Here is a 111400-nt window from a genome sequence, read left to right on the forward strand (position 1 = left end):
CCTCGAGGAGCGCGCCACCACCCTCGAACGCGAGCGGGAGGCCGAGTCCCGGGCGGCGGTCGCCGAGGAGCGCACCCGCATCGCCCGCGAGCTGCACGACGTGGTGGCGCACAGCATGGCGGTGATGATCGTCCAGGCGGACGGCGCCCGGTTCATGCTCGACCGTGACCCCGAGCAGGCGCGCGCCGCCGTGAAGGTGGTCGCCGACACCGGCCGCTCCGCGCTGGAGGAGATGCGGCGGCTCGTCGGGGTCCTGCGCGACGCGGGCCCCGCCGGCGCCGACGTCGTCGCCGCCGACCCGGAGCACCGCCGGTTGGCCCTGGCCGAGCTACCCGACCTGCTGGCCCGCTTCCGCGACGCCGGACTGCGCGTCCGGGACGCCGTCGGCGGCGAGCCACCGGCCCTGCCGCCGGGCCTGGAACTGACCGTCTACCGCGTGGTGCAGGAGGCGCTGACCAACGCGCTCAAGCACGCCGGCGTCGGCGCCACCGTCGACCTGCGGATGACGTACTCCGCCGACGCCGTCGAGGTCCGGGTCGTCGACGACGGTCGAGGCCGCCCGGTCGTCAGTCCGGCGCCGCCCGGCGGTCACGGTCTGCTCGGCATGCGCGAGCGCGTGGCGGTGTACGACGGCAGCCTCACCGCCGGCCCCCGGCCGACCGGGGGCTGGCAGGTGCGGGTACGGCTCCCGCTACCGTCGGAGCCCTCAGCGGAGGTGATCGCGGCATGACGGTCCGGGTGGTGATCGTGGACGACCAGGCGCTGGTGCGCGCCGGATTCAGGATGGTGCTGGACTCGCAGCCCGACCTGACGGTGGTCGGGGAGGCCATCGACGGCGCCGACGCCCTGCGCGTGCTGGCCCGCACCGAGGCGGACGTGGTGGTGATGGACATCCGGATGCCGACCATGGACGGGGTGGAGGCCACCCGCCGGATCTGCGCCGACCGGCCGTCGGGTCCGCCCCGGGTGCTGGTGCTGACCACCTTCGACACCGAGGCCGACGCGTTCGCCGCGCTGCGGGCCGGCGCGAGCGGTTTCCTGCTCAAGAACGTTCCGCCGGAGGAACTGCTGGACGCCATCCGCGTGGTCGCGCGGGGCGACTCGGTGGTCGCCCCGTCGATCACGCGGCGGTTGCTGGACCGCTTCGCCGGCCAACTCGGGGTCACCCCGACCGCCGACCCCCGGCTGGCCCAGCTCACCGAGCGGGAGCGGGAGGTCCTGTTGCTGGTCGCGCAGGGACTGTCGAATGCCGAGATCGCCGTCAAGGCGCACGTGGCCGAGGCGACGGTGAAGACCCACGTCGGGCGGATCCTGGCGAAGCTGAACCTGCGCGACCGGGTGCAGGCGGTCGTGTTGGCGTACGAGAGCGGCCTGGTCACACCCGGGCGCTGACCCGTCGTACGACCGCGGTCGCACGGCCGGCGTGTCCGTGCGCCACCTGGGGCGTACGCGGGTCGAGAGCGCAGGTGGAGATCGATCCGACCGGACCGGCCATAGCGTCGGAGGGGTCCGATCCGCGCCGGCACCGGGAGCCCGCACATGATCCGCCTGACCCTGCGTACGCTGCGCGCCGAGGCGCTGCGCATGCTGCTGTCCGCGCTCGCCGTCGTGCTCGGCGTCGCCTTCGTCGCCGGCACGTTGATCGTCGTGGACGGGATGCGCGCGGGCGCGTACCACCGGGCCGGCGCCTTCGACCGGCACACCGACCTCGGCGTCTACCCCGACGGCGACCAGCCGCTCCCGGCGAGGCTCGTCGACGACGTGCGTACGGTCGACGGGGTCACCGCCGCAGCCGGTGAGCTGCTCGGCGCCGGTGGACTCCTCGGCGCGGACGGGCGACCGGTGCTCGGCTACGCCGTGCTCGCCGCCATCCCCACCGAGACGGCCCTGCGCTCGTACGACGTGGTCGCCGGTCGCCTCCCCGACCGCGCGGGCGAGGTGGTGCTCGACGCGCCGACGGTGGCGAAGGAGGGCTTCACCCTCGGCGCTGAAGTTCTCGTCGGCGGGACCGGCGGGGCGGCCCGTCCGTACACCCTGGTCGGCACGGTCGACGTGGCCGGCAGCGTCCGCGATGTCGGCGGCCCGTTCATCGGTCTGGTCGGCGCGGACGCGCTCGCGGTCACCGGCGGGCGTGGCTACGACCGGATCATGGTGGCGGCCCGGCCGGGAACGGCCCAGGCGGAGTTGGCCGACCGGCTACGCGCCGCCGTCGGGAGCGCCGACGTCCACGTGAAGGGCCGCCAGCAGATCCTCGACGAGGCCGTCGAGGACGCCGTCCGCAACCTGAACCAGTTCCTGATGCTGCTGCTCATCTTCGTCGGGGTCGCGGTGGTGGTGGCCGGCTTCGTGATCGCCAACACCTTCGCGATCGTGCTGGCGCAGCGCACCCGCCGCACCGCGCTGCTGCGCCTGGTGGGCGCGACGCGGGGGCAGGTCTTCCGGGCGGCGCTGCTGGAGTCGGCGCTGCTCGGCCTGGTCGCCTCCGCTCTCGGCGTGGTGCTCGGGGTGGCACTCGCCGGCGGACTCCGGCTGCTGATGTCTCGACTCGACGTGCCGCTCTCCGGCGGGTTGACCGTCGCCGGCTCGACCGTGCTGACGAGCCTGCTGCTCGGTACCGGGCTCACCGTCGCCGCCGCCCTGCTGCCGGCCTGGCGGGGCACCCGGGTCGCACCGGTGGCCGCGCTGACCGACGCCGCCGTGCAGCCCGCCCGGGGAGCGGGCCGGGTGCGCCTCGCCCTCGGCGCGGTGGTGCTGGGCGCGGGAGTCGCGGCGCTGGCCGGCGCGGCCGACGCCGGTCAGGTGCTCCTCGTGGCCGTGGGCGGTGTGCTGGCCTTCTTCGGCATCGTGCTGTTCGGTCCGGTGCTCGTCCCGGCGCTGGTCCGGCTGATCGGCTGGCCGGCCCGCCGGATGTTCGGTATGACCGTCGGGCTGGCGGTGGCGAACGCGGTTCGCAACCCGCGTCGGATCGCCGCGACGGCGACCGCCCTGGTCATCGGAATCGGGTTGGTGTCGGCGTTCGTGGTGGGCGCGCGCAGCACCAAGGACGGCATCGAACGCAGCGTCGACGCCGAGATCGGGACGGACTTCGTGGTCAGCGGCATCGGCCAGAATCTGCCCGCCGCGCTCGCCGGTGAGCTGGCCGCACGCCCCGAGCTGGGCGTGGTGCACGAGCAGCGCAGCGTCGTGACCGGCGACATCGAGGTCCGGGCCGCCCACCCGGCGCTGGTCGGCCGGACGTTGTCCGGCGTGGTGGCCGGCGACGAAGACCGACTCGGGCCGGGGCAGGTGCTGGTGCACCAGGAGTTGGCGCGGGCGCACGGCTGGCAGGTCGGTTCCGCCGTCACCATCCAGGGGCGGGCGTTCCGGGTGGCCGCGGTGGTCGCCGACGACGCGCCGGCCATGGTCTCCAGCGCCGCGCCCGAGGGACACGTCATCGAGCTCGACGACCGGGACTTCGCGGTGCTCTTTCCCCGCGAACGGGGTTTCCTGGCCGAGATCGATCCGGCCGACGGCGTGAGCGCCGAACGGGCCCGCGCCGCGATCGAGGCCGTGCTCGCCCGCTATCCGACGGCGAACCTCATGGACCAGGGCGCCTACAAGAAGATGCTCACCGGCACGGTGGACATGCTGCTGGCCTCCGTCACCGCGCTGCTCGGCCTGGCCGTCGTGATCGCCCTCGTCGGCGTGGCCAACACGCTGAGCCTGTCGGTGGTCGAGCGCACCCGGGAGAACGGCGTCCTGCGGGCGGTCGGGCTGTCCCGCGGCCGGATGCGGGCCATGCTCGCGGTCGAGGCGATCCTCATGACGCTCGTCGGCGCGATCCTCGGCATCGGGTTGGGCACCGGCGTCAGCGCCGCCGGGATGGCGCTGCTGGCCCGCCTCGGCGGGGACTTCCACGTGGTGCTGCCACTCGGACAGCTCGGGTCGATCCTCGGCGTGGCGGTGCTGGCCGCTCTGCTCGCCTCGGTGCTTCCGGCCCGCCGGGCACTGTCGCGGCCCGTCGTCGAGGCGCTCGCCGACTAGGGCGCGTGTCGGCCAAGAGATGCGACATCCGCCGGCCGGCCCCGCCGTCTTCCCCGGCGGCGGGACCGGCCAGCGGTGCCGGGTCCGGGGCGCGCCCTACAGGCGCTCGACCACCTCACCGGAGCACCGGTTGCGGGTGTCGAAGACGTAGCGGGCGTGCCGGACCACCAGGTCGTAGTCGAAGCAATCGTGGTCGGTGACCACCACGACCGCGTCCGCGGCCCGTACCTCCCGCTCGGTGAGCCCGACGACCGCGACCCCGGCGGGGATCTGATGGGCCTCCGCGTACGGCTCGACCGCGTGCACCTCGGCGCCGAGTGCCTGCAGACGGCGGGCCACGTCGACGGCGGGGGAGTCCCGCATGTCACCGGTGTTCCGCTTGTACGCGAGCCCGAGCAGCAGCAGTCGCGCGCCGCTGACCGCCCGGCCGGCGCGGTTGAGCCCAGCCATGATGCGCTGGGTGACGTGCTCGGGCATCTCGTGGTTGATGTCGTTGGCCAGCTCGATGAACCGGAACTGCCGGCCGAGGCGTCGCTTGACCTGCCAGGACAGGTAGCACGGATCGATCGGCAGGCAGTGCCCGCCGACGCCCGGGCCGGGCCGGAACGGCAGGAACCCGAAGGGCTTGGTCGCGGCGGCGTCGATCGCCTGCCAGACGTCGATGTCGAGGTGGTGCGAGAGCATCGTCAGCTCGTTGATGAGTGCGATGTTGACCTGGCGGAACGTGTTCTCGATCAGCTTGGTCAACTCGGCCACCCGGGTGGAGTCGACGGGGACGGTGCGCTCCACGAGCCGCTGGTAGAACCCCTGCACCCGGTCCAGCGACGCCGCGTCGATCCCGGAGACCACCTTCGGGGTGTTCTCCAGTCGCCACGTCGGGTTGCCCGGGTCGATCCGCTCCGGGCTGTAGCCGAGGTGGAAGTCGCCGGGGCTGGTCAGCCCGCTGGCCGACTCCAACAGCGGCCGAAGCAGCTCCTCGGTGGTGCCGGGGTAGGTGGTCGACTCCAGGATGACCGTGCAGCCCGGCCGCACGTACGGGCCGACGCGGATACCGGCCTGCTCGACGAAGCTCAGGTCCGGGGTGCCGTCGCGCAGCGGGGTGGGCACGGTGATGACGCAGACGTCGAAGCCCTCGGCGTCGGTGTAGTCGGTGCTGGGGCGGTACCGGCCGCTGCCCAGCGCCCGGCCCAGCCGGTCGGTGGGGATGTCCTCGACGAACGACTCACCCGACGCGAGCCGCTTCACCCGGTCGGCGTCGACGTCCAGGCCGACGACGTCCAGGCCCGCCTCGACGGCACGCATGGCCAGCGGCAGTCCGACGTACCCCTGGCCGATCACGACCAGCTTCTCAGCGCTCACCCGGGCTCCCGCAGACGGTGGAAATGACCTGCGGAGAGCCTAGAGCGGTTTTCGGCGACGTAAGTCCGTTTTGGGGATATCGGTGCTGGTGGGACGGCTGGTCAGCCGTCTACGTCCCCGGAACCGGTCGACGGATCGGTGGAGGGGCTCGGGTCGGTCGCCGGCGAGTTGCTCGGCGACGACGGGGTCTTCGGGGGGTCGCTCGGCGGCGGCGCGGTGGTCGCGCTCGGCGTCGGCGATGGCGAGCTGGCGGACTGGCTGGGCTGCACGCTCGGCGTGGCGCTGACCGACGCGGACGTCGTGGTGTCCGGGACCGTCGGCCGGTTCGGCCGGCCCGGGTCGTTGGTCATCTGCTCGTTCGCCGCCGGCAACTCCACCTGCTCGGTCGGCCCCGGCGTCGGCGCGACCGACGGCAGCTTGACGGCCGGATCGTTGCCGGTGTTGCGCGCCGCGCCCAGGGCCGCGCCGAGGCCGACCAGGGCGACCAGCATGGCCAGCGCCGCACCGACCAGCGGCCCGCGGCGTCGCGGGCGTCCCGCGTCGGTCGTGCCCGCCACCGCCGCGCCGACCGGCACGTCGGTGCGGGTGCCCGGACCCGCCTCGCGCAGCGGCACCGACGACGCCAGCGCCGTCGGCGGTTCGCCGCCGGTCACCGCGGTACGCGCCGCCTCCGCCATCGCCGAGCCGCTCGTGAAACGGTCCAGCGGGTCCTTCGCGAGGGCCCGCGACACCAGGGCGCGGACCGCCTCCGGGATGTCGTGCGGCAGCTCCGGGGGCTCGTCGTCGAGGTGCCGGACGGCGACCTGGAGGGGGTTGTCACCGGTGAACGGCGGGCCGCCGGTGAGGCAGCAGTACGCGACCGCCCCGAGGGCGTAGATGTCGGTGGCGCCGCTGACCGGCCGGCCGGCGGCCTGTTCGGGCGCCATGTAGAGGGCGGTGCCGGGCACCGCGTTGGTGCTGGTGATGCTGGTGACGTTGGTGGAGCGGGCGACCCCGAAGTCGACCAGGACGACCGTGCCGTCCTCCTGCACCAGCAGGTTGCTGGGCTTGACGTCGCGGTGCACGATGCCGCCCCGGTGCGCCGCGCCCAGCGCGTGCCCCGCCTGGGCGACGATCGACATCGTCTCGGCCACGTCGAGGCGGCCGGCGGCCTCGATCCGCTTGGACAGCGGTTCGCCCTCGACGAACTCCATGACCAGATAGTCGGCCCGGCCGCCGTCGGGCAGGTCGTCCTCCCCGCAGTCGTACACCTGCACGATGCCGGGGTGCCGCAACGCCGCCATGATCCGCGCCTCGGCACGGAATCGGGCGATGAAGTCCGGGTCGGAGACCAGCGCCGGCAGCAGGACCTTGACCGCGACCTGTCGGCCGAGGACGAGGTCGGAGGCACGCCAGACGTCGCCCATGCCGCCCGTGGCGACACGTTCGTCCAGGCGGTACCGACCGCTGAGCACGACCTCCGATGACAACACAGCATTACCGTACCCAGAGTGGCGACCAACGGCTCGCTGTGGTGGACCCGGTGCGGGGCCGCACCCGTCGGTCCGCCGGGGGCGGCCTCCGGCGGACGGGCCGGTGTGTGACGCGTCGATGACGCCAGGTCACAAAAGCCGACACATTTCGGCGTACGCCCGCCTGGTCGGTGCCGAGGACGCTCACCTGAGCCGAGGAGCGCCCGAGGGGCATCGTCCGTTACGGCGGCACGCCGGTCGGACGGCTTGATAATTGTCACTCTTCTGTAATGCGATCCCAACTTGTCGCATGAAACGTCCCCTCCTACCGTTAGCCCGGCTCGGGCCGCCGACGGGCAGCCCGTTCCGGGCCATCGTCGGGTGTGCACACCCCGGCCGGCGGCCGGACGCGGGCCCAATCGAAATCGGCGGGGGGCGGTGCGGGTGCGGAAGCGGGTGGGGCCGACGGTTTACCGTGCGCACACGACGCCGGCGCGTGTCGCACCGATCCGCTCCGTGCGACCCGTGGGCCGCCGATGACGGGCGAACTGTCCGAGGCGGTCACCGCCGCGCAGTCCGGGGACGAGGACGCCTTCCGTTTCCTGTACCGCAGCCTCCAGCCGGGGCTGCTGCGGTACCTGACCGCCCTGGTCGGCGCGGACGCCGAGGACGTCGCGTCGGAGACCTGGTTACAGATCTCCCGAGACCTGCCCACCTTCACCGGCGGCGAGTTCCGCGCCTGGACGGTCACCATCGCCCGCAACCGCGCGATGGACCACCTGCGGCGGCTGCGGCGACGACCGTCGCTGCCGGTGCCGGTGCAGGCGCTCACCGAGCTGGCCGGCGACGGCGACACCGCCGAGCGGGCCGACGAGACGATCAGCACCGAGGCTGCGCTGGCGCTGATCGCCACGCTGCCACCCCGCGAGGCCGAGGCGGTGCTGCTGCGGGCCGTGATCGGGCTCGACGCGGAGTCCGCCGGCCGGGTGCTCGGCCGCCGGGCCGGCGCCGTCCGGACCGCCGCGCACCGCGGTCTGCGGCGACTCGCCACCCTGCTGGACCGGCAGGCCGTACCGTCGCCGTCGGTCGACGGCGACGCCACCGCCCCACTGCTCGCGCCCGACACGTCGAGCGCGCCGGCCGACGGCGGCCCACCGGCGGTCGGCGCCGAGGTGGTTCCGCCCCTCGTCGCCGGATCGGGCGTAGCCGGCAGCAGACCTCACACGCCGAGCAGGCGGAGGGCTGACGTGAAGGGATTTCGGATGAACCCGCACCGGCCGGACCGGCGTGCCGGCCGTGCCGAGACCGAACGGCTGCTCGACGCCGCCCGCATCGACACGGCCCCCGCCCTCCCGCGGGACGTCGCCGACCCGGGTGCGGCGAGCGTCCGGCAGTCCGGGGCTTCGCCGGACTCCGGGACCGAGCCGCTGGCCCGGCTGCTCGCCGCTGCCGCTGGCCCGGCCCGGCCGACGGAGATGGCGGGCGAGGAGGCGGCGCTGTCCGCGTTCCGAGCCGCCCGCGCCGTCCCGACGCCCGCCGTGGCCCGACGGCCACGCCGTCTGCGGCTCACGACCGGCGCGGTGGCGTGGATCGGCGCGCTGGCGGCCACGGCCACCGCTGGCGTCGCATTCGCCGCGGCCGGGTTGGAGAAGGCACCCGAACCGCCGCCGGCGCCGAGTAGCGCGCCACCCACTGCCAGCGCGCACGTGACGACCGGGTCCGTCGCGCCGAGCGGATCGACACCGCCCGGCCGCCCCTCGCTGTCCGGCTCGCCGCCGATCGGCGCGTCGCCGAACGGTCAGGTGCACGGTTTGTGCCAGGCCTGGCAGGCCAAGAATCCCGAGCAGCGCGAGAAGGCGCTGCGAACGCCGGCCTTCGAGCGATTGGTGACGGCCGCCGGCGGGATCGGCGCGGTCGAGGAGTACTGCCAGCGGCTGGTGCCCGAGACGAAGCCCTCCCCGTCGCCGCCGTCCCCGTCGCCGGTGCCCTCCGCTCCCGCGCGACCGACGCCGCCGGCCGAACCGTCCCCGGCGGCGACGCCACCCGGTCAGGCGAAGATCAAGCCCTCGCACCCGGCCGACCCGGCCCGCGACTGAGCGTACGGGCGCGCGGTTCGTTCTGCCCTGCACCGGGAAACGCGTCTGTTAGACAGGGGTTGGTGGTCCCGTCGACGCTCGGAAAGGGGAGTGTCGGTGGCCGGGTCTACGGTGGCACCCGTGTTCCGGAGCTGACGCACGGCGCACGCGGTCGTCGCACGACGAGGGAGGCTGCACCGATGGTGACGTCGCCGGAGCTGGACCAGAGCGAGATCCTGCGCGAGTCCGCCGCCGCGGGCCGACACCTCGCACGCATCTGCTTCAAGACCGGCCCTCCCACGTACACCGGCGTCGAACTGGAATGGACCGTGCACGACGCCGCCGACCCCACCCGAGGAGTCGACCCGGCGCGGCTGCGGACGGCGCTGGGGCGGCACAGCCCCACCACGCTGGATCCGGCGAGCCCCGCCGAGCCGCTGCGACACGGCGGCACGGTGACCCTCGAACCGGGCGGCCAACTGGAGATCTCCACTCCGCCGCGCACCTCGGCCGGCGCGTTGATCCAGGCCACCGAGGCCGACATCGCCCAGGTCGCCGGCCTGCTGGCCGCCGCCGGGCTGACCCTGGGGCGCAGCGGCATCGACCCGCACCGTCGGCCCCGCCCGGTGTTGGACACTCCCGCTACCGCGCCATGCGCCGTGTGTTCGACCGGCGCGGCCCGGCCGGCCGGACGATGATGTACAGCACCGCCGGCCTGCAGGTGTGCCTCGACATCGGCGAGCCGGACCAGGTCGCCCCGCGCTGGGCGGCGGCGCACGCCGTCGGCCCACCGTTGCTCGCGGCGTTCGCCTCGGCGAGTCGGCACGCCGGGCGGCGCACCGGTTGGGCATCCGCGCGGATGGCCGCCTGGTTGGCGATCGATCCGGCGCGTACCCGCCCGGTGTGGGCGCCCGAGCGCGCGGACGACGACCCGCCGGCCGCCTGGGCCCGCTACGTGCTCGCCGCGCCGCTGCTGTGCCTGCGCCGGCCCGGCCCGGACTGGGCCCCGCCACCGGGTGTCACCTTCGCCGACTGGCTGGACGGCGCGCTGCCCCGCCCGCCCACCACCGACGACCTCGACTACCACGTCAGCACCCTTTTCCCGCCGGTGCGCCCGCGCGGTTACCTGGAGCTGCGGTACCTGGACGCCCAACCCGACCGGGACTGGCGGCTACCGCTGGCGGTGCTGAGCGCGCTGTTCACCGACCCGGGCACGGTCCGCGCGGCGTACACGATCGGCGCGCCGGTGGCGCACCGCTGGTCGGCCGCCGCCCGGCGCGGCCTCGCCGACCCGGCGCTGGCCGCCGCGGCGGCCGCGCTGCTCGACCTGGCGCTGGCCGCCCTGCCGCGCCTGGGCCTGCCGGACGGCACCGACGACGACATCCAGGACGGCGTACGGCGGCGGCTCGCCGCCATCGCAAGGGCCGGCCGGTGAGCGCGAGAGCGAGCCTCGAACGAAAGGTGCGACGGGTGAGCGCGAGTACGACGGAGCATGCCGACGGTGAGCTGTTGCGGGGGCGGATCGCACAGGAGTTGGCGCGCGCCCGCTCCCGCACGGCCCTGCTGACCGAGGCGGTCGACGACGCCGACCTGATGCGCCAGCACTCTCCGCTGATGTCGCCGTTGGTCTGGGACCTGGCGCACGTCGGCAACCAGGAGGAGCTGTGGCTGGTGCGCGACGTGGGCGGCCGTGAGCCGGTCCGCTGCGACATCGACGACCTGTACGACGCGTTCAAGCAGCCCCGCCGGGACCGCCCACGGCTGCCCCTGTTGCCACCGGCGGAGGCGCGCGCCTACGTGGGCACGGTCCGCGACAAGGTGTACGACCTGCTCGACGCGGTGCGCTTCACCGACCGGCCGTTGGTCGCCGACGGGTTTGCCTTCGGGATGATCGTGCAGCACGAGCAGCAGCACGACGAGACGATGCTCGCGACCCACCAGCTGCGCGCGGGCGCGGCGGTGCTGCACGCCCCGCCGCCACCCGAGCCGACCGTCCGGGTCGGCGGGGAGGTGCTGGTGCCGGCCGGAGAGTTCACGATGGGCACCGACACCGATCCCTGGGCCCTGGACAACGAACGGCCCGCGCACCAGGTCCACCTGCCGGCGTACGTCATCGACGCCGCACCGGTCAGCAACGGCGCGTACGAGGAGTTCATCGCCGACGGCGGCTACTCCGACCGGCGGTGGTGGAGCGCGGCGGGCTGGGAGCACCGGGTGCGCGAGGGACTCGTCGCGCCGCTGCACTGGCGTCGCGACGGTGACGGGTGGGTGTACCGGCGGTTCGGCCGCTGGGACGCCGTACGCCCCGACGAGCCGGTGGTGCACGTGTGTTTCCACGAGGCGCAGGCGTACGCGACGTGGGCCGGTAAGCGTCTGCCGACCGAGGCGGAGTGGGAGAAGGCGGCGCGGTGGGACCCGGCGACCGGGCGGTCCCGCCGCTACCCGTGGGGCGACGACGACCCGACCGAGGCGCACGCCAACCTCGACCAACGTCACCTGCGGCCGGCGCCGGTGGGGGCGTACCCGGCCGGCGCCTCGCCGCTCGGCGTGCACCAGCTCATCGGGGACGTCTGGGAGTGGACGTCGACCCCGTTCACCGGTCATCCCGGCTTCGTCGCGTTCCCGTACCGCGAGTACTCCGAGGTGTTCTTCGGTGACGACCATCGGGTGCTGCGCGGTGGCTCGTTCGGCACGGACCGGTCGGCGTGCCGGGGGACGTTCCGCAACTGGGACTATCCGATCCGCCGGCAGATCTTCAGTGGCTTCCGCTGCGCCCGCGACGCCGGTCCGGACGAGTCGCCGCGGTGAGGCGCCCGACGCCACGCGGGGTGCGCTGATGTGCCGTCACCTGGTCTACCTCGGCCCGCCGGTCACGTTGGCCGCGTTGCTGTTCGAGCCGGCGTACGCGCTGGTCCGTCAGTCCTGGGCGCCGCGTGACATGCGCGGCGGCGGCACGATCAACGCCGACGGGTTCGGCGTCGGCTGGTATCCGGACGACGGTCCTCCGGTGCGGTACCGGCGTGCCCAGCCGATCTGGAGCGACCCGACGATCGCCGAGCTGGCGGCGGTGACCCGTGCCGGCGCGGTGCTCGCCGCGGTCCGGTCGGCCACCGTGGGGATGGCGGTGGTCGACGGCGCGGCCGCGCCGTTCGCGGAGGGCCGGTGGCTGTTCAGCCACAACGGTGTGATCCGGGGCTGGCCGGATTCGATGGTGCCGCTCGCCGCCGGCCTGCCGGTGCGGGACCTGCTGACCCTGGACGCGGCCACCGACTCGGCGTTGCTGTGGGCGCTGGTGCGGCATCGGCTCCGTGCGGGTGACGACCCGGCGGAGGCGGTCGGCCGGACGGTGGTCGAGGTCGCCGCCGCCGCTCCGGGGTCGCGGCTGAATCTGCTGCTCACCGACGGACGGCGGGCGGTGGCCACCGCGGTCGGTCACGCGCTGTCGGTGCGCGCGGGGGCGGGCTCGGTGGTGGTGGCGTCCGAGCCGCACGACGACGACGCCGGGTGGCGGCCGGTGCCGCAGCAGCGCCTGGTCACCGCCACGGCGGACGAGGTGCGGGTGTGCGGGCTGCCGGCCGGGTGAGCGTTGCCGGCCGGGCTACGCGAGGTGTCTGACGACCACGAAAGAGGCGGGGGCGATGAGTGCGGAACCGTTGGAGATCTACCTCGAGCCGCAGGACCTGGAGAGTGGCCTGCGGGCGGACGTCCGGGCGGGGTTGACCGCCGAGGCGAAGTGGCTGCCGCCGAAGTGGTTCTACGACTCGCGGGGCAGCGAGCTGTTCGAGGAGATCACCCGGCTGCCCGAGTACTACCCGACCCGGGCCGAGCGGGCGGTGCTTGCCGCGCACGCCGACGACGTGGCGGCGCTGACCGGCGCGAAGACTCTGATCGAGCTGGGCTCCGGCTCGTCGGAGAAGACCCGGCTGCTGCTGGACGCGTTCACCCGCCGGGGAGGGCTGGGCACGTTCGTCCCGCTCGACGTCTCGGTCAGCGCCCTGCTCGGGTCGACGGCGCAGATCGCCGCCGACTATCCGGGGCTGCGGGTCCGGGGGATCGTGGGCGACTTCACCCGCCAGCTCGACCGGCTGCCGACCGGCGGGCGGCGGCTGGTGGTGTTCCTGGGCGGCACGATCGGCAACCTGTTGCCGGCCGAGCGGGCGGGGTTCCTGACCGCGATGCGCGCCGCGCTGGAGGAGGGGGACTGGCTGCTGCTCGGCACCGACCTGGTGAAGGACCCGTCGGTGATCGTGCCCGCGTACGACGACGCGGCCGGGGTCACGGCCGAGTTCAACCGCAACGTGCTGTATGTGATCAACCGGGAGTTGGGGTCCGACTTCGACCCGGAGGCGTTCGCGCATGTCGCCCGGTGGGACCCGGAGCGAGAGTGGATCGAGATGCGTCTGCGGGCGACGCGTCCGATGCGGGTCCGGGTGCTGGACCTTTCGGTGGCGTTCGACGAGGGAGAGGAACTGCGGACGGAGGTGTCGGCGAAGTTCCGCCCGGAGGGGGTGGCCGCCGAACTGGGCGCGGCGGGCTTCGCGGCGTCGTACTTCTGGACCGACCCGGGCGGGCTGTTCGGGGTGACGCTGGCGCGGGCGCGGTGAGCCTGTTCACCCGTGCCGTCCGGCTCGCTCGCTGATCGGTTAGGCTGGTCGCGCGAAGGGGAGTAGCCCCCAATGTCGTGGTCGACATACTGGTGCGTTCCGCATCCGGCCACGCGGCCCCGGTCTCCGGGGCGGGCGAGACCTTCGACTCAGGCTGTCGCAGCCGGGTCGAGGGCGCCCCCGCACCTCCTCCCGGTCTGAACGGGAAGGATGTCATGGAGGGATTCCTCGTCGCGCTGGTCGTCAGCTTCGGCGTCATCTTCGTCGCCGAGCTGGGAGACAAGTCCCAGTTGATGGCGCTGACGTTCGCCACGCGGTTCAAGCCGCTTCCGGTGCTGATCGGCATCACCGTCGCCACGGCGGTGGTGCACCTGGCGTCGGTCGCCATCGGTTCGGGTCTCGGCGCCGTGCTGCCCACCGAATGGATCTCGCTGGTGGCCGGTGTGGCCTTCCTCGGGTTCGGCGCGTGGACGCTACGCGGTGACAAGCTCACCGAGGAGGAGAAGCGTAAGGCCGAGAAGACCAGCAAGACCGCGATCGTGGCGGTGTCGGTGGCGTTCTTCCTGGCCGAGCTGGGCGACAAGACGATGCTCGCGACGATCACGCTGGCCACCAAGTACGGCTGGTTCGGCACCTGGCTCGGCTCCACGGTGGGCATGGTGGCCGCGGACGCGCTGGCCATCCTGGTCGGCCGGATGCTCGGCCGCCGGCTGCCGGAGAAGACCATCAGGTACGGCGCCGCGGTGCTGTTCGCCATCAGTGGCCTCTGGCTGATCCTGGAGGCCGTGAACGAGCTGACCTGAGCGCCGACTAGCCGCCCCGGTGGCGGGTAACGCCTGCGGGTGGAGCCGGCGGAGCTGCTGCGCCACGGCGACCAGGTGCTGGTCGCCGTGGTGGAGGTGGCCGGCGCCCTGGTGATCGTCGTGGGCGCGCTCTGGGCGGCGGTGCGGTTCGTGGCCGAGGGGCTGCGGCACCGCACCGCCGCCGTCTTCACCCCGATCCGCCTGTCGCTGGGCCGGTTCCTGACGCTCGGTCTGGAGTTCCAGCTCGCGGCCGACGTCCTGCGGACCGCGGTGTCGCCGTCGTTCACGCAGATCGGCCAGTTGGCGGCGATCGCCACGATCCGGACGGCGCTGAACTACTTCCTGGGCCGGGAGATCCGGCAGGAGCAACGGCAGGTCTCCGACGGGCAGCGGACGTGATTACCGCGCTGGTCGAGGCGGTGACCGCGTTGGCGCTGGTCGCCGGGGTCGTCACGGTCCTGTGCACCGGCGACGTGCGGGTCGCCGTACGCGTGCTGTTGGATCTTTTGACGGCGGCCGGCCTGCTGCGTCTCGCCGGGGATCCGGCGTGGAGCGGCCTGGCCACCACCGCCGCGATCGTCGCGCTGCGGCAACTGCTCGCGGCGGCGTTGAGTCTCCCGCCGCCGTGGTCGCGGCGACAATCCTCGCCGCGCTGCGGGGGCGACGATCACCGCCTACCGTGGGCGGTACCAGAGAAACCGGGAAAAGCGGGAGGATAACCACATGAGCCGGCACGACGAACCGAACGAGTACGGATACGCCGGCGGCGCCACCGCTCCCGAGCCGCAGCCCGGCGGCAAGCCCGACGAGCAGGACCTCGCGGAGGAGGTGGCGGTGCCCGCCGACGACCTCACCGCCCCCACGACCGACGCCCTCGCGGACGAGACCGAGGAGCGGGCGCCGCACGACGGCCACCGCTGACCGGGTCGCGGGCCGGTCCGGTCAGTCCCGTCCGGGCCGCTGGTAGACGTCGGGCACCCCGTCGCCGTCGGCGTCGAGGCTTTCCTTCTCGGCCACCCGCCGGTACGCGGCGTTGCGGCGGGCGAGCACGGCGGCGGCGAGCGCCGCGGAGATCACCGATCCGGCGAGGACCGCCGCCTTGACGCGCTCGTCGGCCGTACTGCCCGCGCCGAACGCCAGGTCGCCGATGAGCAGCGAGACGGTGAACCCGACCCCGGCCAACAGGGCGATGCCGAACAGGTCGGACCAGGTGATGTCCTCGTCCAACTCGGCGCGCGTGAACCGGGCCAGCAGGTAGGTCGAGCCGAAGATCCCGATGCTCTTGCCGAACACCAGGCCGGCCACCACGGCGATCACCAGCGGGTCGGTCAGCAGGGCCCCGAGATCGGTGCCACGGAGTGTCACACCGGCCGCGAAGAGGGCGAAGACCGGCACGGCGAAGCCGGCCGACACGGGTCGCCACCGGTGTTCCAGGTGCGCGGCGAGCCCGCCCGCGTCCGCGCCTCCCGACTCCGCCCGGTCGGCCGTCGCAGCGGTGCCGCCCGGTGCGCGGGTCAGCACCGGCACGGTGAAGCCGAGCAGCACGCCGGCGACCGTGGCGTGCACCCCCGAGGCGTGCACCAGCGCCCAGGTGGCGACCGCGAGCGGGACGAGGGCCCACCACCAGGTGCGGCCCCGCCGCACGAGCCACGCGAAGAGTCCGATCGGGGCGAGCGCGGCGAGCAGCGGCAGCGGGTGGAAGTCGGCGGTGTAGAAGACCGCGATGATGGTGATCGCGAACAGGTCGTCGACCACGGCCAGGGTGAGCAGGAAGGCGCGCAGGCCCTGGGGCAGGTGTGAGCTGACCACCGCGAGGACGGCCAGCGCGAAGGCGATGTCGGTGGCGGTCGGGATGGCCCAGCCCCGCAGTCCCTCGCCGCCCGTGCCGAGGAGCACGGCCACGTAGACCAACGCGGGCATCGCCATTCCACCCAGGGCGGCCACCACCGGCAGCGCCGCGCGGCGCGGGTCGCGCAGGTCCCCGGCGACGAACTCGCGCTTGAGTTCCAGGCCCACCACGAAGAAGAAGATGGCGAGCAGGCCGTCGGCGGCCCAGGTGGCGAGGCTCAGGTCGAGGTGCCAGCGCGCGCCGCCCGGCCAGGGCACCCAGGCCCCGAGCCGGACATAGGCCTCGCTCCACGGCGAGTTCGCCCAGAGCAGCGCGAGGACGGCGCCGAGCAGCAGCAGGGCGCCGCCGACCGTTTCGGTGCGCAGCACATCGGCCAGGTACCGGGCCTCCGGCCAGGACGACCGCGCGAAGAGTCGGTCGCGGTGGGGGGTACGGCCGGTCATGAAGGGGCTCACCTCTGGTGTCGGGACGGCAGGGATCCAATCGCCGACCAGACTTCCCGGCACACCACTGTCGACCCTATCCGGTCGGCGGCACGCCGGTGATCGTGCGCGAGGCGACGCGGCGATCGGGATCGGCGCGGGGAATCGGTCGTCGACTTTTCCGGGCGTCGCCGCTGCCGAATGGCCCTTTGCCGGGTTGGTCATGCGGGGCGGCGCGATTACGGACGCCGAAAATGCATAACTCCGGACATAAGTCCTATGAGGGGCTTTAATGGTTTCACGAGTTGACAGACGACCTTGGGGGTTTTCGTGAAGTTCTTTGGCGTAACCGGACCGGTCCGGAGGCAAGCCTGATGGACCTGCTTCGCCAATTGCGCCACGTGCGTCGGCACTGGTGGGTCGTGCTGCTCACGATCATGGTGTCCCTGGGCGTCTCGGCGTTCCTGACCGTACGGGCGCAGCCCCGGTACGTCGCCTCGGTGACCTTCTTCGTCACCACCCCCAACCAGGGCGTCTCCGATGCCTACCAGGGCGGGCTGTTCCTCCAGCAGCGCGTCAAGTCGTACGCCGACCTGCTCAGCAGCGACCGCCTGGCACAGAGTGTCGCGGCCGAGACGCCGGTCGGGCTCACCGCGGACGAGGTGCAGCGCCGGGTGACCACCTCCACCGAGACGGGCACCGTCCTGCTGCGCGCCTCGGTCACCGACACCGACCAGGCCCGTGCCCTGCGGTTGAGTGAGACCCTCGCCGCGAAGTTCGTCGAACTCGTGCAGAAGGTCGAGACGCCACCCGAGGGCAAGTCGCCCATCAAGATCGAGGTGGTCAGCGGCCCACGGGTCAGCGCGAGCCCCGTCTCGCCGAAGCCGCTGCGAAATCTCGTACTCGGCGGTCTGCTCGGCCTCGTCCTCGGCGTCGGCCTGGCGATCCTGCGCGGCGTCGCCGACGTCCGCCTGCGCGACGCCGCCGGCCTGCAACGCGCCACCGGAAGCCCGCTGCTCGGCGAGATCCCGTTCGAGAGCGCCGCCCGCACGTCCCCGCTGATCGTCGGCGACGCCGCCACGTCGGCCCGTGCCGAGGCGGTCCGCAAGCTGCGGACCAACCTGCGCTTCGTGGACGTGCACGAGCCGGCCCGGGTCATCGCCGTGACCAGCGCGTTGCAGGGCGAGGGCAAGACGACGATGTCGTGCAACCTGGCCATCGCGCTGGCTGAGGCGGGCTGGCGTGTGCTGCTGGTCGACGCCGACCTGCGACGCCCGAAGGTCGACGACTACCTGGGCCTGGACGCCGGCGTTGGCCTCACCGACGTCTTGGTCGGCGACGTCCAGGTCGGTGACGTGGTGCAGCGGTGGGGCGACAAGTCCCTGCTGGTGCTGCCCAGTGGCTCCGCGCCGCCCAACCCGAGCGAGTTGCTCGGCTCCAAGGCGATGGCGGACCTGCTGCTCGCGTTGCGCGAGTCCGCGGACATCGTGATCATCGACACCGCGCCGCTGCTCGCGGTGACCGACGGCGTCGTGGTGGCCGTCCAGGCCGACGGCGCGCTGCTGGTGAGCCAGCAGGGTCGTACGTCGCGCACCCAGGTGGCCGCGGCGGCCCGCGCGCTGCACTCGGTCTCGGTGCGGCTGCTCGGCTGCGTGCTGAACATGGCGAAGGTGGCCAAGGCCGAGGCGTACCAGTACGAGGCCTACCGGGTGGTCGCCTCGACCGCCACGCCGTCGGTCCCGACCGACCGGGCCCCCGCCGCCCGCCACAGTGAGGACGCCGGGGTCAACGGTGTCAGCGACCGTACCCAGGAACTCACCCGGCTGCCCCGATGAGCGCGGCGAGGGGTCGTAGCGAGCGTTCGATCTCCTCGGCGCAGCGACGGAAGTCGGCGACGGTACCGCCGATCGGGTCCCGAAGGTCGTCCGCGTCGGGGGCGGCGGGTTGCAGCCGCCCCCGGGCGCTGGCGGCGGCGGCGATGGCGGCCGCCAGCGGATCGTCGGTCGATTCGACGGGCGGTTCGGCCGCCGCCGCGAGCCGGCCGAACTGGCGAAGGGTGAACGTCCGGTGCAGCGCGCCGGGCGCGAGCGAGGTGCACACCGACCGCTGCCGCCGGGTGGCGGTCAGCACGAGGGTCGCATCGGTCAGCTGCTCGGCCCGCAGCGTACGGCTGCTGAACGCCGTCGGGTCGCCGCCCTCCTCGGTCACGACCTCCGCCGCGTACGGGTGCATGGCCATCCCGTCCATCGCGTCGGTGCCGGCGCTGGACACCAGCACGGGACGGTCGGCCAACAGCCGTCGGGCCAGGTGCTCGGCCATCGGCGAGCGACACAGATTGGCGTGGCAGACGAACAGCACGCGATCGGCCATCGGGAGCCCTCTCGTGGATGCGGACACGGGTCGCCACACCGTGAGGGTGGTGCGTCGACGCCGCTGGGCGCGCGGGGAGGGGTTGCCAGCATCCTACGCGGGCCGCCGCGTCGGACGCGATGCCGCGCCGGCCGAGCCCGATCCGCGCCCACCGGCGGTGTCGCGGTGAAGATCGGCATCCTGTCGTACCACTTCCCGCCCGAGCCGGCGTTCATCCCCGGCAGCCTCGCCGAGGAGCTGGCCGCGCGCGGGCACGAAGTCCGCGTCCTCACCGGATTCCCCGACTACCCGGGCGGGCACGTCTATCCAGGGTGGCGGCAGCGGTGGCACCACGAGACGCACAGCGATCGGCTGTCCGTCCGCCGGGTGCCGCGGGTCTCCGGCGGGGCCACCACCACCCGGGCGCGGATGGCCAGCTACCTGTCGTTCGCCGGGAGCGCGTCGCTGGCGGCCCGCCGGTTCCTGGGTGACGTGGACGCGCTCTACGTCTTCCAACTGCCGGCCACCACGTTCGCCACCGCCGCCGTCCTGCGGCTCCTCGCGAGGGTGCCGACCGTGCTGCACGTACAGGATGTCTGGGCCCGCGACGGCGTCGACGCGTCCGGCGGCGGCCGCTGGTTGGCGCGGATGGACGCCGCGATGACCCGCGTCTACCGGTCGGCCGCGCGGGTCGCCGTGGCCGCGCCGTCGATGCGCGACCTGGTGGTCGCGGCCGGCGCCGACCCCGGCCGGGTCCGTCTGGTCCTCAACTGGACGGACGAGCGCATCTTCTACCCGGCGACACCCGGCGCGGCGGCCCGGCAGATGGTCCGCCGCGACCGCCGATGCGTGGTGATGCACGCCGGGACCATCGGACCCCGCCAGGGGCTGGAGACGGCGGTCCGGGCCGCGGCGGCGCTGGACCGGACGATGGACCTGGTCCTGGTCGGCTCGGGCGCGGACGAGCGGCGGGTGCGGGGGCTCGCCGCCGACCTCAAGGCGGAGAACGTCCGCTTCCTCGAACGGCGGTCACCTGTCGACATGCCCGAGCTGTACGCCGCCGCCGACTACCAGTTGATCATGTTGCGCGACCTGCCCGAGCTTCGCGGCATGGTGCCGGGCAAGCTGCAGGCCGCGCTGTCGTGCGCCGCGCCGGTCGTCGCGTCGGCCGGCGGGGACACCGTCGAGCTGGTCGAACGCGCCCGAGCCGGGCTGTCCTGCCCACCCGAGGACTGGGCCGCGTTGGCCGACCGGTTCTGGCTGGCCGCCACCATCCCGCCGCCCGCGCGCACCGAGATGGGCCGGCGGGGGCGGCAGACGTACCTGCGGGAGATGTCGCTGCCGGCCGGCGTCGACCGGATCGAGCGGCTGCTGCACGAGGCCGCCGGCCGCGTCCCACAGGGAGCGACAGCACCGCGAGGAAACCTCGCGTAAAGGACCAGAAATGCCATAACGGTACGAGAGTCCTCGTAACGTGCTAAGAACGTCAGGGAATTCGACAGACTGTCCGATTCCTGGATCGGAGTGTGGTGTGACGGAGAGCGAACGACCGCGTCGACGACGAAGCCGGTCCCGGCGTCGCCGGCGCGCGCGACTGCGCCGGGCACTGCTCGGCGCTCTCGTGGTCGGATCGCTGGTGCTGGCCGCTGGTGGGTGGATCGGTTTTCGCGGTTGGCAGGCGAGGGCGCACCTGATCAATGCCGCCGGCCTGGCCCGGGAGCTGAGCGCCCAGGTCGTCGGCGGGGACACCGACCGTGCCCTGCGCACCCTCTCCGCCCTACAGGAGCAGTCCGGCGCGGCCCGGGCCGCCACGTCCGATCCGAGCTGGAGGCTCGGTCGGCACACCCCGGCGGCCGGTGACGATCTCGACGCGGTCCGGCTGATCGCCATCGCCATCGACGACCTGGCCCGGCAGGCGTTCCCCAGCCTTCTGCGCACGGACCTGACTAGCCTCGTGCCGGCCAGCGGCCGGTTGGACCTGGCCCGGCTCACGTCGGTCTCCGGCGAACTGACCCGGGTCAACGACTCGGTGCAGGGCACCCGTCGGGACCTGGCCGCCGTGCCGGCCGACCAGCTGGTCAGCCAGGTCCGCCAGGCGCTGACCGATCTCCGCGGCGAGATCGACCGGTTGGCCGGCCTCACCGCCGCAGCCGACCAGGGCGCTCGGCTGCTGCCGCCGCTGCTCGGCGCCAGCGGCTCCCGGCGCTACCTGCTCGTCTCGCAGAACCTGGCCGAGCTGCGCGCGACCGGCGGCATGTTCGGCGCGTACGCGATGATCGAGGCCGAGAACGGGCGGGTCCGGATGGGCCAGCAGGGCAGCAGCGCGTCCCTCGGCCGGTTCACCCCGGCGCTGAAGCTGCCCCCCGAGACCCGGGCGATCTGGACCGACCTGCCCGGCATCTACCCCGCCGACGTGAACCTGACCCCGCACTTCCCGACCGCCGCCTCCCTCTACCGGGAGATGTACCGGCGCAAGACCGGTACCACCGTTGACGGTGTGCTCGCCGTGGATCCGGTGGTGCTGTCCTACCTGCTCAAGGCGACCGGCCCGGTGCTGGTGCCCGGCGGGGTGCCGCTGGCCAGCGAGAAGGCCGTGCAGACCCTGCTCAACGAGACCTACCAGCGGCTGGACACCACGCAGCAGGACGCCTACTTCGCGTCCTCGGCCGCTGCGGTGTTTGACGCCTTCTTCAAGAAGAATGTCAACCCTAGGGTGTTGTTGTCCGCATTTGACCGTGCTATCACGGAACGCCGGATATTGTTCTGGAGTGCTCACCCGGAAGAACAACGGACTTTCGGCAACAGCCGGATGGCCGGGACGCTGCCGGAACAGGACACCGTGCCGACGGTCGGCGTGTTTCTCAACGACGGCAGCGGCGCGAAGCTCGGCTACTACCTGCGGCCGACGGCGAGCCTCACGGTCGGCGAATGCCGGCCCGACGGCCGCCGCGAGCTCCGACTGCGGGTGACTCTGCGCTCGACGGCGCCGAAGTCAGGGCTCAGCAAGTCGATCCTTGGCCTCGGTCTGGCTGGCGACCCGTACACCGCGCGCACGCTGGTGTCGATCTTCAGCCCGGCGGGCGGCTCCGTGCTCGACGCCCGGCTCGACGGGGCCGAGACGGCACTGGGCAGCGGCACCGAACGCCGCCGCCAGGTGGCGACGGCCAACGTCGACATCGGCCCCGGCGTCGAGAGGGCGCTGGAGGTCACCGTCTTGACGGCCAAGACCGGCGTCGGGCAGGCCGAGCTGTGGCTGACCCCCACCGCCAGCCCTTGGACCACCCAAGTTCATTCCGCACGAAGCTGTGACCAGTAGGAGGGAACCAATCATGCGGCTATCCCGCATCATCATGGCGCTCACGGTCGGCCTGGCCGTGGTGGCCGTGCCGACGGCAGCGGGGGCGGCACAGCCGCAGCCGACGCCCAGCGCGCCCACCGGCACGCCCCAGCCGCCGCCGTACCCGCCGGTCGTCGCGTCCCTGACCGTCAACCGGCCGACGATCTTCCTGGGCGAGACGGTCATCCTGACCGGCACCAATTTCGGTCCGAACGAGACCGTCGACATCTCGGTGACGGTCACCCCCATCGCTGCCCCGGCCGCCGGCAACGCGCCGGCGCGCCGCAGCGACGGCACCACCGTGGCCATGGCGCCGGTGGCGTACCAGGCGAGTGCGCCGCTCAACTTCACGGCGTACACCGACGCCCAGGGGCGCTTCACCAAGAGCTACAAGCCGTCGGTGACCGGTCTGCTGACCTTCACCGCCACGGGCCGTGAGTCCGGTCGGACCGCGAGCACCGAGCTGCGGGTGCTGCACCGCAAGCAGCCGCTGCCCGTCACCGGTGACAGCATCGGTACGCCCATGAAGCTCGGCGGCGGCCTCGTCGGCGCCGGCGCGATCATGCTGCTGCTGACCCTGGCCTGGCGTCGCCGCCAGCGCTTCGGTGGAGCTGCGCACTAACCGGCACCACAAACGGGGCGCTGCCCCGGACGTACCCCGAACTGGCGCCCGTCGGATTGTCCCGACGGGCGCCAGTTCACGTCGCGGGACGGTGTCGCGTTTCGCCCGGTCCGACACCGCCTCGACACGATCGACTCCAGATCGCCGTCGCGGGGTATCGAAGGAGTGGGCCACGCGCTTAGCGTGCGTCGGGCCGCCGGATGCGACCCCACGTCAACGACCTGTAGTCGATCAAGCCGCTCCCACCATGATCGACACGAGTCCGCCGATGTGGGGGCATCAACCGATCCCGGACACCCCGACTTCGGCGATCTGGAGTCGACCATCCGGTCCGACCTCCGGACGCGGACGGTATGTCCGGTTGGCGGGGGCTGCTGTGGTGGCCGGGTGCCCCGTGGCGGCTGGGCCGTGGCGGGTCTGCCGTGGCGGGTGTGCCCCGTGGCCGGGGAGTTGTTGGGGCGCCGGCGGTCGTGGCCCTCGGACGATCGCAGGAGCGCAGGTCACCGCCCGCCGCCCGTCGGGTCGGGCCCCATCACCTCGCGTCCTTTGCTCTGCTTCAACCCAGGAAACACCCGGTGTCCGATTATCGGACGGCAGGTGTTTCCTCGGCTGAAGCAGAGCAAAGGCGGGTCACCGCCCCCCGGCGCCCCCCGGGAATGACCCCGAGCCGCAGGTCGGTTACAGCCGGTCCCGGCGCGGCGAGCCCCGCTCCCCGCGGGTCGTCAGCCCCCGGGAATGGCCCCGGACCGCGGGTCGTTACACCCGGTCCCGGCGCGGCGAGCCCCGCCCCCCGCGGATCGCCAAGCCCCCGGGAATGGCCCCGACCCCCGGGTCGTTACACAGGGTCCCGGCGCGACGAGCCCCGCTCCCCGCGGATCGCCAAGCCCCGGGAATGGCCCCGAGCCCCGGGTCGTTACACACGGACCGGCCGCCACGAGCCCCCCGCTCGCAGGCCGCCCCCCTCCCAAGACTTTTGAGCGCCCGGACGAGGTGCTGACACCCCCGTCACCTGATCCCCCGAACGGTGACGTGTGGGTGTTTCCTACCCCCGAAGGAGCAACCCCTGATGAACACGATCTTCCGCAAGAGCATGCTGTCCATCGCTGGTCTCGCGTTCGCCGGTGGCGTCTTCGCCGGCCCCATCGCCGCCCACGCCAACCCGGCCGTGGACGCCAAGCCCGCCACCGCAGCGGCGGTGCAGACCGCGGCACCCAAGCCGCAGGGCGACCAGTCGCACATCACCCTCAACGACGAGCAGACCGCCAACGCCAAGGCCATCATCGCCGCCACCAAGAAGGCCGGCCTGCCCGAGCGGGCCGCGGTCATCTCGATCGCCACGAGCCTGCAGGAGTCGAAGCTGGAGAACCTGGGCCACCTCGGCGACGCCAACGACCACGACTCGTTGGGTCTGTTCCAGCAGCGCCCGACCTCCGGTTGGGGCACGCCCGAGCAGATCACCAACCCCGAGTACTCCACCACCGCGTTCCTCAAGGGCCTGCGCCAGGTTGACGGCTGGCAGGACATGCCGCTGACCGACGCCGCGCAGACCGTGCAGGTCTCGGCCTACCCGGACGCGTACGCCCAGTGGGAACAGCAGGCCACCGACCTGGTCGCCCACAACTGGAACAGCTAAGAGATCACCGATGGCCGGCACCCGACAACGGGCGCCGGCCATCGCCGTACCCGCGGATCGCGTCAGCGGTGGTGATTGCGGAAGATGTCGATCAACGCCGCCACCAGCGCCAGCGCGATGATGCCCGTGGCGAGCAGCAACGACTTCTCGAAAGCTCCCGTCCAGTCGCCGTGACTGTCGGCCAGCGAGGAGAAGAACATCGAGCCGACCGCGGCGATGCCGGCGGCGGCGCCGATTCGCTGGCCGGTCTGGAGCATGCCCGCTCCGCTGCCGGCCTGGGGGACCGGCACCTGGGCGAGGGTGAGCGTCTGGTTGGGGGCGATGACCAGGCCGCTGCCGATGCCGGCGACGAGCAGCGGACCGGCGGTGACCCATGGCGCCGGGGCGTGCGGCGCGAGGTGCAGGGCGAGCACCGTGGCGGCCAGCCCGATCACCACGGCGAGCAGGCCGATGGCGACCAGGGGGCGGCCGAACCGGTTGACGATGCGTCCTCCGAGAGCGGACGCGGCGGCGGATCCGAGCGCGAACGGCGTGATGGCGAGACCGGCGACGAGCGCGCTGTAGCCGAGCCCGTTCTGCAGGAACAGCGTGAAGATGAAGAAGATCGCGGTGAAGCCGCCGAAGTAGATGAGCGCGATGAGCGACCCGAGCGTGTACGACTGGAAGGTGAACAGGCGCAGGTCGAACAGCGGTTCGCGGTGTCGCGCGTACCACCGTTCCCACAGGCCGAAGGCGACCAGCACCGCGAGGCCGGCCGGGATGAGCGCCCACTTCCACGGCGTACGCCATTGCTGCTCCTGCACGAGGGGCAGCAGGATCAGCACCACGCCGACGCCGAGCAGCAGCACACCGACCGGGTCGAGTCGACGGCGGCCGGGTTGCCCGTCGGGCCGACCGGGTAGCAGCCGCCAACCCAGGATCACCGCGACGATGCCGACCGGCACGTTGACGAAGAAGACCCACCGCCAGCCGTGCTCCTCACCGCCGAGGGCGATGAGCAGGCCGCCGAGCAGTGGCCCGACGGCGGTGGAGATGCCGATGGTCGCGCCGAGCAACCCGAACGGGCGGGCCCGCTCCGGCCCCCGGAACAACTGCTGGATCAGCCCGATCACCTGTGGGTTGATGATGCCGGCGGCGGCGCCCTGGAGCAGCCGGGCGGCGACCAGCCAGGTGGGTGAGGTCGCCAGGCCGGCGAGCGCGCTGGTCAGGGTGAACAACGCGATACCGAAGACGAACGCGTTACGCCGACCTCGGAAGTCTCCGAAGCGGCCGGCCGGTACGAGCACCAGACCGAAGGTGAGCGCGTACCCCGAGAGGACCCACTGCAGGTCGCTCGGGGAGGCGTCCAGCGCGCGGTCGATGGACGGCACCGCGACGTTGACGATGCTCACGTCGAGCAGCGTCATGAACGCGGCGACCAGCCCGACGCCGACGGCCTGCCAGCGTCGGCGGTTCTCGGCCGCGTCGACCGGCTGCGGCTCGCGCGCCGCGTTCATCGTGCCCCCCGTTGACGGTCGATCATGCATTCCTGACCGCTACCCCGACCAGCGGGGGCGAACCGTCCAGGGTCACGCCATCTGACGTGCGCAGAACCGAGGGCCGAAGTCGAGGCCGGCCATCGGCGAGTCCTCGCGGTGCAGCAGACCCTTCTCGGTGAGCTGGTGCAGCGGGGCGTGCACCTGCTCCTCCGTCAGCCCGGACCCTTCGGCGATCAGGTCCGGATAGGGCACCTGGCCGCGTGCTTCGAGGGCGGTGACCGCCTCGTACACCCGCTGCTCGACCTCCGACAGCTCCATCCGCTGCATGATCTCCTCCTTCGCCCACCCGCCGGACGCGGACGGTTGCGCCGCATCGGTTACCCCCTGCCCGACCGAAGATGCCCACCCGTTCGGGCGGTGGAGGGTGAGCACGCCCTACGCTGCGATGGTGATCGTCTGGGATCTGGTCGTCGTCGGCGCGGGCCCCGCCGGGCTCTCCGCGGCACACGCCGCGGCCCGCGCGGGCGTTCGTACCCTGGTTGTCGAGCGGGCCACGCACCCGCGCTACAAGACCTGCGGGGGTGGCCTCATCGGCACCTCCCTGGCCGCCGTGCGGGAGCGGATCGAGGTGCCGGCGCACGACCGGGTCGACCGGGTGACGTTCACCCGCGACGGCCGGCGGGAGTTCACCCGGCGCAACGCCAGCCCGGTGGTGACCATGGTGCGCCGGGAGGAGTTCGACGATCGCCTGCGCGCGGCGGCGGTCGCCGCCGGCGCGCAGCTGCGTGAGCAGGTCGCGGTCCGCGCCATCGAGCAGGACCCCGAGGGGGTACGCCTGCGACTGGCCGACGGTACGACCCTGGCGGCCCGCACGGTGATCGGCGCGGACGGCTCGTCGGGGGTGACCGCCCGGCACGTGGGGGTGCGCTACCGCCAGGTGGATCTGGGGCTGGAGCTGGAGATCCCGGTGCCGTCCGCCGAGCAGGAGCGTTGGCGTGGGCGGCTGTTGCTGGACTGGGGGGCGATGCCGGGCTCGTACGCCTGGGTGTTCCCGAAGGGTGACCGGTTGACGGTGGGCGTGATCGCGGGTCGGGGCGCGGGGGAGGGGACCCGTGCCTACCTGCGGCAGTTCGTCGACCGGTTGGGTCTGACCGGGCTGCCGGCGGCGCACGATTCGGGTCACCTGACGCGTTGTCGCGAGGAGGACTCGCCGTTGCGCAACGGCCGGGTGCTCGTCGTGGGGGACGCGGCCGGGCTGTTGGAGCCGTGGAGCCGCGAGGGCATCAGCTTCGCCCTGCGCTCCGGCGAGCTGGCCGGGGCGGCGGTCGCCGCCGGGGATCTGGCCGGGTACGAGCGGGCGGTCGCCGAGCGACTGACGCCGGAGATGCGGGCGGGGTTCCGGTTGCTCGACCTGTTCACCCGGCGCCCGGAGGTGTTCCACGGGCTGTTGGCGACCCCGCCGGGCTGGCGGATGTTCGTGCGCTTCTGTCAGGGGCAGGCGAGCTTCGACGACATGTTGCGCCGCCGACCGATCCGCGCGGCCCTGGCCGTACTGGACCGCCTCCCAACCCCGCGCCGCCCGCCCGCCGACGCCCCTTCCTGAGCGCAAACCACCAGCCCCGCGCCCAGCCCGCCCCGCGCCCAGCCCGCGCCGATCTTGCGTTTTCTGTGGCGACATTCCGCGCGAAGCCGCACACCTCGCCAACCGTTAGTGCAAGATCGGCGAAGGACGTCGCCATGGGCCAGGATCCTAGGATGGTTTACGGGGTGTGTCAGGGTCCACCCAACGTCGACCATCTGTCAGCCAACGGACCGATGCGTCGAGGACCCGCCGTTGGACAATGACGGGGGAGTAGGAGGTGTCGATGGCCGAGCAACCGTTCACCGACGACGAGTACGCGTTCCTGCGCCACATCCGGTTCGGGGAGTTGCCACCCGCGGTCCGTCCGGAGGACCAGGTCGCGCTGACCGAGACCGATCCCGGGCGGGACCGGCCGGAGAAGGCCGAGGACCCGGTCCGCTGGAACGTGCAGGGCTGAACATACGCGGACGGGCCGCGGGTGTCGTCACCCACGGCCCGCCGTCATGCCACGGTCAGAAGACCGGCACACCCTCGCGGACGAGACGCCAGTTGGGCTGGAAGAAGTCGTCCGGGTTGATGGTCCCCTTGGCCTGGGCCCAGTCGATGAGCAGTTGGCGGATCTCCTGCTGCGCGTTGTAGACCTGGGTCTTCACGATGCCGGGGAAGTTGCCGCCGCCGCTGCGCCGGTAGTTGTTCACCGCCACCACGAACTGCGCGTCGTCCGCGACCGGGGTGTCGGTGCCGGGCAGCACCAGTCGGGTTATGCGCTGGCCGACCGGCTTGGAGATGTCGATGTCGTAGTCGAGGCCGGAGATCACGTCGTAGTTGTAGTCCGGCACGGCCGGGTCGCTGATCTGCTCCGGGTCGACCGGAGCGCCCGGCGCGAGGGTGCGGAAGAACTTCGCCGAGTACTCCAGGTACGCGCGTACCTCGGCACCGCTGAGCACGACGGCTTCGAGGGTGTTGTCGTACACGTACAGGCCGGCCACGTCGCGGATCTTGACGTCTCCGGCGGGGAAGACGGCGGTACGGCTGAACGGCGCCGCGATCGACAGCACCGGCAGGTCCGCGTACGCGGTACCGGTCAGTGCCGCGCCGACCACCTCGGTCTGTACGTGGTTGATGAAGTCGAGGATCGGAGTGTCCTTGTACCGGGACTCCGCCGCCGACAACTCCACGGTGGACGTGGCGACCACCTGGTTGACGTACGCCACGGTCTTGGCGTGCTGGGCCCGGACGGCCGCGAGCACCTTCGGGTCCTCGACGACCGTGTTGGTGTTCAGCATGGTGGCGGCCTTCTTGGTGATCGTCCACCGGCCATGCTCACGGGTGAGGGTGAAGTCCATCCGGGTGAGCCGCTGGCCCCACTTCGACGGCTCGGAGAGAAGCACCTGCGTGCCGGTCTGCTCGTTGGTGACGAACCGCTCGACGACCTCGTTGTGGGCGTGCCCGAAGAGGATCGCGTCGATTCCGGGCACCTGCTGGGCGATCAGCGCCACCGGGTTCTCGTTCGGCAGCTCGGGGCCGTAGCTGGAGGTGCCGCTGTCGCCGCCGTGGGCCGAGATCAGCACGATGTCCGCGCCGCGGGCCCGCATGATCGGCACCCACTTCGCGGCGGTCGCGATCATGTCGTCGAAGCGCAGTTTGCCCTCGACGTTGCCCCGGTCCCAGATGGCGACGCCCGGGTTGGTCAGGCCGAGGATGCCGACCCGCAGGGTCGGCGCGGCGAAGCCCAGGGAGACCTTCTTGATGACGTACGGCAGGAAGGCCGGCTTGCCGGTCCTGGCGTTGACCGCGTTGGCGGCGAGGGCGGGGAAGCCGAGTTGGCGGATCCACAGGTCCAGCAGCGGCAGGCCGTAGTTGAACTCGTGGTTGCCCAGGGTCACGGCGTCGTAGTCGATGACGTTCATCGCCCGGGCCATCGGGTGCTTCTCGCCGGTGGCCGTGATGGGCTCCTGCTTGGCGTAGTACGTCGCCAGGGGAGTGCCCTGGATGGTGTCGCCGGCGTCGAGCACGAGCGTGGCCTTGCCGCGCCGCTCGCGGCGGATCTGGTTGATGAGGGTGGCCAGCTTCGCGACGCCGACGTCGTTGTGCTTGCTGTCGTCGTACTCGGCGTCCCGGTAGTAGTCCCAGTTGTAGACGTTGCCGTGCGTGTCCGACGTGCCGAGCAGCGTGAGGTCCCAGGTGCGCGACCGGGCGGGCCCCGCCGCCTGGGCGGGGGCGGCGGCGATCAGCGGGGCGGTCGCCGCAGCGGCGGCGACCGCGAGCACCTGGCGACGCGACGGACCGGATCCAGAGGTCATGACGTGCCCTTCGATGGGGGTTGACGCGCCTCGTGAGCGCCTCGCGCACCATAACGAGCCCCTGTCACTCCCGCCACGTCAGCCCCGGTTTCCGCAACACGGCGCGGGGTGGCCGGCCGGTCTCAGCGGGGCCAGGCGGTGAAGCGTCGGCGTACCCGGGTGACGTCGTCCGGGCTCAGGCCGTAGCGGCCGAAACGGGTGTCGGACAGCCGGTCGAGGTACCGCCCGGCGGCGCGGACGTCGTCCGGGTCGAGCGCGGGGTCGACCTGTCGGGCCAGCACCAGCAGTTGCGTCACGTCGTAGTGCTCGAGCGCCGCCGCGACGTCGATGAAGTCGCGGACCTCCCGCCGGTTGACCAGCGCCGCGATCTTGTTGGCGACCAGGTCGCGGACGTCCATCACCGGGCCGAGGTCCATCACCACCGGGCTCTGCTGTCGATCGAGTCGGGCCAGGCTGAGTCGGATCTGCCGTCCGTCGCGGCTCACCACGAAGTCCTTCATGTCCCGGCCGTACCCGTCGAACAGGTCGGCCAGGTCGCTGTCCGGGTCGGCGTCGCTGACGGTGAACCCGGCGCGTTCCAGCGCGGCGCGTACCCCGGCGGAGGCCGCGGCGGCGGCGCCCTCCACGTCGGCGAAGAGGTCCACGTCCTCGGTGGGCCGGGCCACCAGGCCGTGCGCGGCCCAGGCCACCCCGCCGCCGAGCACGAACCGGTACGGCCCGGCGGCGGTCAACGCCACCCGGGCCACCTCCCGGTAGAAGTCGTGCAGGTGTGCCGCGATCACGCCGCGCGCAGGCCGCGGTGCCGGCTCTCCCAGGCCTGGCGGACGCCCCGGGGGAGGTTGAGCAGCCGCCACACCCGTCGCAGCGTGCGCCCGTTGATGAGGGTGCGCAGGTCGTCGGCGCTGGCCGTCTCGCGCAGCACGTTCTCGTACATCCAGAGCAGCTGGTCGGGGTCGCCGAGGTCGAAGGTGCGCTCGGCGTTCCACATCAACCGCACCGGCAGTTCGACGACGCCCCGGGTGGGGCCGGCCAGCTCGGTGAGCGTGCGCGCCACGACGGCCGGGCGACCCGGGCGGGCCAGGAAGGCCACGCCGGTCGCGGGGGGCGAGACGGCCTGCATGGTGTCAGGGTAACGCCCGTCGGTGCGGGTGTCGCCACGGTACGTCCGGACGCGCGGTCGGGCGGGGTGATGAGTTCTCCGGCCCGGGCCCGTCATAGGTGTGACGGGACACGACGAGACGGGAGCATGACGTGATGGGTACGGACACGCGGAGCGAGGGCGCGGGCGCTCTGGCCGAGGCCGACGAGACCACTTTCGCGGGGTTGGCGCAGCGACATCGGCGGGAGTTGCACGTGCACTGCTACCGGATGCTCGGGTCGTTCGAGGACGCCGAGGACACCGTGCAGGAGACGTTCCTGCGGGCCTGGCGGCGGCGGGAGACGTTCGAGGGCCGGTCGACGGTGCGGGCCTGGCTGTACCGGATCGCCACGAACGCCTGCCTGGACCTGTTGGCCAGGTGCCGCCCGGAGCCGGCCCGGGGTGGTGAGGTGCGGTGGTTGCAGCCGTACCCGGACCGGCTGCTCGACGAGCTGCCGGCGGGCGACGCGGACGAGCCGGAGGCGGTCGCGGTCGCGCGGGAGACGATCGAGTTGGCGTACGTGGTGGCGGTCCAGCACCTCGCGCCGCGTCCCCGGGCCGTGTTGATCCTGCGGGACGTGCTGGGCTGGCCCGCGAAGGACGTCGCCGAGCTGCTCGGGGATTCGGTGAACTCGGTGAACAGCGCCCTGCAACGGGCCCGGGCCGGCATGCGGGAGCACCTGCCCGCCGAGCGGCAGGACTGGACCGGTGGCGACCAGGACGCCGGGACGCGCGAGCTGGTGCGGCACTTCACCGAGGCGAGCGTGGCCACGGACATCGGCCGGCTCACCACGATGTTGCGCGAGGACGTGCGCTGTTCGATGCCGCCCACGCCGGGCCTGCACGTGGGCCGGGACGCGGTGGTGGCCGACTGGATCGGGGACGGCTTCGACAGCATGACGGGCCTGCGGGGTGTGCCCACCTCGGTGAACCGGCAGCCCGCCGTCGCGTTCTACCACTGGCGGGAGGCGGAGGGCGCGTACCTGCCGTTGACCATCGACGTCCTGCGCGTCACCGGCGGGGCGATCACCGAGATCGTCATCTTTCACGCCGACCAGTTCCCGCGGCTGGGGCTGCCGGAGCGACTGTCGGCGGGTGGTGCGCGGTGAGTGTCTCGGCTACGCCCTACCGCACCCACCGGCTCCTCGGGCTCGTCGGTCTCGGCCTGGTCGCCACCGTGGCGGCGATGGCCACGACGACTCTCGCCGCCGCGCTCGCCGGGGCCGCCGGGGTCGACTTCGAAATTCCCGAGGGTGGCGAGGTGATCCCGGTGGCCGGGTTCGCCGTGGTGACGGGTGTCTTCTCGGTGGTGGGCGTCGTTCTCGCCGTCGTACTCGGTCGGTTCAGCGCGCGTCCCGCCGACCGGTTCCTGTGGACGGCGGTGGTGCTGACCGCGATCTCGCTGGTCCCGCCGTTTCTCTGCGGGGCAGCGCCGGTGACCGTCGTGGCGCTGGTCGTGCTGCACCTCGTCGCCGCGGCGGTGATGGTCCCGGCGCTGACGTGGCGCCTGGGCCGACTGGACCGTCGCCGCGACGGACGGACGCTCGATTAGCGAAGACTCCTCATCTGACCTATGTTCGGGAGGTCGCTCGCTCGCGCGCTCACGGGCAAGGAGGTGTCGGGGATGGGTCTACGGACCTTCATCGAGGGTTGGCCGGTGTATCGCCAGCTCACCGGCACGGATCCGTTGGGCCGGGGCGCCGCCGCGAAGTCGGCGCGGTCGGCCGCGCTGACCGCGCGCACCGAGACCGCCGAGAGTGTGGCGCGGTCGGTGTGTCCGTACTGCGCGGTGGGGTGCGGTCAGCGGGTGTTCGTGGCGGACGGGCAGGTCACGCAGATCGAGGGTGACCCGGACAGTCCGATCTCGCGGGGCCGGTTGTGTCCCAAGGGGTCCGCGAGCAAGAGCCTGGTGACGAGTCCGCTGCGCCAGACGACGGTCCGCTACCGCCGGCCGTACTCCACGGAGTGGGAAGACCTCGACCTCGACACGGCCGTCGACATGATCGCCGATCGGATCCTCGCGGCCCGTGCGGAGACCTGGGAGGACCGCGACGCCGAGGGCCGGCCGCTCAACCGGACGCTGGGTATCTCCAGCCTGGGTGGGGCGACGCTGGACAACGAGGAGAACTACCTCATCAAGAAGTTGTTCACGGCGATGGGGGCGTTGCAGATCGAGAACCAGGCGCGTATTTGACACTCCGCCACCGTCCCCGGTCTGGGGACCAGCTTCGGTCGCGGCGGCGCCACCCAGTACCAGCAGGACCTGTCGAACTCCGACGTGATCATCATTCAGGGTTCGAACATGGCCGAGGCGCACCCGGTCGGGTTCCAGTGGGTGATGGAGGCCAAGCGTCGGGGCGCGAAGGTGTTCCACGTCGACCCGCGCTTCACGCGCACGAGCGCGCTGGCCGACGCGTACCTGCCGATCCGGGCGGGGACGGACATCGCGCTGCTGGGTGGGGTGATCCGCTACATCCTCGACAACGAGCTGGACTTCCGCGAGTACGTCCTCGCCTACACCAACGCGGCGACGATCGTCAGCGACCGGTTCAGCGACACCGAGGACGGCGACGGGTTCTTCTCCGGCTTCGATCCCGAGACCGGCAGCTACGTGCAGGACAGCTGGCAGTACGAGGGCCACGAGGACTCCTCGGGCAGTGGACACACCGCGAAGGAGCGGGACACCGCCGCCGGGTTGGAGCACGAGTCGCATGGTGCGCCGGTGGGTGGGCAGACCCAGCGGGACGAGACGTTGCAGCACCCGCGCTGCGTCTATCAGATCCTCAAGCGGCACTACGCCCGGTACACGCCGGAGATGGTGGAGCGGGTCTGCGGCATCCCGCAGGACAAGTTCCTGGAGTTGGCGCGGGAGTGGACGGCGAACTCGGGCCGGGAGCGTACCGGCATGCTCATCTACTCGGTGGGCTGGACGCAGCACAGCGTCGGCGTGCAGTACATCCGTGCCGGGGCCATCATCCAGCTTCTCCTGGGCAACATGGGCCGGCCCGGGGGTGGGGTCATGGCGTTGCGCGGGCACGCGAGCATCCAGGGCTCGACGGACATCCCGACCCTGTTCAACCTGCTGCCCGGCTACCTGCCCATGCCCCACCACGCCGACCACCCCACCTTCGACGAGTGGGTCGACAGCATCCGGCACCCCGGGCAGAAGGGCTTCTGGGGTAACGCCCGGTCGTACGCGGCCAGCCTGCTCAAGGCGTACTGGGGGGACGCCGCGACGCCGGAGAACGACTTCGGCTACGGCTACCTGCCCCGGCTGACCGGCGACCACGGCACCTACCAGCAGGTCCTCAACATGATCGATGGGAAGATCAAGGGGTACTTCCTGCTCGGCCAGAACCCGGCCGTCGGGTCCGCGCACGGCCGGGCGCAGCGCCTCGGCATGGCGAACCTCGACTGGCTGGTCGTGCGGGACCTGTTCATGATCGAGAGCGCGACCTTCTGGAAGAACGGCCCCGAGGTGGCCACCGGCGAGATCGTGCCCGAGGAGTGCCGCACCGAGGTCTTCTTCCTGCCCGCCGCGTCGCATGTGGAGAAGGAGGGCACCTTCACGCAGACCCAGCGGCTGTTGCAGTGGCGGGAGAAGGCCGTCGAGCCGCCGGGCGACGCCCGCTCCGAGCTGTGGTTCTTCTACCACCTGGGCCGCCGGCTGCGGGAGAAGCTGGCCGGCTCGTCGTTGCCGCGCGACCGGGCGCTGCTGGACCTCACCTGGGACTACCCCACGCACGGTCCGCACGCGGAGCCCAGCGCCGAGTCGGTGCTGCGCGAGATCAACGGGTACGACGTGACGACCGGCCAGCCGCTGTCCAGTTTCGCCGAGGCCCGCGACGACGGCTCCACGGCCGTCGGCTGCTGGATCTACACGGGCGTGTACGCCGACGGCGTCAACCAGGCTGCCCGCCGCAAGTCCCGGCACGAGCAGGACTGGGTGGCCGCCGAGTGGGGCTGGGCGTGGCCGGCGAACCGGCGCATCCTGTACAACCGCGCCTCGGCTGACCCGGACGGCCGTCCGTGGAGCGAACGCAAGCGCCACATCTGGTGGGACCCGGAGAAATCCGAGTGGACCGGCCACGACGTGCCGGACTTCGAGAAGACCAAGCCGCCGTCGTACCGGCCGCCGGCCGGCGCGTCCGGTCCGGAGGGGATCGCCGGTGACGACCCGTTCGTGATGCAGGGCGACGGCAAGGGCTGGCTGTACGCGCCCAGCGGCGTCCTGGACGGCCCGCTGCCCACCCACTACGAGCCAGTCGAGTCGCCGGTGCGCAACCCGCTCTACCGCCAGCAGGCCAACCCGACCCGTAAGTCGTACGCGCACCCGGTCAACTCGGTGAACCCGAGCCCGCCGCAGGAGCACAGTCAGGTCTTCCCGTACATCTTCACGGTCAGCCGCCTCACCGAGCACCACACCGCCGGTGGGATGAGCCGGACGGTACGACCCCTCGCCGAGTTGCAGCCGGAAATGTTCGTCGAGGTGTCGCCGGAGTTGGCCGCCGAGACCGGGTTGGCGCACCTCGGGTGGGCGCACCTGGTCAGCGGTCGGGCGGTGATCGAGGCGAAGGTGCTGGTCACCGACCGGCTCACTCCGTTGCGGGTGGACGGTCGGGTCATCCACCAGGTGTGGCTGCCGTACCACTTCGGGTTCGAGGGTCTGGTGACCGGCGACTCGGCCAACGACCTGTTCGGCATCACCCTCGACCCCAACGTCCTCATCCAGGAGAGCAAGATCGGTACCTGCGACGTACGGCCTGGCCGCCGGCCCACCGGGCCTGCACTGCTCGACCTGGTCGCCGACTACCAACGGCGGGCCGGGATCACCCCGGGTGGGCACGCTCCGGCCGTCACCACCGACCAGGAGGGGAAGGACAGCGGTGATTCCTGACCCGAACAGCCTCTACGGGCCGCTCGATCCGGCGTCGGACGCGGGTTATGTGGACGCGCCGCAGCGGATGGGGTTCTTCACCGATACGAGTGTGTGTATCGGGTGTAAGGCGTGTGAGGTGGCGTGCAAGGAGTGGAACGACGTTCCGGGTAGTGGTCTGGATCTGTTGGGGATGTCGTACGACAACACGGGTGCGTTGACGGCGAACTCGTGGCGGCATGTGGCGTTCGTGGAGCAGCCGCGCCCGGCGGGACATGGCAGCGCGGCGGTCGCCGCGCAGCCGGAGTTCCTGGGTATGCCGGGTGCGCGGCCGCCGGGGCGGGACAGCGGCGTGGAGGGTCGGAGTGATTTTCGGTGGTTGATGATGTCGGATGTGTGTAAGCACTGCACGCATGCGGCTTGTTTGGATGTGTGTCCGACGGGGTCGTTGTTCCGGACGGAGTTCGGGACGGTGGTGGTGCAGGAGGACATCTGTAATGGGTGTGGGTACTGCATTTCGGCGTGTCCGTACGGGGTGATCGATCAGCGTAGGGGTGATGGTCGGGCGTGGAAGTGCACGCTGTGTTACGACCGTCTGGGTGCGGGGATGACGCCGGCGTGTGCGCAGGCGTGTCCGACGGAGTCGATTCAGTACGGGCCGCTTGAGGAGTTGCGGGAGCGGGCGGCGGCGCGGGTGGCGACGTTGCACGGTCGGGGTGTTCCCGAGGCCCGCTTGTACGGGCATGATCCGGACGATGGTGTGGGTGGTGACGGGGCGTTCTTCCTGCTGCTCGACGAGCCCGAGGTGTACGGGTTGCCGCCGGACCCGGTGGTGACCACCCGGGACCTACCGGCCATGTGGAAACGCGCCGGCATCGCCGCGCTCGCCATGGCGGCGGCCACCGTCGCCGCCTTCGTCGGGAGATCCTCGTGACCCCAGAGCGCCTCCCGGTGGGCGACCGGTTCCGCCGGTTCCGCGACCGACTGGCCGCCGCGAGCCTCGACCTACCGGCCCAGAGGCCGGCGGACGACGGCGTCGACGTGGCCGTGCCGGCCCACGCCCACGAGGATCGGACCCCGCGACGCCACGAGGATCGGACCCCGCAACCCGGGGAGAACGCGGCGCGGCGTTCCCGGCGCGGTCGTCGCGGCGGCGGGGAGGAGCTGCGGGTCCCCGAGGCCGAGTTCACCTCCTACTACGGCCGGCCCGTCCTCAAGGCCCCGGTGTGGAAGTGGGACATCGCCGCGTACCTGTTCACCGGCGGTCTGGCCGCCGGCTCGTCGCTGCTGGCCGCCGGAGGTCAACTCACCCGGCGGCCAGCGCTGCGCCGCGCCGGCCGGGTCACCGCGCTGGGCGCCGTCAGCGCCAGCGCGGTCTTCCTCATCCGGGACCTGGGCCGGCCGGAGCGGTTCCACCACATGCTGCGGGTGGCGAAGCTGACCTCGCCCATGTCGGTGGGCACCTGGATCCTCACCGCGTTCGGGCCGGCCGCCGGGGTGGCGGCGATCGCCGAGACCGCCGGCTGGCTGCCCCGGCACGGCCCGCTCGGGTTGGTCGGTCGGGCTCTGCCGCCGGTCGGGCACGCCGCCGGGCTGGTCGCCGCCGTCACCGCGCCCGCCCTGGCGACGTACACCGGGGTCCTGCTCGCCGACACGGCGGTGCCGTCGTGGCATGAGGCGTACCCCGAGCTGCCGGTCATCTTCGCGGGCAGCGCGCTGGCCAGCGGCGCGGGTGTCGGTCTGCTCGCAGCGCCGCCGTCGCAGGCCGGGCCGGCCCGCCGGATGGCGGTGGCCGGCGCGGCCCTGGAGTTGTACGGCGCGCACCGCGTGGAGACCCGTCTCGGGCTGCTCAGCGAGCCCTACCGGTCCGGTCGGCCGGGCCGGCTGTTGCGCGCCGGTCGGCTGCTGACCACCGTCGGGGTGGCCGGGGCGCTGCTGGGCCGGCGCAGTCGCGCCGTCGGGGCGTTGTCCGGGGCCGCGCTGCTGAGCGCGTCGGTCGCGACGCGGTTCGGCATCTTCTACGGCGGCGTCGCGTCCGCCCGCGACCCCCGCTATACCGTCGTGCCGCAACGCGAGCGGGTGAACGCCCGGCGGGCCGAGGCGGATCCGGCGACTGACTGAGCGCTCGCACCGTCGTTGTGATCGAATGTGCGACGGAGGCGTTCAGGCGGCTGGTGCCCCTCCCGGTCTTCAAAACCGGTGTGGTCCGGGACCCGGGCCAGGCGGGTTCGATTCCCGTCCGTCTCCGCCAACGGCGGCAGGAGTGACGTGATGCGTGACGGCAGCGAGGACCCGCGACGTCGGGTGCCCCGCACCGACACCCTCCTGGCCGATCCGCAGCTGGCGGCGGCCATCGCGACCCTCGGCCGCGAGCGGGTCAAGGCCGCCGTCGTGCGGGCGCAGACGCGGGCCCGCCGTGGTGAGATCGCCCCCGACGAGGTGCGGGACGCCTCCGTCGCCGGATTGCCCGCGCCGGGTCCCCGCGCGGTGCTCAACGCCACCGGCGTCGTGCTGCACACCAACCTGGGCCGTGCGGCGCTGTCGCCGGCCGCCGTCGCGGCGGTCGTCGCGGCCGCCGGGCACACCGACGTCGAGCTGGACCTGAACACCGGGCGCCGGGCCCGCCGGGGCCGCGACGCGCTCGACGCGCTCGCCGCCGCCGTGCCCGACGCCGCCGCCGTGCACGTGGTCAACAACGGCGCCGCCGCGCTGGTGCTGGCGGCCACGGCGTTGGCCGCCGGCCGGGAGATCGTGGTCAGCCGCGGCGAGCTCGTCGAGATCGGCGACGGCTTCCGCCTACCGGACCTGCTGGAGAGCACCGGCGCGCGACTGCGCGAGGTGGGCACCACCAACCGCACGACGCTCGACGACTACGCCGCCGCCGTCGGCCCGCAGACCGGGTTCGTGCTGAAGGTGCACCCGTCGAACTTCCAGGTCACCGGCTTCACCTCGGCCGTGCCGGTGCGCCAACTGGCCACCCTCGACGTGCCGGTGGTCGCCGACATCGGCTCCGGGCTGCTCGCACCGGATTCGTTGCTGCCGGACGAGCCGGACGCGGCCAGCACCCTGCGTGCCGGCGCGGCCCTGGTCACGGCGAGCGGCGACAAACTGCTCGGCGGCCCGCAGGCCGGCCTGCTGCTCGGCGACGCGGCGCTCGTCGAGCGCCTACGCCGCCACCCGCTGGCCCGCGCGCTGCGCGTCGACAAGCTCACCCTGGCGGCGTTGGCCGCCACGCTGCACCGGCCGGACACTCCGACGCGGACCGCGCTGCACGCCGATCCGGCCGTTCTGCGCCGCCGGGTGGAGCTGCTGCGCGACCGGCTCGGCGCGGACGGACGCAAGGCGGAGGTCGTGGAGGCGGTCGCCGTCGTCGGCGGTGGCGGCGCTCCCGGTGTCGAGCTGGAATCGTGGGCGCTGAGCCTGCCCGAGCGGTACGCCGTGCCGCTGCGCACCGGAGACCAGCCGGTGCTGGGTCGGGTGGTGCGGGGCCGGCTCCTTCTCGACCTGCGGTGCGTGCCCGTCGACGCCGACGACGCGGTCCTGGCCGCCGTGCTGCGGGTACCCGGGGACGACTGAGCATGTTCGTCGTCGCCACCGCCGGGCACGTCGACCACGGCAAGTCGACCCTGGTCCGGGCGTTGACCGGGATTGAACCCGACCGGTGGGCCGAGGAACGCCGTCGGGGCATGACCATCGACCTGGGGTTCGCCTGGACGACGTTGCCGTCCGGCGGCACGATCGCCTTCGTCGACGTACCCGGGCACGAGCGGTTCGTGCCGAACATGCTCGCGGGGGTCGGCCCGGTGCCGGCCGCGCTGATCGTGGTCGCCGCCGACGAGGGATGGATGCCGCAGTCCGCCGAGCACCTGGCCGCGCTCGACGCGCTCGGCGTCGGGTACGGCCTGCTGGTGGTGACCCGCGCGGACCTCGCCGACCCGCGGCCGGCGGCGGAGCGCGCCCGGGCCGAGATCGCGGCGAGCAGCCTCGGCGCGGTGGAGACGGTGGCGGTCAGCGGGTTGACCGGCGCCGGGCTGCCGCAGCTACGGGCCGCGCTGGACCGGCTCGTCGCGCGGCTGCCCGACCCCGTCGCGGACGCGCCCGTGCGTCTCTGGGTGGACCGCAGCTTCACCGTGCGGGGCAGCGGCACCGTCGTCACCGGAACGCTGGGCGCCGGCCGGCTGCGGGTCGGGGACACCCTGGAACTGGCCGGCGTCGACGAGCCGGTCCGGGTCCGCGGCCTGCACTGCCTGGGCGAGGCTCGAGCGGAGGCGTCGGCCCTCGCCCGGGTGGCGGTCAACCTGCGGGGTACGCCCCGCGACCGGCTCGGCCGTGGCGACGCGCTGCTCACCCCGGGGCGGTTCCACCGCACCGACCTCGTCGACGTGCGGCTCTCCGGTGACCCGGCCGCCGACCTGCCGGCCACCCTCACCCTGCACGTGGGGTCGGCGGCCGTTCCGGTGCGGGTCCGGCCGCTCGGCGTGGACACCGTACGGCTCCGCTTGGCCCGCCTGCTGCCGTTGCTGGTCGGCGACCGGGCGCTGCTACGTGACCCCGGCCGTCATCACGTTGCCGGTGGCGTACGGGTCCTCGACGTCGCGCCGCCGCCGCTGTCCCGCCGTGGCGCGGCGGCCGCCCGCGCGGAGGTCCTCGCCGAGCTGGACGGTCGTCCCGACCTGGCCGGCGAGCTGCGCCGCCGTCGCCTGGTCCGGGTCGGTGCGCTGCGGCGTATGGGTGTGCCGGTGCAGGCCACGCCGGTGGCCGGTGACTGGCTGGCCGACCCGGGGCACTGGCGGCAGCTCGGCGACCAGGTGACCGAGGAGGTCACCCGCTACGCCCGGGAGCACCCGTTGGAGGCGGGCATGCCGGTGGACGCGCTGCGGCAACGTCTCGCCCTGCCCGACCGGGCGCTGGTCGAGGCGCTGGTGCGTCCGCCGCTGCGGGTGCACGGTGGCCGGATCGGCACGGCCGCCGTCGACACCCTGCCCGAGCCGGTGGCGCGGGCCGTGCAGCGGGTTCGCGCCGAGTACGCCGGTCGGCCGTTCCGCGCCCCGGAGGCGGACCGTCTCGTCGAACTGGGCCTGGGACCCCGGGAGATCGGCGCGGCGGTACGGGCCGGCGCGCTGCTGCGGCTGGCCGACACCGTGGTGCTGCTGCCCGACGCGCTCGACGCGGCGGTCACCGTCCTCGCCGGGTTGCCCCAGCCGTTCACCCTGTCGGCGGCCCGGCAGGCGCTGGACACCACCCGACGGGTGGCGGTGCCGCTGCTGGAACTGCTGGACCGGCGTGGCGCGACCCGTCGGCTGCCCGACGACGCGCGGGTCGTCGTCACCTGAACGCCGGTTCGGACGCGCCCGTGCCGCAGGACCGGCCGTGGTCGTGGCGCTCATCGTGGTGCCGGGTGGGTTCACCTGTGCCGCGACTGCTCGTGACGCCGCAAGGGCCCGAATCGGCCATTACCCTGCGTGCCGTCGGTGGATCCTCGCCCACCGACCTGCGACCCCTTTGCTCTGCTTCAACAGAGGAAACAGCTACGTAGGGTCACACCGATGGGTCCTGTGTGTGAGATGCGCTCACCAGGTTTTCCCAGCTTGCAGCCGGTGTTTCCTCCGCTGAAGCAGAGCAAAGGGGCCGCGGAGGGTGTCGAGGGCCGGCCGGAGCCAGACGCTGCGTAGCCGAGCGACGGTCGACGTGGATGACGACAGTGGGTGACGTTGAAGGCGCACACGTCGGGTGGTCGGCGAGGTGTGCCGCGAGGATGGATGAAGAAGTGCGGCCGTGCCGCCGTGGTGCCGCGCCAACCGGCCCCCAAACCGTCGGCGGTCACCTACGGTGACGCCATGGACCCTTCGGCGGTCTGGCGGGACCGGCAGCACCAGTGGCGGATCGAGGCGTACCGCGCCCCGGACCTGCGGTTCGCCATCTACGCGACGAACGGGCCCACCGAGTCGGTGCCGCTGTGGCTGTTCGGCATGACGGCGCTGGCCCGGTGGTTGATGACGCACTCCATCTCGCTGGACGACCTGGAGGTCGACTGAGCGCCGACAGCCGGAAACCGGGCCCGCGGCCGGCCGCGCTGCGGTTGAGTGACGGAAGGCGGTCGACGGGGGTGCGTGGTGGGCGGTCAGCTGGGGCAGTTGGCGCTGGTCGCCGTCCTGGTGCTGGTCAACGCCGCGCTGTCCGGCAGCGAGATGGCGCTGGTGACGCTGCGCGAGGGGCAGTTGCGACGGTTGGGTCGGCGCAGCCGGGCCGGCGAGCGGCTGGTGCGGTTGTCCCGGGACCCGAACCGTTATCTCGCCACCATCCAGCTCGGCATCACCCTGGCCGGGTTCCTCGCCTCGGCGGCGGCCGCCGTGTCGCTCGCCCAGCCGCTGGTCGGCCCGTTGGGTTTCCTCGGCGCGGCGGCCCGTCCGGCCGCGGTGCTGCTGGTGACGGTGGCCCTCACCTTCGTCACGCTGGTCGTGGGCGAGTTGGCGCCGAAGCGCCTCGCCATGCAGCGCGCCGAACGGTGGGCGCTGCTCAGCGCCGGCCCACTGGACCTGCTCGCCCGGGTGTCCCGCCCGGCGGTGTGGCTGCTCAGCTCGACGACCGACGTGGTGGTCCGGCTGGCCGGCGGGAACCCACGGGCCAGTCGTGAGGAGACCACCGAGGAGGAGCTGCGGGAGATGCTGGCCACCCAGCGGGGACTGTCGGCGCAGCAGCGGGAGATCCTGACCGGCGCGTTCGACATCGCCGGTCGGACGCTGCGGGAGATCCTGGTGGCCCGGCGGGAGGTGACCACGTTGCGGGCCGACCTGCCCGCCCACGAGGGGGTTCGTCTGCTCGGCGTCAGCGGCCGGTCCCGTGCTCCGGTCACCGGCCTGGGCGGCCTCGACGAGGTGGTCGGCGTGGTGCACATCCGCGACCTGGTCCGGGCCGAGGCCGGCACGGTGGGGGAGCGGGCCCGGCCGCCGCTGCTGCTGCCGGTCACCCTGCCGGTCGCCGACGCGCTGCGCTGCCTGCGTCAGGAACACCAGCAGATGGCCCTGGTCGTGGACGAGCACGGCGGCATCGACGGCATCGTCACGCTGGAGGACCTGCTGGCCGAGGTCGTCGGCGAGCTGTACGACGAGACCGACCGCGACATGCGGAGTGTGGTCCGGGAGTCGGACGGATCGCTGCTGGTGCCCGGTGACTTTCCCCTGCACGATCTGCCCGACGTGGGGGTGCGGCTGAGCTTCCCGCTGTCCCGCGAGTACACGACAATCGCGGGGCTGGTGCTGTCACGGTTGCGGCACCTGCCGGGGACTCCCGGTGAGACGGTGCGGTTGCCCGGGTTGACCATCGAGGTGGTGGAGGTCGCCGACCGGGCGGTGCGCCGGGTACGGCTGCGTGGCTTCGTCACCGAGCGGTGAGTTGGCACCCAAAAGAGGGACAACCCGCGCAAAAAGGCACCGGACGGCCGGGGCGTGCCTACGGTGCGGTACGTGAAGGACCGAGGGTTACGTACGTTCGTCACCGTCCTCGCCGGCCTCGCGGTGATCTATTTCGGCAGCACGGGCCGCAGCCCCGAGGAGGGCCGTGGCATCTCCGGCGGCGTGATCGTCCTGGCGCTGCTCGCCGCGCTGCTGGTGTGGCACCTGACCCGACCGGGGGACAAGACCGTCAAGTGAGCGGCTCACCCGGCGGCGACGCGGGCGACCTCACCGGCGGACTCCTCGCCGAGCGCCACCCGTACGAGCGCCGAGGCGAGCCGACCGAACTCTGGCTCTTCGACCAGGGAGGCCAGCCGGTCCGGTGAGCCGGGCAGGCCCAGCCGCTTGGCGCCGGCCAGGGCCCGGCGGTCGGCGTACGGGCGCACGTCGGACCAGACCGTCTGCGCCTCGCGCAGGTAGATGTCCGCGCCGGTGGGCCCGATGCCGGGGAACTCGGTGAGCCGGCGACGCAGGCCCGCCGGGTCGCCCTGGGCGTCGCGGTGCAGCCGACGCAGATCGCCGTGCCACCGGTCCAGACACAGTCGGGCGCCGGTGCCCAGCATGGTGGCGGTGCGTTCGTCGTAGCGGCGGTAGTGACCACGGCCCAGCGCGTCGACCCGCTGCTGCCAGCTCGCCGCCTCCATCGCCTGCGGTGTGCGGTAGCCGGCCGCGAACAGCTCCCGCGCGGCGTCCACCGCGACGCACGCCCGGATGCGGGTGCTCAGCAGCGTGGCCAGCACCAGCAGCTGGTACAGCGGACCGGGACGGTCGGCGAGCCGGATGCCGGCCTCCTCGGCGTACGTGTCGCCCCGCCGGTCCAGCAGGACCCGCACCACCGCTCGATCGTCACCCACACCACGCGGGTACCCACCGCACGCCCGGCTAGCCCTCCCGACGCCCGCCAGGACCGGAATGTGGCCGGATCCGACGGGTATGCGGGCGGTGGAGGCGGTCGATGCCGCCTGCCGTACCGGGAGGGAGACGCTCGTGGTGAACCCGCAGCAGGAGGAGTTCCGGCGTAACGCCAAGGGAGCGACCAGCCAGGACAGCAAGGGGCCCGGACCGTCGGGTCATCCGCTCAACCGTGGCTCGTCGCGCGGCGACGCCGGCCGGCCGGTGCCCAAGGGGCAGGTCTCGCCGTACGGCCCGGCGGGTGAGCCGGTCGCCGAGGACGACAGCGACACCCGCTCCTAACGACCGTTACCTGACGGCCGTCGCAACCTGTTCCAGGTGGCGGCGGCCGTCAGCCCGTACGCCACGTGCGGGATGATGTCGGAGATCCAGTCCGAGCGCCGCCAGGTGCGGGGATCGCTGATGCCCAGCGCCGTGATGGAGCCGTCGGTCATCGCCATGACGCCGGCGCCGAGCACGCCGGTGGCCATCGGCAGCGGCTGCCGTCGGCCACCGGCGTAGAGCGCGAACGCCATGCCGGCGGCGATGCCCAGCCCGTACCCGATCAGGGGCCCGAGCCCCGAGCGGCGGGTGGCCGCCCGGGGCTCCGGTCCCAGGTCCACGTGCGCGATGTGGGCCAGCTTGTCGACGGTCTGCTCCGGGGTGCTGCTCGCCGGCCGCGCCCGCAGCGCGATGTCGAGGTAGCCGACCACGTTCAGCGCGGTGCTGCCGACCGCGCCGGCGATCGCGCCGTCGGCCAGGTCGACGCCCCTCACTTCGGGTCGCCCGGTTCGCGTTCGCTCTTGGGACCGTACGTGCGCTCACCGCGGACGACGCCCCGTTGGCCGCGATCCTCCTGCAGGATCCGGTTGGCGACCTGATTGGCCTTGCCGTCGGGTACCCGACGTCCGGAGTCGTCGATCGCGTTGCGCAGGCGCGCCCGCTGCTTGTCGTACGCGTTGCTGCCCGGCCGTGGTCCTGGCATCTGCTGCCTCCTTCGTCGCCGTTGGCGTACGGCGGCCGTCTACCCGTTGGGCGGCGGACCAACCCCGGGCGTCAGTGGGGGCCGCGTACCACCTCGACCGGGCAACGCGCGTGGTGCAGCGCCGACTGGCTCACCGACCCCAGCAGCAACCCGGTCACCTCGCCGCGCCCCTGCCCCCCGACGACCAGCAGTTGCGCGTCACCGGACGCCTCGGCGAGCACGGTGCCGGCGCGTCCCCGGATCGCCCGGCACGTCAGACGCAACCCCGGATGACGGTCCGTCAGGCCATCCAGCCAGCCGCCGAGCAGCCGCTCCTGCTCGCCGTGCAACCGCGCCTCGTCGTACACCAGGGGTTGCAGGTCGCCGGGACCGCTGCTGCCGGGGTGCCGGTAGGCGTGCACCGCGCGCAGCGGCACGCCGCGCGCCACCGCGGCCTCGGCGGCGACGTCGGCGGCGAGCAGCGACGCCGGTGAGCCGTCCAGCCCCACCACCACCGGACCGTCGGGGAGTTGCTCGCCGCGGGCGACCAGCACCGGGCAGTCGGCGTACGCGCTGACCTGCACCGCCACCGAGCCGACGACGAGCGCGGAGAAGCCGCCCAGTCCACGGTCGCCGAGCACGATGAGCGCGGCGGTCGGGGACTCGCCCACCAGCACCGCGGCGGCCTCGCCGTCGATGATCTCCCCGGAGACCGTCAGCCCGGGTGTGGTCGCCTCGGCCTCGGCCACCGCGGCGGCGACCAACTCCTGTGCCCGCTCGCGCAGACCGGCGCCCGGCGGCGCGTCGGGCGCAGGTGCCACCGGCACTCGTAGCAGCGGCCAGATGAAACCGTGCACCACCCGCAGCGGCCGGTGCCGGCGGACCGCCTCGGCCGCGGCCAGGCGCACGGCGCGCAGGGACGCCTGCGAGCCGTCCACGCCGACCACCACCGCCGCGCTGTCCGCCGCGTTCACCGCCTCACCCCCGCCGGGCCAGTATCGCGGGCGTGGCGGCGCGGCGGAGCGATACCGCCGCTCGCGCACCGGTCGGTACGCTGACGGCCCGAGGGAGGAGCGTCGTCGAAGCACCACTTCGACGTCGACGTGGCCGCCGCGACCGCCTTCGAGCAGGCGTACGGGCCGTGCGCGCCGGTCTTCGCGGAGCTGCGGGCGTTTCTCGGCCGGGCGGTCCGGGCGATCGCGCGGCCCGCCGGCGTGCCGGTCGACGTGCCGGACGCCTTCCACGGCGTCCTGGCGACGCGCGGCGTCGACTGACCCGCGACGACGGGTTGTCCGGGGGTCTCCGTATGATGCTTGCCCTGTAGCAAGTTTTTGGAGGGACGACCAAGCATGGTGGACGCGCCGGACGGGGTGTCGCGCGCGCTGCGCGAAGCCGCGCCCGACCAGTTGGCGGAGGCGGCGGACCGGGCGATCCGGGCGGCGTTGGGCGCGGTGCGCACCGACGTGTTCGTCGCGGACTACCGGATCAGCGGGCTCTGGCCCGTGCTGGACCCGGACCTGCCGGCGGCCGGAGCCCTGGCCCGGCACACCGTGGCGCAGCGCTGCTTCTCCAGCCAGCAGCCGGTGCGCGACGGTCTCGAGGACGGGGCCTGCCGGCTCTACCTTCCCCTGACGGTGTGGGGGGAGCGCCTCGGCGTGCTGCTCATCGAGCTGCCGACCGTGCCCGGCCCGGCGGTCACCGGCCGTGCCACCGACATCGCCGGTGACCTGGCGGTGGCGATGCGGGCCGCGGACCGGGAGACCGACCGGTACCGCCGGGCCCGTCGTCGGGAGCGGCTCAGCATGGCCGCCGAGATGCAGTGGGACCTGCTACCCGGGCGCAGCGTGGCACACCGCTGCTTCAACCTGGCCGGGCAGTTGGAACCGGCGTACACCGTCGGGGGAGACCACTTCGACTGGTCGTTGGACGGGGATCGGCTCACGTTGACGGTGCTCAACGGCGAGGGCAACGGCCTGGCCGCGTCGCTGCTGACGGCGGTCACCGTCAACGCCATGCGCAACGCCCGCCGCTCCGACGGCGGCCTCGTGGAGCAGGCGGAGCTGGCCTCGGACACGGTCTACTACCAGCACCGGGGCCGTCGACACGTGGCCACGTTGCTGCTGGAGCTGGACATCGTCACCGGGCGGGTACGGGCGGTCGACGCCGGTTCGCCGCACCTGCTGCGGATGCGCGGCGCGACCGTCGAGCCGATGACGCTGGATCAGCAGTTGCCGCTGGGCATGTTCGCCGAGACCCGCTACGAGGTGCAGGAGTTCCAGCTCGCGCCGGGTGACCGGGTCTTCGTGGTCAGCGACGGGGTGTGGGCGGCCGAGCCGGCGGGGCGGGAGCCGTACGGGCAGCGGATGATGGCGCGTTCGCTGCGCGCCACTCGGTTGCAGCCGGCGACCGAGGCGGTTGGTACGGTGATGCGCGAACTACACGCCTACCACGCGGATTCCGATTTGCGCGACGACGCCGTCGTCGTCTGCCTCGACTGGCATGGTCCGCGTGGGCGGGATGGCGGATGAGAGTCGCCGCCACCGTCCCGGGCGGGCACCATCGCGACGACGGCAGGGGACATCGGGTGGAGCGACCGGCGGATCTCGCCGCGGCGATCAACGCGGCCGCAGAGACGCTGATCGCCGTGCTCGACTCGGCGGCGGCGCGGCATCAGGTGCCACCGACGCAGTTGCGGGTGCTGATGCTGATCAGTGGCCGTCCGGAGACCAATGTCAACGGGCTGGCGGAGCTGCTGGACGTGGTGCCCTCCTCGGCCAGCCGACTGTGCGACCGGTTGGAGGCGACCGGCCTGTTGCGTCGCGTGGCGGATCCGCGGGACCGGCGGGAGGTGCGGTTGGTGCCCACCACTGCCGCGTTGACGCTGTTGCGGGAGTTGGCGGAGCGGCGCCAGCGCGCGGTGCAGGCCGTGTTGGACAGGATGCCGCCCCGGACGCAGCACGACCTGTTGGCGTCCCTGATGGCGTTCGGCCGAGCGGCCACGCAGACGGTGCCGGAGCAGCAGAGCGACCCGGCAGCGGTCCAGACGGCCTGACGCCTTCCACCAGTATCCTAGGACGCCCTAGCGGTGGTAATCCACACCACACCGCCACACCACCGCGCCGACACCGCACGGCGGCCGAGCCGCCGACGAGAGCCCGATATAGTGGCAGCGCACTTACCCGGCCCGCGATCTCGGAGATCGCGGGCCGTATCAGGGCAGAGGTCCCGTCCCGGGGCCGCAGGGGAGCCGGTGGTTGCCGGCCCGACAGCGCGTACGACCTCCGCCGCGCCCGATCTCGGCCTGGCGTCGGGGCGTGCCGTGAAGGAGGTTCGGTGTCGCGTCGGCCGGCTCAGGCAGAGCACCCGCGGGACACCGGCGAGCAGGCGCCCGGCGACCAGGTGCTCACCCTGCCCAACCTGATCAGCTTCGGGCGGCTGCTGGGCGTACCCCTGTTCCTCTATCTCTTCCTGGTGGCCCGGGCGGACGTCGCGGCGGTCGTGGTGCTGGCCATCGGCGGCACCACCGACTGGGTCGACGGTTGGATCGCCCGTCGACTGCGGCAGGTGAGCCGGCTCGGTGAGCTGCTCGACCCACTCGCCGACCGGCTCTACATCCTCGCCACGCTGCTGGCCTTCACCGCCCGCGAGGTGGTGCCGTGGCAGTTCACGGCGGCGCTGCTGGCCCGGGAGCTGCTGCTGCTCGGTTCGCTGGCGGTGCTGCGCCGCTTCGGGTACGGGCCGCCGCCGGTGCACTACGTGGGCAAGACCGCCACGTTCCTGCTGCTCGCGGCGTTCCCGGTGCTGCTGCTGGCCACCGAGTGGAGCGCGGCGGCGACGGCCACGGCCGCGATCGGCTGGGGGTTGGCCTGGTGGGGGCTGGTGCTCTACTGGGTGGCCGGCGCGATGTACGTGGTGCAGGCGTCGCGGTTGGTGCGTGGGGCGCGTGACCGGGGAGCGGCCGCGTGAGCGCGACGCCGCCGCGGCCCCGCCCGGATCGGGTGTACGCGCCGGACTTCCTCACCGAGTTGTTCCGCAACCCGCTGGACCCGGGGTACGCGGACGCGGCCGCCGCGCGCCGGCGGGGATCGTCTGCGGACGCGTCCCGGGGCTGGGCGGCGCGGTCGGTCGGCCTGGTCGTGGTGGTGGTGCTGGGTTTCCTGTTCGCGGTGGCGTACCGCCAGACGATGGCGGACGAGCCGGGGCGCGCCCAGGCGCGTTCGGGGCTGGTGGCGCAGATCAAGGAGCGGGAGAGCCAGACCGACCGGTTGTCGGCGCGCGCGGACCAGTTGCGTGAGGAGGTCAGCCGGCAGCGGGACGCGGCGTTGAGCGGTTCGGCCGCGGCGCGTCTGCGGGATCTGGAGGCGAGCACCGGGCTGGGTCGGGTGCGGGGTGACGGTGTGGTGGTGCGCCTGGCGGACGCTCCGGGGAACGCGGACGCGGTGACCGGTGCGGGCGCGGGGCCGCCGCGGGTGCTGTACAGCGATCTGCAGGGTGTGGCGAACGCGTTGTGGAGCGCCGGCGCGGAGGCGATCGCGATCAACGGCCAGCGGTTGACGTCGACGTCGACGATCCGTTCGGCGGGTGAGGCGATCCTGGTGGATTTCCGGCCGGTGACGGGGCCGTACGAGGTGTCGGCGACGGGTCCGGGGTCGATGCGGCGCAAGTTCGAGGACAGTCGGAACGCGGCGCTGATGCGGGAGGTCGCGCAGAAGACCGGGTTGTCGTTCGGTGTGCGGGAGGCGGAGGACCTCACCCTGCCGGCGGCTCCGGAGCCGCAGCTACGCTACGCCAAGCCGTCGGTCAGTCCGAGCCCTTCGGGGGCGGGTGGCCGGTCTGGCAGTCCTGGGTCGTCGGGTTCGCCGGGGACCGCTAGTCCTTCCGGAGGTGGCGGATGATCGCGGTGCTGGCGTTGCTCGCCGGTGTGGTGCTCGGGGTGTGGCTTGATCCCACGGTGCCGTCGGCGTTGCAGCCGTACCTGCCGATCGCGGTGGTGGCCGCGTTGGACGCGGTGTTCGGTGGGGTGCGGGCGAAGTTGGACCGCATCTTCGACGACAAGCAGTTCGTGGTGTCGTTCATCTCGAACGTGTTGGTGGCGGGCCTGATCGTGTATCTGGGTGACCAGTTGGGCGTGGGTGGGCAGTTGTCTACCGGTGTGGTGGTCGTGCTCGGTGTGCGGATCTTCGGAAATGTGGCGGCGATCCGCCGGCACCTGTTCCGGGCGTAGGTTTGACAGCGATGAGCGACGAGCAGGATGAGACGGGGACGGGCTGGCCGCAGCCGGCGGTGCCGGGGCGGCCCGGCGGGCCGGCGGGTGAGCCGGATCCGCGGCCGGACGCGCCGGATCCGGACGAGTTGAGTCCGTTGGCGCCGCGCGAGCCGGTGTCGGAGCCGGAGCCGGACGACGCGGAGCCGGAGCCGCAGCCGGCCGATGATGGGGCGACGGTGGACCTGCGCGCGGTGTCGCGGGCGGGGGAGCCGGCGGTGTCGTCGGACGAGCCGGACGTGCCCGAGGTGCTGCCGGCCGCGCCCGCGGTGACCGGTCGGTCGCGGTGGAGCGCGGCCGGGGTGATGATCGCGGTGTTGTTGGCGTTGCTGGGCTTCACGCTGGTGGTGCAGTTGAAGACGACGTCGACGGATCCGACGTTGGGGGCGACGCGTCAGGAGGACCTGGTGCGGATCCTGTCGGACCTGGACGCGCGGGAGAGTCGGCTGCAGCAGGACATCCGGGCGTTGGAGGACAGTCAGCGGCAGTTGGCCTCGGGTGAGCAGGGTCGGCAGGCGGCGTTGGACGAGGCGACGCGTCGGGCGGACGAGCTGGGGATTCTGGCGGGTACGTTGCCGGCGGTGGGCCCGGGGTTGACGGTGCAGTTCTCCAGCGGGGTGAAGCCGATCACGGCGAACCGGGTGTTGGACGCGGTGCAGGAGTTGCGGGGCGCGGGCGCGGAGGCGATGCAGATCTCCGGTGGTGACCGGGCGACGGTGCGGGTGATCGCGTCGACGTACTTCCTGGATGGGGAGAACGGGTCGTTGATGGTGGAGGGGCGCCGGTTGACGGGGCCCTACACGATCACGGTGATCGGTGATCCGGCGACGATGCGTACGGCGTTGAACATTCCTGGTGGGGTGGTGGCGTCGGTCCGGGGTGACGGCGGTAACGTGACGTTTGGGGAGCGTGAGGTTGCCGAGGTTTCGGCGCTGCACGTGCCGACCAAGTAGGAAACACGCCCGTCCGGTCTCCTGACCGGCGCGGCCGCGCCGGGCCCGGGTGGTCCGGGGCACGATGGATGAGGACGCGTCTGGTGATTCCCGAGGATCTGCGATACACCGCCGAGCATGAGTGGGTGGCGGGTGACGGCACCGGTTCGATCCGGGTCGGCATCACGCACTTCGCGCAGGACGCGCTGGGTGACATCGTGTACGTGCAGTTGCCGGAGGCGGGTGCGGTCGTGGCGGCCGGTGACTCGTTGGGTGAGATCGAGTCGACCAAGAGCGTGTCGGAGATCTACGCGCCGGTCGCGGGTACGGTGGCCGCGCGGAACGAGGCGCTGGGTGACACTCCTGAGCTGATCAACACGGATCCGTACGGTGAGGGTTGGTTGGTGGAGATCACGCCGGCTGATCCGACGGCGACCGACGGGTTGCTCACGGCGGGCGCGTATCAGAAGATCACCGAAGGCTGAGTGTGCTTGATCCGGCGTGCGGGATGTCTGCGCGCGTCCGGTTGCCCTGCATTTCGGCGCTGGCTAGGCTCGCCCAGTCGACCGAGAAGAACCCATTAGTTGTGCGTTGTGGAATTGCCTTCCCGGGCACGGGGAGCCAGCCGCCGGGTGTTGGAGTGCCCGGCGGCCAGACCCGCCATTACCCGACGCCGACCGAACAGATCCGTGAGGTGGTCCCATGACGCGCCCAGACGACGAGTTCCCCCCGCTCGACGTCACTTCGACGCTCAATCTCGGCTCGCTCGACGAAGTGCTGGAGGGGCCGGACACCGATGTGGTGCCGAGCCGGATGTCCGGTTCGTTGCCGCCGGGTATGGCGCTGCTGGTGGTTCGTCGCGGCCCGAATGCGGGTGCCCGGTTCCTGTTGGACCACGACGTGACGACCAGTGGCCGGCATCCGGACAGTGACATCTTCCTCGATGACGTGACGGTGTCGCGTCGGCACGCGGAGTTCCACCGTGATGGTGGGACGTTCACGGTGCGGGACGTGGGTAGCCTCAATGGCACGTACGTGAATCGTGAGCGGGTCGAGGCGGCCACGTTGAGCAATGGTGACGAGGTTCAGATCGGTAAGTTCCGGGTGGTGTTCATCGCCGGTCCGCGCCCGGAGGAGGAGGCCGGCCGGGGGTGAACGAGCCTGCGGCCTCCACGCCACCCGGGGCGGCCCGGTCCCAGCCGCTGATGAGCATCGGTGAGGTGCTGGGTCAGTTGCGGGTGGATTTCCCGGACACCACGATTTCGAAGTTGCGGTTCCTCGAGGCCGAGGGGCTGGTTGAGCCGCAGCGGACGGCGTCGGGTTACCGGAAGTACAGCTGGGACGATGTGGCGCGGTTGCGGTTCGTGTTGACCGCGCAGCGGGACAGGTACCTGCCGTTGCGGGTGATCCGTGAGCAGTTGGCCGAGTGGGATTCGTCCGGTGAGCAGCCGGAGCGGTCGCGGCCGGCGTTGGTGGCGGTGGGACCTGATGGTGCGGTGCCGGGTCGGGAGTCGGCGGAGCCGGCCGAGTCGTCGCAGGTGCGGCTCGGCCGGGCTGAGTTGGTGGCCCGCAGTGGGGTCGACGAGTCGACGCTTGTGGAGTTGGAGCGGCTCGGTGTGCTGGTGTCGGATCCGCCGGGGTGGTACGACGCGGATGCGTTGATCATCGCGTCGGCGGTGGCGGGTCTGGCGGCGTACGGGTTGGAGCCGCGGCATCTGCGGGGTTATCGGACTGCGGCCGATCGTGAGGTCGGGTTGTTCGCGCAGTTGGTGGCGCCGTTGGCGCGCCAGAGTGACCCGGCGGCGCGGGCGCGGGCGGCGGAGACGGCGCGGGAGTTGGTGGCGTTGTCGGAGCAGTTGCACGCGGCGTTGGTGCGGGTGGGGTTGCGGTCGACGTTGGGTCGGTGAGGTGCCCGGCAGGTGCGGCGGAGCGGAAAGATCTCTTCTCCGAAGCGTGCCGTAGGCTTGCCGGGGTAACCCCTTTCTGGCGCGGACGTGGTGCTGCAGCGCATGGGACGGCCGTGTTGCGGTCCGTGTACCGTGCAGGGAAGGGCGCGGTGCGTAGGTTGACGACGACACGGAGGCGGCGGTGCGCGAGCTGAGCGTGGTCGGAGTTCGGGTGGAGCTGCCCAGCAACCAGCCGATCGTCCTGCTCAGGGAGGTCGAGGGCGACCGCTATCTGCCGATCTGGATCGGTGCGGTCGAGGCCACGGCTATCGCTTATGAGCAGCAGGGGGTCAAGCCGGCCCGCCCGTTGACGCATGATCTTCTGCGGGATGTGTTGGCGGCGTTGCAGGCGCCGTTGCAGGCGGTGGAGATCACCGAGCTCAAGGAGAACGTGTTCTACGCCGACCTGTTGATCGGTGACGGGGTGCGGGTTTCGGCGCGTCCGAGCGATTCGATCGCGTTGGCGTTGCGGGTTGGTGCGCCGATTCGTTGTGCCGAGCAGGTCCTCAGCGAGGCGGGGATCGTTATCCCTGACGAGCAGGAGGATGAGGTGGAGAAGTTCCGCGAGTTCCTGGAGCAGGTGCGTCCGGAGGACTTCGCGGGCTGAGCGGTTCGGGTCCCCGGCTGGTGTCACGGTGGGTGACCCCGGCGCGTGGTTGGTGATCTTTCTCGTTGGCTGCGCGGCGTGTCGTGCCGGTTCCTCCGCGGTAACCCCTGAAGGTGGCGTTAGGGTTGCCGTGTCGAGGGGTGCGCGTCGCAGGAAACGATGCGTCGCCGCACTGACGGGGAGGTTGTCCGCATGCACGAGCCGCAGGATCCCGATCCGGGTACACAGGTGAACGAGCCGGGTGTGACGCCTGAGGGTGACGGCTCGGTGGGCTACCGAGGTGTGACGGCGTGCCACGCGGTGGGCATCAGTTATCGGCAGTTGGATTACTGGGCTCGGACGACGTTGGTGGTGCCGAGCGTCCGGGACGCGTCGGGTTCGGGGACCCAGCGGTTGTACTCGTTCCGCGATCTGGTGGTGTTGAAGGTCGTGAAGCGGTTGTTGGACGCGGGGGTGTCCCTGCAGAACATCCGTAAGGCGATTGAGGCGCTGCGGTCGCGTGGTGTGGAGGATCTCGCGGGTATCACGCTGATCTCTGACGGGACGACGGTGTACGAGTGCCGGTCCCCGGAGGAGGTGGTCGACCTGTTGCAGGGTGGGCAGGGCGTGTTCGGGATCGCGATCGGTGGGGCCTTCAAGGAGATCCAGGGGTCGTTGTCGCATCTGCCGGCGGAGCCGGCGGCGAGCGGCCCGGCGGAGCCGGTGGTGGGGTCCTCGTCGGATCCGGTGGGCGACGAGTTGGCGGCGCGGCGGGCGCGGCGGCGCGCGGGTTGAGTAGCGCTGCGCGTCTGTCGGTGCGCGGTCCGTTGGTGTGGGTGACTTTTTTGGACACGCCCGTCCGGTGACTGTGGGTCAGGACGGTCGACGTCGGGTGGCCGTTCCCCGGTCGATGAATCCATGGTGGACACTTTCTGTGGTGCTCCGGTTGCGGTGGGTCGAATCTCGGGTGGACGGTGGTGACGGTGTGTGTCCACCAGTTGTCGGGAATCGGATAGGGGGGCCCTGACCGGAGGTCGCGGGCACGCTATGGTCCGTCACGGTCCCCGCCGTGGTGCCCCGTGGCACGCGGGTGTCGCGTCGGTGGCCGTAGCCCCTGCGCGTCAGCGCGCGCGACCTTTCACCCCCGGAAGGAACGACCGTGACGGTTACGGAAGAGACCGCTGCCGCCTCGCACTACGACCGCATCGGCGGCGCGAGTTCGGTGAAGGCGGCCGTCGAACTGTTCTACGACAAGGTCCTCGCCGATCCCGAGCTGGCGGGCTATTTCGCCACTGTGGACATGGCGACGCAGCGTCGGCACCTGGCGTTGATGTTGGCGGTGGTGTTGGGCGGCCCGAACGAGTACGCGGGTCGCGGTTTGGCCGAGGCGCACCAGCCGCTGGGCATCCCGGCGGAGCACTACGCGAAGGTGGGCGTGCACCTGATCACGACGCTGACGGAGTTGGGTGTGCCGGCCGACGTCCTGGACCACGTGCGCGTGGTGCTGGGGCAGGTGCAGGACCAGGTGGTGTCCACCGGAGAGCGTCCGGGCGTCTGAGCGTGGACGCGGCCCGACTCAAGCAGAGTTGGTCCCTCGTCGCCGCGCACGGCGACGAGGTGCCGCTCTACTTCTATTCGACGTTGTTCCTGGCCCATCCCGAGACGCGGCAGATGTTCCCGACGAACATGGCGGGGCAGCGGGATCGCCTTGTCACCGCGTTGGGGCACATCGTGTCGCATGTGGACCAGGTCGATCGGCTGGTGGGTTTCCTGCAGGATCTCGGCGCGGACCACCGGAAGTTCGCGGTGCGCGCGGAGCACTACCCGGCGGTCGGTGAGGCGCTGCTGGCGACGTTGCAGCATTTCCTGGCCGAGCAGTGGACCGACGACCTGGCTCAGGACTGGGCGGGCGCGTACGGGTTGGTCGCGCAGGTGATGACGGAGGCGGCGCAGGCCGCCGAGGCGGTGAACCCGCCGTGGTGGGTGGCGGAGATCGTGTCCCACGAGCGGCGGGCGTTCGACGTCGCGGTGTTGACGGTGCGTCCGCAGTACCTGTTGCCGTTCACTCCGGGTCAGTCGATCGGGGTGTCGCATCCGTCGGTGCGGTCGTGGCGGTACTACTCGCCGGCGAACGCGCCGCGCGCGGACGGCACGTTGGAGTTGCATGTGCGGGCCGCTCCGGGTGGCGCGGTGTCGTCGCGGCTGGTGTACGGCTCGGCGGTGGGTGACCGCGTCAATCTGGCCGCGCCGGTGGGGGAGCGGTTGGCATTGTGGTCGGCGGGTTCCAGTGACCTGTTGTTGTTGACCTCGGGCACGGGTTGGGCGCCGATGAAGGCGTTGGTGGAGCAGATCGCCGCGGAGGGCGCCCGTCGCCGGGTGGACCTGTATGTGGGTGCGCGGTCGCGCAGCGAGTTCTACGACAGTGACGCGATCGACAAGATGGCGTCGTCGTTCCCGTGGTTGACGGTGACGTACGTGGTGGGCGCGGACGTGAACCGGCCGGGTGAGTTCGTGCAGGCGGTGGACCGGGCGTTGGCCGATGGTGACTGGCGTTCGCGGCACGTGTACGTGTGCGGGTCCGACGAGATGGTGTCGCATGCGGCGCAGACGTTGGCGCGGGCGGGTTACCACGAGGGTCAGGTGCATCACGAGGGTCTGGGCAAGCAGTGGTACGGCCCGGCGTGGCGTACGGCGGTCCAGCAGTCGAGTTCAGGGGGTGACCAATGAGCGCGAGCCCGATCAGCCGGTACGACGGGATTCAGGTGTCCGGCGGTGTGCAGGTGCGGATGACCTCCGACCGGGTTCGGCGGTGGGAGTTCGGTACGGCGCCGTTCGCGCGCCGGGGCTATGACCACGCGGACGTTGACCGGTTCCGGGTGCAGATCGCCGACGAGTTGGATCTGTTGGCGACGCAGATCGCGCATCTGCGGGCGGAGAACGAGCGGCTGACCGATCGGGTGGAGTTGCACCGCCACGGGGTGATCCCGAGCGCGGGGGCGGCGGCGCAGGTGCCGGCGGCCAAGGAGGTGAACCTGCTGTCGGCGGCGCAGCGGGAGGCCGAGCAGATCATCGCGCAGGCGCACGACTACGCGCGGCGGGTCGCGGAGTACGCCCGGGTGCAGTACGAGAGTTACATGCGGGCGGCGGCGGAGGAGGCGAAGCAGGAGGCCGAGCGTGCGGTGGCGGAGTACCGCAGTTCGGCCGGGTCGAGCTTCGACGACTCGGTGGCGACCCGGGAGGCGTTGCGGATCTTCGGCGAGATGATGGTGTCGCACATGCAGGCGGCGGCGCGGCACCTGGACGACGGCAGTGAGCAGTTGGTGCGCACGATGGACCGGATCGCGAAGGAGACGCCGGGGGCGCCTTTCGTGGGTGGCGCGGCGGGGCAGACGGCGTTGCCGCGTCACCACCAGCGTTGAACACCTGGCGGGTGGGGCCTTACGTGTGAGGCCCCACCCCCGGTCGAGGTTCAGGTGGTGGCGGCGTGGATCGCGTCGGCGATCGGGGTGGGTCCGTCGACGAGTTCCAGGGTCGTCCCGGCGGTGCGGGGTTCGTCCAGGAGCGCGGTGAGGACGAGGGCGACGTCGGCGCGGCTGATGGCGCCCCGGCCGGCGTGTGGGGTGAGGGTGACGTGCCCGGTGGGTTCGTCGTCGGTGAGGCGGCCGGGGCGCAGGACCGTCCAGGCCAGGTCGCGGCCGCGCAGGTCGTCCTCGGCGGCGCGTTTGGCGCGCAGGTAGGCGGCCCACACGTCGTCGGTGCCGGCGGCGGGTGGCCGGTCCACTCCCATCGAGGAGACCAGCAGGTAGCGGTGGACTCCGGCGCGGGTGGCGGCGTCGGCGAGCAGCGCGGCGGCGGCCCGGTCGACGGTGTCCTTGCGGGCGGCGCCGCTGCCGGGACCGGCGCCGGCGGCGAAGATGACCGCGTCGGCGTCGTGCAGGTGCGCGGCGACCTCGTCGACGTCGGCGTGTTCCAGGTCGCAGAGGACCGGGGTGGCGCCTACGGCGCGCAGGTCGTCGACGTGGTCGGGGTTGCGGATCAGGCCGACGGCGGTGTCACCGCGCGCGGTGAGGTGCCGCTGCACGAGCAGGGCGATCTTGCCGTGGCCTCCGGCGATGACGACACGCATGGGCCCAACCTACCGGCACCCGCCGGGCTTGACCTTGACCTGTGGGCAACCCCCAGTGTGGGGTGCGCCGGTCACGGTGACCGGCGCGAGGAGGAACCCAACGTGGGGTTGCTGACGATCGGGGCGTTCGCCCGGGCGGCGGGTCTGACGCCGAAGGCGTTGCGCCTGTACGGCCGGGTGGGGTGCTGGTGCCGGCGGCGGTGGACGCGGAGTCCGGGTACCGGCTCTACGACCCGCGGCAGGTGCCGCTGGCCCGGCTGGTGGCTCAGCTGCGTCGTATCGGCATGCCGCTGGCGCAGATCCGCACCGTGTGTGCTCTGGAGCCGGCGGCGGCGGCCGAGATGGTCACCGCGTACTGGCGGCGGGTGTCGGTCGACACCGCCGCCCGCGCGCGGCTCGCCGCCCTCCTCGTGCGGGACCTGTCCGAGGGGAGCACCACCATGTCATCGATGAGTGTCCGTTACGCCACCGGCTGTGAGAACGGGATCGCCCGCGACAGCAACGAGGACGCCGCGTACGCCAACGGGCGGTTGCTCGCCGTCGCCGACGGTGTGCGGGGCCCGGCGGCGCTGCCGCCAGCGCCGCCGCCATCGACGCGCTCGCGTCGCTGGACCTCACCGACGGGTCGGCGACGGAGATGGTGACGGCGTTGGCCGGCGCGGTCACCGACGCCGACCGGGCCGTGCGGAGGCTGGCGACCGACGAGCACCAGCCGGCGACGACGCTGACCGCGCTGCTGCGCAGCGGCACCCACCTGGCGTTGGCGCACGTCGGGGACACCCGGGCGTACCTGCTGCGCGACGGCGAGCTGTCGGTGTTGACCCGGGACCACACGTGGGTGCAGGCGCAGGTGGATCAGGGCAGGCTCGACCCTGCCGAGGCGGGCGCGCACCCCCAGCGGGCGTTGCTGGTGCGCGCGCTCGGCGGCGGTCGGCAGGTGGAGGCCGATCTGGCGTTGCGGGTGGCGCTGCCCGGTGACCGGTACCTGCTGTGCTCCGACGGGCTGTGGGCGGTCGTCGACCGGGCCGCCCTGGCCTCGACGGTGGGCGCGGGAGCCGACCCGGAGCGCACGGTGCGGGAGCTGATGGCCGCCGCGCGGGCCGCGGGCGCGCCCGACAACATCGCCTGTGTCGTCGCCGACGTCGTCGCGGCGTAGGCGGGTGCTCGGCATCGGGGGGTGCGCTGAGGCAGCATGAAGGGGTGACGACGAGTGTGCAGGAGTTGGCCGCGCTGGTGGCCGGCGGTCAGGTGGTCGTGCTCAGCGGGGCGGGCCTGTCCACCGAGTCGGGTATCCCGGACTATCGGGGGCCCAGCGGGGTGGCCCGCCGGCACACCCCGATGACGTTCCAGGCGTTCACCCGGGACGCGGTGGCGCGGCGGCGGTACTGGGCGCGGAGTCACCTGGGGTGGCGGTTGATCGCGCGGGCCACGCCGAACGCGGGGCACCGGGCGGTGGCGCGGTTGCAGGACGCCGGTCTGGTCGACGCGGTGATCACGCAGAACGTGGACGGGTTGCACGGCGCGGCGGGCAGCGACCCGGTGGTGGAGCTGCACGGGCGCCTGGACGAGGTGACGTGCCTGGACTGCGGCAACCTGACCTCGCGCGAGGAGGTGGACCGGCGGCTGCGCGAGGCGAACCCGGACTTCGTGGCCCGGGTCGCCGCGGTCAACCCGGACGGTGATGTTGATCTCCCTGACGAGCAGGTGGCGGGGTTCCGGCCGGTGGACTGCGGGATCTGTGGGACGGGGATGCTGAAACCGGACGTGGTGTTCTTCGGCGAGACGGTGCCGCCGCAGCGGGTGGCGCGGTGTTTCGCGCTGGTGGAGCAGGCCCGGGCGGTGGTGGTGCTGGGGTCGTCGTTGACGGTCATGTCGGGTCGCCGGTTCGTGATCCGGGCCGCGAAGCAGGGCATTCCGGTGGCGATCGTCAACCAGGGTCCGACCCGGGGTGACGGGTACGCCACGGTGCGCGTCGACGCGCCGTTGGGGGAGGTGCTGCCGGTGCTCGCCGAGCGGGTGACCGGCGCGTCGGCGGTGCCGGTGTGACAGCTACCGCGGGGTAGGACATCTGCTGGAAACACCGGCGCTGGTAGCGTTGACCATGCCGGTACCACCCACGTGGGAGAGACCGCCTCGACAGCAGGGGCGGCGCCGAAGGGGCAAATCCTCCCCGGAACCTCTCAGGCAAAAGGACCTCGTGGGCAGGCACTGTGGAGCGCTCCGGTGGGGTGTGACAGAGGGGGAGGCCGACCCGTCGACCTCGCCCGGGAGCGCCCCTGATGTCCGTAGAGCAGTTCGCCACCCGTCACATCGGCCCCGGCCCCGACGACGAGCGCCGCATGTTGGAGGTCGTCGGGCACGACTCCATCGACGAGATGATGGACGCCGCGATCCCCGAGGTGATCCGCTGGCACGGCACCCTCGACCTGCCGGACGCGGCTACCGAGGCCGAGGCCCTCGCCGAGCTGCGGGCCCTGGCGGCCCGCAACACCGTCGCCGTGTCCATGATCGGCCTGGGCTACCACGGCACGCACACCCCGGCGGTGATCCGCCGCAACGTCCTGGAGGACCCGGCCTGGTACACGGCGTACACGCCGTACCAGCCGGAGATCAGCCAGGGCCGCCTCGAGGCGCTGCTGAACTTCCAGACCATGGTCACCGACCTGACCGGCCTGGCCACCGCGAACGCCTCCATGCTCGACGAGGGCACCGCCGCGGCGGAGGCCATGACCCTCGCGCGCCGCGCGTCCAAGAGCAAGAGCGGGGTGTACGTCGTCGACGCCGACGCCCTGCCGCAGACCATCGCGGTGATCACCAGCCGGGCGGTGCCGCTCGGCATCGACGTGCGGGTCGTCGACGTCGCGCGTGACGAGTTGCCGGCCGAGTTCTTCGGCCTGCACCTTCAGTACCCGGGGGCGTCCGGCGCGGTCCGTGACCACACCGCCCTGGTGGAGGCGGCGCACGCCGCCGGCGCCCTCGTGACGGTCGCGGCGGACCTGTTGGCGTTGACGCTGCTGCGGGCGCCGGGGAGATCGGCGCGGACATCGCCGCCGGCACCACCCAGCGGTTCGGCGTACCCATGGGCTTCGGTGGGCCGCACGCCGGCTACCTGGCGGTGCGCGCGGGCCTGGAGCGGATGCTGCCGGGGCGCCTGGTCGGGGTGTCCCGCGACGCGGACGGCAACCCGGCGTACCGGCTGGCGTTGCAGACCCGCGAGCAGCACATCCGGCGGGAGAAGGCCACCAGCAACATCTGCACCGCGCAGGTGCTCCTTGCGGTGATGGCCGGCATGTACGCCGTCTACCACGGCCCGGACGGGCTGCGGGACATCGCGGCGCGTACCCACGCCATGGCGGCGCGGCTCGCGGCCGGGCTGCGCGCCGGCGGCGTGGACGTCGCGGACGTCGCGTTCTTCGACACCATCACCGCGACGGTGCCCGGCGGCGCGGCGCGGGTCGTCGCGGCCGCCGCCGAGCGGGGCGTGAACCTGCGCCTGGTCGACGCCGACCGGGTCGGGATGTCCTGCGACGAGACGACCACCGACGCGCACCTGCGGCAGGTGTGGGAGGCGTTCGGCGTGCCCGCCTTCGACGGCGACGTCGACGCGGCCCTGCCGGGCGACCTGACCCGCGGCACCGACTTCCTGACCCACCCCGTGTTCCGCAGCCACCACTCGGAGACGGCGATGCTGCGCTACCTGCGGCGGCTGTCGGACTTCGACTACGCCCTGGACCGGGGGATGATCCCCCTCGGCTCGTGCACGATGAAGCTGAACGCGACCACCGAGATGGAACCGATCAGCTGGGCGGAGTTCGCGCACATCCACCCGTTCGCGCCGGACGACCAGACCGCCGGGTACCGGGAGATGATCGGCCAGTTGGAGTCGTGGCTGGCCGAGGTGACCGGCTACGACGCCGTCAGCGTGCAGCCCAACGCCGGGTCGCAGGGTGAGCTGGCCGGGCTGCTGGCCATCCGCTCCTACCACGCGTCGCGGGACCAGGCGCACCGCGACGTGTGCCTCATCCCGTCGTCGGCGCACGGCACGAACGCGGCCAGCGCCGTGATGGCCGGCATGCGGGTCGTCGTGGTGGCCTGCGACGACGACGGCAACGTCGACCTCGTCGACCTCGACGCGAAGATCGACAAGCACCGCGACGCGCTCGCCGCGATCATGGTGACGTACCCGTCGACGCACGGCGTGTACGAGACGGGCATCGCGTCGCTGTGCGCGAAGGTCCACGACGCCGGCGGTCAGGTGTACGTCGACGGGGCGAACCTCAACGCCCTCGTCGGGTACGCCAAGCCCGGCAGGTTCGGCGCGGACGTGTCGCACCTCAACCTGCACAAGACGTTCTGCATCCCACACGGCGGCGGCGGCCCCGGCGTCGGCCCGGTGGCGGTCCGCGCGCACCTCGCGCCGTTCCTGCCCGGCGACCCCCTGGGCGCACACGTCGACGCCACCCCGGCGATCTCGGCGGCGAAGTACGGGTCGGCGGGGATCCTGCCGATCCCGTGGGCGTACCTGCGGATGATGGGCGCCGAGGGGCTGACCCGGGCCACCGGCGTGGCGGTCCTCGCCGCGAACTACGTGGCGGCGCGGCTGCGCGAGCACTACCCGGTGCTGTACGCCGGCAACAAGGGCCTGGTCGCGCACGAGTGCATCCTCGACCTGCGGCCGTTGACGAAGGCGACCGGCGTGAGCGTGGACGACGTGGCGAAGCGCCTGGTCGACTACGGCTTCCACGCGCCGACGATGTCGTTCCCGGTGGCCGGGACGCTCATGGTGGAGCCGACCGAGAGTGAGGACCTCGCCGAGCTGGACCGGTTCTGCGACGCGATGATCGCGATCCGCGCCGAGATCGAGCAGGTCGGCTCGGGGCAGTGGCCGGCGGGGGACAACCCACTGGCGAACGCGCCGCACACCGCGGCGATGGTCAGCGGCGACGAGTGGCCGCACCCGTACCCGCGGTCGGTGGGCGCGTACCCGGCCGGGGTGGACCGGGCCGGGAAGTACTGGCCGCCGGTACGGCGAATCGACGGCGCGTACGGCGACCGGAACCTGGTCTGCTCGTGCCCGTCGCCGGAGGCGTTCGAGGACTGACGGCGGGCACGCCGGGGCGGGCGGTATCGGCCCGTCCCGGCAGCCGCTGCGCGCTTGGACAGCGACTTGGTGTGGTGACGCTGGGTGGTCGTTCAGGCCACGAGGGCGTGGCGGGCGGGGCCGCGGTGGGGTGCGATGCTGCTGCCGTCGGGGAGCAGCTCACCGGTGTCCTCGAAGACGATCACGCCGTTGCAGAGCAGGCTCCACCCCTGCTCAGGGAAGCAGGCGAGGACCCGGGCGGCTTCCCGGTCGGTGGCTTCAGCTAAGGGGCAGGTCGGTTGGTGCTGGCACATCGGGTTCTCCGGACTGTGGGGGCACTGTGTCATGGTTCACATGACCAGTGACGCACAGTACCAAGCGAAAGTGTCCAGCATCGAGCAGGTGTCGCCTTGGCGTACCGGAAATCCACTGAACGGATGAGGAAGATCGGACCATACGGCGTGGAAACGCTCCCACAGGTGCTGGTCGATGCGCCCGCGGTACCCGCCGGATGCCGCGACCGCCTCGTCGAACGCGCCCGACTCCAGTGGCATCGCGCCGACGGCGGCGACCCCGCCGTACTCGCCGAGGAGTTCCTGGCCGCACACGACCTGGACCTGCGCGACCTGAACCGACCCGCCGCACACAGCCCGACCGTCTGCGGCGCCGCGCTCTACCTGTCCGCCGCCGCCGGGGCGCACCTGGCCGGCGTACCCACCACCGCGCCCGAACCCGCACCCACCCTGCCCGACCTCGCCGTCGTCGTCTACGACCACGGACCCACCCGAGCACCCACCGCCCCCGACGACACGCCCTGGTGGCTCGGCCCCTGGACCGAGAGCTGGACACCCGCGCAACACGCCGCCGCCGTCGACACCGTCCGCGCCGCCATCGGCCGCGGCGACATCTACCAGACCAACCTCGTCGGACACGCCGCCGCCCCCTACAGCGGCGACCCGCTGCCCGCCCTACGCCGCCTCGGCGCCCTCCCCGGCGCCCGCTACGGCGGCGTCCTCACCGGCGACGGCTGGGCCATCGGCTGCGCCTCCCCGGAAACCCTCGTCGAGGTCCACCACGGCCAGATCATCACCCGACCCATCAAGGGCACCCGCCCCGCCACCGCCACCGGCCGCGCCGAACTACTCACCAGCGCCAAGGAACGCGCCGAACACATCATGATCGTCGACCTCGAACGCAACGACCTCGCCCGCATCGCCCACACCGGCACCGTCACCGTCGACGAACTGTTCGCCGTACGCCGCTGGTGCGACCTGTGGCAGGCCGAATCCACCGTCCGCGCCCAAGCCGCCGACGGCCTCGGCCTCGCCGACCTGCTCCGCGCCACCTGCCCCGGCGGCTCCGTCACCGGCGCGCCGAAACTCGCCGCCCTCACCCACATCGCCGCCGCCGAACCCGTCGGCCGAGGCGCCAGCATGGGCGCCCTCGGCTGGATCGCCCCCGGCCGCATCGACCTCGGCCTGACCATCCGCACCGCCGCCGCCGACAGCCACGCCCTGCACACCTGGGCCGGCGGCGGCATCACCTGGGACAGCGACCCCACCGCCGAGGTCGCCGAAGCCGCCGCCAAGACCGCACCCGTACGCGCCACCCTGGCCGGACGCTGACACCACCGCCGGCGATACGCTGACCCCCATGACCATGCGGCCCATCCGGATCATCGGCGACCCCGTCCTGCGCACCGAAGCCGAGCCGGTCACCACCTTCGACGCCGAGCTGCGCGCCCTGGTCACCGACCTGATGGACACCCTGCTCGGCGCACCCGGCCGCGCCGGCGTCGCCGCACCCCAGATCGGCGTCAGCGCCCAGGTATTCGTCTACGACGCCGACGGCCACCGAGGCCACCTCATCAACCCCACCCTCGAGCTGTCCGACGAACTCCAGGACGACGACGAAGGCTGCCTGTCCATCCCCGGGCTGTACTTCCCGACCGTGCGCGCCCTGCACGCCACCGCCCACGGCGTCGACCAGCACGGCGAACCATTGACCATCACCGGCAGCGGATTCCTCGCCCGCGCCCTGCAACACGAGACCGACCACCTGCGCGGCACCCTCTACGTCGACACCCTGCGCGGCGACACCCGCCGCCGGGCCCTGCGCGAAATCCGCGCCGGCCGCTTCGACTCACCCAGCCGCCGCGGCTGAACCCACGCCCCTACCGGGCCGCCCACTGGTCGTAACCCAGCTTCGCCACCAACGCCAGCACCACCACCAGCAACACCACCCGCACGAACCCCGACCCGCGACGCAACGCCATCCGCGCACCCACCACCGCGCCCGCGATGTTGCACACCGCCATCGCCGCGCCCAACCACCACCACACGTGCCCGGTCACCGCGAACACCACCAACGCACCCAGATTCGTACCCGCGTTGACGACCTTCGCCATCGCCGACCCGTGCACGAAATCCGCACCCACCAACGTCGTGAACGCCAGCACCAGAAACGTGCCCGTCCCCGGCCCGATCAACCCGTCGTACAGGGCGATGCCCACCCCGGCCACACCGATCGCCGCCGCCACCCGCACCCTCGTGCGCCGCGCCGGCACGGCCACCACCCCCAACCGGGGACGCAGCAACACGAACACGGCCACCGCCACCAGAACCACCAACACCACCGGCCGGTACGCCGCCGCCGGCACCGCCCCGGCCAACGCCGCGCCCACCCCCGCGCTGAGCACCGCCACACCCGCAGCCGGCCCCGCCACCCGCCAGTCCACCTTCGTGCGCCGCGCGTACGTCGCCGCCGCCGTCGCCGTACCGAAGATCGCCGCCAACTTGTTCGTGCCCAACGCGGTCGCCACCGGCACACCCGGAGCCGCCACCAACAACGCCGGCAGCAGCAACAACCCGCCACCACCGACCACGGCATCCACCCACCCGGCCATCGCCGCGGCGGCCAGCAGGGTACTCAGCGATACGGCGTCCACGGTCGGCAATTCTCCCCACCCGCCGCGCCCCACCAGCCCATCAAGTGGCGCGACTCACCGCTCACCGGCCCCGCCTACGCCGCAACCACACCCCCCACGCCCCGACCGCCACGAACACGAGCATCGAACACAGCAACAGTTTCACCACGCGGCAACCCTGCCACGGGCACGTAAGGTGCAGGAGTGCGCCTGGCCACCTTCAACCTGCTGCACGGACGATCCCTCACCGACGGCCTCGTCGACCCCGACCGACTCGCCGCCGCCGTACGCGCCCTCGACGCCGACGTCCTCGCCCTACAGGAAGTCGACCGCGACCAACACCGCAGCGGCAACCTCGACCTCACCGCCATCGCCGCCCGGGCCCTCGACGCGCCACACCACCGCTTCGCGGCCGCCGTCGTCGGCACCCCCGGCGAACGGTTCCGCCCCCTGCGCCACGACGACGACGGCCACGGCGAACCCTGCTACGGCATCGGCCTCATCAGCCGCCACCCCGTGCGCAGCTGGCACATCACCCGACTCAAACCCGCGCCCGTACGCTCACCCATCTACGCCCCCGGCCCCGGCGGCGGCCTCATCCTCCTCGACGACGAACCCCGCGTCGTCCTGGCCGCCATCCTGGACACCCCCCACGGCCCCCTCACCGTCGCCGCGACCCACCTGTCCTTCGTACCCGGCTGGAACGCCCGCCAACTCCGCCAGACCGTCCGCGCCCTGCGCGCCCTACCCGGCCCCCGCCTCCTGCTCGGCGACCTCAACCTCCCCGCCGGCCCGGCCCGCCTCGTGTCCCGCTGGCAGCCACTCGGCCGCCGCCCCACCTACCCCTCCGGCCAACCCCGCGTCCAACTCGACCACATCCTCGCCGACCGGCACGCCCTCGACGCGCTCCCACCCGTACGGGCCGTCACCACGCCGACGTCCACCATCTCCGACCACCGACCCCTGCTCGTCGACCTCGGCTGAGGTCACCCTCAGCGCGCCGCTTCACCGTCCGCCGACACCAGAGCAGCCAACACCCGATGGGTACGACTCGCGCGGATCGCCTCCCGCTGCTGCCCGGCCGTCACCTCGATGTACGTCTGCGACGACGCCAACGACGCGTGCCCCAACAACCGCATGATCTCCGCCGCGCCCGCGCCGTCCTCCGCCAACCGGGTCGCGAACGTGTGCCGCAACGCGTGCAACCGCGCCCCCTTGGGCACCCGGTCCCCGATACCCGCCCGCCGGTAACACGACTCGACCAGATACTGCAGGCCACCGCGGCGCAACGGCTCACCCCGCCGGTCGACCAGCAACGCCGAGTCGGGGCGTACCGACCGCGACCCGAACCGCCGCGCCCGACTCGCCAGATAGTCCGCCAACACCCGGTCCAGATCCGTCTCGATCGGCACCACCCGGGGACGCCCACCCTTGCCGACCACCTCGATACGCCGCTCACCCGGCCGCCCACCCAGCGACCCCACCCGCAACGCCAGCAGCTCGGACAGACGCAACCCGGCGCACAGCGCCACCGCCAGCACCGCCACGTCCCGCTCCGGCCACGGGTCCCGCTGCCGCCCGTCGTCACGCGTTACCGATGCCAGCAGCACCTCGGGGGTGTCCGCACCGCGCAACGGCTTCGGCTGGGGGAGTAACGCCCGAGGCCGCCCGACCGCCGGCATCGGATTACCCGCCACCACCCCGTCGGCCACCAGGAACGTGAAGAAGCTGTTCCAGGTGGACCAGGCGCGGTGTACGGACGCGGGCGCGCGGGGCGCGGCGAACCGGGCGAAGGCCGCCCGCATCACCCGGGGGGAGAGGTCGGTGATCGACACTTCGTCGAGGGGGAGGGGAGTGGCATCACCATCGGCGACCAAGGCGGCCACGGCGTGCAGGTCACGTCGGTAGGCCGCCAGGGTGTGGGGGGAGGGCTTGCGGGTGGCGCGCGCGGTCAGGAACTCCTCGATCAGCACCTTGAGCGATTCGTCCTGTTTGTCATGCATAAGGCATATTATGCATGATTCTCGCGTTGCCCGAAAGAGCGAAAGAGGGGGAGTCGCGCCGCCGGGCCAGCAGAGGGCCTGCGGATTCCGGGGGGCCGAGACACCGAGCGTTCCGGATCCCGGTGACCGACTGGACGGGCGCGACGTGAGCCGCCCGCATGGACGCGAGGTCGACCTTTGCGCCCGTCCCGACGCGGGGCGGGTGTCCGGACGGACGCGACGTGGACCGCCGTGCGGGCATGACGGCCGCCGCCGCAGGTGTCTTGGAGTGTGGGCTCCGGGTCCCGGGCGCGCGTGCCGTCCGCCGCCAGGTCGACGTCCTCCCGGCGGCGCGGTTCGACGCGGCGGCATGGGTGCGCCGCCTGCCCGACCTGTGTACCGACGAGATCTTGGACAGTTTCCGTTAGCGGCTGACGGAAACTGTCCAAGATCTGCTCAGATCCTGGGCGCGGGGTGGTCGGGGACCCTCTTCTGACCTTTGCTTTACATAAGGTGCATTATCGAATGTGTTGCGGCACCCGGAGATTGACCCGGTGGGCTAGCGTGTCGTCGATCTACTGGGGAGATTCCCCGCAGCCTTGTCGGAAAGAAGCGATCACGTGTCACTGTGGAAGAAGACCGCCGTCGTCGCGGTCTCGGCGCTTACGGCGCTCACCGCCTCCGCCTGCGGCGTGGCGACCGGTTCGTCGGGCTCGTCCGACGCGCCGAAGCAGACCAGCGTCCTTGAGCTGCTGGCCAGCGACCTCAAGGGGTCGTTGCAGAAGACGATCGACGCCACCGACAAGAGTGACTCGGTGACGCTGACGATGACGGGAACGGCCGCCGGCCAGAAGATCTCCATGCAGGGTGTCCTGGACCTGGGTGACCCGGTCAAGGCCGAGATGACGATGGCGGACCCGAGCGACGGCCCGACCACCGTTCGGCTGATCGGGACCGCCTTCTACGTCGAGGTGCCGGCGAAGGACCGCTCGAGCATGGGCGGTAAGCGCTGGCTGAAGATGGACATGGGCAGCATCGGCCAGCAGGCCGGGATGGACTTCAGCAAGCAGTTCGAGGACATCGACCCGACCAAGCAGGTCAAGACGCTGCTCGCGTCGGAGGGCGTGACGGTCGTCGGTGAGGAGACGGTGAACGGGGCGCGGACCGTCCACTACACCGTCACCACTCCGGTGGCGACGCAGCTGGCTCAGGTCGACGCCAAGCTGCGGGACGCTGTCGAGAAGCAGTTCACCGCCGCGGGCGTCAAGGAGGTCAAGGTCGACCTCTGGGTCGACGAGCAGTACCGGCCGCGCCGTGCGGCCACGGTCATGGGCGCGATGGGCGACGTCGTCGTCGACTACACCGACTACGGCAAGGCGGTCACCATCGAGACGCCTCCGCCGGCCGAGACCACTGACTTCGCCGAGATGTTGCAGGGGCTGAAGGGCACCGACAACTGATTTCAGGCGGCGTGACTGCCCTGCCGGTGCCCGGTAGCACCGGCAGGGCAGAGTCGTTTCCGCGGCCCTCTCCCCCAGCTCGGTCAGGCGAACTGGTCGGCCAGCTTGCGGAGCTTGTCGACGTACGCCGGCCAGTCGTAGTCGGGGATGCTGGTGCCGTCCTTGCGCCACCCGATGGCCCCGTCGTGCTGCTCGCGCATGATGTCCAGCTGACCGGCGTGCCGGGCGAGGTCGCCGCTCACGTGCATGATGATCTGGGCCAGCGTCACGTCCTGGCGGCCGGGTTGCCACCAGGACACCTGCCCCGGCGCGTCGAGCGGTAGTTGGTCGATCGTCTCGTCGGCGAAGGCGCCGACGCGACGGTACAGGTCGATGAGGCCGTCCTTGGTCTCGTTCTCGTACGCGTACCAGTCCGCCTGCGGGTCGTCGTCGAACGCGCTGAGCGGGACCAACTCCTGCGGGGTGGGGAACTCGCGGCCGAAGGTAGGTCCGAAGTAGGCGGCCTCGACGTTGAGGCAGTGTTTGACGACGCCGAGCATGTTGTTGCCGGTGGCGGTGCGGGGCGTTCTGGCGTCGCGTTCACTGATGCCGTCGAGTTTCCAGATGAGGTCGTCGCGGTGCCTGCGGTGGTAGTAGTGCATCGCGGCCTTGGTGTCGCCGAATTCAACCATGGCGGTCATTGTCGCGTACCGGCCTCAGGCCGTGGGGTTCGGCGGAGCCACGCCTGGGTGTGGGCGCGGAGCAGGGCTGGTTGTTCGTAGGGCAGGTAGTGCCCGGCCTGGTCGACGGTGGTGTAGGTGCCTCGGGGGTAGCGGCGCATGGCGTGGAACTGGTCGGCGAAGCCGACGATGCCGTCCTGGCGGCCGGTGAGCACGGTGACGGGCCCGTCGAAGGGGGTGTCGGCGGTCTCGTCGGGGAGCGCGTACCCGGGGCCTGTCCGCAGTTCCTGTTGGAAGGTGTGGTCGCCGGGGCCGCCCGCGTCGAGGGCGCGCAGGACGGTGGCGACGACGGTCGGGGTGCGGTGGCCCAGCGCGGTGTCGAGGTGTGGGCGTAGGTCGGTGGGCGCGTCGTCGAGCCAGCCGGTGGGTCCTGGCGGCGGGCGGTGCTCGGGCAGGGTGCGGCTGGCTGGCGCGATGGTGATGCCGGGGCAGACGAGGAGTAGGCCGCGGACGAGGTCGGGGCGTTGGCGGGCGATGCCGGCGGCGAGGTAGGCGCCGTAGGAGGCGCCGGCCAGTAGGGCCGGTCCGTCGATGTGGTGGTCGAGCCAGGCGCAGATGGTGGTGAGCAGCGCTTGGGAGGTGGGCGGGCAGGTGGGTGGGGTGTCGCCGTGCCCGGGCAGGTCCAGGTACGTCTCCCGCAGGCCGGTGTGGGCGAGGGCGGGGTGGAAGGCGGCGGCGGTGGCGGCGCGGGTCATGCCGAACATGGGCAGGCACACCACGTCGGGGCCGGTCTGCGGTGAGCGGTCGGCGGCCAGGGTCATTCTGGTCCTTCCTGGGGTGCGGGGTGCGCTGTGGGGTCATCTTCCGTTGTGGCGCTGTCGCCGACCTCACGTGGGCCGTTCGCTGGGAATTCCTCGGGTGGGAGGCGCCGTTGTCCGTTCGGAAGATCAGGTCCACACGATCGGATGGAAGTGTCATGCGCGTGCGTTCAGACGCGGTTGTGCTGTTCGGTGTGACAGGTGATCTTGTCTCGAAGAAGCTGTTTCCGGCGCTGTACGAGTTGACGCGGCGGGGGCGTCTCGACGTTCCGGTGATCGGGGTGGCCCGCTCCCCCTGGGACGACCAGCAGTTGGTGGCGACCGCCCGTAAGTCGGTGTCGGAGGCTTCCGACGAGGTGGATGACGAGACGTTCGACGCGTTGGCGGCCAACCTGTCGATGATCTCCGGGGACTACGCGGATCCGGCGACGTACGAGCGGTTGGCGGAGCGTCTGGGTGAGGCGCAGCGGCCGATCTTCTATCTGGCGATTCCGCCCGTGGTGTTCGGTTCGGTGGTGCGGGGCCTGGCGGCGGTCGGGTTGGCCGACCGTGGTCGGGTGATCGTGGAGAAGCCGTTCGGGCGTGACCTGGCCTCGTCCGAGGAGTTGGATCGGACGTTGGGGGCGGCCTTCGACGCGAGTCGGGTGTTCCGGATCGACCACTACCTCGGCAAGGAGGCGGTGGAGGGTTTGTACGCGTTCCGGTTCGCCAACCGGCTGTTCGAGCCGTTGTGGAACCGGGAGCACGTCGACAACGTGCAGGTGACCCTCGCGGAGGGTTTCGGTACGCAGGGTCGGGCCGGTTTCTATGACACGGTGGGTGCGACGCGGGACGTGTTGCAGAACCACATCTTGCAGGTCGTGGCGTTGATCGCGATGGACGCGCCGGCTGGTGACGACGTGGACTCGTTCCGCGAGGCGGAGGCGGCGGTGTTGCGGCAGATCGTGCCGTTGTCGCCGGAGTCGACGGTGCGGGGGCAGTACGCGGGTTACCGCGACGAGCCGGGTGTCGCGCCGGATTCGAACACGGAGACGTTCGTGGCGACGCGGTTGACGGTGGATTCGCCCCGGTGGGCGGGTGTGCCGTTCTATCTGCGGACGGGTAAGTCGTTGCCGGGGACGGCGACGGAGGTGGTGGTCGAGTTCAAGCGGCCGCAGCGGTCGTTGATCCCGGCCGAGGGTGGGGCGCAGGCGCCGGCGAACCTGTTGCGGTTCCGGTTGGGTCGTGGGGACGGCATCACGATGTCGATCCAGGCGAAGAGTCCGGGCGCGGAGGTGGCGAGTCGGCCGGTGGATCTGTCGGTGGACTTCGGCGCGGCGTTGGGTCGGCGTCAGGAGGCGTACGAGCGGTTGCTCGACGACGCGATGGAAGGGCAGCATCTGCGGTTCGCGCGGGCGGAGACGATTCGGCAGGAGTGGCGGATCGTGGCGCCGATCCTGGATCTGGCGGCGCCGGTGCGCTCGTACGACAAGGGTAGTTGGGGTCCGGCGGACGCGGATGCGTTGGCGGGTGGCTGGCACGCGCCGGAGCTGCGGTAGTCGCGGCGTGGGCTGAGTGACCGCTCAGCTCACGGGAGGGACCGTCCGGCGATGGTGAGGTTTGCTCCTTGGGTGCGGGGTGGGCACGTTGTGACCACGTTTCGTCCGCCTCGGAGAGGAAGCAGCGCATGCTGTCCGCACTCGATCGTCGGCATACCGTCGCGCCGCCCGGCTACAGCCGGTGGCTCATTCCCCCGGCGGCGTTGGCCATCCACCTCTGTATCGGCCAGGTCTACGCCACGAGCGTCTACAAGAATTCGTTGATCGCCCATTTCGACACGGGTCAGACGGCGATCGGGGTGATCTTCAGTATCGCGATCGTGATGCTGGGGTTGTCCGCCGCGGTGGCCGGGACGTGGGTGGAGGCGAACGGGCCGCGTAAGGCGATGTTCGTGTCGGCCTGCTTCTGGGCGGCGGGTTTCCTGGTGGGGTCGCTGGGCATCGCCACGAAGCAGTTGTGGCTGCTGTACCTGGGGTACGGCCTGCTCGGCGGCATCGGTCTGGGTATCGGTTACATCTCCCCCGTGTCCACGCTGATCAAGTGGTTCCCGGATCGGCCGGGTCTGGCGACCGGTTTGGCGATCATGGGGTTCGGTGGTGGGGCGATGGTGGCCTCTCCCCTGTCGCGGCAGTTGCTGTCGTTCTACGACCCGGGTTACGACCCGTCGAACGCGGGTTCGACGGCGTCGGGCAGCGCGCTGGTGTGGTTGTTCGTGACGTTGGGCCTGGGCTACTTCGTGATCATGATGTTCGGGGTGGCGAACGTGCGGGTGCCGGCCGAGGATTGGCGTCCGGCGGGCTTCGACCCGGTGTCGGTGGCGGCGAAGCCGCTGGTCACCACGGCGAACGTGTCGGCGGCGAACGCGGTGAAGACGCGGTCGTTCTGGTTGTTGTGGGTGGTGTTGTTCTGCAACGTGACGGCCGGTATCGGCATCCTCGAGCAGGCCAGCCCGATGATCCAGGACTTCTTCCGGGAGAACGGGACGTCGGCGGTGTCGGTGGCGGCGGCCGGCGGGTTCGTGGGTCTGCTGTCGTTGTTCAACATGGCGGGCCGGTTCGTGTGGTCGTCGACGTCGGACGTCATCGGCCGGAAGCCGATCTACCTGGTGTATCTCGGCGTGGGCATGGCGATGTACGCGCTGCTGGCGCTGTTCGGGCACACGGCGACGGCGTTGTTCGTGCTGTTCGCGTGCGTGATCCTGTCGTTCTACGGTGGCGGCTTCGCGACCGTGCCGGCGTACCTGCGGGACCTGTTCGGCACGTACCAGGTGGGGGCGATCCACGGCCGGTTGTTGACGGCCTGGTCGGCGGCGGGTGTCGCGGGTCCGTTGATCGTGAACGGGTTCCTCGACGCGCAGGGCAAGCCGGGCACGTTGACGGCGGCGGCGTACCGGCCGGCGCTGCTCACGATGGTGGCTGTGCTCGCGGTGGGCTTCGTGGCGAACCTGCTGGTGCGACCGGTGCCGCAGCGTTACCACGAGCCGGTGGAGCAGGACGTGGACGAGGTCACGGCGGCGGGAAGGAGTGGTACGCGATGAGCGACGACGGTCGGAGCGGGCAGCAGGCCCGGTTGTGGATTTCCTGGCTGGTGGTGGCGGTGCTGCTCGGCTACGGGGTCGTGCAGACGGTGATCACCGCGGCGAAGCTGTTCACGCACTGAGTGCGGTGGGCCGGGGCGCGTGTCGCGCGCCCCGGCTCACAGGGCGCCGGAGACCCGCAGCACGGCGCCGGCGGTGTAGGAGGCGTCCGGGCTGAGCAGCCAGGCGATGGCGGCGGCGATCTCGTCGGGTTCGCCGGCACGGCCCAGCGGGATACGGCCGGCGGCGGAGTCGGCGCGGTCGGGTACGCCGGAGTCGGTGTGGATGTCGGTGCGCACGAGGCCGGGGGCGACGCCGTTGACGCGGATGCCACGCGGGGCGAGTTCCTTGGCCAGGCCCACGGTGAGGGTGTCGGTGGCGGCCTTGACGGCGGCGTAGTGCACGTACTCCCCCGGGCTGCCGAGGGTCGCGGCGGCGGAGGAGACGTTGACGATGGCGCCGCCGTCGGTGAGGCGGCGGGCGGCCTGCTGGGCGCAGAGGACGTACCCGATGAGGTTGACGTCGACGACGCGGCGCAGGTCGTCCACGCGCAGCTCGGTGAACGGGCCGATGAGGCTGGTGACGCCCGCGTTGTTGACCAGGCCGGTGAGGGGGCCGAGCTGCGCGGCGGCGTCGAACAGGGCGGTGACCTGGCCGGGGTCGGTGGTGTCGGCGCGCACGGCGATGGCCTGGACGCCGGTGGCGTGCAGGTCGGCCAGGACGGTCGCGGCGGCGGCGTCGTCGCGGCGGTAGCACAGGGCGATGTGGTGGCCGGCCGCGGCGAGGCGGCGGGCGGTGGCCGCGCCGATGCCGCGGCCGCCGCCGGTGATGACGGTGACGGGTGCCATGGCGCCTCCGGGTCTTTCGGGCGGGTTGGGCCGACGCTACCGTGACCGGCGCAGATGAGTCGTCGTAAGGAGGGTCACATGCGGCGGGCGCTGGTGCTGGTGGCGCACGAGGCGCTGCGGGTGTGATCGCTTACGCTTCCCGCGCGGTCGTTCGGACTACGGAGGTGCGCGGTGGCGAGTGTGGGTGTCGGCGATGTCGTGGACGACTTCGAGCTGCCGGATGAGACGGGCACGCCGCGGCGGCTGTCGGAGTTCCTGGCGTCGGGGCCGGTGGTGCTGTTCTTCTATCCGGGGGCGATGACGCGGGGGTGCACGGCGGAGAGCTGCCACTTCCGGGATCTGGCGGCGGAGTTCACGGCGCTGGGCGCGTCGCGGGTGGGTATCAGCCGCGACGAGGTGGCCAAGCAGGCGGAGTTCTCGAAGATGCACGGCTTCGACTATCCGCTGCTGTCGGATGTGGACGGGACGGTCGCGCGGGCGTTCGGGGTGCGGCGGCGGGTGCCGTTGGGGGCGTTGAGCACGAAGCGGATGACGTTCGTGATCGGCACGGACCGGCGGGTCATCGAGGTGATCCACAGCGAGGTCAGCATGAACGACCACGCCGATCGGGCGTTGCGGGCCCTGGGCGGTTGAGCCCCGTGCGGTGGGTGTCGCAGCCGACTGGTATCAAGACAGCAATCAAACAGGTGTACGGAAGAGGGTTGTGATGGATGCCGGCCAGGGTTTGTCCACTGACGAGGTGCGCAGCATCCGGGAGGCGTTGGCGGCCGGCCGTAAGCCGAGGGTGGTGTTCACCGCGTCGGCGGGGCAGATCGCCGGTCAGGTCGGCCAGGTGGTCGAGTTGACCGATCCGGAGGTGTCCGACGAGTTCGTCGTGGTGCGGTTCGGTCGTGACGAGTTGCCGTTCTCCGCCGCCGATCTGGCGGTCGCGCCCAAGGGCGCGGGCCGGCGGGTGGCGGAGCCGAAACCGGAGCCGGAGCCGGAGGCGCCCGTGGTGGCCGCGCCGGAGTTCGTGTTGGACACGCCGCGGGTGCCCGCGCAGCGACAGGAGGAGCCGAAGGTGGAGCAGGCCGAGAAGCCGCCGGCGCGGCGGGCGGTCAAGGCCGCGAAGCCCAAGGGGCCCGCGGGCCTCACGGTGACCCTGGCGTACGCGGACGGCGAGTGGACGGTCGCCGCTCAGCAGGGCAGCAAGGCCCTGGCGAAGCCGTACGTGGTGAAGCCGGCCGAGGCGTTGAAGATGGTGGCGCTGGTGGACGTGCCGGGTGTGCAGGAGGCGGTGGAGCAGATCCTGGGCGCCGAGCGGGCCGAGGCGGAGCAGCAGGCGGAGAAGCTGCGGGCGGAGCTGGCCGAGATCGAGGCCCGGTTGGCGGAGTTGCGCGAGGCGAGCTGAGCGCTGGTTTTTCCTGCTCGCGGCGGGTCTGCCCGGTGGGGTGGGCCCGCCGTGGCGGTGTCGGGATCAGTTGTTGTGGTGGTGGTCGAGCAGTCGGGTGAGCAGGCGGATCAGCTGCGCGCGTTCGGCGCTGGACAGGGGCGCGAGCAGGTCGTCCTGCACGCGGGCGACGGTGTCGGCCATCCGGTGGGCTTCGTCGGCGCCGGCGTCGGTGAGGCTGATGACGTTGCGGCGGCGGTCGGCCGGGTCGGGGGCGCGTACCACGAGTCCCCGGCCGGCCAGGTCGTTGATGGCGGCCACGACGTCGCTGCGGTCGATGGCGCAGCGGCGGCCCAGGTCGGCCTGGCTCGCGGGGCCGTCCTCGGCCAGCGAGGCGAGCAGCCGGAAGTGGTAGCCGCGGAGGTCGTGTGCGGCGAAGCCCGCGCTGGCGAGTCGGCCGGCGTGGGCGGCGGCCTGGTTGAGCAGCCAGCTCGCGGTGGTACGCAGCCCGGCGGGTGACTGCGGGGCGGTGGCGTCCATGGCGGGAGCCTAACAGTAATCGTTGGCGTGACCCACAAACCATGTTACGTTGGTTCTACCAACGTTGGCTCAGCCAACGTTTTCGAAGGAGGCATCGTGTCCACTCTCAACGGTCAGGTCATCGGTCAGGCCCACTTCGCCACCCGGGCCCTGCTCGACCGCGCCGTCGCGCCCCTGGGCGTCGACTTCGCCCAGGTCCTCGCCCTCAACGCCCTCACCGCCGGCCCCGCCGACCGGACCTCGCTCGTGCGACGCCTCGCGAGCGCCCGCAGGGTCGACGAGTCGGCCGTGCGCGAGGTGATCGCCGGCCTCGTCGACGCCGGCCTGGCGCGGCTCGACGACACCGCCGAGCCGCAGGTGTCGCTCACCGACGCCGGCCACCGCACGCAGGCCCGTGTCGCCGAGGCCGTCGGGGGCATCACCGCCCGGCTGTACGGGGACATCCCGCCCGCCGAGGCCGACGTCGCCGCCCGCGTCCTCACGCTCGTCACCGAGCGGGCCAACGACGAGCTGGCGGGCGTCGCCTGACGCCGGAACGCGGTTCAACCGGCGGACGTGGCCTGACTCCGGAAGCGACTCAGGTGCGTCGGTTCATGGCCGCCCGGATCCGCAGCCAGGACGGGTCGGTCGCGGAGGTCTCGCTGACCGTCGCCAGGTCGCCGGACTGCCAGTCCCGCGTGCCGTCGGTGAGGTCGAGCTGGTCCATGTCGACGACCGACGCCTCGGCGGTGCCGGCGAGGAACGCGGTCACTGAGGCCCCTGCTGCCTCGCCCGGGTCGGCCGTGCCCACCGACAGGACAAGAAGCTCGTCGTCGCCGGCGACGACGAGCTCACCGGTGGCGGTGGCCGCCAGCGCGGTCACCGCTGCCCCGGGCAGCACCTCGTGCTCGACCACCCGACTCCCGTCGACGTCCAGCTCGACGACCACGCCGTCGGGTGTCCCGATCCAGAGGACCCGCGGCGACCGACCGAACGCGACGTTGTGGCGGGACCAGGCGTTCATCTCGTCCAGCCACTCCTGCGGGTACGGGTACCCCGGGCTCGGCTCCCCCAGCGTCATGCCCAGGGCGCGCCGCAGCGAGGGGAACTCGAACACCTCCAGCGAGTTGTCGTACGCGTTGCCCCGTACCGCGAAGTGCCGGCCGTCCGAGCTGAAGATCGGCGCTTCGTAGCCGTCGCAGTCCAGGACCAGCGCACGGCGCACCGGCCGCAGCACCGGCCCGGTGTCCGCCGAGAAGAGCACCAGCGTGGCACCTTGATCGCTCTCGAGGGTGCAGACCAGGCCGCCCGCCGGATGCGCCACCACCCCGGTGTCCCACCGAGGGCCGATCAGGGTCGTTCCCGAGGCGAGGTCGAGGGCGACGGAGTGCTCCCAGCCGTCCGTTCCGGCGGCGGGCGACAACCAGAGCGTACGACCGTCCGGGCTGAACGCCACCTCCCGCTGGTACTCGGTCGAGGTGACGGCGTCGACCGGCGACGTGCCCGAGGGAGTCCAGAGGACAACGCTCTCGGCGTCCGCCACCGCCAACAACGGGTCGTCGGGATGCCAGGCGGCGGAGGGTGTCCGCTCATGGTTGACGTCCTCGACATAGACGGCCGAATCCACGCCGAGGGCTGCCCGCTGCCGCAGTTGTCCGTCCCCGTACTCCCAGATCCGGATCGCCGGACGGTCGGCGTCCCAGGCCGCCACCAGTGGAAGGCGCGGGTGGGGCAGCAGCCGCTGCGCCGTCGCTCCGGATTGGACGCGAGCCAGGATTTCCACCGGCATACCCTACCGGCGCGCCGGACTGCCACCCGTCCCCGAAGGGGCCATCAGAAGTAGTCGAGCAGTTGTGCCGGACCGCCGGCGCCCAGCAGGTCCAGGGCGTCCGGCTCGACGCCCACGGTGTGCAGCAGGCCGGCCTGGGCCACCGAGCGGGCACCCGCCGCGCCCGCGTACAGCAGCGCGAACCCGCGCCCGTCCAGCCGCAGGTCCGCCTCGCCGTCGACCCGGGTCAGCTCGGCTTCGCCGTCGGCGACGGCGAAGCGCCAGGTACCGGTGTTCCAGTCGGCGAGCGCGTCGGTGAGGTGGAAGTCGACGACGCCCCGGACATGGGCGGGCCAGCCGCGTTCGCCGACCGCTCGTACGACGTCGACCGGGCGGTGCATCCACAGGTCCCGCTCGTGGTCCCGGGCCGCCTCCAACGGCAGGTGGACGCTGACGGCGTCACCGTCGAGCGGGCACAGCCGCAGGGTCGGCGCGACGCTGGCCCAGCTCCCGAGCACGCCGACGAGTTCCCGGGCCGCGTCGGCGGTGGTGGCCAGGGCCTCGTCGACGGTGAGCACCGAGTCGGCGCCGTAGCCCCGGCCGCGTTGCCAGGTGGCGTAGCCGACGAGGGTGCCGTCGTCCTCGACGAGCGTGATCCCGTCACCGGGCAGTTTGGCGTCGGCGGCGAAGAAGTCGAACAGCTTGCCCCGGCGCGTCAGCATGCCGTTGCGGTGGCGGGTGACCCGCTCGTAGAGGGCGGCGACGGCGTCCAGGTCGGCGGGGGTGCCGGCGCGGACGGTCAGGTGCGACGCGGGCCGGTGCCGGGGCAGCGCGGCGGTCGCGAGGTCGACGGTGCGCAGCACACCGGCGGCCTCCACCCGCAGGCGCGGTAGGGGGCGGCGACGGTCGGGTACAGCGCGCTGATCGCCGCGCCGCGCTCGCGGGCCCCGACCAGCAGCGCGGTGAGCAGGGCTCGGGCCACTCCCCGGCCCCGCGCCTCGGGCGCGACCGCCACCCCGGCGACGTCGGCCGCAGCGACGGCCCGCCCGGACCACCACTGGTCGTGGTGCAGGTCGACGGCCTTGCCGACGAGCCGGCCGGTGTCGTCGAACGCGCCGTAGCGGGTCATGCCCGGCACCTCGACGGTGGTGTGCGGGGACCGCTGCGCATCGGAGCCGAAGGCGAACCGGCCCAGCTCCCAGGCGTCGTCCAGGTCGTCGATGGTGAGTTCACGAACGCGCATCGGCACACCGTAGCGGCCCACCCCGACACCGACCAGCCGATAACCGCCCCGGCCGGACGCCCGTCGATCATGGAGTCGTGGTGGGTGACGAAGCGCCCTCGACGCCCCAGCCGGTGCGGGCGCGGCGGGGGGTCAGTGTTGGGGGATGTTGGCCACGCCGATGCGCTTGCGGAACACCCAGTACGTCCAGGCCTGGTAGGCCAGCACCACCGGAGTGAAGATCACCGCCACCCAGGTCATGATCTTCAGGGTGTACGGGGTGGAGGCGGCGTTGGTGGCCGTCAGCGTGCCGGCCGCGTCGAGGGTGGATGGCAGCACGTTCGGGAACAGCGCCGCGAACAGGGTCGCCACGGCCAGGCCGATCGCCACGGCCGTACCCGTGAACGCCCAGCCCTCCCGGCGTACCTTGGCGGCGGCGAGGCCACCGAGCAGGGCGAGGGCCGCGCCGACGGCGAGCACGACGGCGGCCGCGCTGGAGCGGATGCTCAGCGTCCAGGCCAGGAAGCCGACCGCGAGCACGGCGGCCCCGACGCCGAGGCGCACCGCCAGGGCGCCCGCGCGCTCCCGGATGTCGCCGGCGGTCTTCAGGGCCAGGAACACCGCGCCGTGGGTCAGGAACAGCGCGAGCGTGGTCGCGCCACCGAGCAGGGCGTACGGGTTGAGCAGGTCGACGAGGCCACCGACGTACTCGTGGTCGGCGTCCAGGGGCACACCGCGCAGGATGTTGGCGAAGGCGACGCCCCACAGGATCGCCGGCAGCAGCGAGCCGACCACGATCGCCGCGTCCCAGCGGCGCTTCCAGGACGCCTCGGGGCGCTTGTGCCGGTACTCGAAGGCCACCCCGCGGGCGATCAGGGCCAGCAGGATCAGCAGCAGCGGCAGGTAGAAGCCGGAGAAGAGGGTGGCGTACCACTCGGGGAACGCGGCGAACATCGCGCCGCCGGCGGTGATCAGCCACACCTCGTTGCCGTCCCAGACCGGGCCGATGGTGTTGATCAGGACGCGGCGTTCCCGGTCGTCGCGGCCGAGCACGGGCAGCAGCATGCCGACGCCGAAGTCGAAGCCCTCCAGGATGAAGTACCCGGTGAACAGCACGGCGACGAGGAGAAACCAGATGGTGGTCAGGTCCACGATGGGCTCCGGGATCAGTAGGCGAAGGCGAGCGGGCGCTCGGCGTCGTCGGTGTCGTCGGTGGGAGGTTGCTCGCTGACGTCGGGCACGCCGGCCCTGGCGTAGCGCAGCAGCAACTTGACCTCGATCACGGCGAGGGTGGCGTAGATCAGCGTGAAGGCGGTGAACGAGGTGAGTACCTCGGTCAGCGAGACGCTGCGGGACACGCCGTTGCGGGTGAGCATCTCGCCGAAGACGATCCACGGCTGGCGGCCCATCTCGGTGAAGATCCAGCCGAACGAGTTGGCCAGCAACGGCAGCACCGGCATGGCCAGCCCCGCGCGCAGCAGCCACCTGCTGCGCGGGGTGCGGCCCCTGCGCTGGCTCCAGAGCACCAGCAGGGCGATCGCGCCGGCCGCCAACCCGAAGCCGACCATGAAGCGGAAGCTCCAGTAGGTGACCGGGATGATCGGGGTGTAGCTGCCCGGGCCGTACTGGGTGGCGTACTGGGCCTGGAGGTCGTTGATGCCGTGCACGGTGCCGTTGGGGTCGCCGGTGCCCAGGTACGACAGCAGGTACGGGATCTTCAGGGCGAACACCTCGCGGCTGCCGTCGAGGCTGCCGATGGTGAGCACGGAGAACGAGGCGGGGCTCTCGGTGGTGTAGAGACCCTCGGCGGCGGCCATCTTCATCGGCTGCACGTCCGTCATGATCTTGCCCTGGATGTCGCCGGTGAACAGCACGGCCGCGGAGGCGACCAGGACGACCCAGGAGCCGAACTTCGTGGCGAAGCGGTACGCGCCGGTGTCGGCGGAGTCCCGGTTGCGGATGACGTGCCACAGGCCGACCGCCACGATCAGCGACCCAGCGACCAGGAACGAGCCGGCCAGGGTGTGCGGGAAGGTGATCAGGGCGACCTTGTTGGTCAGCACGGCCGGGAAGTCGGTCAGCTCGGCGCGTCCGCTGTCCGGGTTGATGCGGAAGCCCACCGGGTTCTGCATGAACGAGTTCGCCGCGAGGATGAAGTACGCGGACAGGTTCGTGCCGATCGCGGCGGCCCAAATGCTGGCCAGGTGCGCGCGCTTGGGCAGCCGGTCCCAGCCGAAGATCCACAGGCCGATGAAGGTGGATTCGAGGAAGAACGCCACGAGCGCCTCGATGGCCAGGGGCGCGCCGAAGATGTCGCCCACGAAGCGGGAGTAGTCACTCCAGTTCATGCCGAACTGGAACTCCTGCACGATGCCGGTGACCACGCCCATCGCGAAGTTGATCAGGAACAGCTTGCCGTAGAACTTGGTCAGCTTGAGGTAGCGCTCGTTGCCGGTGCGGTGCCACATCGTCTGCAGGATCGCCACCAGCACGGACAGGCCGATGGTCAGTGGCACGAACAGGAAGTGGTAGACGGTCGTGACACCGAACTGCCACCGGGCGACGTCCAACGCGTCCACCTGGACCCCCAACTATGCGTACTACGAGACGTAGTAAATACTACTGCTCGTCGTAGAGAAAGGGGCAGGGCCGGGCGGCCCAAACCGGCCCAGGACCAATGACCCTGATCACTCCGGCCACTCGCCCTCGCGGCCCCACCGCCTCGTGCGAGGATGGCGCGCTGATGGACACGACGACCTGGCAGCCACCACTGCTCTGGCGGGCCGCCCTCATGCTGGCCCGCGCCCTGGTGGCCCTGCTCGCCCGCCTGGAGGTCACCGGCGACGTCCCCGCGCACCTGCGCCGGGGTCCGCTCGTGCTGGCCGCCAACCACATCAGCCCCTTCGACCCCCTGGTCATGATCGCCGCCTGCCGGGAGCGGGGCATCGCCCCACGGATCATGGCGACCGCCGGACTGTTCCGGGCACCCGTGCTCGGTGCCGCCATGCGCCACGTCGGGCACATCCGGGTCGACCGGGGCACCAGCGCCGTCCACCAGGCGCTCGACGACGCGGCCGAGGCCGTCGCGGCCGGCTCGGTGATCCTCATCTACCCCGAGGGACGCATCGGCCTGGACCCCGGCATGTGGCCCGAGCGCGGCAAGACCGGCGTCGCCCGGCTCGCGCTGGCCTGCGGCGCTCCCGTCATCCCGGTCGCCCAGTGGGGCGCGCATGAGGTGCTGCCCTACGCGGCGCCCCGGGGAATGCTGCCCGGCATCGCCCGCGCCCTGTGGCGTCGCCCGGTGATCCGGGTGCACTTCGGCACACCCGTCGACCTCGGCGAGTCAAACGCCACCACCCCCGGGGCGGCCCGCCGAGCCACCAACCGCATCATCGACGCCCTCACCGACACCCTCGCTCCCCTACGCCCCGACGAACCCGACGGCCCCCGCCACCTCGACCCCGGCCGCCCCACCGACACGACCCGCACCCACCGCCGCACCCCCAACCCCTAACCCCAGCACCCCAGCACCCCAGCACCCCAGCACCCGCCGATCTTGCACTTTCTGCGGCGACATAACACGCATCCCGCCGATAACCACAACACAAACTGCAAGATCGGCGTCACCCCGACCGCACGGCGACAGGCCCCAGCCCAGCCCCAGCCCAGCCCTGGCGATCTTGCGCTTTCTGTTGGGAGATAACGCGCATCGCACGCAGAACGACAACAGGAAGTGCAAGATCGGCGCGGATTGCGGGGGGCGAGACACCGAGCGTTGCGGGCTCCCCCGGGAAGGGGAGGCGGTTGGCTCGGCGTGGGGAGGAGGGGCGGTCGGTGGGCGGCGAGGCTGGACTCGTCAGTCAACGCGCGAGGGGGTACCGATGGTCAGGTTCACACCGGTGGTGACGGCGGCAGCAGCGGCAACGGTCGCGCTGGTCGCGGCGGGGTCGTCGACGGCGTGGGCGCGACCCGCCGCGCCGACCGGCACGTCGCCGCCGAGAGCCGCCGCCATGGTCGCCGGGGTGGGGCATTTCGTGTACGACGAGCCGAACACGCAGGGGCACCGGATCTGGTTCGGTGTCGCGGCGGTCACGACCGTCGACGGGTCGACGCGTGGCGAGTTCCGTTACCGGCACGCGCTGCCGGACGGCACCGAGGTCGCGCGGGGACGGGCCGACGTCACCTGCCTGCGGGTGGTCGGAGACGTCGCGGTGTTCACGGCCATCGTGCCCGACGGCGTCGATCCGGTCCGCAACCACGGCTACTACGTGAAAATCATCGACGGCGGACGCCAGCCCGACGTGATCGTCGACGCCCAGGCACAGAACGGGACCGAACCGCCACCCACCGGTTGCATCGATCCCGAGACGGAACTGCCCCCCGAGGTGCCCGCGCGCCCTCGGTACCCGATCCTCGCCGGTGGGTACGTGGTGCGCTCCGACAGCGCCCGTCCGTGAGCCCCCTGGCGCTTGCGTCCCACGGGGGTGACGGAAGCGCCAGGGCCCACGGCGTCACCACACCGTCCGCGCCCACCGCCTGACCGAGCCGCCAGGGGCCCGGGCCGGGAGCACCCGGCGCGGGCGGACGAATGTCGCCGGCAGGCCACCTACGCTCCACCGGCCGCGTGCATACTGCGTCGCGTGCTCAACGGATCCGCCTACCTCGACGCGCCCGCGCCGTTGGCGTTCGCCCACCGCGGCGGCGCCGCCGAGGGCGACGAGAACACCACCGCGGCGTTCGCCCGGGCCGTCGGGCTCGGTTACCGGTACGTGGAGACCGACGTGCACGCCACCGCCGACGGCGTCCCGGTGATCTTCCACGACCCGACGCTCGCGCGGGTCACCGGTGAGGCGGGGCGCATCGCCGACCTGAGCTGGGCCGACCTCGCCTCGGTACGCGTCGGCGGCGCCGCCGTCGTACCCCGGCTCGACGAGGTCCTGGACGCGTGGCCGCAGGTCCGCTTCAACATCGACGTGAAGGCCGACGGCGGCGTCGCGCCGACGGTCGCCACCCTGACCCGGGTCGGCGCGGCCGACCGGGTGCTGCTCGCCTCGTTCAGCGACGCCCGACTGACCCGGCTGCGGGCGCTTACCCAGGGGCGCGTCGCCACCAGCCTCGGCATGCGGGGAGTCGCCCGGCTGCGACTGGCCTCGCTGCACGGCCGGCCGCTGCGGCTGCCCCCGTCGGTGGTCGCCGCGCAGGTGCCGCCCCGCTACGGGCGGGTGCCGGTGGTGGACCGCCGGTTCGTCGACTACTGCCACCGGCTCGGCCTTCAGGTGCACGTCTGGACGATCGACGACGCGGACCAGATGCACGACTTACTGGATCGTGGCGTGGATGGCATCATGACCGATCACGTCGGCGTGCTGCGCGACGTCTACCGCAGCCGCGGCCACTGGACCGCCTGAAAAGCACCGAAGGAACCCCCGATGGCCGAGACCGTGACCCCCACGGTGACCGACACCCCGCCTCCGGCGAGCACCCCCCGCGAGCGCCGAGGCTGGTACATCTACGACTGGGCGAACTCCGCGTTCCAGTCCACGGTGATCACCGTGTTCCTCGGCCCGTTCCTGACCACCATCGCCGAGACGGCCGCCGGCTGTGAGCTGGGCGCCGACAGCTGCGACGGGTACGTGCACCCGCTGGGCATCCGGGTCGCGGCCGGGTCGTACTACCCGTACCTGATCTCGTTGTCGGTGTTTCTTACCGTGTTCGCGCTGCCGGTCATCGGGGCGATCGCCGACCGGTCGGCGCACAAGAAGCGCCTGCTCGGCGGGGCCGCCTTCACCGGCGCCGGGGCGACCATCGCGATGGCCTTCGTCACCGGCGACCGGTACCTGCTCGGCGGCGCGTTGTTCCTGGTCGCCAACATCTCCTTCGGCGCCGCGATCGTGGTCTACAACTCGTTCCTGCCGCAGCTCGGCGGCCCGGACGAGCGCGACGGCATCTCCAGTCGTGGCTGGGCGCTGGGCTACCTCGGCGGTGGCCTGCTGCTGGCGGTGAACCTGGCCACGGTCTCCCTGCTCAGCGAGGACGACAACCCGCAGCGCACCCTGGATCTGGCGCGCTGGTCGATCGTGTCCGCCGGCGTGTGGTGGGCGGCGTTCACCCTGGTGCCGCTGCGCTGGCTGCGCGACCGTCCCGTGACGGCGGCCGTGGCCGCGCGGGGCAACGTGCTCACCGACGGGTTCCGGCAGCTCGGGCAGACCCTGCGCGAGATCCGGGCGTACCCGCTGACGTTGTTCTTCCTGCTCGCGTTCCTGGTCTTCAACGACGGCATCCAGACCGTCATCACGATGGCCAGCCAGTACGGCACCGAGGAGCTGCGGCTGGAGCAGAGCACCCTGATCGTCACGATCCTGCTGGTGCAGTTCCTCGCCTTCGGAGGCGCCCTGCTCCTCGGCGCGCTGGCCCGGCGCATCGGCGCGCAAAAGACGGTGCTGATCAGCCTGGTGCTCTGGACCGGTGTGATCCTCGGCGTGTTCTGGCTGCCCGCCGAGGCGCCGCTGCCGTTCATGGCGCTCGGCGCCTGCATCGGCCTGGTCCTGGGCGGCAGTCAGGCGCTGAGCCGGTCCCTGTTCAGCCAGCTCATCCCCGCCGGCAAGGAGGGCGAGTACTACGGCTTCTACGAGATCAGCGACCGGGGCACGAGCTGGCTCGGCCCGCTCGCGTTCGGCATCGTGTTCCAACTCACCGCCTCCTACCGCGTGGGCCTGGTCTCACTGGTGGGCTTCTTCGTGGTCGGGTTCCTGCTGCTGTTGGCGGTGCCGATGCGCCGGGCCATCATCGCGGCCGGCAACACCCCACCACGGGTGCTCTGAGCACGTGCGACGCACCTGACAGATCCGGGCCGGTCGATCGGCTAGGCTGCCCGACCGTGACCGACGACGCCGCTGCCACCCCGATCTGCCTGGCCCACCCGTTCCCCGGCCAGCCGCACGCTCCCGCCGCCTGCGCGGCCGCGCGTGGGCTCGACGGGCGGCCGGTGCACGCCGCGGCGTTGAAGTTCTTCTGGGGGCCGATGGACTGCGGTAAGTCCACGATGGCGTTGCAGATGAACTACAACCACGCCCGGCAGGGCCGCCGGGGCCTGGTCACCACCCGCATCGACCGGTCGCTGGGTCCACAGGTCACCACCCGCATCGGCCTGGCCCACGAGGCCATCGAGGTCACCGACGACCTGGACCTGCGGGCGCTGGTGCGCGGCCGCTGGGCCGACGGGGTACGCGTCGACTACCTGATCTGCGACGAGGCCTGCTTCTACACCGTCGAGCACGTCGAGCAGATGGCCGAGTTGGTGGACAGCTACGACGTGGACGTGTTCGCGTTCGGCCTCGCCACCGACTTCCGGTCCTGCCTGTTCCCCGCCGCGCAGCGCCTGTTCGAGTTGGCCGACGAGGTGGCCCGCATCCAGGTCGAGGTGCTGTGCTGGTGCGGTCGGGAGGGGCTGCTCAACGCGCGGGTCGTCGACGATCGGGTGGTCCGCGAGGGCGAACAGGTCGTCATCGGCGACACCGTGGACACCGCCGACGTGCGCTACCAGGTGCTCTGCCGGCGGCACTACCGCAGCGGCGACCTCGGCCCCCGCGACTGACGCGGTGGCCGGCCGCCCCGTGCTGGGGACGGCCGGCCGTGGTACGGGTGGGTCAGCCCACGCAGACCTGCTGCGCCCTGATGTTCCACGGCGTGGCGAACGCGACGATCTCCCGTCCGGTCGCCTCGGCGGTGTCCAGTGCCGGCCGGGGCACCAGCGTCGCCACCGAGCCGGCCCCGGAGAGCCCGGTCAGCACCGCGCCGACCCCGGCGGTCTGCGATCCCGCCGGGCAGGCCGGCGTCGTCACGGACTTCGGCGCGTTCGCGTTGAACACGCTCGTCGCCTCCGTCAACGCCATCGCCGGCAGCGCGGTGGCGCAGAACGCCTGGGTCTGCAACGTGAAGTTGCCCGGAGCGCCGAACACGTACGCGGTGCTCGACACCGAACCGAGCGCCGAGGTGAACGCCAGTTCGTCGATCGCCACCGCGGCGTTGGCGTTGTCGATCCGGTACCCACCGCCGAAGGTCTTCTTGCCCGGCGGGCACACGGCGGTGATCCCCACCTTGTCCAGCGCGTTGTTCGCCGACGTGGTGGTGACCAGTTGCAGGCCGGACACCGCCCCGGCCGGGGCGCAGACCGCGAACGCGTCCACCGACCAGGGCACGTTCGTGGCGTTGGCCTCCACCCCGAACACCGTCACCGTCCGCAGGGTCGCGTCGGCGTAGACCCGGGTCATCAGGACGTCACCCTGACCGTCGTTGATCCGCCCACCCGCGCCGACCACCTGGTCGACGCCGTTGCACGAGATGGTCATCGTCTTGGCGTTCGTCGCGTCCAGGACGCTTGTCGCGGCGACCCGGTACAGGCCGACCGACGCCTGCGCCGCTGTGCTCGGCGCGAGCAGCGTCGTGGCCGCCGCCACGCTGGTCAGCACTGCCAGACCAGCCAGTTTCCGGTTCATTGGATTCCCTCCGCACTGCCTCGTCGACGGTCGACGACGGCGTTGCGACCAGACTCCGCACCCTCGTCAGGGGCCGGTCAGCGGCGCGGACGCGGACGGCGTACTGACGCCACGATGACGGGCGGCTGCGACCCTGCCGGCGACGTCACCGTGGCGTCACCGGACTCCGGACGGGGTCCACGAACGGGAGGTCCCATCATGCGTATCCGAGCGGCGGCGCTGGCCGCCCTCCTGGTCAGCGGCGCTCTGATCGGCGTCGGCGGTGGCACGGCGTACGCCAACCCGGACGCGAACCCGTGCGCCTCCACCGACGGCGACCCGATCATGGGCACCGAGGGCGACGACGTCATCTACGGCGGCGCCGGTCCCGACGAGATCCACGGGCTCGGCGGCAACGACACCATCTACGGCGGCGGTGGCGTCGACACGATCTACGGCGGCGCCGGCAACGACATCCTGTTCGGTGAGGGCTGCGGTGACACCCTCGTCGGCGGTCCGAACGACGACGTGCTGGCCGGTCTCGACGGCAACGACCATCTCAACGGGGCGCACGGCGCGGACCTGCTGATCGGCAAGGCCGGCGTCATCGTCTGGGGCAGTGCCACCAACGGCGACATCCTCGCCGGCGGGGGCGGGACGGACACCTGCGCCCAGGACGACAACCCCGACGCCAGCGTGATCTTCTACTCGTACGTGGCCACCGACGCGGGCAACGAGAACCTTTACCCCTGCTGACCGGCCCTGGCGCGCAGCACATCCGGGTGCGGGGGCGGTGCGTCGATCGCACGCATCGCCCCGACCCACCTGTCGAACGCCCGCCGGGCCTCCCCGTGCCGGCCGGCCCCGACGAGCGTCGCGACCAGCGCCCGGTGCGCCCACTCGTCGTAGCAGTCGGCGTCGAGCAGCCGGACCAGGGTGGTCGCGGCCCGGTCGGAGTCGCCGTCGCGCCGGTACTGCCGGGCCAGTTCCCGCAGCGCCCGCAACCACATCGAGCGGGCCTGTTCGCGCAGCCCGTCGGCCCAGTCCTCGTAGGGCTCGTCGGTGAACGCGTCCCCCCGGTAGGCGGCGTCCACGTCGGCGAGCACCGCGCGGGCCTGCGCCGGCTCACCCTCGCGGGCGAGCCGCTCGGCCCGGGGCACGTCGGCCAGGAGGGTCTCCGCGTCGACGACCACCCGGGTCAGGTCGACGCGTACGCCCGTCAGGTCGGCGCGCACGTACCGGTCGACGGGCCACCGCCGGGGCGGGTCGAGCACGGCACGCACGGCGGACAGCAACACCGACAGGCGGTGCGCGGTGCGCCGGGGCTCGTCGTCGGGCCACAGCAGTTCGCACAGCTCGGCCCGTCCCACGGCGCGTCCACGCCGGGCGACGAGGATCTTCAGCAGCGTGCGGGCCTGCCGCGACCGCCACGCCGGCAGCGGGACCTCCCGCCCGCCGACGATGACCTCGAACCGGCCGAGCACCCGCACCTCGACGGTCCCACCGTCGACGGACAGCTCGGACAACTGCCGGCCGTCGACCGTCTCGACCCCGAGCGCCAGCAACCGGTTGGCCGAGGCCCGCGCCGCCGAGCGCTGCGCGGCGTCGGCGCCCGGAACCCGGCCCAGCAGGACCACTGTCTGTTCGGCGGCCGGATCCGCGCCCGCCGCCCGCCAGATCGCGCCGGCCTCCACCAGGGCGTCGCGACTCGCGGCCGGGTCGACGGCGACCGCGGCGGTGAGTTCCAACGCCTCGGCCAACGCGTCGGCCTGCCGCCCGGTCCGGGCCGCCCGTACCGCTTCGGCCGCCCGCCGCCGGGCCACCTCCAGGTCACCTTCGGCGTACGCCACCCAGCCCGTCGCGGCCAGCGCGCAGGAGAGCAGGAACGTCGGCGCCAGCCGGTGTGCCTCGTTGGCGGCGGCACGGGCGCCGTCGAGGTCGGCGGCGGCGCCCTCGCAGCGCAGCCGGGCCAGGCCGGCCAGCGCCGGGATGCGTACCTGCAGGTCCCCCACGTCACGGGCCAGCTCGGCGGCCTCGGCGAAGGCCGCCAACGCCTCCTCCCGTCGGCCGAGACGGCGACTGACCTCGGCCAACCCGTACACCCCGGCGGCGGCCCGGTTGAGCCCCAACCGTTGCGAGACCAGTTTGGACCGGGTGAAGTGCAGGGTCGCCTCGTCGTAGCGGCCCAGCCGGACCAGCGCCTCACCCGCGTTGTGCAGAGCGGTCACCAGCACTCCCGGCGGTCCGGCGAGTTCCGCCGCGCGGACCGCCCGTACCGCGGTGGCCAGCGCCGACGGGTACCGGGCCTCCCGCAGCAGGCAGTGCGCCTGGTTGACCAGGACCCGCGCCTGCTGGACCAGGTCGCCCGCACGTTCGGCCGCGGCGAGGGCCTCGGCGAGGTGCCCGTCACGGCGGGTGCCGGACGAGGTGAGCGCGGCCGCGATGTGCGCCGCCGCCAACGGGGCGTCCTCGTTCACCCGCTGGGCGGCGACGAGCGCGCGGGCCCCGGTGGTGACCGCGTCGTCGACCCGACCGAGCTGGGCGAGGGTGCTGGCGCGGCAGGCCAGCAGCAGGACGTCGTCGGGGCCCGGTGGGGCGGGCGTCGGGGCCGCGTCCGCCCGGTCGAGCACCGCGAGCGCGCCGGCGTAGTCGGTCCGCAGGTACGGCACCATCGCGGCCCGCCAGAGCAGCCGCGCCGGCCACCGACGGTCGTGGTCCGCCTGGGTCAGCAGCGGGGCGAAGACGCGCGACGCCCAGGTCACCGAGCCGGACATCCGCAGCGCGTCGCCGAGGATCAGTTGCAGGTCGGGGTGCTGCCCGGCCGGCGGCAGCGCGCTGATCAGGTCGGTGACGTCGGCCGCCCCACCGCTGGCGAGCATCTCCGCGCCGTGGCTGACGATCAGCGCCGCGCACCGGGCGGTGTCGTTCGCGTGGCGCAGGGCTCGGGCGGCGGCGAGGGGTACGCGTGGGCGAGGTACCAGTCGGCGGCGGCGGACAACCGGCGCCGGCCCGAGGTGTCCGGTCGGCCTTCCTGTTGGGCCAGCACCGCCGCGAGCACAGGTACCAGCCGCACCGTCGAGGCGGTGGGGTCGGACCGTCGGCGGGGGTGAGCCACCAGCAACCCGGTGCGGGTCGCCCACCGCAGCGCCCGCTCGGTGGCGTCGGCGGGCGCGTCGGCGTCGATGGCCACGCACAACGGCGCGGTGATCGGGTCGAGACGATGGATGCCGCCGAGCAGACGCGCCACCCGCGCGGGCAGGTCGGTGAGGATCTCGTCGCGGGCGAACTGCCCGCCGGCGGTGCCGGGTTCGGTCAGGGCCGCGAGCAGCTCCCGCCGGCCGACGCCCTGGCGGCCGAGCGCGTCACCGGCGAGGTGTACCCACGCTGGCCAGCCGGCGGTCAGCTCGTAGACCAGGTAGGCCAGGTCACTGTCGGGGACCGCGTGTTCGTCGCGCAGGATCCGGGCGACCTGGTCCCGACCGAGGGCGAGGGTCTCCGGTCCTCGGTGCACCACGGTTCCGACACAGGCGCTGCGGGCCGCGTCGGCGAGTGGGTGTCGAGCGGCCAGCGTCACCGCCGGCTGACCCGGCAGCGCGCCCAACAGCCGTACCAGGGCCAGTTGCTCGTCCCCGGTGAGCGCGGACACCTCGTCCACGGCGATCCGGGCCGGCGGGTCCGCGTCCGACGGGCCGGTCGGGTGCGACAGCGCGTCGATCAGATCCGCCGCCCGGTGACAGGCCGTCGGACCGTCCCCGCCGATGGCCTCGAGGGCGGTGCTCTTGCCGTAACCGGCGGCGGCCACCAGCAGCAGCCACCGCTGTGCTCGGGTCCGCCGGTCGGTTGCCATCACGTCGCCTCCGCCCGGCCGAGCACCGAGGAACGCCACCCGGAGGGCCGGTGAGCCCACGCTAACCATCGTGCGGTCCGCCCACGGTGGCGTTGTCCGAGAACCGACGCAGTGCCGCCGGCCGGGGTCAGGACGGCTCTCGGGCGGCGGACCGGGCCCGCGACCGGTCGGCCACGATGACGGCGACGGTCACCGCCAACGCCAGCGCGGCGCACACCGCGACGGGCGCTTCCAGCCCCACGCAGACCGGCACGAACGCCAGCAGCACCAGCACGGCGGTGATCCGGCTGGTCGGCAGGCGGCGCCACAGCAACGCCTTGTAGGCGGCGTGCCCGGCGAGGAACAACGCCGGACCACCCAGGGTGAACAGCGCGGCGACCGGGGTGGCGGGCTCTCCGGGCTGCCGCAGCAACACCTCGTCGCCGGCGGAGGCGACGATGACCCCGGCGACGATCACCGGGTGCAGGTAGTTGAACGCGACCCGGCTCAACGCGCCGGTGCGCTCGCCCGCCCCCGCGATCACCTCGGTCGCGGCCGGGGCCGACCGGGCGAAGTACACCCACCACAGGGCCACCGAACCGGCGAACGCCAGCAGGAACGCCCCCGACGCCTCCAGGTCCACGTGCGAGGTGAGGGTGCTCCCGGTGACCAGGATCGACTCACCCAACGCGATCAGGACGAACGCCGCGCACCGTTCGGCCAGATGCCCACCCTCGACCATCCACCGCTCGGGGCGGCTGCGGCCCCGCCCCGGCAGCGGGTAGCCGATCAGCAGGCCGACCACCTCGAGTACGACCACCGCCGCCCACAACGCCTCCCGGGCGACCCCGCCGGCCAGGCCGCCGAGCACGACGAGCACCGACGTCCCGCTGATCCACGGCAGCGACTGTTGGAACCCGGCGACCAGCCAGGGGCTGCCCCGCACCGCCCACAACGCGAACAGGGTCCGGCCCACCTGTACGGCCACGTAGACCACGGCGAAGAGCAGGCCGGTCCCGGCGAACGCCTGCGGGATCGCCGCCGACAACGACAGGCTGCCCAGCGCCACCCCGAGCAGCACGGCGCGTACCGGCCCCTGGTCCGGTTGCAACCAGTTGGTCAGCCAGGTGGTGTAGACCCAGACGAACCAGACCAGCGCCAGCAGCAGCGCCGTCCGGGCGGCGCCTCGCCAGTGCGGGTGGGCGATCAGGTAGTGGGACAACTGGGTGATGCTGAAGATGAAGACCAGGTCGAAGAAGAGTTCCGTCGACGTGGTCGGCTGCACGCCCTGACGCGGTCGCAACAGCTGTGGACGCACCGCGGCGACGGGTGGGTCAGAAGGGGTCACCGCACACCCGCCAGTCGCCGCCCTCGCGGACCACCGGCAGGCGACGTTCCTCGCTGATGCCGCCGGCGCGGGTCACCTTCACGGTCACCGTGCCGCGCGGACGCCCACCCTTGGTGGACACCGACACATCGGTGATCTCGTAGTCGGTCACCATGGGCGGGGTCCGCACCCAACTGGTGAACCCGATCGCGCTCCAGCGGGTACGGGCGTCGGCGCACAGCCGCTCGTACGCACGGTCGCTGTCACCGAGGGACACCTCGCTGAGGAACCCGTCGGCGGTCTCCCGGATCGGGCCGGCGGCCTGCCGCACGGTCTGTAGGTTCCATGCTCCCAGTCCGGCGACTCCGACGCAGCACAGCGCCATGCCGAACCCGGCGAAGGCCAGCCCGGCACGCATCGGGCGGCGCCGCCGGGCCGGTCGGCTCCACGACTGGCCGGCACCCACGACTACCGACCGTAGAGAACGTCGTCGCGGTGAGGCACGGCAAGCTGGAAACTGGGCCTTCTTTCGGCGCGGCGACGCATCGTCTACCGTCGGCGCACACCCCCGTAGCGCCAGGGAGCCGATCGATGAGCCGCTTCGTGCAGCCGGTACCACCCCCTGCCGACCCGTACGCCGGTGACGCCCTGCTGCGGTCCTGGCTGGAGCGTCACCTCGGCGCGGCCGGTCACGCCGCCGCGAAGGGCCGCCTGGCCGACCTGGCCGCCGACGTGACCGGGCCGCTGCGCGCGGCGCACGCCGACGCCGAGGCGCACCCGCCGACGCTGGTCCGCTACGACCCGTGGGGCGCCCGCGTCGACCGCATCGAGGTGTCCGCCGGCTGGCAGGCGCAGCGGGCCGCCGCCGCCCGGCACGCGGTGGTGGCGCTGCCCTACCTGCCCAACGCGCGGGGCACCTGGGGCGCCGCCGCGCGGGTCGTGCAGCATGCGCTGCTGCACCTGTACGGGCCGGAGTCGGCCACGTTCTCCTGCCCGGTGGCAATGGCCGACGGCGCGGCGGCGCTGCTCAGCCTGCCCGACGTCGACGCGGGTGTCCGCGACGCCTGGCTGCCCCGGTTGACCTCCACCGATCCGGACACCGCGATCACCAGTGGGCAGTGGATGACCGAGTCGCAGGGCGGCTCGGACCTGGGCCGGTCGAGCACGATCGGCCGGCCGGCGGCGGACGGTTCGTGGCGGCTGACCGGGGAGAAGTGGTTCTGCTCCGCGGCGGACGCGGCGATGGCGGTGGCGCTGGCCCGTCCCGAGGGCGCCGGGCGGGGCAGCCGAGTGCTCGCTCCGTTCCTCGTACCCCGCTACGCGGCCGACTCGCCGCTGGCCACCGGCGCGACACCGGACGCGCCCGCTCCCGGTGTCGTCGTACACCGGCTCAAGGACAAGCTCGGCACCCGGGCGCTGCCGACCGCCGAGATCGGGATGCGCGACGCGTACGCGGTGCCGCTGGGCGACCCGACGGTGCCCGGCCTGGTCCGGGCCATGACGCTGGTCGTGGTGACCCGGGTGCACAACGCCGCCGCCGCTGCCGGCGGGATGCGACGAGGGCTCGCGTACGCCCGCGCGTTCGCCGACGCGCGGCACGTCGCGGGTGGCCCGCTGTCGTCCTCGCCGCTGCACCGCGCCACGCTGGGCACCCTCGCGGTCGACGCGGCGGGCGCGTTCGCCCTGGCCGGACACGCGTTCGCGCTGCTCGGGCGGGTGGAGGTCGGCGCCGACCCGGAGGCGGTCGCGGAGCTGCGCATCGTCGCGCCGCTGGCCAAGCTCGCCACCGGCCGGCTCGCCGTCAGCTCGGCCAGCGAGTACGTGGAGAGCTTCGGCGGCGCCGGCTACGTGGAGGACACCGGAGTGCCCCGGCTGCTGCGCGACGCGCAGGTGCTGCCGATCTGGGAGGGCACCACAAACGTGCTGTCCCTGGACGTGCTGCGCGCGTTGACCCGGGAGGACGCCGGGACGCCGCTGCTGAGCCGCCTGACGGCCGCCGTCGACCTGGCCCGACCGCTGTCGCCCGCGCTGGCCGACACCCTCGCCGGCGTCGCCGGGCAGCTCCGCGACACCATCGCCATGGTGACGGCCGACCCGGGCGCGGCGACGGTCATCGCCGGTGCCCGTGCGCTGGCGCTGCGTCTGGCGTACGCGCTGACCGCCGCGCTGCTCGTGGAGCACGCCGCCTGGGGTGACGAGCAGGCGGAGCTGGCGGCCCGGCTGTGGGCGCGGCGGTGGCTGCGGCACGAGGACATCGCCGGGGACGCCCACCACCACCTGGACCTGCTCTGCTGAGCGGGTCGACGGGAGCGGGGGTGACGGCCGCCGGCGTCGAGAAAAGTCGACGTACCTGACAGGAGTTGGCAGGTGCACCGGCGCAGACTGCACGCATGACGACAACCGCCGACCTCGCGATGGTCAACCTGGACAGCTCCGACCCTGCCGCGCACGCCGCCTTCTACCACCGGGCGTTGGGCTGGGAGATCACCCACAGCCAAGCCGAGTACGCCATGATCCGCAACGGCGGCGTGTCCATCGGATTCGGCCTCGTCGAGGGCTACGAACCGCCGGCCTGGCCGGATTCGACCGGGCAGAAGCGGTACCACCTCGACCTCTACGTCGACGATCTGGCCGTTGCCGAGAAGGAGTTCGTGGCGGCGGGCGCGTCGAAGCCGGAGTTCCAGCCCGGCGAGACGTGGGTGGTGCTGCTCGACCCGATCGGGCAGCCGTTCTGCCTCTGCCGCCGACCGCAGGGCTGACGCGCGGTGCTCAGCGCAGCGGGCCGCGGGCCACCGCGTCGCGCATCGCCGCCGGGTCGCCGACCGGGACGTACTCCAGCCACCAGGTCGCGCCCGCGGCGGCCAGCTCACGGCGGTAGGCCCGCTCGGCGCGTTCGTCCGGGCGGCGACGCCGCCCGCCGATCGCCACGTCGAACGGCTGACCGTCGGCCCGGGTCGCCGGCAGCGCCTCGACCAGCTCGTGGACCTCGTCGGGGGTGAAGTCGGCCCAGCCGTCGGTGTCGGTCAGCTTGTACGGCACGATGCCGTCGGCCCGGGCCGCGCGCCGACGCACCGCCCCGGCCTGGGTGCTGCCACCGACCCAGACCGGCACCCGGGGTGACTGCACCGGCGGTGGGCGCAGCGCCACGTCGTCGGCGCGGTAGTGGGTGCCCCGGTGCTCGACACGCTCACCGCTGAGCAGGCCGGTCAGCAGGTCCAGACCCTCGTCGAGCATCGCGGCGCGCACGGACACCTCGGTCGGCTCGCCAAACGCGGCCAGGCCCCGGTCGCCGGGGTCGCCGACGCCGACGGCCACCGTGGCCCGACCGGCGCTGAGGTGGTCGAGGGTCAGCACCTCGCGGGCCAACTTCGCCGGACGGCGTCGCGGCAGGGCGGTGACCGTGGTGCCGAGGCGCACCCGCTCGGTGCGCCCGGCGATCGCCGCGAGCACCAGCCACGGGTCGTAGGTGGACGGGTCGTCGCCGCGGTAGTGGATGACGTAGTCCTCCAGGAACACCCCGTCCCATCCGGCGCGCTCGGCCAGCTCGCCCAACTCGACGAGGGTGGCGACGGCGATGTCGTCGCCGCCGCAGGGAATCTCCAGGCCGTGTCTCATCTCGCCGACCGTAGGGCAGGGGTACGACCCTCAGGCGCGACGGCGCGACCGGGCGGCCCACACCGCGTACGCCGGGTCGCGGTCGAGGTTGTGCCGGTCCCGGTCGTAGCGGCGGGTGGTGCGCGGGTCGGCGTGCCCCATGGCGTCCTGCACGTCTTCGAGGGGAACGCCCTCGGACCGGGCGGTGGTGGCGAACGCGTGCCGCAGCGAGTGCGGCGACAGTCGCGCCCAGGCCGGGATGCCGGCGGCCCGGGCGAGGCGGCGGACCATCCGGAACACGGAGTGCCGGTCGAGTCGTGCGCCGCTGGCGGTGACCAGCAGCGGCCCGCTGAGCTGCGTCACCGGCACGCCTTCGGCGGCGGCCCGCTGGGCCAGGTACGCGTCGACGGCGTACGCGGTGCCCGGGGTGAGGGCGCGGCGGCGCTGTTTGCCGCCCTTGCCGACGAAGCGCACGCTGCGGTGCCCGCGTTCGGCGCCGAGGTCGGTCAGGTCCAGCGAGACCAGTTCGCCGACCCGCAGGCCCAGGTCGGCCAGCAGCGCGACAGCGGCCCGGCTGCGCGCCGCCGTCGGGCCGTTCTCGGCGTCGGCGGCGGCGAGCAGGGCGTCCACCTCCTCGGGGGTGAGGCCGATGGTGGCGGAGTGGTCGCGGTCGACGCGGGGCCGGTCCGCGCCGGAGACCGGGTTGGCGGGTACGCCACCGAGCTTGACGAGGAAGTCGTACCAGCTCGACAGGGCGGACAACCGACGTGCGACGGTCGCCGGGGTCAACGGTCGGCCGCTGCGGGCCACGAGGGTGGACTCCAACGCGCGGGCGTACTCGTTGACGTGCAGGAACGTGGCGCGCAGCGGATCCAGGTCGTGCTCGGCGCACCAGCCGAGGAACGCGGCGACGTCGCGCCGGTACGCGTCGCGGGTGTGCTCGGAGAGCCGACGGTTGCGCAGCCACGCCTCGGTGACGTCCATCGGCGCGCTCGGCAGGGCCGGTCGGGCGGTGGGGCGGGAGAGCACGGGCGCGTCGGAGAACACCATGTGAAAAAGGTTCTCAGCAGCGGATGGGATTGCCACGCAGGCGCGCCGAGGGCCGGCCCTCGCGGCGGCGACACCGGGGTGGGCTACGGTCGCATCGTGCGTGCCAGCCGGCTGGTCTCCCTGCTGCTGCTCCTGCAGGCCCGGGGGCGGATGACCGCCGGCGAGCTGGCCGATGCCCTGGAGGTGTCGGTGCGTACGGTGTACCGCGACGTGGAGTCGCTGGCGGCCGCCGGCGTGCCGGTGTACGCCGAGCGGGGCCCGGCCGGTGGTTACCGCCTCCTCGACGGCTACCGCACCCGGCTCACCGGCCTGACCGCCGGCGAGGCCGAGGCACTGTTCCTGGCGGGGATGCCCGGCCCGGCGGCCGAGCTGGGCCTGGGTTCGGTGCTGGCCACGGCGGAGCTGAAGCTGCGCGCCGCGCTGCCGGCGGACCTCGCCGACCGGGGCGCCCGGCTCCGGCAGCGGTTCCACCTCGACGCGCCGAGTTGGTTCCGCGAACCCGAGCCCACACCACACCTGGCCGCACTGGCCGCAGCCGTGTGGGAGGACCGCCGGGTGCGGGTGCGCTACCGGCGGTGGAAGGCGCCTCGGGAGGTGACGCGCACCCTCGATCCGTTCGGCGTGGTGCTCAAGGCCGGCCGCTGGTACCTGGTCGCCGCGGCGTCGGGACAGGTGCGGACCTATCGGGTGGCGGCGATCATCGACCTGGCCGTGCTTGACGAGTCCGCCGAACGGCCGGCCGGCTTCGACCTCGCCGAGAGCTGGCAGGAACTGGCCACCCGCTACGAGCGGAGCGTCTACCGGGCCGAGGCGCGGGTACGGATGACCGTGGCGGCGCTGGCGCGGACGACGTACCTGTTTCCGCCGGCGATGAGCCGCGCGGCGCAGGAGAACGCCGGTGCGCCGGACGCGGCCGGCTGGGTCACGACGACAGTGCCGATCGAGTCGGTCCGCCACGGCTGTGTCGAGATACTCAAGCTCGGCGCGGAGGTGGAGGTGCTGACCCCGACCGACTTACGCGAGCTGGTCGCCAGCACCGCCCACGCCCTCGCCGCCCTCTACCCACCGTCCGGCGACGCGCTCCCCCGAGGGCCGAAGGCCGGCGACGCGCCTGCCCGGGAGCCGAAGGCCGGCGACGCGCCGATGGCCGGCACCCCGGGGCGGGCGCCGGCCATCGAGGCGGTTTTCAGGCGTTGATCTGCCGGCGGCCGTTGCCGTTTGCGGTGATGGTGACCCGGCGGGGCTTGGCCCGCTCGGCGACGGGGATGCGCAGCGTCAGCACCCCGTGCTCGTAGCCCGCCTCCAGCTTGTCGGTGTCGAGGGTGTCACCGAGGAAAAGCCGCCGGGTGAAGGTGCCCATCGGACGTTCGGCGGCGACCAGCTCGATCCCGTCCCCGGAGGGTCGGCGGCGCTCGGCGCGGACGGTGAGGACGTTGCGCTCGACGGTGCAGTCGATGGTGTCGGGGTCGACGCCGGGCAGGTCGAACGCGGCGTAGAAGAAGTCTCCGTCGCGGTAGGCGTCGAGCTGCATCGTCGCCGGACGGGCTGTCGTACCGAAGAACTGCTCGGCGAGCCGGTCCACCTCGCGGAACGGGTCGGTGCGCATCAACATGGTCATGCCTCCTCGGTTCTCCTGGCCGAAGGTGATGGTTGAGTCGAGGTGACTCAACTTCCTCTTCTTATTTAGCGCGTCCCGAGCCGGCCGTCAACTCCTTCTCGAACCAGTGGTGGGCGTACGGGCCGTGTGAGTAGGCGGGGATCTCGACATAGCCGTGCCGGGCGTACAGCGCCCGGGCCTCGACCAGGTCGGAGCGGGTGTCCAGGCGGATCCGGTCCGCTCCGGCCGCCAGCGCCCGCGCCTCGACGGCGGCCAACAGCGCGGCCCCTCCGCCGGTGCCGCGGTGCGCGGGCCGTACGAACACCCGGGTCAGCTCGGCGAACTCGGGCCGCCACCGCAGGCCGGCGCAGCCGGCCAGCTCCGCGCCGCGGTGGGCGAGCAGGAGCACACCACTGGGGTACGCCAGGTCGTCGCTGGGCATCTCGGCGAGCGCGGCGTCGACCTCGCCGGGTCGCTCGGGGCGGTCGTAGTAGCGCACCACCATCTCGGTCATGTACTCGCGCAGCAGGAGTGTCGCGTCCGGATGATCGGGCCGGACAGCGGCGGTCACCCAGTCGGGTCGGACGGTCGTGGTCACCCGTCGATCATCAGTGGCCGGTCAACGGGTTTTCGGTGTCGGTCCGCTGGTAGATGCCCTGCTCACGGGTCAGCAACCGCTCGTCCACCAGGTAGCGGCGCAACGTGGCGTGGTCCGACGCGCCGCCGGCGCACCACGGCTTGAGCGCGTCGTCGACGGCCCGCTCCGGATAGCGGGTGCCCGACGCGAACGACCGCTGCGCGATGTGGGCCAGCAGCGTCCGGCGCCGTCCGCGCTGCGCCGGCATGCCCACCAGCACGTCCCCGCGCAGGAAGGTGCGCAGCACCGGGTCCTCGGTCGACCCGGTGTCGTCGGCCGGGCGGCTGTCGCGCGCCGCGGCCCGCAGCGACGCCTCGTCGACCGCGAGCGCGCCATCACCGCCGGTGATGAGGCCCGCAGCGGCGAGCCGACCGAGCCCGGTGCGCACGGCCCGGGTGGCCAAGCCGGAGCGCTGCACGACCTCGGGCACGCTTGTTGATCCCAACGCGACCGCCGCGAAGATCCGTCGCCGTCCGTCGTCGGCCAGGGCCCCGGCCAGTGCGTGTGCAGTCATGCCGGTCACCCTCCCATCGGCGTACGGGAGCCGCCAGGCGATTTCCGGTGTACGCGCCCAGCCGCACTGTCGCCAGCCTGCTGGTCCTCGTATCGAGGTTGAGGAAGATCGGAACAGCGATCAGCGGTGGAAACGATCGTGGTGCGAGGTCTGCCGCGGCGAGGTCCACCCGGGGGGTGGCCCGCTGGGTGCGTGGCAGCGGTGGGGGCGAGAAGACGCCGGAAGCGTCGAACTCGAAGGGAGGCGGGTCCGCGTGGACGAAGGCCGGCATGCGGACAGGGCGGGAACCGTTCATGGCTTCGGTGATTCCAAGGTCTCGGCGGGAGGCGCCGAAGGGCCTCCTGGATCCAGTGGCGGGTAGCCGGGTGTCTCCGGCTGGCGCGACGTCGCAGATCACGTCGCGGACGAAAAACCCGCACCGGTCCTGCGGTGCGAGTTTCGAGTGGCACGGCGGACGGAGGCGGGGAGGTCACTCGAACCCGTCCTCATCGCGCACGTGCGCCACTGGTCACTGATCCATGCGCGTCAGCATGGTCAACCTGTTCCTGGTGGGCAACGGATTTACCGCAGGGCTGCGCCCGCCCCGGCCGTGATCGTCACGTACGCCGTGGCGCTGACCGCCCTCGGCTGTCTCAACCCGGTCGGCACACCCGTACCCCTGGCGGTCATCGGCCTGCTGGTCCTCGCCGCGTACGGCGGCACCGCGCTCGTGCCCGGCGTACGCCAGCTCACCTGGCCGACGGCCCGCGAACCGCAACCGGCCGACCCGGCCGGCGTGCGCTGACCAGGCCGGGCCGGGGTGGACGGTCAGCCGGCGGCGCGGGCCATGGCGACGAAGCCGCGCCACGCGTCCGGGCGGAACGTGAGGGTCGCGCCGTCGCGGTCCTTCGAGTCACGCACGAGCACCACGCCCGGAAGGTTGTCGGCGACCTCGACGCAGTTGCCGCCGTTGCCGCCGCTTCTCGTGCTCGTGCGCCACCGTGCCCCGGTCATGTCCATGATCCCGCCGCTTCTCTGAGAAGGTCCAGGGAACGTCCCCGGGGCAGCGCCTCGCCGCGAATCCGCTCCCACCGCCGCTCCAGGCTAACAAGCTCCGATGGTCGGTCGAGGATCTGCGCCTGCGCGGCACTGTCGACGTGGGCGAGGCGCGAGCCGTCCGGCAGGTCGGCGATGGTGAACGGTCCGTCGAGCCCGGGATAGCTGGGGGCGTCGGCCGGCACGATCTGAAGCTGGACGGTGTCCGTCTCGACGTAGCCGAGCAGGCGGGTGAGCTGCGCTGCCATCAACGCCCGGTCGTCGCCGACGCGGCGGCGCAGCACCCCCTCGTCGAGCAGGGCGATGAGCAGCGGTCCCTCGGCCTCCCGTTCGATGATCGACTGCCGATTCATCCGCGCCTCGGTGAACTCGTCGACCGCGTCCGCCGTGAGGACCCCGCCGGCCAGGGTCGCCCGCGCGTACGCCTCGGTCTGGAGCAGCCCCGGCACCCATGTCAACTCGAACGACCGCAGGGTCACCGCCTCGCGTTCGATGTCGACCCAGGGTCGGAACCACACGGGTTCGCGGCGACGAAGGGCGTCCGGCCACAGTGCCTCGGCGTCGCGCGCCAGCAGCTCGGCGACGGTCCCGCGGTGTCGACTCTGGGGAACGTGGCCCGGGTTCGCCCACCGGGCGACGGTCTTCGGGTGCACACCGATCCGGTCGGCGAGGCTCTCGGCCGTGTGACCCGCCTCGGCGAGCGCGGCGACAAAGGCGTGGTTCATGCCGTTCCTTCCCTGGGGGCAAATGAGCTGCGCCAAGGAGATTACGTAACGCTGTGTGGTTGTCCAGAGACTCCCGGCAAAGTGGGGTATCGACGGCGCGGCCGGCAGGGACCCGAACCCGGCGGACGCGTTCGCGGCGGGGGCCGCTTCCGCGATCAGAAGCGACCCCCGCCTCCACCAGCCGATGAGGAGGACAGTCGTGCCGCACAAGGAAAAGGCGCACGCCCCGTTGCGCCCGTCGTGGCGCTGCCCAGTCTGCGGCATCCTGTGGCCGTGCTCGACCGCGAAGCTGCGCCTGCTCGGCCGGTACCGCGAGGACCGCCCGGGTCTGTTGACGCACCTGGCGGCGGTCCAGCAGGAGGCCGAGGCCGACCTCGCCGCGCTCAACCCCGACGTGGCGCTACCCGACCTGACCCCGCGTTTCGTCGGCTGGGCGCAGGCCCGCTGACCGGATCGGCCCCTCGTTGCGCAGCCGTGCGTGCTGGTGCATGTCGTGCCAGCCGTCGGCGTGCCGCATCGACTGACGCGCCACCCCCTCCACCGCGAAGCCGCCCCGCGTGGCGACCCGGCATGACGCCGCGTTGGCCGTCGAGTGGTTCAGCTCCAACCGGTGCAACCCGGCCCGCGTGAAGCTCCACCGGGTCAGCGCCTCCAGCGCCTCGGTGGCGAGCCCTCGACCGCGCGCGTCGGGCAGCAGCCAGTACGAAATCTGCGCCGACCCCTCGGTCAGCAGCACGTCCCGCAGTCCCGTCTGGCCGACCGGCCGGTCGTCGCCGTCGACGATCGCGAAACTCACGGCCGTCTCGGCACGCCACCGACCGGTCCACTGTGCCGTCCACGCCCTGGCCTCGGCGTCGTCGTCGAGCCGGAGCACGTGCCACCGCTGGATCGCCGGGCAGCCGAACGCCGTACGGACGGCCGGGGCGTCGTCGTCGCGCCACGGCCGCAGCGCCAGCCCGGGGCGTACCTCAAGGTGGGGTTGTTCCTGGGCGGCGAGACTCCCGGCCGGCAGGGCGGGCGTGACGAGCAGCGGCATCCGCCCATTATCGGGCCGGCGGCCTCACTCGCCTCATGATCGCGCTCGATCCATGATGTAGTGGCCTTCCTTGAGCGAGGAGGCCACTACATCCACGTTCGAGCGCGATCATCGCGCGTCGCGGGAACCGCCGATGGTCTCACTCGCCCGTCGGGCCGCCCGCCAGCTCGGCGACCACGTCGAGGTGGCCCAGGTGACGGGCGTACTCCTGCACCAGGTGGAACAGCACCCGTTCCAACGACGCCGGGTCCGCGCCGTCCCAGCGCGGGCCCGGCGCCCCGATCTCGGCCAGGTCGTGCGCCGTCACGACGGCCGTGGTGTGTGCGCCCTGCGCCCGCAACGCCGCGACCAGGTCGTCGCGTGTCTCGTCGGGAGCGACGTACCAGCGGTCGTCCCGACGGTCGCCCCACGGCTCGGCGACGTCCCGGCCCTCGAAGCCCCACTCGATCCAGCGCAGCTCGACGTGGCGCAGGTGCGTGAGCAGTTCCAGCGGCGTCCACCCGGACGGCAGTCGACTGCTGCGCAGCTCGGTCTCGTCCAACGCCGACACCTTGGCTACCACCGACTCGCGGAAGTAGTCCAGGTAGCGCAGGAAGACCTCGGTACGGCTGCCGGCCGGCGCGGTCGGCTCGGGGAAAGCAGTCATGAGCCGCTCGGCAGGTCGCGGCCGCGTTGCCGAATCCCGGCCCCGCCGTACGGGTAGTCGCCCACCGGGGGCGCGCTCGCCTCGTCCAGCAGCCGCATCTGCTCGTCGTTCAGGACGAGATCGGCGGCGGTCAGGTTGTCGTCGAGCTGCTCGATGGTGCGCGCGCCGAGGATCACCGAGGTGACCGCGGGTCGGGCCGCCAGCCACGCCAGCGACACCGCCGACATGGACGCGCCGAGGTCCTTGGCGACCTGGCCGACCGCGTCGAGCACCTGCCAGGTGCGCTCCTGCCCGTTGCGACCGGCGTACGCCTCGACGCCACGCTCCGGGTTCTCCCCGAGTCGGGTCGCGCCGGTGGGCGTGGTGTCGCGCCGGTACTTGCCGCTCAGCCAGCCCCCACCCAGTGGTGACCACGGCAGGATGCCGATGCCCTCGTTCTCACAGACCGGCACCAGCTCGAACTCGATCTCCCGGGCCAGCAGGTTGTACTGCGGTTGCAGCGTCACGATCGGGGTGAGGTTGAGGTGCTGGGTGAGCAGGGCCGCCTTCTGCAACTGCCAGCCGGTGAAGTTGCTGACCCCCGCATAGCGGATCTTGCCGGCGCGTACCGCGTCGTCGAAGAAGCGCAGCGTCTCGGGCAGCGGCGTCAGTGGGTCCCACGCGTGCGCCTGGTAGAGGTCGACGGCCTCGACGCCGAGCCGCCGCAGGCTCGCGTCCAGGGCGCGGGTGAGGTGCACCCGGGACAGGCCGGCGTCGTTCGCCCCCGGGCCCATCGGGAAGCGGCCCTTCGTGGCGATGACGAGGCGGTCACGCACGTCGGGCCGGGCCCGCAGCCAGCGGCCGACGATCTCCTCCGAGATGCCCCTGGAGTAGACGTCGGCGGTGTCGAGGAAGGTGCCGCCGGCCTCGACGAACCGGTCGAGCTGCGCGAAGCTGCCCTCCTCGTCGGTCTCCGCGCCGAAGGTCATGGTGCCCAGACAGAGAGTCGACACCACCGTGCCGGTGGCGCCCAGATTGCGATAGCGCATATCGTCCTTTCGGTCCGAGTGACAAAGCTGATCTTCGCACTCGTCCCCACCGCCCGCACACGGACGATCCCGAACCCCGGCACGGGCACCCACGCGGCTACGCCGCCGGTCATCATGAGCGGGTGAGCGAGCCCGCGATCGATACCGACCGACCGCACCGGCCCACCCCGCAGCCGCCGTCGGTGACGCCACCCGCGCCCGGCGCGCCCACCCGCGGTCCGTGGCTGGTGGCCGCCGCGACCAGCGTGACGCTGCTGCTGCTCGCCGGGCGCTACGGCTATCACCGCGACGAGCTGTACTTCCTGCTCTGCGGTCGGCACCTCGACTGGGGTTACGTCGACCAGGGCCCGCTGGTCCCCGCGCTGGCCCGACTGCTCGACGAGATCGCGCCGGGCAACCTGGTGGTCCTCCGGACGCCGTCGGCGCTGCTGGCCGGGGGCGCGGTCCTGCTGGTCGCCGCCACCGCCCGGGAGCTGGGTGGCGGCCGGGGCGCGCAGAGCTTCGCGGCGGTGCTCGCCGCGATCTCCGGCATCGTGCTCGCCAGCGGGCACCTGCTCAGCACCACGACCATCGACCTGCTGGTCTGGCTCGGCGTGGCGTGGTGCGCGGTGCGACTGCTGCGCACCGGCGACACCCGCTGGGCGCTCCCGCTCGGGCTGGTGCTCGGCGTGGGCATGCTGAACAAGCTGTTGCCGGCGCTGCTGGCCGTGGGCCTGCTCGCCGGGGTGCTGATCGCGGGGCCGCGTCGGCTGCTGCGCGACCGGCGGGTGCTCGCCGCCGCCGCGATCGCCCTGGTGCTGGCCGCGCCGAACCTCATCTGGCAGGCGGCACACGGCTTCCCGCAACTCGGCGTGGCCGCGTCCATCTCCGACGGGGACAGCTCCTACAGCGGCCGCCTCGACGCGCTCACCCTCCAGTTCCTCATCATCAGCCCGTACGCCGTACCGATCTGGATCGCGGGTCTCGTCGCGTTGCTGCGTCGGCCGACGTGGCGGTCGTACCGGGCGATGGGTTGGGCCTGGATTGTCGTGTTCGGTGTGGTTCTGGTGGCCGGCGGCAAGGGCTACTACGACGCTCCCCTGCTGTTGGCGCTCGTCGCGGCGGGCGCGGTGGTGACCGCCGCCTGGGCGTCGCGTGGTTCGGTGTGGCTGCGGCGGGGGTTGCTCGCGGTCGGCGCGGTGCCGTTCCTGCTGCCCAGCATCGTGCTGCTGTTGCCCGTGCTGCCGGCCGACCGGTTGCCCGCCTTCGTGGTCGACGTGAACTACGACGCCGGCGAGACCATCGGCTGGCCGGCGTTCGCCGACTCGCTCGCCACCGTCCACCGTGGCCTGCCGGAGTCCGATCGCGCGCGGGCTGTCGTTCTCACCGCCAACTACGGCGAGGCCGGGGCGGTCGCGCGCTACGGGCCGGCACGGGGGCTGCCCCGGGCGTACTCCGGTCACAACAGCATGCTCGACTTCGGCCGCCCGCCCGCCGGCGCGGACGTGGTCATCGCGGTCGGCTGGGAGCGCCCCGACGTGCTGAACGGCTGGTTCGAGCAGTGTGTGCTGGCCGGGCGGGTGGACCAGCGGGTCGAGGTGGCCAACGACGAGAACGGCGGCCCGATCCACGTGTGCCGGGGGCTGCGGCGTCCGTGGGCCGAGATCTGGGACACCGAGGTACGCCGGGCCGGCTGAGCCACGTCCCGCCCGCCGAGCGCTCAGCCGGCGGGGTCGCCGGTGAGCCAGGCGCGGACGGTGGCCAGGGCCTCGGGGCCGGAGTCGACGTCCACGTCGCGGGCGAGGTCGGCGATCGTGATGCCGGCCAGGGCGTCGCGCCACGCCGTCTCGGCGGTCCACATGGCGCGGGCGATCGGGCACGCGCCGGTGCAGTCGGCGGGCGGGGTGGCCAGCGGGCCACGTTGGCGGATCTCGGTGCACACGAAGGCCGGACCCGGCCCGTCGACGGCGTGGACCACGTCCAGCACGCTGATCGACTCCGGCGCGCGGGTCAGCGCGTAGCCACCGGACTTGCCCTGCACGGAGTGGATGAGTCCGGCGCGGGCCAGCGACTGGAGCTGCTTGGCGAGGTAGCTGCCGGAGACGTCGTGCAGCTCCGCGAGCCGGGCGGCCGGGACGGGCCGGCTGCTGGTGGTGAGCACGACACAGCAGTGCAGCGCCCACTCGACACCGCCGGACATCTTCATCGCCTCACCCTAGCCACCCCTCATACTCGGATCATTCTTATCCGAGTATAGTTCTCGGACATAAGAGGTCCGAGTTTGGCGGCCCCACCGGGGGGCCGGGACGAACAGGACACGGAAGGTGGAACGGACATGAAGATCGCTGTCATGGGCGGGACGGGCCTGATCGGCTCCCAGGTCGTCCAGATCCTGCGCACGGCCGGGCACGACGCGTTCGGGCACTCGCAGTCGACCGGAGTCGACCTCCTCACCGGGCAGGGCCTCCCCGAGGCGCTCAAGGACGTCGACGTCGTCGTCAACCTCACCAACTCGCCGACCTTCGACGAGGCCTCCCCCGCCTTCTTCCAGACCACCATGGACAACCTCCTGACCGCCGCCGAGCAGGCCGGCGTCGGACACGCCGTGGTCCTGTCGATCGTCGGCGTCGACCAGGTGCCCGACCTGGCCTACTACCGCGCGAAGGTGCTCCAGGAGGACATCCTCAAGGCCAGCGGGGTGCCGTACTCGATCGTCCGCGCCACCCAGTTCTTCGAGTTCATGGACGCGGTCATCTCCTGGACCGCCGACGAGACCGGCGTACGCCTGCCCAGCACCCCCGTACAGCCGATGGCCGCCGCCGACGTGGCCCAGGCCGTCGCCGACGTGAGCGTGGGCGCGCCCCTTCAGGGCATCCGCAACGTCGCCGGCCCGGACGTGTTCGGGCTCGACGAGCTGGGCCGGATCACCCTCGCCGCGCGCGGCGACCAGCGGACCGTCACCACCGACGACACCGCCGGCATGTTCGCGGCGGCCCCCGGTGACGTGCTCACCGGCAAGGAGGACGCCGTTCTCGCGCCCACCTCGTACCGGGAGTGGCTGGCGCGCTGACGCTCCACCGTGACGGGCGGGCTACGCTCGGCTCATGGTCACGGCGGGTCTCCTCCTGGCGGCCGGCGCCGGCCGACGGCTCGGCCAACCCAAGGCCCTCCTGCCGTACCGTGGCCGCCTGCTCGTGGAGCACGCCGCCGACCTCCTCACCGCCGCCGGCTGCCGACCGGTGCTCGTGGTGCTCGGCGCGCAGGCCGATGAGATCCGCGCCCGCACCCGGCTGCCCGAGGTGGTGGTGAACGGCGAATGGGCGTCGGGCATGGGCTCGTCGCTGCGGGCCGGGCTGGACTCTTTGGCGTCCAGCCCGGCCGCCGCCGTCGTGGTCACCCTGGTCGACCAGCCTGACCTGACCCCCGAGGCGGTACGCCGCGTCGCCCGCGACGCCACCGCCGAATCCCTCGCCATGGCCACCTACCGCGAGGGGCGACGCGGACATCCGGTGCTGCTCGGGCGCGACCACTGGGCCGGAGTCACCGAGGCGGCGACCGGCGACCGGGGCGCCCGCGACTACCTCCGCGCCCACGCACCAGCCGTACGACTGGTGGACTGCGCCGACGTCGCCGACGACACCGACGTCGACCTGCCCGAGCACGCCGCCCGCCTCCGATAGGGTGACGCCGTGCTCAGCGAGGTCAAGGGGTTGTCCCGACACTTCACCGAGGCCAGTCTGCGCGACCATCTCCTGCGGCGTTCGGTGCGGCAGGACGACGGCTGCCTCATCATCAGCGGGTACGGCACGCGGCGCGGCGTTCACCAGAAGATCGCCGGCCGCGCCTGGGCGCACATCGCCGCGTACGTGGTCTTCGTCGGCGGGTACCGCCCCGATCTGGAGGTCGACCACCTCTGCCCGGCGAAGGACTGCATCGAGCCCACCCACCTGCGGCAGGTCAGCCGCGCCGAGAACTGCCGCACCCGAGCGCAGGGCCCGACCTGCCGCAACGGGCACGACCGCGAGATCGACGAGTCGACGGGTCGATACCGCCGGACGTGTCGCGCCTGCAACCGGGACAGCCAACGCCGGTGGCGGCAGCGCCAGGCCGCCGAGGTGAGCCAGGCCCGCTCGGCGTACCTGCCGAACTGACGCCGCGCCCCCTCGGCGCGGTGCTGACGTTCGCCGCACCGGCCTCGGCGGCGGCACCGTCGGCGCAGGCGGCGGCGGGCCCGCCCTCGGCCTGCTACGGCGGCCACTCGTACTACGCCATCAACGGCGGCTCGTACAGCGGCAGCCGGCTCTACGAGGTTTCCGCCGGCGACTGACGCCCTGCGCGCGCACCACCGCCGCAGCGGGACCTGGGACTCCTTGAGGGAGTCCCAGGTCCCGCTGCCGTGCCGTCCCAGCACGTAGACGGCGGTCCTCGCGGTCCGGATTCGAGACGGCCTCCGAATACAATGGAGGGACTTCTTGAGCGAATCTTGAATCGCCTGGTCAGGCCGGGATCGGCGACAGCGGGGGACGGTGTCGGTGAAGTTCAGGCTGCTCGGCGAGGTCGAGGCGGAGATCGACGGCGAATGGGTCGACCTGGGCCACGCTCGACAGCGCAGCGTCCTGGCGATCCTGCTCATCGAGGCGAATCGCGTCGTGCACGTCGACCAGTTCCTCGACCGCGTCTGGGCCGACCATCGTCCGCAGCGCGCCGTGAATTCGCTGTACAGCTACCTGTCCCGCCTGCGGTCCTGCCTGGCCGGCGGTGCCGAGATCTCCCGCCGCTCGGGCGGCTACCTGCTCAGCGTGGACCCGGCCGCGGTGGATCTGTACCGGTTCCGCGACCTGGTCGCCGGGGCGCGCGCCGTGTCCGACGACGAGGTCGCGCTGGGGCGGTTCGACGAGGCTCTCGGCCTGTGGCGTGGCGAGCCCTTCACCCAGCTGGACACCCCGTGGCTCAACGAGACGCGCGAGGCGCTCACACAGGAGAGGGTGGCCGCCGAACGGGACCGCACGGACACCGCGCTCCGCCTGGGCCTGCACGCGTCCCTGCTGCCGGACCTCCTGCGGGACGCTCCGGCCCATCCGCTGGACGAGCGCCTCGCCGGGCAACTCATGCGCGCCCTGTACCGCTGCGGTCGGCAGGCCGAGGCGCTGGAGCACTACGACCGGCTGCGCCGTGTCCTGGCCGACGAGACCGGCGTCGACCCCGGTCCCGATCTGCAAGCGCTGCACCTGGGCATCCTCAACGGCGACCCGACTCTCGCCGCGCCGACGCCCGAGGCGGCGGCGGCTCCTCCGATCCCCCGGCAGCTGCCGGCCCCACCGCCGTTGTTCACCGGCCGGGTCCGCGAACTGGCCACGCTGTCCCGCCTGGTCGAGAGCCAGACCGACGACGCGGACGCCGTCGCCGTCGCGGTGATCGGTGGCACCGGCGGCGTCGGCAAGACCTGGTTGGCCCTGCGCTGGGCGTACGACCACCTGGACCGCTTCCCCGACGGCCAGTTGTACGTGAACCTGCGCGGGTTCGACCCCGCCGCCGAGCCGGTGCCGCCACCGGTGGCCCTGCGCGGCCTCCTCGACGCCCTGGCCGTACCCCCCAAGGCGATCCCGACCGGCCTGGAGGCGCAGGCGGCCCTCTACCGCACGCTGCTCGCGGACCGGCGGATGCTGATCGTGCTCGACAACGCCCACGACACCGAGCAGGTCGCCACCCTGCTGCCCGGCAGCCCCACCTGCACCGTCCTGGTGACCAGTCGCCGCCGCCTCGGTGGCCTCGTGGCGCAGGGCGCACAGGGGTTCACCCTGAACGTGCTCACCGACGACGAGGCCCACCACCTGCTGTCCCGCCGGTTCGGACCGCGACTCCTCGCGGAGGAACCCGACAGCGTCGCCGCGCTGCTGGCCCGGTGCCACGGCCTGCCACTGGCCCTCAGCATCGTCGCGGCGCGGGCGGCGATGCACCCCGGTCTCCCGCTGCGGGCGCTGGTCGACGAACTGTCCGAGGAGGCGACGCGGCTGGACGCCCTGACCACCGCGACCTGAGCGCCGACCTGCGCGCGGTCTTCGCCTCCTCCACGCGCGCCCTAGGGCCGGAGGCGGCCCGGATG

114 protein-coding genes, 1 tRNA gene, 4 pseudogenes and 1 riboswitch (2 of these 120 only partly in view) are annotated in these 111400 nt (G+C 72.5%); of the genes and pseudogenes, 77 read left to right on the forward strand and 42 right to left on the reverse strand.

Translation table 11 applies throughout. The features are described 5' to 3' along the window. From ACQP0N_RS16290 to ACQP0N_RS16300, 3 genes are all read left to right on the forward strand, one after another. Positions 1-730, forward strand: the 3' portion of a protein-coding gene (locus tag ACQP0N_RS16290) for a sensor histidine kinase (RefSeq protein ID WP_433121271.1). Its footprint begins 476 nt before the window's first position; 730 of the gene's 1206 nt are visible here — the last part of the coding sequence; the start codon falls outside the window, past its left edge; the stop codon is at positions 728-730. Beyond that, positions 727-1392 carry a response regulator gene (locus ACQP0N_RS16295; protein WP_433121273.1) on the forward strand — a complete coding sequence of 222 codons (666 nt, stop codon included), beginning with the start codon at positions 727-729 and terminating at the stop codon, positions 1390-1392. Before ACQP0N_RS16290 ends, ACQP0N_RS16295 begins: the two co-directional genes overlap by 4 nt. Before the next feature lie 147 nt (positions 1393-1539). Then, positions 1540-4023, forward strand: coding sequence for an ABC transporter permease (locus ACQP0N_RS16300; protein ID WP_433121275.1), 2484 nt, complete (start codon positions 1540-1542; stop codon positions 4021-4023). Positions 4024-4119: 96 nt separating this feature from the next. On the opposite strand, the gene ACQP0N_RS16305 is transcribed toward ACQP0N_RS16300, so the two are convergent. Further along, the gene (locus tag ACQP0N_RS16305; protein WP_433121277.1) at positions 4120-5382 is read right to left on the reverse strand and encodes a nucleotide sugar dehydrogenase; all 1263 of its coding nucleotides are present in this window, start codon (positions 5380-5382) and stop codon (positions 4120-4122) included. A gap of 101 nt (positions 5383-5483) precedes the next feature. Next, positions 5484-6854: a serine/threonine-protein kinase gene (locus ACQP0N_RS16310; protein WP_433121279.1), complete on the reverse strand. Its 1371-nt coding sequence runs from the start codon at positions 6852-6854 to the stop codon at positions 5484-5486. A gap of 515 nt (positions 6855-7369) precedes the next feature. Here ACQP0N_RS16310 and ACQP0N_RS16315 point away from each other — a divergent pair. The 9 genes and pseudogenes from ACQP0N_RS16315 to ACQP0N_RS16355 all read left to right on the forward strand — a co-directional run bounded on the left by ACQP0N_RS16315 (position 7370) and on the right by ACQP0N_RS16355 (position 15236). Then, entirely contained in the window at positions 7370-8929 is a 1560-nt protein-coding gene (locus tag ACQP0N_RS16315) for an RNA polymerase sigma factor (protein WP_433121281.1), read from the forward strand. A 179-nt stretch (positions 8930-9108) separates the two neighbouring features. Beyond that, positions 9109-10343 (forward strand): annotated as a pseudogene (gene egtA, locus ACQP0N_RS16320) (ergothioneine biosynthesis glutamate--cysteine ligase EgtA). Positions 10344-10378: 35 nt separating this feature from the next. Then, a complete protein-coding gene (egtB, locus tag ACQP0N_RS16325; RefSeq protein ID WP_433121283.1) occupies positions 10379-11716 on the forward strand; it encodes an ergothioneine biosynthesis protein EgtB in 1338 nt (445 codons plus the stop codon). Between the two features lie 28 nt (positions 11717-11744). Further along, positions 11745-12491 (forward strand): ergothioneine biosynthesis protein EgtC, encoded by a 747-nt coding sequence (gene egtC, locus ACQP0N_RS16330; RefSeq protein ID WP_433121285.1) that lies wholly within the window; start codon positions 11745-11747, stop codon positions 12489-12491. Between the two features lie 55 nt (positions 12492-12546). Next, positions 12547-13512, forward strand: coding sequence for an L-histidine N(alpha)-methyltransferase (gene egtD / locus ACQP0N_RS16335; protein ID WP_433121287.1), 966 nt, complete (start codon positions 12547-12549; stop codon positions 13510-13512). A 215-nt stretch (positions 13513-13727) separates the two neighbouring features. Continuing rightward, entirely contained in the window at positions 13728-14315 is a 588-nt protein-coding gene (locus tag ACQP0N_RS16340) for a TMEM165/GDT1 family protein (RefSeq protein WP_433121289.1), read from the forward strand. A gap of 39 nt (positions 14316-14354) precedes the next feature. Next, positions 14355-14714, forward strand: coding sequence for a DUF1622 domain-containing protein (locus ACQP0N_RS16345; protein WP_433121291.1), 360 nt, complete (start codon positions 14355-14357; stop codon positions 14712-14714). Continuing rightward, positions 14711-15034: a hypothetical protein gene (locus ACQP0N_RS16350; protein WP_433121293.1), complete on the forward strand. Its 324-nt coding sequence runs from the start codon at positions 14711-14713 to the stop codon at positions 15032-15034. The genes ACQP0N_RS16345 and ACQP0N_RS16350 overlap by 4 nt, the downstream gene beginning before the upstream one ends. A gap of 4 nt (positions 15035-15038) precedes the next feature. Beyond that, entirely contained in the window at positions 15039-15236 is a 198-nt protein-coding gene (locus tag ACQP0N_RS16355) for a hypothetical protein (protein WP_433121295.1), read from the forward strand. Positions 15237-15257: 21 nt separating this feature from the next. Here ACQP0N_RS16355 and nhaA read toward each other — a convergent pair whose 3' ends face one another. Further along, complete coding sequence (gene nhaA, locus ACQP0N_RS16360; RefSeq protein ID WP_433121297.1) at positions 15258-16607, reverse strand: Na+/H+ antiporter NhaA; 1350 nt, start codon at positions 16605-16607, stop codon at positions 15258-15260. A 353-nt stretch (positions 16608-16960) separates the two neighbouring features. Between nhaA and ACQP0N_RS16365 the strand changes: the two genes are divergently transcribed. After that, a complete protein-coding gene (locus tag ACQP0N_RS16365; protein WP_433121299.1) occupies positions 16961-18421 on the forward strand; it encodes a polysaccharide biosynthesis tyrosine autokinase in 1461 nt (486 codons plus the stop codon). Here the strand turns inward: ACQP0N_RS16365 and ACQP0N_RS16370 are convergent. After that, positions 18402-18956 (reverse strand): low molecular weight phosphatase family protein, encoded by a 555-nt coding sequence (locus ACQP0N_RS16370; RefSeq protein ID WP_433121301.1) that lies wholly within the window; start codon positions 18954-18956, stop codon positions 18402-18404. The genes ACQP0N_RS16365 and ACQP0N_RS16370 overlap by 20 nt on opposite strands. Positions 18957-19121: 165 nt before the next feature. On the opposite strand from ACQP0N_RS16370, the gene ACQP0N_RS16375 reads away from it, so the two are divergent. From ACQP0N_RS16375 to ACQP0N_RS16390, 4 genes are all read left to right on the forward strand, one after another. Further along, positions 19122-20369 (forward strand): glycosyltransferase family 4 protein, encoded by a 1248-nt coding sequence (locus tag ACQP0N_RS16375; protein ID WP_355052463.1) that lies wholly within the window; start codon positions 19122-19124, stop codon positions 20367-20369. 97 nt (positions 20370-20466) lie between these two features. Continuing rightward, positions 20467-22251, forward strand: a complete 1785-nt coding sequence (locus ACQP0N_RS16380) for a DUF4012 domain-containing protein (RefSeq protein ID WP_433121303.1) — start codon at positions 20467-20469, stop codon at positions 22249-22251. Between the two features lie 13 nt (positions 22252-22264). After that, positions 22265-22894, forward strand: a complete 630-nt coding sequence (locus tag ACQP0N_RS16385) for a hypothetical protein (protein ID WP_433121306.1) — start codon at positions 22265-22267, stop codon at positions 22892-22894. A 1066-nt stretch (positions 22895-23960) separates the two neighbouring features. Continuing rightward, the gene (locus tag ACQP0N_RS16390; protein ID WP_433121308.1) at positions 23961-24527 is read left to right on the forward strand and encodes a hypothetical protein; all 567 of its coding nucleotides are present in this window, start codon (positions 23961-23963) and stop codon (positions 24525-24527) included. Between the two features lie 62 nt (positions 24528-24589). Here the strand turns inward: ACQP0N_RS16390 and ACQP0N_RS16395 are convergent, their stop codons facing one another. Both ACQP0N_RS16395 and ACQP0N_RS16400 read right to left on the reverse strand, forming a co-directional pair. Then, entirely contained in the window at positions 24590-26053 is a 1464-nt protein-coding gene (locus ACQP0N_RS16395) for an MFS transporter (protein WP_433121310.1), read from the reverse strand. A 42-nt stretch (positions 26054-26095) separates the two neighbouring features. Continuing rightward, positions 26096-26332 carry a hypothetical protein gene (locus ACQP0N_RS16400; RefSeq protein ID WP_355249091.1) on the reverse strand — a complete coding sequence of 79 codons (237 nt, stop codon included), beginning with the start codon at positions 26330-26332 and terminating at the stop codon, positions 26096-26098. Positions 26333-26450: 118 nt separating this feature from the next. On the opposite strand from ACQP0N_RS16400, the gene ACQP0N_RS16405 reads away from it, so the two are divergent. Beyond that, positions 26451-27608 (forward strand): geranylgeranyl reductase family protein, encoded by a 1158-nt coding sequence (locus ACQP0N_RS16405; protein ID WP_433121312.1) that lies wholly within the window; start codon positions 26451-26453, stop codon positions 27606-27608. A 262-nt stretch (positions 27609-27870) separates the two neighbouring features. Beyond that, positions 27871-28044, forward strand: coding sequence for a hypothetical protein (locus tag ACQP0N_RS16410; RefSeq protein WP_355053659.1), 174 nt, complete (start codon positions 27871-27873; stop codon positions 28042-28044). Between the two features lie 55 nt (positions 28045-28099). Here the strand turns inward: ACQP0N_RS16410 and ACQP0N_RS16415 are convergent, their stop codons facing one another. The 3 genes from ACQP0N_RS16415 to ACQP0N_RS16425 form a co-directional block, all read right to left on the reverse strand. Further along, complete coding sequence (locus ACQP0N_RS16415; RefSeq protein WP_433121315.1) at positions 28100-29890, reverse strand: bifunctional metallophosphatase/5'-nucleotidase; 1791 nt, start codon at positions 29888-29890, stop codon at positions 28100-28102. A 122-nt stretch (positions 29891-30012) separates the two neighbouring features. Further along, positions 30013-30672, reverse strand: coding sequence for a nucleotidyl transferase AbiEii/AbiGii toxin family protein (locus ACQP0N_RS16420; RefSeq protein ID WP_433121317.1), 660 nt, complete (start codon positions 30670-30672; stop codon positions 30013-30015). Next, positions 30669-31010, reverse strand: a complete 342-nt coding sequence (locus tag ACQP0N_RS16425; RefSeq protein WP_433121319.1) for a hypothetical protein — start codon at positions 31008-31010, stop codon at positions 30669-30671. Before ACQP0N_RS16425 ends, ACQP0N_RS16420 begins: the two co-directional genes overlap by 4 nt. Before the next feature lie 134 nt (positions 31011-31144). Between ACQP0N_RS16425 and ACQP0N_RS16430 the strand changes: the two genes are divergently transcribed. From ACQP0N_RS16430 to ACQP0N_RS16480, 11 genes are all read left to right on the forward strand, one after another. Beyond that, positions 31145-32137: an RNA polymerase subunit sigma-70 gene (locus ACQP0N_RS16430; protein WP_433121322.1), complete on the forward strand. Its 993-nt coding sequence runs from the start codon at positions 31145-31147 to the stop codon at positions 32135-32137. Continuing rightward, positions 32134-32580 (forward strand): DUF6069 family protein, encoded by a 447-nt coding sequence (locus ACQP0N_RS16435; protein WP_433121325.1) that lies wholly within the window; start codon positions 32134-32136, stop codon positions 32578-32580. The genes ACQP0N_RS16430 and ACQP0N_RS16435 overlap by 4 nt, the downstream gene beginning before the upstream one ends. Positions 32581-32652: 72 nt before the next feature. Next, positions 32653-35925 (forward strand): formate dehydrogenase, encoded by a 3273-nt coding sequence (gene fdh, locus ACQP0N_RS16440; protein WP_433121327.1) that lies wholly within the window; start codon positions 32653-32655, stop codon positions 35923-35925. Continuing rightward, the gene (locus ACQP0N_RS16445) at positions 35918-36838 is read left to right on the forward strand and encodes a 4Fe-4S dicluster domain-containing protein (RefSeq protein WP_433121654.1); all 921 of its coding nucleotides are present in this window, start codon (positions 35918-35920) and stop codon (positions 36836-36838) included. Before fdh ends, ACQP0N_RS16445 begins: the two co-directional genes overlap by 8 nt. 230 nt (positions 36839-37068) lie before the next feature. Then, positions 37069-38025, forward strand: coding sequence for an NrfD/PsrC family molybdoenzyme membrane anchor subunit (gene nrfD, locus ACQP0N_RS16450; protein WP_433121656.1), 957 nt, complete (start codon positions 37069-37071; stop codon positions 38023-38025). Positions 38026-38059: 34 nt separating this feature from the next. Continuing rightward, positions 38060-38155, forward strand: a tRNA-Sec gene (locus ACQP0N_RS16455). A gap of 20 nt (positions 38156-38175) precedes the next feature. Continuing rightward, positions 38176-39480 (forward strand): L-seryl-tRNA(Sec) selenium transferase, encoded by a 1305-nt coding sequence (selA, locus tag ACQP0N_RS16460; RefSeq protein ID WP_433121329.1) that lies wholly within the window; start codon positions 38176-38178, stop codon positions 39478-39480. Between the two features lie 2 nt (positions 39481-39482). Continuing rightward, positions 39483-41237: a selenocysteine-specific translation elongation factor gene (gene selB, locus ACQP0N_RS16465; RefSeq protein WP_433121331.1), complete on the forward strand. Its 1755-nt coding sequence runs from the start codon at positions 39483-39485 to the stop codon at positions 41235-41237. Between the two features lie 504 nt (positions 41238-41741). Beyond that, positions 41742-41939: a hypothetical protein gene (locus ACQP0N_RS16470; protein ID WP_145781709.1), complete on the forward strand. Its 198-nt coding sequence runs from the start codon at positions 41742-41744 to the stop codon at positions 41937-41939. A gap of 78 nt (positions 41940-42017) precedes the next feature. After that, positions 42018-43295: a hemolysin family protein gene (locus ACQP0N_RS16475; protein ID WP_433121333.1), complete on the forward strand. Its 1278-nt coding sequence runs from the start codon at positions 42018-42020 to the stop codon at positions 43293-43295. A 72-nt stretch (positions 43296-43367) separates the two neighbouring features. Further along, a complete protein-coding gene (locus tag ACQP0N_RS16480; RefSeq protein ID WP_355244916.1) occupies positions 43368-43553 on the forward strand; it encodes a hypothetical protein in 186 nt (61 codons plus the stop codon). A gap of 5 nt (positions 43554-43558) precedes the next feature. Here the strand turns inward: ACQP0N_RS16480 and ACQP0N_RS16485 are convergent, their stop codons facing one another. Further along, positions 43559-44209, reverse strand: a complete 651-nt coding sequence (locus tag ACQP0N_RS16485) for a hypothetical protein (protein ID WP_433111137.1) — start codon at positions 44207-44209, stop codon at positions 43559-43561. Positions 44210-44342: 133 nt separating this feature from the next. Between ACQP0N_RS16485 and ACQP0N_RS16490 the strand changes: the two genes are divergently transcribed. Continuing rightward, positions 44343-44549 carry a hypothetical protein gene (locus ACQP0N_RS16490; protein ID WP_355051033.1) on the forward strand — a complete coding sequence of 69 codons (207 nt, stop codon included), beginning with the start codon at positions 44343-44345 and terminating at the stop codon, positions 44547-44549. Here the strand turns inward: ACQP0N_RS16490 and ACQP0N_RS16495 are convergent. The 3 genes from ACQP0N_RS16495 to ACQP0N_RS16505 all read right to left on the reverse strand — a co-directional run bounded on the left by ACQP0N_RS16495 (position 44546) and on the right by ACQP0N_RS16505 (position 46184). Continuing rightward, positions 44546-45022, reverse strand: a complete 477-nt coding sequence (locus ACQP0N_RS16495; RefSeq protein ID WP_355051034.1) for a hypothetical protein — start codon at positions 45020-45022, stop codon at positions 44546-44548. The two genes, ACQP0N_RS16490 and ACQP0N_RS16495, sit on opposite strands and share 4 nt — an antisense overlap. After that, complete coding sequence (locus ACQP0N_RS16500; protein WP_088948250.1) at positions 45019-45231, reverse strand: phosphatidylethanolamine-binding protein; 213 nt, start codon at positions 45229-45231, stop codon at positions 45019-45021. The genes ACQP0N_RS16495 and ACQP0N_RS16500 overlap by 4 nt, the downstream gene beginning before the upstream one ends. A 71-nt stretch (positions 45232-45302) precedes the next feature. Beyond that, entirely contained in the window at positions 45303-46184 is an 882-nt protein-coding gene (locus tag ACQP0N_RS16505; protein WP_433111142.1) for a universal stress protein, read from the reverse strand. A 129-nt stretch (positions 46185-46313) separates the two neighbouring features. Between ACQP0N_RS16505 and ACQP0N_RS16510 the strand changes: the two genes are divergently transcribed. The 15 genes and pseudogenes from ACQP0N_RS16510 (at position 46314) to ACQP0N_RS16580 (ending at position 57356) form a co-directional block, all read left to right on the forward strand. Next, the gene (locus ACQP0N_RS16510; RefSeq protein ID WP_433111145.1) at positions 46314-46484 is read left to right on the forward strand and encodes a hypothetical protein; all 171 of its coding nucleotides are present in this window, start codon (positions 46314-46316) and stop codon (positions 46482-46484) included. 75 nt (positions 46485-46559) lie between these two features. Then, positions 46560-47738, forward strand: a complete 1179-nt coding sequence (locus tag ACQP0N_RS16515) for a PP2C family protein-serine/threonine phosphatase (protein ID WP_433111148.1) — start codon at positions 46560-46562, stop codon at positions 47736-47738. 56 nt (positions 47739-47794) lie between these two features. After that, entirely contained in the window at positions 47795-48262 is a 468-nt protein-coding gene (locus tag ACQP0N_RS16520) for a MarR family winged helix-turn-helix transcriptional regulator (protein WP_433121658.1), read from the forward strand. A 281-nt stretch (positions 48263-48543) separates the two neighbouring features. Further along, complete coding sequence (locus tag ACQP0N_RS16525) at positions 48544-49176, forward strand: CDP-alcohol phosphatidyltransferase family protein (RefSeq protein ID WP_396798061.1); 633 nt, start codon at positions 48544-48546, stop codon at positions 49174-49176. Continuing rightward, positions 49173-50105 (forward strand): DUF881 domain-containing protein, encoded by a 933-nt coding sequence (locus tag ACQP0N_RS16530; RefSeq protein ID WP_433111152.1) that lies wholly within the window; start codon positions 49173-49175, stop codon positions 50103-50105. Before ACQP0N_RS16525 ends, ACQP0N_RS16530 begins: the two co-directional genes overlap by 4 nt. Further along, positions 50102-50434 (forward strand): small basic family protein, encoded by a 333-nt coding sequence (locus ACQP0N_RS16535; protein ID WP_355051040.1) that lies wholly within the window; start codon positions 50102-50104, stop codon positions 50432-50434. The genes ACQP0N_RS16530 and ACQP0N_RS16535 overlap by 4 nt, the downstream gene beginning before the upstream one ends. Positions 50435-50445: 11 nt before the next feature. After that, positions 50446-51451 (forward strand): annotated as a pseudogene (locus ACQP0N_RS16540) (DUF881 domain-containing protein). A 58-nt stretch (positions 51452-51509) separates the two neighbouring features. Further along, positions 51510-51890 carry a glycine cleavage system protein GcvH gene (gcvH, locus tag ACQP0N_RS16545; RefSeq protein ID WP_433121660.1) on the forward strand — a complete coding sequence of 127 codons (381 nt, stop codon included), beginning with the start codon at positions 51510-51512 and terminating at the stop codon, positions 51888-51890. 217 nt (positions 51891-52107) lie between these two features. Next, complete coding sequence (gene odhI, locus ACQP0N_RS16550) at positions 52108-52560, forward strand: oxoglutarate dehydrogenase inhibitor Odhl (protein ID WP_007071101.1); 453 nt, start codon at positions 52108-52110, stop codon at positions 52558-52560. 50 nt (positions 52561-52610) lie between these two features. Next, a complete protein-coding gene (gene ftsR, locus ACQP0N_RS16555; protein WP_357119452.1) occupies positions 52611-53312 on the forward strand; it encodes a transcriptional regulator FtsR in 702 nt (233 codons plus the stop codon). 181 nt (positions 53313-53493) lie between these two features. Continuing rightward, a complete protein-coding gene (locus ACQP0N_RS16560; RefSeq protein WP_007460347.1) occupies positions 53494-53958 on the forward strand; it encodes a bifunctional nuclease family protein in 465 nt (154 codons plus the stop codon). 192 nt (positions 53959-54150) lie between these two features. Continuing rightward, a complete protein-coding gene (locus tag ACQP0N_RS16565; RefSeq protein WP_355051042.1) occupies positions 54151-54732 on the forward strand; it encodes a MerR family transcriptional regulator in 582 nt (193 codons plus the stop codon). 364 nt (positions 54733-55096) lie between these two features. Further along, positions 55097-55495: a group I truncated hemoglobin gene (locus ACQP0N_RS16570; RefSeq protein WP_355051043.1), complete on the forward strand. Its 399-nt coding sequence runs from the start codon at positions 55097-55099 to the stop codon at positions 55493-55495. Positions 55496-55497: 2 nt separating this feature from the next. Continuing rightward, entirely contained in the window at positions 55498-56664 is a 1167-nt protein-coding gene (locus ACQP0N_RS16575) for a globin domain-containing protein (protein WP_433111157.1), read from the forward strand. After that, positions 56661-57356, forward strand: coding sequence for a DivIVA domain-containing protein (locus ACQP0N_RS16580; RefSeq protein WP_433111160.1), 696 nt, complete (start codon positions 56661-56663; stop codon positions 57354-57356). Before ACQP0N_RS16575 ends, ACQP0N_RS16580 begins: the two co-directional genes overlap by 4 nt. 50 nt (positions 57357-57406) lie before the next feature. Here ACQP0N_RS16580 and ACQP0N_RS16585 read toward each other — a convergent pair whose 3' ends face one another. Continuing rightward, a complete protein-coding gene (locus ACQP0N_RS16585; RefSeq protein WP_433111163.1) occupies positions 57407-58063 on the reverse strand; it encodes an NAD(P)-binding oxidoreductase in 657 nt (218 codons plus the stop codon). A gap of 102 nt (positions 58064-58165) precedes the next feature. Between ACQP0N_RS16585 and ACQP0N_RS16590 the strand changes: the two are divergent. The 3 genes and pseudogenes from ACQP0N_RS16590 (at position 58166) to gcvP (ending at position 63164) form a co-directional block, all read left to right on the forward strand. After that, positions 58166-59219, forward strand: a pseudogene (locus tag ACQP0N_RS16590) (MerR family transcriptional regulator). A gap of 44 nt (positions 59220-59263) precedes the next feature. Further along, complete coding sequence (locus ACQP0N_RS16595) at positions 59264-60109, forward strand: NAD-dependent protein deacetylase (RefSeq protein WP_433111166.1); 846 nt, start codon at positions 59264-59266, stop codon at positions 60107-60109. Positions 60110-60172: 63 nt separating this feature from the next. Beyond that, a riboswitch (glycine riboswitch) is annotated at positions 60173-60269 on the forward strand. A gap of 73 nt (positions 60270-60342) precedes the next feature. Further along, positions 60343-63164 (forward strand): annotated as a pseudogene (gene gcvP, locus ACQP0N_RS16600) (aminomethyl-transferring glycine dehydrogenase). Between the two features lie 92 nt (positions 63165-63256). Here gcvP and ACQP0N_RS16605 read toward each other — a convergent pair. Continuing rightward, positions 63257-63457: a DUF5999 family protein gene (locus ACQP0N_RS16605; RefSeq protein WP_234586185.1), complete on the reverse strand. Its 201-nt coding sequence runs from the start codon at positions 63455-63457 to the stop codon at positions 63257-63259. Between the two features lie 123 nt (positions 63458-63580). Between ACQP0N_RS16605 and ACQP0N_RS16610 the strand changes: the two genes are divergently transcribed. Then, the gene (locus ACQP0N_RS16610) at positions 63581-64768 is read left to right on the forward strand and encodes a chorismate-binding protein (RefSeq protein ID WP_433111170.1); all 1188 of its coding nucleotides are present in this window, start codon (positions 63581-63583) and stop codon (positions 64766-64768) included. Positions 64769-64796: 28 nt separating this feature from the next. Further along, positions 64797-65306 (forward strand): peptide deformylase, encoded by a 510-nt coding sequence (def, locus tag ACQP0N_RS16615; protein ID WP_433111173.1) that lies wholly within the window; start codon positions 64797-64799, stop codon positions 65304-65306. 10 nt (positions 65307-65316) lie between these two features. On the opposite strand, the gene ACQP0N_RS16620 is transcribed toward def, so the two are convergent. Further along, a complete protein-coding gene (locus tag ACQP0N_RS16620; protein WP_433121663.1) occupies positions 65317-66036 on the reverse strand; it encodes an anion permease in 720 nt (239 codons plus the stop codon). A 237-nt stretch (positions 66037-66273) separates the two neighbouring features. On the opposite strand from ACQP0N_RS16620, the gene ACQP0N_RS16625 reads away from it, so the two are divergent. Next, positions 66274-67053, forward strand: coding sequence for an endonuclease/exonuclease/phosphatase family protein (locus tag ACQP0N_RS16625; protein ID WP_433111176.1), 780 nt, complete (start codon positions 66274-66276; stop codon positions 67051-67053). 8 nt (positions 67054-67061) lie between these two features. Here ACQP0N_RS16625 and ACQP0N_RS16630 read toward each other — a convergent pair whose 3' ends face one another. Continuing rightward, on the reverse strand, positions 67062-68072 hold the full coding sequence (locus tag ACQP0N_RS16630) for a tyrosine-type recombinase/integrase (RefSeq protein ID WP_433111179.1): 1011 nt from the start codon (positions 68070-68072) through the stop codon (positions 67062-67064). Between the two features lie 599 nt (positions 68073-68671). On the opposite strand from ACQP0N_RS16630, the gene ACQP0N_RS16635 reads away from it, so the two are divergent. Continuing rightward, positions 68672-69511, forward strand: coding sequence for a hypothetical protein (locus ACQP0N_RS16635; RefSeq protein WP_433111182.1), 840 nt, complete (start codon positions 68672-68674; stop codon positions 69509-69511). 83 nt (positions 69512-69594) lie between these two features. Here the strand turns inward: ACQP0N_RS16635 and ACQP0N_RS16640 are convergent, their stop codons facing one another. After that, on the reverse strand, positions 69595-70182 hold the full coding sequence (locus ACQP0N_RS16640) for a DinB family protein (protein ID WP_433111185.1): 588 nt from the start codon (positions 70180-70182) through the stop codon (positions 69595-69597). Positions 70183-70187: 5 nt separating this feature from the next. Next, positions 70188-70991 carry an alpha/beta fold hydrolase gene (locus ACQP0N_RS16645; protein WP_433111188.1) on the reverse strand — a complete coding sequence of 268 codons (804 nt, stop codon included), beginning with the start codon at positions 70989-70991 and terminating at the stop codon, positions 70188-70190. Positions 70992-71146: 155 nt separating this feature from the next. Between ACQP0N_RS16645 and zwf the strand changes: the two genes are divergently transcribed. The 3 genes from zwf to ACQP0N_RS16660 all read left to right on the forward strand — a co-directional run bounded on the left by zwf (position 71147) and on the right by ACQP0N_RS16660 (position 74186). Beyond that, the gene (zwf, locus tag ACQP0N_RS16650; protein ID WP_433111191.1) at positions 71147-72526 is read left to right on the forward strand and encodes a glucose-6-phosphate dehydrogenase; all 1380 of its coding nucleotides are present in this window, start codon (positions 71147-71149) and stop codon (positions 72524-72526) included. A gap of 128 nt (positions 72527-72654) precedes the next feature. Further along, on the forward strand, positions 72655-74064 hold the full coding sequence (locus ACQP0N_RS16655; protein ID WP_433111194.1) for an OFA family MFS transporter: 1410 nt from the start codon (positions 72655-72657) through the stop codon (positions 74062-74064). Further along, entirely contained in the window at positions 74061-74186 is a 126-nt protein-coding gene (locus ACQP0N_RS16660; protein WP_357118713.1) for an MFS transporter small subunit, read from the forward strand. Before ACQP0N_RS16655 ends, ACQP0N_RS16660 begins: the two co-directional genes overlap by 4 nt. 36 nt (positions 74187-74222) lie before the next feature. On the opposite strand, the gene ACQP0N_RS16665 is transcribed toward ACQP0N_RS16660, so the two are convergent. Then, entirely contained in the window at positions 74223-74951 is a 729-nt protein-coding gene (locus tag ACQP0N_RS16665) for an SDR family oxidoreductase (protein ID WP_433111198.1), read from the reverse strand. 171 nt (positions 74952-75122) lie between these two features. Here ACQP0N_RS16665 and ACQP0N_RS16670 point away from each other — a divergent pair, with 171 nt between their 5' ends. Further along, positions 75123-75584 (forward strand): peroxiredoxin, encoded by a 462-nt coding sequence (locus ACQP0N_RS16670; protein WP_433111201.1) that lies wholly within the window; start codon positions 75123-75125, stop codon positions 75582-75584. 73 nt (positions 75585-75657) lie between these two features. Next, positions 75658-76341 carry a hypothetical protein gene (locus tag ACQP0N_RS16675; RefSeq protein WP_355051064.1) on the forward strand — a complete coding sequence of 228 codons (684 nt, stop codon included), beginning with the start codon at positions 75658-75660 and terminating at the stop codon, positions 76339-76341. A 66-nt stretch (positions 76342-76407) separates the two neighbouring features. On the opposite strand, the gene ACQP0N_RS16680 is transcribed toward ACQP0N_RS16675, so the two are convergent. Further along, a complete protein-coding gene (locus ACQP0N_RS16680; protein ID WP_433111204.1) occupies positions 76408-76860 on the reverse strand; it encodes a MarR family winged helix-turn-helix transcriptional regulator in 453 nt (150 codons plus the stop codon). A gap of 96 nt (positions 76861-76956) precedes the next feature. Between ACQP0N_RS16680 and ACQP0N_RS16685 the strand changes: the two genes are divergently transcribed. Continuing rightward, positions 76957-77388, forward strand: coding sequence for a hypothetical protein (locus tag ACQP0N_RS16685; RefSeq protein ID WP_433111207.1), 432 nt, complete (start codon positions 76957-76959; stop codon positions 77386-77388). A gap of 49 nt (positions 77389-77437) precedes the next feature. Here ACQP0N_RS16685 and ACQP0N_RS16690 read toward each other — a convergent pair whose 3' ends face one another. The 5 genes from ACQP0N_RS16690 to ACQP0N_RS16710 form a co-directional block, all read right to left on the reverse strand. Next, positions 77438-78622 (reverse strand): hypothetical protein, encoded by a 1185-nt coding sequence (locus tag ACQP0N_RS16690; RefSeq protein WP_433111210.1) that lies wholly within the window; start codon positions 78620-78622, stop codon positions 77438-77440. A gap of 50 nt (positions 78623-78672) precedes the next feature. After that, positions 78673-79485: a GNAT family N-acetyltransferase gene (locus ACQP0N_RS16695; RefSeq protein ID WP_433111213.1), complete on the reverse strand. Its 813-nt coding sequence runs from the start codon at positions 79483-79485 to the stop codon at positions 78673-78675. Beyond that, positions 79407-79850, reverse strand: a complete 444-nt coding sequence (locus ACQP0N_RS16700) for a GNAT family N-acetyltransferase (protein ID WP_433111216.1) — start codon at positions 79848-79850, stop codon at positions 79407-79409. Before ACQP0N_RS16700 ends, ACQP0N_RS16695 begins: the two co-directional genes overlap by 79 nt. Positions 79851-79982: 132 nt before the next feature. Then, positions 79983-80981 (reverse strand): cytochrome d ubiquinol oxidase subunit II, encoded by a 999-nt coding sequence (cydB, locus tag ACQP0N_RS16705; protein WP_433111219.1) that lies wholly within the window; start codon positions 80979-80981, stop codon positions 79983-79985. A 14-nt stretch (positions 80982-80995) separates the two neighbouring features. Continuing rightward, on the reverse strand, positions 80996-82408 hold the full coding sequence (locus tag ACQP0N_RS16710) for a cytochrome ubiquinol oxidase subunit I (protein WP_433111222.1): 1413 nt from the start codon (positions 82406-82408) through the stop codon (positions 80996-80998). A 164-nt stretch (positions 82409-82572) separates the two neighbouring features. On the opposite strand from ACQP0N_RS16710, the gene ACQP0N_RS16715 reads away from it, so the two are divergent. The 5 genes from ACQP0N_RS16715 (at position 82573) to ACQP0N_RS16735 (ending at position 87423) form a co-directional block, all read left to right on the forward strand. Beyond that, positions 82573-83343 (forward strand): lysophospholipid acyltransferase family protein, encoded by a 771-nt coding sequence (locus tag ACQP0N_RS16715; protein WP_433111225.1) that lies wholly within the window; start codon positions 82573-82575, stop codon positions 83341-83343. A gap of 367 nt (positions 83344-83710) precedes the next feature. Next, on the forward strand, positions 83711-84286 hold the full coding sequence (locus ACQP0N_RS16720) for a hypothetical protein (protein WP_433111228.1): 576 nt from the start codon (positions 83711-83713) through the stop codon (positions 84284-84286). A 183-nt stretch (positions 84287-84469) separates the two neighbouring features. Beyond that, on the forward strand, positions 84470-85237 hold the full coding sequence (locus tag ACQP0N_RS16725; RefSeq protein ID WP_433111231.1) for a glycerophosphodiester phosphodiesterase: 768 nt from the start codon (positions 84470-84472) through the stop codon (positions 85235-85237). A 21-nt stretch (positions 85238-85258) separates the two neighbouring features. Further along, positions 85259-86650, forward strand: coding sequence for an MFS transporter (locus ACQP0N_RS16730; RefSeq protein ID WP_433111234.1), 1392 nt, complete (start codon positions 85259-85261; stop codon positions 86648-86650). A gap of 56 nt (positions 86651-86706) precedes the next feature. Further along, positions 86707-87423: a thymidine kinase gene (locus ACQP0N_RS16735; protein ID WP_433111237.1), complete on the forward strand. Its 717-nt coding sequence runs from the start codon at positions 86707-86709 to the stop codon at positions 87421-87423. Between the two features lie 52 nt (positions 87424-87475). Here ACQP0N_RS16735 and ACQP0N_RS16740 read toward each other — a convergent pair whose 3' ends face one another. Further along, positions 87476-88324: a hypothetical protein gene (locus tag ACQP0N_RS16740; RefSeq protein ID WP_433111240.1), complete on the reverse strand. Its 849-nt coding sequence runs from the start codon at positions 88322-88324 to the stop codon at positions 87476-87478. Positions 88325-88522: 198 nt separating this feature from the next. Between ACQP0N_RS16740 and ACQP0N_RS16745 the strand changes: the two genes are divergently transcribed. Next, positions 88523-89059, forward strand: a complete 537-nt coding sequence (locus ACQP0N_RS16745) for a calcium-binding protein (protein ID WP_433111243.1) — start codon at positions 88523-88525, stop codon at positions 89057-89059. On the opposite strand, the gene ACQP0N_RS16750 is transcribed toward ACQP0N_RS16745, so the two are convergent. From ACQP0N_RS16750 to ACQP0N_RS16765, 4 genes are all read right to left on the reverse strand, one after another. Next, the gene (locus tag ACQP0N_RS16750) at positions 89047-91182 is read right to left on the reverse strand and encodes a BTAD domain-containing putative transcriptional regulator (protein WP_433111246.1); all 2136 of its coding nucleotides are present in this window, start codon (positions 91180-91182) and stop codon (positions 89047-89049) included. The two genes, ACQP0N_RS16745 and ACQP0N_RS16750, sit on opposite strands and share 13 nt — an antisense overlap. 20 nt (positions 91183-91202) lie before the next feature. Continuing rightward, positions 91203-92150 (reverse strand): hypothetical protein, encoded by a 948-nt coding sequence (locus tag ACQP0N_RS16755; RefSeq protein ID WP_433111249.1) that lies wholly within the window; start codon positions 92148-92150, stop codon positions 91203-91205. A 127-nt stretch (positions 92151-92277) separates the two neighbouring features. Next, positions 92278-93414 carry a low temperature requirement protein A gene (locus tag ACQP0N_RS16760; protein ID WP_433111252.1) on the reverse strand — a complete coding sequence of 379 codons (1137 nt, stop codon included), beginning with the start codon at positions 93412-93414 and terminating at the stop codon, positions 92278-92280. A gap of 49 nt (positions 93415-93463) precedes the next feature. Further along, positions 93464-93922, reverse strand: coding sequence for an Rv0361 family membrane protein (locus ACQP0N_RS16765; protein ID WP_396798114.1), 459 nt, complete (start codon positions 93920-93922; stop codon positions 93464-93466). Positions 93923-94047: 125 nt separating this feature from the next. Between ACQP0N_RS16765 and ACQP0N_RS16770 the strand changes: the two genes are divergently transcribed. Further along, the gene (locus ACQP0N_RS16770; protein WP_433111256.1) at positions 94048-95751 is read left to right on the forward strand and encodes an acyl-CoA dehydrogenase family protein; all 1704 of its coding nucleotides are present in this window, start codon (positions 94048-94050) and stop codon (positions 95749-95751) included. 95 nt (positions 95752-95846) lie between these two features. After that, a complete protein-coding gene (locus ACQP0N_RS16775; RefSeq protein WP_433111259.1) occupies positions 95847-96215 on the forward strand; it encodes a VOC family protein in 369 nt (122 codons plus the stop codon). A gap of 10 nt (positions 96216-96225) precedes the next feature. Here the strand turns inward: ACQP0N_RS16775 and ACQP0N_RS16780 are convergent, their stop codons facing one another. Then, positions 96226-97071, reverse strand: coding sequence for an LLM class flavin-dependent oxidoreductase (locus ACQP0N_RS16780; protein WP_355051079.1), 846 nt, complete (start codon positions 97069-97071; stop codon positions 96226-96228). Between the two features lie 30 nt (positions 97072-97101). Then, complete coding sequence (locus ACQP0N_RS16785; protein WP_433111263.1) at positions 97102-98100, reverse strand: tyrosine-type recombinase/integrase; 999 nt, start codon at positions 98098-98100, stop codon at positions 97102-97104. Positions 98101-98196: 96 nt separating this feature from the next. On the opposite strand from ACQP0N_RS16785, the gene ACQP0N_RS16790 reads away from it, so the two are divergent. Next, the gene (locus ACQP0N_RS16790; protein ID WP_433111266.1) at positions 98197-99297 is read left to right on the forward strand and encodes a helix-turn-helix transcriptional regulator; all 1101 of its coding nucleotides are present in this window, start codon (positions 98197-98199) and stop codon (positions 99295-99297) included. Here the strand turns inward: ACQP0N_RS16790 and ACQP0N_RS16795 are convergent. The 3 genes from ACQP0N_RS16795 to ACQP0N_RS16805 all read right to left on the reverse strand — a co-directional run bounded on the left by ACQP0N_RS16795 (position 99287) and on the right by ACQP0N_RS16805 (position 100848). After that, on the reverse strand, positions 99287-99712 hold the full coding sequence (locus ACQP0N_RS16795) for an Hsp20/alpha crystallin family protein (RefSeq protein ID WP_433121665.1): 426 nt from the start codon (positions 99710-99712) through the stop codon (positions 99287-99289). The genes ACQP0N_RS16790 and ACQP0N_RS16795 overlap by 11 nt on opposite strands. A gap of 67 nt (positions 99713-99779) precedes the next feature. After that, positions 99780-100295 (reverse strand): GNAT family N-acetyltransferase, encoded by a 516-nt coding sequence (locus tag ACQP0N_RS16800; protein ID WP_433111269.1) that lies wholly within the window; start codon positions 100293-100295, stop codon positions 99780-99782. Between the two features lie 10 nt (positions 100296-100305). After that, positions 100306-100848 carry a DUF2087 domain-containing protein gene (locus ACQP0N_RS16805; RefSeq protein WP_433111272.1) on the reverse strand — a complete coding sequence of 181 codons (543 nt, stop codon included), beginning with the start codon at positions 100846-100848 and terminating at the stop codon, positions 100306-100308. A gap of 589 nt (positions 100849-101437) precedes the next feature. On the opposite strand from ACQP0N_RS16805, the gene ACQP0N_RS16810 reads away from it, so the two are divergent. After that, complete coding sequence (locus ACQP0N_RS16810) at positions 101438-101632, forward strand: hypothetical protein (RefSeq protein ID WP_433111275.1); 195 nt, start codon at positions 101438-101440, stop codon at positions 101630-101632. A 23-nt stretch (positions 101633-101655) separates the two neighbouring features. Here the strand turns inward: ACQP0N_RS16810 and ACQP0N_RS16815 are convergent, their stop codons facing one another. Next, positions 101656-101847: a DUF397 domain-containing protein gene (locus ACQP0N_RS16815; protein ID WP_355244786.1), complete on the reverse strand. Its 192-nt coding sequence runs from the start codon at positions 101845-101847 to the stop codon at positions 101656-101658. Next, positions 101838-102608, reverse strand: a complete 771-nt coding sequence (locus ACQP0N_RS16820; RefSeq protein ID WP_433111279.1) for a DUF5753 domain-containing protein — start codon at positions 102606-102608, stop codon at positions 101838-101840. The genes ACQP0N_RS16815 and ACQP0N_RS16820 overlap by 10 nt, the downstream gene beginning before the upstream one ends. Before the next feature lie 199 nt (positions 102609-102807). Here ACQP0N_RS16820 and ACQP0N_RS16825 point away from each other — a divergent pair, with 199 nt between their 5' ends. Then, positions 102808-103056, forward strand: coding sequence for a flavin reductase (locus ACQP0N_RS16825; protein WP_433111282.1), 249 nt, complete (start codon positions 102808-102810; stop codon positions 103054-103056). Here ACQP0N_RS16825 and ACQP0N_RS16830 read toward each other — a convergent pair. From ACQP0N_RS16830 to ACQP0N_RS16840, 3 genes are all read right to left on the reverse strand, one after another. After that, complete coding sequence (locus ACQP0N_RS16830) at positions 103009-103644, reverse strand: GNAT family N-acetyltransferase (RefSeq protein WP_433111285.1); 636 nt, start codon at positions 103642-103644, stop codon at positions 103009-103011. The two genes, ACQP0N_RS16825 and ACQP0N_RS16830, sit on opposite strands and share 48 nt — an antisense overlap. A gap of 139 nt (positions 103645-103783) precedes the next feature. After that, on the reverse strand, positions 103784-104290 hold the full coding sequence (locus tag ACQP0N_RS16835) for a DUF664 domain-containing protein (RefSeq protein WP_433111288.1): 507 nt from the start codon (positions 104288-104290) through the stop codon (positions 103784-103786). After that, complete coding sequence (locus ACQP0N_RS16840) at positions 104287-105318, reverse strand: aldo/keto reductase (RefSeq protein WP_433111291.1); 1032 nt, start codon at positions 105316-105318, stop codon at positions 104287-104289. Before ACQP0N_RS16840 ends, ACQP0N_RS16835 begins: the two co-directional genes overlap by 4 nt. Before the next feature lie 122 nt (positions 105319-105440). On the opposite strand from ACQP0N_RS16840, the gene ACQP0N_RS16845 reads away from it, so the two are divergent. Further along, positions 105441-106994 (forward strand): ArnT family glycosyltransferase, encoded by a 1554-nt coding sequence (locus ACQP0N_RS16845; protein ID WP_433111294.1) that lies wholly within the window; start codon positions 105441-105443, stop codon positions 106992-106994. 23 nt (positions 106995-107017) lie between these two features. Here the strand turns inward: ACQP0N_RS16845 and ACQP0N_RS16850 are convergent, their stop codons facing one another. After that, entirely contained in the window at positions 107018-107503 is a 486-nt protein-coding gene (locus ACQP0N_RS16850) for an RrF2 family transcriptional regulator (RefSeq protein WP_433111297.1), read from the reverse strand. Between the two features lie 129 nt (positions 107504-107632). On the opposite strand from ACQP0N_RS16850, the gene ACQP0N_RS16855 reads away from it, so the two are divergent. The 6 genes from ACQP0N_RS16855 to ACQP0N_RS16880 form a co-directional block, all read left to right on the forward strand. Further along, the gene (locus ACQP0N_RS16855) at positions 107633-108367 is read left to right on the forward strand and encodes an SDR family oxidoreductase (RefSeq protein ID WP_433111300.1); all 735 of its coding nucleotides are present in this window, start codon (positions 107633-107635) and stop codon (positions 108365-108367) included. 34 nt (positions 108368-108401) lie between these two features. Then, complete coding sequence (locus ACQP0N_RS16860) at positions 108402-108977, forward strand: nucleotidyltransferase family protein (protein WP_433111304.1); 576 nt, start codon at positions 108402-108404, stop codon at positions 108975-108977. A gap of 9 nt (positions 108978-108986) precedes the next feature. Continuing rightward, positions 108987-109448, forward strand: coding sequence for an HNH endonuclease (locus tag ACQP0N_RS16865; RefSeq protein WP_433111307.1), 462 nt, complete (start codon positions 108987-108989; stop codon positions 109446-109448). Positions 109449-109468: 20 nt separating this feature from the next. After that, positions 109469-109624: a hypothetical protein gene (locus ACQP0N_RS16870; RefSeq protein WP_433111310.1), complete on the forward strand. Its 156-nt coding sequence runs from the start codon at positions 109469-109471 to the stop codon at positions 109622-109624. A 205-nt stretch (positions 109625-109829) separates the two neighbouring features. Then, positions 109830-111335 carry a BTAD domain-containing putative transcriptional regulator gene (locus ACQP0N_RS16875; RefSeq protein WP_433111313.1) on the forward strand — a complete coding sequence of 502 codons (1506 nt, stop codon included), beginning with the start codon at positions 109830-109832 and terminating at the stop codon, positions 111333-111335. Between the two features lie 62 nt (positions 111336-111397). Beyond that, a protein-coding gene (locus ACQP0N_RS16880) for a tetratricopeptide repeat protein (protein ID WP_433111316.1) crosses the window boundary here: on the forward strand, positions 111398-111400 show its beginning. The gene runs 1197 nt beyond the window's last position; only the first 3 of its 1200 coding nucleotides appear in the window; the start codon lies at positions 111398-111400; the stop codon falls past the right edge of the window.

The sequence above is a fragment of the Micromonospora sp. CA-246542 genome (assembly GCF_050942905.1).
GTDB lineage: Bacteria > Actinomycetota > Actinomycetes > Mycobacteriales > Micromonosporaceae > Micromonospora.

Excerpts from the sequence above, each read along its gene's own strand:
- ACQP0N_RS16860 (WP_433111304.1), top strand. The coding sequence starts at position 108,402 with ATGGTCACGGCGGGTCTCCTCCTGGCGGCCGGCGCCGGCCGACGGCTC.
- ACQP0N_RS16405 (WP_433121312.1), top strand. The coding sequence starts at position 26,451 with ATGGTGATCGTCTGGGATCTGGTCGTCGTCGGCGCGGGCCCCGCCGGG.
- ACQP0N_RS16835 (WP_433111288.1), bottom strand. The coding sequence starts at position 104,290 with ATGACTGCTTTCCCCGAGCCGACCGCGCCGGCCGGCAGCCGTACCGAG.
- egtD (WP_433121287.1), top strand. The coding sequence starts at position 12,547 with ATGAGTGCGGAACCGTTGGAGATCTACCTCGAGCCGCAGGACCTGGAG.
- ACQP0N_RS16415 (WP_433121315.1), bottom strand. The coding sequence starts at position 29,890 with ATGACCTCTGGATCCGGTCCGTCGCGTCGCCAGGTGCTCGCGGTCGCC.
- ACQP0N_RS16300 (WP_433121275.1), top strand. The coding sequence starts at position 1,540 with ATGATCCGCCTGACCCTGCGTACGCTGCGCGCCGAGGCGCTGCGCATG.
- ACQP0N_RS16515 (WP_433111148.1), top strand. The coding sequence starts at position 46,560 with ATGGTGGACGCGCCGGACGGGGTGTCGCGCGCGCTGCGCGAAGCCGCG.
- ACQP0N_RS16850 (WP_433111297.1), bottom strand. The coding sequence starts at position 107,503 with ATGAAGATGTCCGGCGGTGTCGAGTGGGCGCTGCACTGCTGTGTCGTG.
- ACQP0N_RS16675 (WP_355051064.1), top strand. The coding sequence starts at position 75,658 with ATGGATGCCGGCCAGGGTTTGTCCACTGACGAGGTGCGCAGCATCCGG.
- ACQP0N_RS16430 (WP_433121322.1), top strand. The coding sequence starts at position 31,145 with ATGGGTACGGACACGCGGAGCGAGGGCGCGGGCGCTCTGGCCGAGGCC.
- selA (WP_433121329.1), top strand. The coding sequence starts at position 38,176 with ATGCGTGACGGCAGCGAGGACCCGCGACGTCGGGTGCCCCGCACCGAC.
- ACQP0N_RS16400 (WP_355249091.1), bottom strand. The coding sequence starts at position 26,332 with ATGCAGCGGATGGAGCTGTCGGAGGTCGAGCAGCGGGTGTACGAGGCG.
- ACQP0N_RS16585 (WP_433111163.1), bottom strand. The coding sequence starts at position 58,063 with ATGCGTGTCGTCATCGCCGGAGGCCACGGCAAGATCGCCCTGCTCGTG.
- ACQP0N_RS16425 (WP_433121319.1), bottom strand. The coding sequence starts at position 31,010 with ATGCAGGCCGTCTCGCCCCCCGCGACCGGCGTGGCCTTCCTGGCCCGC.
- ACQP0N_RS16605 (WP_234586185.1), bottom strand. The coding sequence starts at position 63,457 with ATGTGCCAGCACCAACCGACCTGCCCCTTAGCTGAAGCCACCGACCGG.
- ACQP0N_RS16680 (WP_433111204.1), bottom strand. The coding sequence starts at position 76,860 with ATGGACGCCACCGCCCCGCAGTCACCCGCCGGGCTGCGTACCACCGCG.
- ACQP0N_RS16370 (WP_433121301.1), bottom strand. The coding sequence starts at position 18,956 with ATGGCCGATCGCGTGCTGTTCGTCTGCCACGCCAATCTGTGTCGCTCG.
- ACQP0N_RS16820 (WP_433111279.1), bottom strand. The coding sequence starts at position 102,608 with ATGAACCACGCCTTTGTCGCCGCGCTCGCCGAGGCGGGTCACACGGCC.
- ACQP0N_RS16410 (WP_355053659.1), top strand. The coding sequence starts at position 27,871 with ATGGCCGAGCAACCGTTCACCGACGACGAGTACGCGTTCCTGCGCCAC.
- ACQP0N_RS16640 (WP_433111185.1), bottom strand. The coding sequence starts at position 70,182 with ATGGTTGAATTCGGCGACACCAAGGCCGCGATGCACTACTACCACCGC.
- ACQP0N_RS16780 (WP_355051079.1), bottom strand. The coding sequence starts at position 97,071 with ATGAGACACGGCCTGGAGATTCCCTGCGGCGGCGACGACATCGCCGTC.
- ACQP0N_RS16295 (WP_433121273.1), top strand. The coding sequence starts at position 727 with ATGACGGTCCGGGTGGTGATCGTGGACGACCAGGCGCTGGTGCGCGCC.
- nhaA (WP_433121297.1), bottom strand. The coding sequence starts at position 16,607 with ATGACCGGCCGTACCCCCCACCGCGACCGACTCTTCGCGCGGTCGTCC.
- ACQP0N_RS16770 (WP_433111256.1), top strand. The coding sequence starts at position 94,048 with ATGAGCCGCTTCGTGCAGCCGGTACCACCCCCTGCCGACCCGTACGCC.
- ACQP0N_RS16700 (WP_433111216.1), bottom strand. The coding sequence starts at position 79,850 with ATGCGCGTTCGTGAACTCACCATCGACGACCTGGACGACGCCTGGGAG.
- ACQP0N_RS16715 (WP_433111225.1), top strand. The coding sequence starts at position 82,573 with ATGGACACGACGACCTGGCAGCCACCACTGCTCTGGCGGGCCGCCCTC.
- ACQP0N_RS16385 (WP_433121306.1), top strand. The coding sequence starts at position 22,265 with ATGCGGCTATCCCGCATCATCATGGCGCTCACGGTCGGCCTGGCCGTG.
- selB (WP_433121331.1), top strand. The coding sequence starts at position 39,483 with ATGTTCGTCGTCGCCACCGCCGGGCACGTCGACCACGGCAAGTCGACC.
- ACQP0N_RS16655 (WP_433111194.1), top strand. The coding sequence starts at position 72,655 with ATGCTGTCCGCACTCGATCGTCGGCATACCGTCGCGCCGCCCGGCTAC.
- ACQP0N_RS16500 (WP_088948250.1), bottom strand. The coding sequence starts at position 45,231 with ATGCCAGGACCACGGCCGGGCAGCAACGCGTACGACAAGCAGCGGGCG.
- ACQP0N_RS16645 (WP_433111188.1), bottom strand. The coding sequence starts at position 70,991 with ATGACCCTGGCCGCCGACCGCTCACCGCAGACCGGCCCCGACGTGGTG.
- ACQP0N_RS16795 (WP_433121665.1), bottom strand. The coding sequence starts at position 99,712 with ATGTTGATGCGCACCGACCCGTTCCGCGAGGTGGACCGGCTCGCCGAG.
- ACQP0N_RS16580 (WP_433111160.1), top strand. The coding sequence starts at position 56,661 with ATGAGCGCGAGCCCGATCAGCCGGTACGACGGGATTCAGGTGTCCGGC.
- ACQP0N_RS16630 (WP_433111179.1), bottom strand. The coding sequence starts at position 68,072 with ATGCATGACAAACAGGACGAATCGCTCAAGGTGCTGATCGAGGAGTTC.
- ACQP0N_RS16340 (WP_433121289.1), top strand. The coding sequence starts at position 13,728 with ATGGAGGGATTCCTCGTCGCGCTGGTCGTCAGCTTCGGCGTCATCTTC.
- ACQP0N_RS16840 (WP_433111291.1), bottom strand. The coding sequence starts at position 105,318 with ATGCGCTATCGCAATCTGGGCGCCACCGGCACGGTGGTGTCGACTCTC.
- ACQP0N_RS16830 (WP_433111285.1), bottom strand. The coding sequence starts at position 103,644 with ATGCCGCTGCTCGTCACGCCCGCCCTGCCGGCCGGGAGTCTCGCCGCC.
- ACQP0N_RS16855 (WP_433111300.1), top strand. The coding sequence starts at position 107,633 with ATGAAGATCGCTGTCATGGGCGGGACGGGCCTGATCGGCTCCCAGGTC.
- ftsR (WP_357119452.1), top strand. The coding sequence starts at position 52,611 with ATGAGCATCGGTGAGGTGCTGGGTCAGTTGCGGGTGGATTTCCCGGAC.
- ACQP0N_RS16565 (WP_355051042.1), top strand. The coding sequence starts at position 54,151 with ATGCACGAGCCGCAGGATCCCGATCCGGGTACACAGGTGAACGAGCCG.
- ACQP0N_RS16730 (WP_433111234.1), top strand. The coding sequence starts at position 85,259 with ATGGCCGAGACCGTGACCCCCACGGTGACCGACACCCCGCCTCCGGCG.
- ACQP0N_RS16470 (WP_145781709.1), top strand. The coding sequence starts at position 41,742 with ATGGACCCTTCGGCGGTCTGGCGGGACCGGCAGCACCAGTGGCGGATC.
- ACQP0N_RS16610 (WP_433111170.1), top strand. The coding sequence starts at position 63,581 with ATGAGGAAGATCGGACCATACGGCGTGGAAACGCTCCCACAGGTGCTG.
- ACQP0N_RS16665 (WP_433111198.1), bottom strand. The coding sequence starts at position 74,951 with ATGGCACCCGTCACCGTCATCACCGGCGGCGGCCGCGGCATCGGCGCG.
- egtC (WP_433121285.1), top strand. The coding sequence starts at position 11,745 with ATGTGCCGTCACCTGGTCTACCTCGGCCCGCCGGTCACGTTGGCCGCG.
- zwf (WP_433111191.1), top strand. The coding sequence starts at position 71,147 with ATGCGCGTGCGTTCAGACGCGGTTGTGCTGTTCGGTGTGACAGGTGAT.
- def (WP_433111173.1), top strand. The coding sequence starts at position 64,797 with ATGACCATGCGGCCCATCCGGATCATCGGCGACCCCGTCCTGCGCACC.
- ACQP0N_RS16750 (WP_433111246.1), bottom strand. The coding sequence starts at position 91,182 with ATGCTCGCCAGCGGTGGGGCGGCCGACGTCACCGACCTGATCAGCGCG.
- ACQP0N_RS16785 (WP_433111263.1), bottom strand. The coding sequence starts at position 98,100 with ATGGTGTTCTCCGACGCGCCCGTGCTCTCCCGCCCCACCGCCCGACCG.
- ACQP0N_RS16535 (WP_355051040.1), top strand. The coding sequence starts at position 50,102 with ATGATCGCGGTGCTGGCGTTGCTCGCCGGTGTGGTGCTCGGGGTGTGG.
- ACQP0N_RS16660 (WP_357118713.1), top strand. The coding sequence starts at position 74,061 with ATGAGCGACGACGGTCGGAGCGGGCAGCAGGCCCGGTTGTGGATTTCC.
- ACQP0N_RS16740 (WP_433111240.1), bottom strand. The coding sequence starts at position 88,324 with ATGAACCGGAAACTGGCTGGTCTGGCAGTGCTGACCAGCGTGGCGGCG.
- ACQP0N_RS16355 (WP_433121295.1), top strand. The coding sequence starts at position 15,039 with ATGAGCCGGCACGACGAACCGAACGAGTACGGATACGCCGGCGGCGCC.
- ACQP0N_RS16720 (WP_433111228.1), top strand. The coding sequence starts at position 83,711 with ATGGTCAGGTTCACACCGGTGGTGACGGCGGCAGCAGCGGCAACGGTC.
- ACQP0N_RS16805 (WP_433111272.1), bottom strand. The coding sequence starts at position 100,848 with ATGACTGCACACGCACTGGCCGGGGCCCTGGCCGACGACGGACGGCGA.
- ACQP0N_RS16745 (WP_433111243.1), top strand. The coding sequence starts at position 88,523 with ATGCGTATCCGAGCGGCGGCGCTGGCCGCCCTCCTGGTCAGCGGCGCT.
- odhI (WP_007071101.1), top strand. The coding sequence starts at position 52,108 with ATGACGCGCCCAGACGACGAGTTCCCCCCGCTCGACGTCACTTCGACG.
- ACQP0N_RS16775 (WP_433111259.1), top strand. The coding sequence starts at position 95,847 with ATGACGACAACCGCCGACCTCGCGATGGTCAACCTGGACAGCTCCGAC.
- ACQP0N_RS16395 (WP_433121310.1), bottom strand. The coding sequence starts at position 26,053 with ATGCATGATCGACCGTCAACGGGGGGCACGATGAACGCGGCGCGCGAG.
- ACQP0N_RS16365 (WP_433121299.1), top strand. The coding sequence starts at position 16,961 with ATGGACCTGCTTCGCCAATTGCGCCACGTGCGTCGGCACTGGTGGGTC.
- ACQP0N_RS16315 (WP_433121281.1), top strand. The coding sequence starts at position 7,370 with ATGACGGGCGAACTGTCCGAGGCGGTCACCGCCGCGCAGTCCGGGGAC.
- ACQP0N_RS16390 (WP_433121308.1), top strand. The coding sequence starts at position 23,961 with ATGAACACGATCTTCCGCAAGAGCATGCTGTCCATCGCTGGTCTCGCG.
- ACQP0N_RS16755 (WP_433111249.1), bottom strand. The coding sequence starts at position 92,150 with ATGGCAACCGACCGGCGGACCCGAGCACAGCGGTGGCTGCTGCTGGTG.
- ACQP0N_RS16815 (WP_355244786.1), bottom strand. The coding sequence starts at position 101,847 with ATGGACATGACCGGGGCACGGTGGCGCACGAGCACGAGAAGCGGCGGC.